The sequence below is a fragment of the Stenotrophomonas sp. YJH_SMC_20 genome, from assembly GCF_059367845.1.
Window position 1 is genome coordinate 1 of the sequence record NZ_JCAFRG010000012.1, and the last position, 114,535, is coordinate 114,535.

Here is a 114,535-nt window from a genome sequence, read left to right on the forward strand (position 1 = left end):
CAGGTTCCGTGCGCGTCCACCCGCGGAAGAGAAAAGAAGATCAAAAGCAAAGACAGCCTGACAGGCTGCTTTTTGTAGAGCCGAGCCCACGCTCGGCTGCTTTCTGGACGGTCCGTGAAGCCGAGCATGGGCTCGGCTCTACACGAGCAACCGCAGCGCGCGACCCGCTTTTGATCTTATTTTCTTCTTCGTGGGTGCAGGCCACCGAAATCTGTCGGAGGCCGGTCGGGTTGGGTGCGCGGGGGTGTCAGCCGCATGGATGCGGCTGCCAAGCCTCCAGGGACGGATTCACGGCGTCCCCCGCGCACCCAGCCCGACCGGCCCACCCACGGCTTTTGCTTTCCACGACCAACCAGACACCACCCACGAGGGGCTGCGCCGTTGGCTGGAAACTACCCGCGATGCCGGATCAGCAACTGACTCATCAGCGCCCGCAGCGCCGGCGGCTTCACCGGCTTGGCCATCATTCCCCAACCGCGTTCGGCAGCCATCTCACGCAATCCCGCATCGCGCTCGGCGGTGACCAGCACCACCGGCGGACGGGCCTGCCACAGCTCTGCCAATGTCTCGTACAGCACCGGGCCATGGTGGTCACCCATGCGCACATCCAGCAGCACCAGCTCTGGCACCGCGCCTGTTGCCGCCAGCTGCAGCGCCGCCTGCGGGCCGTCGGCCAGCGCCACCTCGCAGCCCCAGCGCTCCAGCAGCGCGCGGCTGGCGGCGCAGACGTGCGGATCGTCGTCGATCACCCACACCCGGCGACCGCGAAGCGGGTTGTCCGCGGCCGGTTCCTGCATCAGCACCGGCACAGGAGCAGTAGCGGGAATCGCGCTGGCTTCGCCGAACGGCACGCCCACCGCGAACACGCTGCCCTGGCCCAGCTGCGAGCGCAGGCGGATCGGGTGGCCGAGCAGCCGACCGATGCGGTCGACGATCGCCAGGCCAAGGCCGGCGCCGCGCTGCTGGCCGTCGTGCAGGCGGCGGAACTCCTCGAAGATCTCGCCCTGCAGCGCATCGGGAATGCCGGGGCCCTGGTCGTGAACTTCGATCCACAGCAGGCCTTCGCGGCGACGGCAGCCGAGCAGCACGCGGCCACGTTCGCTGTAGCGCAGTGCGTTGGACAGGAAGTTCTGCAGGATGCGGCGCAGCAGCGCTTCATCGCTGACCACCACCGCAGCGGTATCGACCCAGTCGACCACCAGCCCACGTGACTGCGCGGCGATGCCGAACTCGCGTGCCAGCGTCTGCAGCAAAGGCCCGAGCCGGAACGCCTGTACGCGCGTGGGCAGGCTGCCCGATTCCAGGCGCGCGATATCCAGCAGGCTGTTGAGGATCGCATCCTGCGCGGCCAATGCAGCATCGATGTGGTCGCTGGTCTGTTGCTGCGCCGGGTCACTCAGCTTGCCGCGCAGCACCGAGACGAACATGCGCGCCGCGTTGAGGGGCTGCAGCAGGTCGTGCACGGCCGAGGCAACGAAACGGGTCTTGTAGCGGTTGGCCTGCTCGGCTTCGCGGCGTGCTTCGTCCAGGTCGCGGGTGCGTTCGGCGATGCGGTGTTCCAGCGCATCGGCCAGGGAGCGCAGTTCGCGCGCGGCGTTCTTGTAGCTGGTGATGTCGGCATAGCTGGTGACGAAGCCGCCGTCAGGCAGCGGATTGCCACGGATCTCCAGCACCGTGCCGTCGTCCTTCTCGCTCTCGCGCATGTGCGGGCGGCCGCTGCGCAGGTGGTTCAGGCGACGCTCGATTGCTTCATCGACGGGGCCCGGACCGAGCAGGCCACGGCGTGCGTTGAAGCGGAACAGTTCCTCGATCGGCCGGCCCACGCGGACCAGGTCTGCCGGGAACCGGAACAGTTCCAGATAGCGCGAATTCCACGCGACCAGGCGCAGTTCGCGGTCGATCACCACCACGCCCTGCGGCAGGTGTTCGAGGCTGCGGCTGAGTCCGCTGTCGGCGTCGGTGGCCGCCTGCAGCAGGCCATCCTGTGCGGTGCGCAGTTCCTGTGCGTGCTGCTTGAGCAGGGTTTCCAGTTCGCGGCGGCTGCGCAGGCGATGCTTGGCCAGGCGTCGGCGCTGCTGCACGAACAGCACCAGGAAGCCCAGCGCCAGCCACGCAGCACCGCCGGTGAGTGCGGCCGCGCGACCGGCGGCGGTGGCGGCGCTGGCGTCGTGCAGCAGATGCAGGTTCCAGCCTTCGGCGGGCAGCGGCAGGCTTTGCCACAGCATCGGCTGCGGCAGTGCGGGATCGAGCAGGCGCACCATGCGGCCACCATCGGCAAGCACGTCTTCAGTACGCGCGCGCAATGGCTGCAACGCGCGGTCGGCGTATTGGCGGGCGTCCAGCATTTCGCGGCGCTCATCGGCGCCCAGCGGGCGCAGCAGGCGGTAGCGCCAGCTGTCACGGTTGGCCAGGAACACCACGTCATGGTCGTCGCTGGCCAGCACCACGTCCGGGCTGCTCAACCATTCCTGTTCCAGCGCCGACAGCTCGACCTTGATCACCACCACGCCGAGCCGCTTGCCACCTTCCTCGATGGCCTGCGACAGGTAGTAGCCGGGTACGCCGGTGGTCATGCCGATGCCGTAGAAGCGGCCACGGCCCTGCGCCAGTGCCTGCCGGTAGTAGGGGCGGTAGCTGTAGTTCTCGCCGACGTTGCTGGTCGGCTGGTCCCAGTTGCTGGCCGCCACTGCCACGCCGTCATGGCCGACCAGGGTCAGGGTCGAGGCACGGGTGACTTCATTGGCGCGTTGCAGCTTGAGGTTCAGCCGCTGCTGTTCGGTGGGCGAGGGCGGCACACGCAGGGCGTGCAGCAGATCCGGATCCAGCGCCAGTACCTGTGGCAACGTGCCGAAGCGGTCGATGCGCTGCTGCAGGCCCTGGCCGTACAGCTGCAGCTGGCGTTGCACCTGGCTGCTTTCCTCGCCGAGGGCGCGCCGCCAGGCGTAGTGGCCGGCGGCGACCGCACACAGCACGGTGCCACCGACCATCACCAGGAGGGTCAGCAACAGCATCCGGTGGCGGCTGAGCCGGTACATGGCGGCAGTCTACGCAGGGCCGGCGGGCGTGACGTGCACGCCCGCCGGGGTCTGACGTGGAAGGGGTCAGAAGTGCATCTGCGCGCGCAGTTCGAAGATCTCTGGCGTGCTGTGCACACCGCGACGGCTGGCGTCGACCTTCACATAGTTGGCCTGGAACTTGAAGTGGCTGGTCAGGTACCAGTTCGCGCCCAGGGTCAGGTCGTGCTGGCGGCCACCAAGGATGCTGCCATCGTCCAGGTCCAAGCGGCTGTAACGGGCCACCAGTTCCACCGCGCCGTAGTCGTGCGCCGGCTTGATGTTGGCCACGGCACCTGCGTTGTACGGGCGCGACTCGCCGGTCAGCACCCAGCTGGCCATCGCGTACTGGCCGCTGCCGGTGTAGTCGGGCTTGCCGTCATGGCGGGTGACCGTGGCGCGCAGGGCTTCGGCCTGTAGCGAGAACGGGCCGCGGATCCAGATGCCTTCCAGGCCGGTGCGGCGGATCTGGTCGGCGGTGACCAGCGCGCCGGAATCGACATAGCGGATGTCGGTCAGGCCGGCTTCCGGGCGTGCACGCAGGCGCGCGCTGGCCTCGTGGTGCACGTCACGGCCATCGCTGTAGCCGCGCGGATTCTCCTGCGAATAGGCCAGGCCCAGGTGAATCACGTCACCCGGCGCCTTCACCGGGGTCCACACCGCACGCACGGCCTGGGTGGTGCCGGGGTTGTCACCCTGCAGGTCCTTGCCGCCATAGGCGCCGGCCTGCAGCAGGTACTGCGGGCGCTCCAGCACCCATTCCACGCCGGTGCGGCGGCCGGCGTAGAAGGCCTGCACGGGCAGCGCGGTTTCCAAGAAGCTGCCGGCGCGCGAAGAGGTGTTCGCGTCCAGGCCGACCGGGGTCTTCATGTAGCCGAAGCGGAAGCGGCCGATGTCGCGGCCGAAGAAGGCCTTGCTTTCAAAGCGCACGAACACGTCCAGCCAGGTATCGGACTGGAAGTCGTAGTAGACCATCGCGTCGTAAACGCCCTTCTTCTTCAGCGTCGCACCGAACTCCTTGCGACGCACCGCGTCGTCATCCTCCAGGCCACTGCCCGAGGAGAAATCGTTGTAGTCGTAGGCGATGTTGGCGGTAGCGGCCAGTTCGGTGCCGTCGCCGAAGGCGTACTTGGTCGGCCAGTTGTCGAAATCGGCGGCCGAGGCGAAGGCGGGAAGGGCGGCCAGCGACAGGGCCAGCAAGGTGGGATTCGGGCGCATGTTGGGTGCGGCTCTCTCGGATTGCGTGTGGACAGGACAACAACGGCCGCAGGGGCCGAAACTTTCGCAAGGACGCGCCCGGCCGTTAGCCCGGGCCACCGGCCTTCCCGTGTCTGGGCGGTGTGGCGCCAGTGTAGGCACCTGCGCCACCTGAACCGGGGGGCTAGTACCAATAGGTTATCTGCGCCGACGTGCCCAGCGCGTACAAAGGCGTCCATTGGTCGCACCTCCTGCGCGTGCAGCACAGGGCGATCAGTTTCCACGGTAGCGGTTCCCGTGCAGTCCCGGGGCCGTACGTGCCTGAAAACGCCCCTTCCGGAGTCCGCCATGCACATCCCGACCGCAGCCCCGGCGCCTGCAAAGCCGTTGCCGATCTATCGCCAGCTGTACTTCCAGGTGATCGTGGCGATCGTCCTCGGCGCCATCCTCGGCCACTACGAACCGTTGGTGGGCGAAAAGATGAAGCCGCTGGGCGATGCCTTCATCAACCTGGTGAAGATGATCATCGCACCGGTGATCTTCCTGACCATCGTCACCGGCATCGCCGGCATGACCCACCTGCGCACGGTGGGCCGGGTGTTTGCCAAGGCGATGGCGTACTTCCTGTTCTTCTCCACGCTGGCGCTGATCGTCGGCATGATCGTGGCGCACGTGGTGCAGCCCGGCGCCGGCATGAACATCAACCCGGCCGAGCTGGACCAGACCGCGGTGCACAGCTACGTCGAAAAGTCGCATGACCTGACCCTGGTCGGCTTCCTGATGGACATCATCCCGAAGACGCTGGTGAGCGCCTTCGTCGATGGCAACATCCTGCAGGTGTTGTTCATCGCGGTGCTGTTCGGCATCGCGCTGGCCTCGGTGGGCGAGAAAGGCAGGCCGATCGTGAACTTCCTGGAGGCGCTGGTCGCCCCGGTGTTCAAGCTGGTGCACATCCTGATGAAGGCCGCCCCGATCGGTGCCTTCGGCGCGATCGCCTTCACCATCGGCAAGTATGGCGTCGGCTCACTGATCAACCTGGCCTGGCTGGTGGGCTCGTTCTACCTCACCGCCTTCCTGTTCGTGGCGGTGATCCTGGGCCTGGTCTGCCGACTGTGTGGCTTCTCGGTGTTCAAGCTGGCGCGCTACCTGAAGGCCGAGCTGCTGCTGGTGCTGGGCACCTCTTCGTCGGAGTCGGCGCTGCCGTCGCTGATGGAGAAGATGGAACGCGCCGGCTGCAGCAAGTCGGTGGTGGGCCTGGTGGTCCCGACCGGCTACTCGTTCAACCTGGACGGCACCAACATCTACATGACCCTGGCGGCACTGTTCATCGCCCAGGCCACCAACACCGAACTGACCCTGGGCCACCAGATCGCCCTGCTGCTGGTCGCGATGCTCAGCTCCAAGGGCGCGGCCGGTGTCACCGGCGCCGGTTTCATCACCCTGGCCGCCACCCTGGCCGTGGTGCCGGAGGTGCCGGTGGCCGGCATGGCGCTGATCCTGGGCGTGGACCGCTTCATGAGCGAATGCCGCTCGCTGACCAATTTCATCGGCAATGCGGTGGCCACCGTGGTGGTCTCGCGCTGGGAAGGCGCGCTGGACCGCAACCGCCTGCAGCTGGCGCTGGACGGCCGCGAGAGCGAACTGCCGCCGCCGGTCGATGCGCTGCCCGAGGCGCTGCCGGCCAAGGGCTGATCCAGGTGTGTGGTACCGCGGGGCCGGCCACGACAGTGGTACGGCCCCGCGGCGTTTCAAGGCGTCCCATGACTGTCATGGGCAACGCCGATGCTGGTCTGGGGCCCCGCCGCATACGGCACGGAATTGTGCGGTCGCAGCATGGCTGCGACAGGATAGCGACAGGTCCAGACGCTCCAACGGGGGTATGATCCCCTGTCCCTTCTGCCCATTCATGTAACCCACATCGATGTCCAACGAAGATTTCAAACAGGCCGCCCTCGATTACCACCGGATGTCCCCGCCGGGAAAGATCAAGGTTTCCGCTACCAAGCCCATGCTGACGCAGCGCGACCTGTCGCTGGCGTATTCGCCGGGCGTGGCGTATGCCTGTGAAGCGATCAAGGCCGACCCGCAGCAGGCCAGCGAGCTGACCGCCCGCGGCAACCTGGTGGCGGTGATCTCCAACGGCACCGCGGTGCTGGGCCTGGGCAACATCGGCGCGCTGGCCGGCAAGCCGGTGATGGAAGGCAAGGGCGTGCTGTTCCAGAAGTTCGCCGGCATCGATGTATTCGACATCGAAGTGGATGAAACCGACCCGGACAAGCTGGTCGACATCATCGCCTCGCTGGAGCCGACCTTCGGCGGCATCAACCTGGAAGACATCAAGGCGCCGGAGTGCTTCGTGGTCGAGCGCAAGCTGCGCGAGCGCATGAAGATCCCGGTGTTCCATGACGACCAGCACGGCACGGCGATCATCGTCGGCGCAGCGGTGCTCAACGCCATGGCGATCACCGGCAAGAAGATCGAGGACGTGAAGCTGGCGACCACGGGCATGGGCGCCGCCGGCATTTCCTGCGTGAACATGCTGGTGCAGCTGGGCCTGAAGCCGGAAAACATCCTGGCCTTCGACCGCGAGGGTGTGATCCACACCGGCCGTACCGACCTGGACCCGGAAAAGCAGCGCTATGCGCGCGATACCGACAAGCGCACCCTGGCCGAGATCGTCGACGGCGCGGACATCTTCCTGGGGCTGTCGGCACCGGGCATCCTGACCGCCGAGATGGTCAAGACCATGGCCCCGGATCCGGTGATCTTCGCGCTGGCCAACCCGACTCCGGAAATCATGCCGGAGGTGGCGCGCGCCGCCCGTCCGGACGCGATCATCGGCACCGGCCGCTCGGACTACCCGAACCAGGTCAACAACGTGCTGTGCTTCCCGTACCTGTTCCGTGGTGCGTTGGACGTGGGCGCGACTGCGATCAACGAGGAAATGAAGATCGCCTGCGTGCGTGCCATCGCCGCGCTGGCGCGCCGCGCGGCCACCGACATGGGCTCGGCCTATGGCGGCGAGACCCCGAGCTTCGGCCGTGAATACCTGATCCCGCGTCCGTTTGACCGCCGCCTGCTGGTGGAGCTGTCGGCGGCCGTGGCCCAGGCCGCGATGGACTCGGGCGTGGCTTCGCGCCCGATCGAGGACATGGGCGCCTACCGCGACAAGCTGGCCCAGTTCGTCTACCGCACCAGCCTGATGATGAAGCCGGTGTACGATCGCGCGCGCAGCGACAAGCAGCGCGTGGTGTACGCCGAGGGCGAAGAGGAAGTGGTGCTGCAGGCGGTGCAGAACGTGGTCGATGACGGCCTGGCGCATCCGATCCTGATCGGCCGCCCGGAAGTGATCGAGTCGCGCATCGAGCGCCTCGGCCTGCGCCTGAAGATCGGCGAGAACGTTGAAGTCACCAACATCAACGACGACCCGCGCTTCAACGAATACTGGCAGTACTACCACGGCCTGACCGGCCGCCGTGGCGTGACCGTGGCCGCGGCGAAGAACCTGATGCGTTCGCGCCCGACCCTGATCGCAGCGGTGATGGTGGCCCGTGGCGAAGCCGATGCGATGCTGACCGGCATCGTCGGCCGCTTCCACAAGAAGCTGGGCTACGTGCGCAGCGTGCTGCCGCTGGAGCCGAAGGTCACCTCGACCTCGGCGATGACCGGCGTGATCAACCAGCAGGGCGTGTTCTTCTTCGTCGATACCCACGTGCAGGAAGACCCGACCGCCGAGCAGCTGTGCGAAGCAACCCTGCAGGCGGCGTACCGCATGAAACTGTTCGGCATCGAGCCGAAGGTGGCGCTGCTGTCGCACTCCAACTTCGGCAGCCACGATTCGAAGGATGCACTGAAGATGCGCCAGGTGCGCGAGCTGCTGCTCAAGCGCAACCCACGCCTGAACGTGGATGGCGAAATGCAGGGCGACACCGCATGGGATGAAGCGCTGCGCCAGAAGCTGCTGCCGGGCTCGACCCTGCAGGGCCGCGCCAATCTGTTCGTGCTGCCGAACCTGGAAGCGGCCAACATCGCCTACAACCTGGTACGTGTGTTCACCGACGGCGTGGCGATCGGCCCGATCCTGATGGGCGTGAACAAGCCGGTGCACATCCTGACCACCAGCGCGACCTCGCGCCGGATCCTGAACATGACCGCCATTGCGGCGGTCGATGCGCAGATCCGCAAGCAGATCGAAGCGGAAAAGAAGGCGTAAGCCTTCGTTCCGCTTCGATCTGCAGAAACGCGCCCTTCGGGGCGCGTTTCGTTTCCGCCCAGCGGAAACCGGATCGGGTAGCGCCGGGCCATGCCCGGCGAGCGCGCAGCGCGGCGCTTCTCGCATTCCGCCGGGCATGGCCCGGCGCATTCCGCCGGGCATGGCCCGGCGCTACCCGATGAATTGCAGTCCGGCGGTCATTTCCCTGCAACGCCGCTGCGGCCCAATACGCCCACGCGGCCTGGCCGTGGGAAGGGACCGGACCGGCCTCCCCACCCTGGGCCCGACCAACTTTCCATGGGCGAGGGTGTCATGCGCAATCGAGTGACGCGGCGGTACTTCCAGCAGTTGTTCGCGCTGTACGCCGGCTTCGTGCAGTCGCGCTGAGGCCGCGATGCGGTAGCGCCGGGCAATGCCCGGCGAACGTAAAGTGCGTTGGGGCTCAGCGCCGCTTGCCGCGGCGCGCTGGTGCCGGCGGCGGTGCATCCGAACGCAGCTTGGCATACTGCGTCCACAGCGCAGGCAGTGCCTTGCCGGTGTGCTTCTGCCACAGCGCCGGTGCATAGCGGCCGTCGCGCAGGGCCTTGTCCAGTGCCAGCACCAGGCCCGGATGTTCGGCGTCGGCCCATTTCAGGAACGCACCGGTGACCCGGTAGCCGCTGTCGAAGTTCTGCCCCTTCTCGACCTTGCCCGGCAGTGCCCAGCCCGCAGCGGCATTGTCCATGCCGTAGCGGTCGCGTGCGTAGTCGGCGATGCCCTCCACCAGCCAACCCGGCACCCGTGCGTCGCCATAGCCCGGATAGCCCTGCACGATGTGCATGGCCTCATGGGTGACCAGGTCGATGTCGTTGGGGTGCTGCGCAAGCCAACCCGGGTTGATGGTGATCGTTGCGGCCTGGTCCTTGTCGCCGACGAAGGCGATGCCGGTGTAGGCCGGGTCGATCACGATGCGCACCATCGCCGGCGCGGCCGGGTGGAAGTCCGCACGTTCGCGCAGGTAGGCGAAGAAGAACGTATCGATCACCCGCTTGCGCTGCGGCGCGGCCAGGGCGCCACGGGCGTCCTGGTAGTTCAGCGTCACGCCGTCGCGGGTCAGCTGCGTATCGAACGCCTGGGTCTGGCCGAAACTGGAGAAGGACAGGGCAACAAGGGCCAAGGGCAGAAAACGGAAGCGCATGCCGCTCATTGTACGGTGCCGGCCGCCAGCAGTTCGATCTCCGCCAGCGGCAGTCGTCCCGGTGCCGCCAGGCGCAGGCGGTATTCGCTGTAGCGACCGGGTTTTGCAATGCGGAATGGACGGGTCTGGCGGGCGGATTCGAAGTCTTCGCCGCTGCGCTGGTCGAGCACGGCCCAGCTGCCGCTGCCGTTGCGCGCCTCCAGTGTCCACTCACCGCCCTGGATACGGCTGTCACCGCTGGTCAGCGTGTACATCGTCGGGGTGCCCTCAGCCAGGCCGGTCAGCGCGATGGTTGCACCGCCGCCCAGGCCCACCGTCGTGCCGGCATCGTCATCGACCAGCGCGGGCAGGGCGCGGCCATCGGCCAACGTCGCCTTCGCGCCGCTGCCGAGCAGGTCGTGCAGCAGCTGCGGGCGCTGGCCGCGTGAGGTCAACGAGCGCGGCACATCATCCACGCCACTGCCCCAGCGCGAGGGACGGGGGCCCATCACGAAGTCGAGGGTCGCGCCCTTGGCGATCAGCTCGTGCGGCACCCAGGTCTTCGTCCACGGTTTGCCGTTGATCGTCAGCGACTGCACGTAGACGTTCTCACGCGAGTTGTTGGGCGCGTTCACGGTCAGCACGGCACCACCCTGCAGTTCCACGCGCGCATGTTCGAAGGCTGGCGAGCCGATCACGTACTCCGGTGCACCCATGCGCAGCGGGTACAGGCCCAGCGATGCCAGCACGTACCAGGCCGAGGTCTCGCCGTTGTCCTCGTCACCGGGATAGCCCTGGCCGATCTCACTGCCCACATACAGCCGCGACAGGATCTCGCGCACATGCTGCTGGGTCTTCCACGGCTGCCCGGCGTACAGGTACATCCACGGGATGTGGTGTGCCGGCTGGTTGCTGTGCGCATACATGCCCATGCGCACGTCGCGCGCTTCGGTCATCTCGTGGATGGTGCCGCCATAGGAGCCGGCCAGTGCCGGGTCGGCGGTTTCCGGCGTGGCGAAGAAGGCATCCAGCTTCGCCGCCAGCTTGTCGCGGCCACCGTACAGCGCGGCCAGGCCTTCGCCATCGTGGGCGGCGGTGAAGGCGAAGGTCCAGCCATTGGATTCGGTGTAGTCGTGGCCCCATACGCGCGGGTCGTAATCCTTGGCGTCCACGCGCCAGCGGCCATCGGCCTTGCGGCCCTGGAAGAAGCCGGCGGCCGGGTCGAACATGGTCGCGTAGCTGGCGGCGCGATAGCGGAAGTACTCGGCCTCGGTGCTGTAGCGCTCGCGTGCAGCCGGCGTGGTGGCGCGCTTGGCCAGTGCATCGGCCATGTTGGCGATGCCGAAGTCATTGAGCGCGCCTTCCATCGTCCATGACATGCCTTCGTGCACGTCCGCGCTGGCGTAGCCACGGAAGGTCGAACGGTCCATGCCCTTGCGGCCGACATGACGGTCGGGCGGGACCACGGTCGCGTTCTTCAGCGCGGCGGCGTAGGCCTCGGCCGGATCGAAGCCGCCGATGCCCTTCAGCCAGGCATCGGCGAAGGCCACGTCCGAGCTGGTGCCGACCATCAGGTCGGCGTAGCCCGGCGACGACCAGCGCGCGATCCAGCCGCCGGCGCGGTACTGCTCGATGAAGCCTTGCACCAGCTGGCCGGCATCGTCGGGCGTAAACAGCGCATAGGCCGGCCAGGTGGTGCGGAAGGTATCCCAGAAGCCGTTGTTGACGAAGACCTTGCCGTCGCGCACGGCCGCATAGCTGCGGGTCGCGCTGCCATCGGTGTTGTCATCGCTGGCGCTGGCCTGGTTGGCGTAGCGCCAGTCGGGTAGGGCCGCGCTGCCCACGTTTTCATGGCCGGAGTTGGGGTACAGGTACAGCCGGTACAGGCTGGAGTACAGCGTGGTCTTCTGGTCGTCGCTGGCGTTGCCGATGTCGAAACGGGCCAGGCGCGCGTCCCATGCATCCTGCGCACGGCTGGCCACGCTCTCCAGCGTATCGGCAGCGCTGATTTCCAGTGCCAGGTTGTGCCGCGCCTGCTCGACCGAGATCAGCGAGGTGGCGATGCGCATCGTCACCCGCCGGTCGCTGCCGGCGTCGAACTTGATGTAGCCGGTCGGGCGGCCGGTGTCGAGGCGGCCGCTGCTGCGCCACGGCTTGTCGAAGCTGGCCACCACGTACATGCGGCTGGCACCGTTGGACAGGCCGCTGCGCGTATCGGTGTAGCCGGACAGCGTCTGCGTGGCGGCGTCCAGGGTCAGGCCACCGCGCGCATCGACATTGTCGAACAGCAGGTTGGCGTCGCCGCCCTCGGGGAAGTCGAATCGGAACAGTGCGGCATGATCGGTCGGCGCGATGGCGGCAGCGATGCCATTGTCAAAGCGCACGTCGTAACGGTACGGGCGGGCGCTTTCGTGGCGGCGGTCGAACGACAGCGCGCGTTTGCGGCGGTCGGCGTCCGGCGCGCCACGGCTGGCCGAAGGCATCACCTGGAAGGTCTGGCGGTCGCCCATCCACGGGCTGGGCTGGTGGCTCAGTGCCAGCGCCTGCAGCTGCGGGCGGTTCTGCGCATCGTTCTGTTCGTTCCAGCGGTACAGCCAGTTCAGTGCGCCGGCGTCGGTCACCGGGGTCCAGAAGTTGAACCCGTGCGGCACCGCCGTGGCCGGGAGGTTGTTGCCGCGCGAGAACGTTCCGTTGGCCTGGGTGCCGCGTGTGGTCAGCACCCAGTCCGAGACGCGCTGCGGCTGCTGGCGCGGTTGGGCATCCAGGCGCACGTCATCAATCCAGCCAGAGACCGGCGCGCCCTCGGCACTGGCCACCTCCAGCTCGATCGCCACCACGCGGCGGCCCTTCAGCGTGGGCACGTCGCCCAGCCGCACTGCCTTGCGGGCCCATTGTTGCGGGTACAGCGTCTTCGATTCGCCCTGCGCGCGTGCGCCGATCGCCACGCCATGCTGGTCGCGTGCCGCACCGGCCGAAACGCGGCTGCCATCGTCCAGCAGCAGGTCCAGCGATACATAGGTCGAGGCGACGGTGTCCTTGCCGACGATTTCCGGCAGCACCAGCCACGACAGCGTGGTATCGGCCTCGATGGGCAGGTCGGCCTTGAACAGTTCGCGCCGCGCGCTGCCGCCTTCGCTGCTGTAGCGCAGCGCATGCAGGCCGCTGTAGCCGGCGTTGCGCTTGGCGGCGTAGGGCGCGGCCGGTCCATTGCCGATCGTGACCTGTAGCGCACCGGTGGCCTGCGCCGGTACAGGTTCGCCCGGTTCGAACGAGGTCTGCAGCCCCTGCGCCCGCGCCGGCATCGCAGTGGTCGCACAGGCCAGGGCCAGGGCGAGCGGAAGCAGGGCGCGGCGCGGATCGGACAGGGTCATGCAAGGGTCTCCCGGAAGGGCTGGCGGCGGGCGAACCCGCATCGGCGGACACCACGGACAGCATCGCTCCGCCCGCCAGGCTGGCAGTGGAAGAGGCGATGCCGGTCCGGTGGGGGCGGGCCATGCGATCGGGTTGGATTGGGTGGGTCGGGGTGCGACCTGGCCCGATCCTGCAACAGCCGCCGCGCGCTGGCAAGTGCCATTTAGTTCGATCCAAATGCGGGAAATATCGCTGGAGTCGATTCTGGCGAGCGAACCTGCCGGAACGACCGCGAAATCCCCGGAGTCGCCGCCGCCCGGCGTGCGGTGGGGAGATGCGAGGCATCGGCGGCGGCGTGCAAAGGCGCGTTGCGGGGCAATGTCGTTGCGGCCCAGATGCTAGAATCACGGGCCTCGCAACCCGTTCACCGAATCCGCCATGAGCCATACCGCCACCGCGCCCGCCAACGCCGAGAAGCGCTACACCGTGCACCGCAGCGATCTGCCGTTGAGCTGCCCGACCCCGGAAATGGCGCTGTGGAACTCGCATCCGCGCGTGTACCTGCCGATCGAAGACGAGCCCAACGGCGAAGCGCAGTGCCCGTACTGCGGTTCCGTGTTCGTGCTGGCCGACTAAACGGCGGCCCCTTCGATGCGCCGATTGACCGTGGTGCAGTTGCTGCCGGCGCTGCACTCCGGCGGTGTCGAGCGCTCGACCCTGGAAATCGCTGCGGCCCTGGTCGCTGCCGGCCATCGTGCGCTGGTGGTCTCCGCCGGTGGCCGCCTGGTGCAGCCCCTGCTCGATAGCGGTGCCGAGCACCTCACCCTCGACATCGGCCGCAAATCGCTGCTGACGCTGCGCCACCTGCCGACCCTGCGCCGCCTGTTCGCTGAAGTCGGCGCGGACATCGTGCACGCCCGTTCGCGGCTGCCGGCATGGCTGGGCCTGTACGCGATCCGTGCCATGCCCGCCGCCCAGCGCCCGCACTGGGTAACCACCGTGCACGGGTTGAATTCGCCCAGTCGCTACAGCGCGGTGATGACCAGCGGTGAACGCGTGATCTGCGTGTCCAACACCGTGCGCGACTACGTGCAGCGGCACTATCCGACGGTACCCGAAGCGAAGCTGCAGGTGATTCCGCGCGGCGTCGATGTCACACAGTTTCCGCGCGTGGCCCGCGCCGACCGCCGGCCACGACTGGCGCTGGCAGCCGACTACCCGTGGCTGGCGCAGGTTGGGGGCCCGCTGCTGCTGCTGCCGGGGCGGGGCACCCGGCTGAAGGGACATGCCCATGCGCTGCAATTGCTCGCCGATGTACGTGCAGCTGGTGTGCCGGCACAGCTGTGGATGCTGGGCACCGACGAACCCGGGCGCGAGGCCTACGTGGCTGACCTGCGCCGCCAGGCCGCGGCACTGGGCGTGGCCGAGGCCGTACAGATCAGCACGCCTACCGTCCGCATCGCCCAGGCCTACGCCGCCAGCGATCTGGTGCTGCAGCTGTCGGACAAGCCGGAAGCCTTTGGCCGCACCGTGGTTGAGGCGCTGTCGGTCGGTCGCCCGGTGCTGGGCTGGGACCACGGTGGCGTCGGCGAACTGCTGCTGCAGCTGCAGCCCAGCGGTGCGGTGCCGCTCGGCGACGCACGCGCGCTGGGTGAACGTGCGCTGGCCCTGCTGGCGCAGCCGCCGTCCCTGCCGACCCGCATCCCGTTTACTCTGCAGGCCATGCAGCGCGATACCCTCCGCCTCTATGCCGATGTCGCCGGCTGACCCCGCTGCCATCGTGCGCGACGACCGTGCCGGGCGCTGGGCGCCCTGGTGGGTGCTGGCGTACGTGGCGATGTGGCCGCTGCCGGGCATTGCCGAAACCGTGCTGGGCCTTGGCGCGGTCTATGCTGCCGCGCGCATGGTGATGCGCCGGCTGCAGCGCCGCCCGCACCTGTTGAGCACGGCGGCGTGGGCGCTGACCTCGATCCTGTTCCTCGGCTACTGGCTGCCGCAGGCGTTTTCGGCCATCGATGCGATCGACCCTTCGGCCTCGTGGACCAAGGCGGCTGCCGGCCTGCGCTACCTGCCCTTCATGTGGCTGGTGGCGATCGCGGTGGCCACGCCGGGACGCAGGCGGCTGACCTTCGGCGGCCTGGCGCTGATCACCGGCGCATGGACGCTGGATGCGCTGGTGCAGGCGCTGGCCGGAACCAGCCCGTGGTTCTGGTCGCTTGAGCAGCTGAAGCTTGCGGTGAGTGGTCACGCGTTGTGCCCGGCCACTGAGGCGGCCGTGGTCGATCGCCTCAGTGGCGCACTCGGGCCGTGCAACCTGAAGTTCGGCCAGGTCCTGGCCAGTCTCTCACCGTTCCTGTTGTTGCCGCTGGCGCGTCGCTTTGGCAATCCGGGTTGGGTACTGGCCGCGGCGGCGCTGGGCTGCGTGCTGCTGCTGGCCGGCTCGCGCGCGTCGTGGATCACCTTCGCGCTGGTGCTGGCCTACAGCGGCGTGCGCCAGTTCGGTGTGAAGCGGATGCTGCTGCTGGCGCTGCTCGGCGTGCTGGGCGCCGGCGTGCTCACCGCGGGCGTGCCGCAGCTGCGCGAACGCCTTGCGCGTACCGCGATGGCGTGGGATGGAAGCGAACGCGGTGTCGACGAGGCACTGTCGGGGCGCGCGCGTATCTGGGAAGCCGCCGTCTGCATGATCGAAGAACACCCGTTCAACGGCGTCGGCGCACGCGGTTTCCGCGATGCCTATCCCGCCTGCGTGGCCGAAGAGGGGCTGGCGGTATGGGGGGATGCTCCCGCCCTGCACGCGCATCAGATCGTGCTGGAAATCCTGGCAGAAACCGGGGTGATCGGCCTGCTGCTGTGGCTGGCAGCCGTGGCCCAGGCTTGGCGGGCCTGGCGCTATGCACCGACGGCCGCGCGTGACCGGGCCCGCCCTGCGATGCTGGCGCTGGCGGTCACCGTGTTTCCGCTCAACACGCATCTGGCGTTCTATTCCGCGTTCTGGGGCGGCCTGACCGTGCTGCTCGCTGCCTTGTTCGCCGGCAGCCTGCTGGCGCGGGAATCGGACGACGCGCCACCGCTGCTGTGATCGTCCATCCACGCATGGCGTGGCTCTACTGCACGTACCGAACGAACGTCGCCGCGGTGGATCCACGCCATGGCGTGCATGGGACGATCATTGGGCGCATGTCGCCATAGTAGATCCACGCCATGCGTGGATGGGGCTTTCCCCACGCAAATGCACGCCAACCTCCACTACCCGTGCCTCCGTGTGTATCGCACGCTGGGCCATGGCCAGCCCCAGACTCCGCTACGGTCGGTATTCCCGAACCGGCAACGTGTACTCATTGACCACGGCAACCCTTGGCCGTGAACCGTTATTCGCCGATGCGGCGAACATGGCGATCCTGATCGACACCCTGCGCTTCGTAGAGCGCAAGGGCTTCAGCCACAGTCTCGCCTGGGTGGTCATGCCCGACCATCTGCACTGGCTGATGGAGCTGCGCGGAGGAACCCTGGCCGAGTGCATGCCCCTTCTGAAGTCACGCAGCAGCAGGTTGCTGAACCGGCGGCTGGAGCGGCAGGGCGCGCTGTGGCAGCACGGCTATCACGACCATGCAGTGCGGACCGACGAATCACTTCACGAGAAGGCAATGTACATCCTGGCCAATCCGGTCCGTGCGGGCCTGGCCGGCACGTTGGGTGAGTACCCGCACGCATGGTGCCGTTGGCCGTTGTAGGTGCCGGCACCCGGATGTAGAGCATCCACGCATGGCGTGGATCTACTTCAGAATGCTCCGCGTCATCAAATTCACGCCATGCGTGGACGAAACCCTCCCGCCCCACCGTTATTTGTAGAAATCACTCCGGCCGCCCGGCTGGCGCTTGAAACGGCGGTGGATCCACAGGTACTGGTCGGGTGCCTCGCGCACCATCGCTTCGATGGCCTGGTTGACCCGCGTGGTATCGGCTTCCACATCCTCGCTGGGAAAGTTCTCCAGCGGCGCGCCGATCTTCAGGAAGTACTTTCCGCCCTCGCGCCGGTGGAAGTACGGAATCACCGCGCAGCCGGTCATGCGCGCCAGCTGGTGGGTGGCCGTAATAGTGGACGCGGTATGGCCGAAGAACGGGACGAACACGGTGTCCTTGCCACGCATGTCCTGGTCCGGCGCATACCAGAGAAAGCCGCCCTTCTTCAGGTGGCGCACGGTCGCGCGGATGTCCTCGTTGGCGAACATCGCCTTGGCATAGCGCAGGCGGCCGAACTTCACCGCCCACTCGTACACCGGGTTCTTGTGCTTGCGGTACATGCCTGAAAGATCGACGTAGTCGCACAGCAGGCGGCCGCACATCTCCAGGGTCATGAAATGGCCGGACACCAGCAGTACGCCGCGGCCTTCGGCCTGCATCCGCCGCAGATGTTCCAGGCCTTCGATCTGCACCTGTGGGCGGATGCGGTCGATGCTGCCCCACCACGCGCGGATGCACTCGAACACGCCCACACCCAGTGCGTCGAAGCTGTCGCGCACCAGGCGCTGGCGCCAGGCTTCGTCCTTTTCCGGGAAACACAGCCGCAGGTTGACTTCGGCGGCGCGACGGCGGCTGCCGAGCAGGCGCCAGCTGATCCAGCCCACGCCACGACCGAGCGCACGCTGCAGCATCCACGGCAGGCGGGCGATGGCGAAGGCGCCGAGCATGGCGGCGAACATCGGCCAGTTGCGGGGATCGCGCAGCGACGGACGGACGGCGGTGGTGGCATCGGACATGGCGCCATTCTACCAACCCGGCAGCGTGTCTTTCCCGGGGGGCTCCCGTATCCTTGCCGCATGCGCAAAGACCCTGCCGAATGGATCCTGCGCGGCCTGTACTCGGCCGTGCTCTACATCCTGCTGCCGATCACCGTGTACCACCTGGTCTGGCGCGGTTTCCGGGTCCGTGAATACTTCCGGCGCTGGGACGAGCGCTATGCCTCGTATCCGCAGCCGACCGGCCAGCCACGGGTCTGGCTGCATGCGGTCTCGGTGGGCGAGGTCAATGCCGCCGCGCCGCTGGTGAATGCCCTGCGCCAACAGCGTCCGGACATCCGCTGGGTCATCACCACCATCACCCCGACCGGTTCGGAGCGCGTGCGTGCGCTGTGGGGGGACGCGCTGGACCACGTCTATCTGCCGTACGACGTGCCGGGCAGCGTCAACCGCTTCCTCGGCCACTTCCAGCCCAGCCTGGCGCTGATCCTGGAAACCGAGCTGTGGCCGAACATGCTGTTCGGCTGCCGCGACCGCCATATTCCGGTCTATATCCTCAACGCCCGCCTGTCTGCGCGTTCGCTGCGCGGTTACCGGGTGCTGGCGGCGCTGATCCGCCGTGCGCTGCGCACGGTCACCTGCGTGGCCGCGCAGTCGCAGGACGACGCCGCGCGCTTCGTGCAGCTGGGGGCGGCGCGGGAACAGGTGCAGGCCCTGGGCAACCTCAAGTTCGATATCGCCACGCCGGATGTGCAGGGCTTCGTCGAGCAGTTCCACGCCTGCGTGCCCGCCGGGCGCCCGGTGTGGATCGCGGCCAGTACCCATGATGGCGAGGAGCAGGCGGTGATCGACCTGCATCGGCGCCTGCGCCAGCAGCACCCCGACCTGTTGTTGCTGTGGGCGCCGCGGCACCCCGAGCGCTTCCCGAAGGTGGAGGCGCTGGCGCGCGAGCAGGGCTGGAGCGTGGCGACCCGTCGTGCGAAGCAATGGCCCGAGGCCGGCACGGATGTATTCGTCATCGACACCCTGGGCGAGCTGATGCCGTTCTATGCCTGCGCGCAGGTTGCCTTCGTCGGCGGCAGCCTGCAGCCGATCGGTGGCCACAACCTGCTGGAACCGGCGGCAATGGGTACTGCGGCTGTGACCGGCCCCCACCTGCACAACTTCGCCGAGATCTCCCGCCGCATGCGTGAGGCCGGTGCCTTGCTGATCGGCGATGACGTGCAAGCGGTGGGTGACCTGCTGCAGCACCTGCTCCAGGACCCGCAGGCGCGCGAGGACATGGCGCGGGCAGGCTGCACGTTGATCAGCAATGGCCGTGGCGCTTTGCAGCGCACGCTGGCCCTGGTCGCGCCACATCTGCCGCCGCCGCGCGGCTGAGTCCACCGGCCGCACAGGCCTGCGCCCAGTCCGTCGACTGACGTGATCGACTGCATCAATTCTGCTTAGCGGGCGGAGTTCTGTCGCGACAGAACCGGGTGCGCGTCGCTGGGCGTGTCTGCGGTCACATCGCGGCGTGCACGGCAAGGATTCTGATACCGCCCTTCGGCGCAGGCTGCCAGCCTGCTGTCGACCGCGCTTGGACGGATATCAAGGGAGCTTGCGATGGATGGGGGCAGCAGGCCGGAGGGCATCGGTGATGCCCGGCCCGGCATGGAGCATCTTGCAGTGGTGGCGCTGACGCTGCTGCTGGGGGGCAATGTGGTCGCGCTGATCGGCCAGCACACGGCGGCCGAGGCTGGGCCGGCCATCGTGCTGAGCCTGTTGCTGGCCGCACTGGGTACGATGCCACTGCTGTATTGCCTGCACGCCCTCAACCAGCAGCTGCCGGCTGTCGATGGCCTGCAGGGAGTGTTGCGTGCGTGCTGGGGCCGGGCATCCGCCGGAGTGCTCGGCGGCGCGCTGTTGTTGGAACTGGTGGCGACCATGGGTGGCGTGGCGCAATCGCTGGCCCGTCATCTGCGTGCACTGCTGGCCTATTGTGGCGTCGAGGCCGACTACGCGGTGCCGGGTCCGCTGATGGCCAGCCTGGCGGTGCTTCTGATTGGTGTGGTCGGGTTGCTGCCGTGGCGACGAATGGTTCTGGTGGCGTGTGTGCTGTTGACGATGAAGATCGGGACCGGCCTGCTGCTGGTGGCACTGGCAGCCCGTTACATGCACTACGCGCACTGGATTCCCTGGCTGCCGGAGGCGACGGCTCCCTATCGCTTTGGGCTTGGTGGTGTATTGGGGGCGAGCGTGCCGCTGCTGGGTGCGTTCGCCAGCGTGGGCCTGGCGGTTGGATTTCCCGGCTTGGGCGGGCAGGTGAAGGCGCGCCAGTCGCGGCTGCTGGCGGGCATGCTGCTGCTGGTCATGCTGTTGCTGATCGTGGTCGCTGCATTGCAGGCCGGGCTGGTCGAGTTCCCTGCATTGGACAGCACGCGACCGCTGGCGGTAGCCCTGCAACCGCACCCGCAGCTGCAGTGGCTGATGCCGTTGCTGCCGCTGGCCGGCGCGGCCGGATTGGCCGCGCTGCTGCTGGTGCTGCTGCGGGTGGGCCTGTGCTTGGCGATGCAGCTGTGGCCGGCACGGCATGACGAAGCAATCGGCATGCATGTGCGGGCGGTGCCGGTCGCGTTGATTCTGTCAGCGGCGGTGCTGGCTTTCGGCGTGCCCGCGGGCATCCTGCCGGTGCTGCCCGGCCCGGTCGTGCTGGTGGTGATGGCCGCCCTGTGCCTGGCCGTACTGCGCGGGCAGTCACCGTTGGCACGTGGCCTTGCGCTGCTGGCGCCTGTGGCCGCCGGACTGTGCATGCTGGCTGCCATCGGGTGGCTGCGGGCCTGGCCCGGCTGATGGCCGTGCATCGCGCACAAAAAAGCCACCCTCGCGGGTGGCTTTTCGTTGCCGGCAGGCGACGGCTCAGTGCGTCGTCGTTGCCGGATTGCCCGCGTCCTGGGTCAGCAGGCGGTTCACGTCCTGCAGCTCGGCCACGTCCAGTGCGCCCAGCGACTGGCTCAGCAGCAGGCGGTTCTGCAGGAAGGTGTAACGGGCCTGGGCGTAGTCCAGCTGCGCCGAGAACAGGATGCGCTGGTTCTGGATCACATCCAGCACGGTACGGGTGCCGACCTCCAGGCCGACCTGCGAAGCGTCGTACGCGCTCTGCGCCGAGACCACCGCCAAGCGGCGGGCTTCCACTTCGCTGATGCCCTGCACCAGGGTCTGGTAGGCATTGCGGGTATTGCGGTCCAGGGCACGCTTCTGCTGCTCGTAGCCGTCCTGGGCGATGTCACGCTGGGCCAGCGCCTGGCGCACGCCCGACTGGGTGGCACCACCGGAGAAGATCGGCACGCTCAGGGTCAGGCCGATGCTGTTGGTGCGTGCGTCCGGCGACAACGAGCCGGCGCCGGTGCTGTCGCCCCAGGTCGCGCTCTTGCCCCAGCTGCCGCCCAGCGACAGGGTCGGGTAATGGCCACCGCGGGCAGCCTGCACGCCAGCTTCGGCCGCACTGACCTTCAGCTCCTGCGCCTTCAGCGCCGGATTCTGGGTGGTGGCCTGCTGCACCAGCTCATCGATGTTGCCGCGGTTGGCCGGCACTTCCGGGCGGAAGTCCGCCGGCAGGCCACGCAGGTTGGTCACCGGCTGGCCGGTCAGTTCGGTCAGGGCCTGGTAGTTATCGGCCAGGGTGTTCTGCGCAATGATGGTGTTGGCACGCGCCTGGTCGTACTGGGCGCGTGCTTCGTGCACGTCGGTGATCGGCGCCAGGCCCACTTCCAGGCGCTTGTCGGCGAAGTCGAACTGCTTCTTCGCGGCCGCTTCGTTGGTCTGCGCGGCGTTCAGCGATTCGATCGCCACCAGCACGTTGAAGTAGGCCGCCGAGGTGCGCACGATCAGGTTGTCGTTGGCCGATTCGAGGGTGAAGTCCGCCGCCTTGCTCAGCTCACGCTGCGAGCGCAGGTTGTTGATCTGGGTCCAGTTGAACAGCGTCTGGCTGCCGTCGATCGTGTAGGTGCGGCGCTTGTTGGTGAACGAGCCGGAGTTGGCGTCGGCGTTCGGCTCGCTGCGCGTGCGGTTCAGCGCGGCCTGGCCGTTGATCTGCGGCAGCAGGGCGGCACGCGCCTGCACGGCGCCTTCCTTGTCGTACAGCCGGGTCGATTCGGCGGCCGACAGCTGCGGATCGCCGTTGCGGGCCATTTCGTAGACCTGCAGCAGGTCGGCGGCATGGGCGGACAACGGCAGCAGGGCAGTGGCCAGCGCAACAGCGAGGGATCGGCGGATCATTGCGGCTTCCTTGGACTCAGAGGTGGAACTGGGGGGCCGGGGCGGCACCACGCAGGTAATCGATATCGGTCTCGAACAGGGACTCGGAGCTGCCGTCGGCCTTGACCAGCAGGGCCTCCATCGCCGGCGAGCGGCCGTGGATCACGAACAGGCGGCCACCCGGACGCAGCCACGAGGCGAACTGTGACGGCACCACGTCGACCGCACCAGTGACACAGATCACGTCAAAGCGGCGTTCGGTCTGCCAGGACAGGGCATCGGCCACTTCCACGCGGACGTTGCTGCCCAGGCCGGAAGCGTCCAGGCGGGCACGCGCGGCGGCGGCCAGCTCCGGGTCGATTTCCAGGCTCAGCACATCGCGCGCCAGCGCGCCGATGCAGGCGGCCAGGAAGCCGCTGCCGGTGCCGATTTCCAGCACTTCGTCACCCGGCTGCAGGTCCAGCGCCTGCAGGGTACGGCCCTCGATGACCGGCTTCATCATCTTCTGGCCGTGGCCGATCGGCAGTTCGACATCGGCGTAGGCCAGTGCCCGGTGTGCATCGGCGACAAAAGCCTCGCGCGGCAGGCGGGCCAGGACGTCGAGCACCTTGATGTCCAGCACGTCCCAGGGACGGATCTGCTGTTCCACCATCAGTTCGCGGGCGTGGGCGTAATCAATCGTCATGAGGTTCAAATCCAGCGCAGTGGGCCGGCCATTTTACCGGTGCCGGAGGCCGGCGGCGCGCCCAGAGCATCAGCTGCCGGGGGCCGGGGTCGCAGTGCCGGAAGTCATCGCGACCTCCGGTTCGTTCAGTTTTGGTTATTCAGCTGTTCCGGCCCCTCGCGGCGCGTAGGCGCGCAGGAAGAAGTCGATGCTGGCGGTCACGTGGGCAAGAGGGTCGCATTCCACCGGTGACAGTGGCATGCCGCACATCATATGCATGTGCACTTCGCCCTTGACCAGGGTCAGGAACTGCTCGCCAGCCAGCGAATAGTCGGTGATTTCCAGCTCGCCGCGCTCGGCGCGTGCCCGCAGGAAGTCAGCCAGGGCCTCGCAGGTACGTTCCGGTCCTGCCTTCCAGAACAGCTCGCGCAGGCGTTCGTCGGTCTCCGGCGCCATCATCATGCGCTGGATCGAGATCGCCGCGTCGGAGGTGATCAGTTCGAAGAAGGCCAGACCGATGCCGATCAGCTGGTCGCGCAGCGGGCCCTCCGTGTCGGCCACGAACAGGGCATCGGGCAGCATTTCAATGCACTTTGACTGCACGGCCTCGGAGAACAGGGTCTCCTTGTCGCCGAAGTGGCTGTACACAGTCAGCTTCGAGACGCCGGCCTGGGCGGCGATGGTGTCCATGCTCACGCCGGTATACCCCTGTTCGATGAACAGTACCTTGGCTGCTTCAAGGATCGCCGCGCGCTTGCCCAGATCCTTGGGGCGCCCGGGTCCGGCGGCCTTGGCAGCAGGCTTGGCCGACGGCTTGCGGGAAGTGGAAGAACTCATCGCAACAATACTAGACCAAGCGGTTCGATATTTATACTATACCGGCCGGTTTATTAAATTGGGCCGGCAGTCGCGGCTCCCCCTTGTTGCAACCCTGTGTTTTCAGGACGTTGACCGATGAAGATCGTGCGCTGGATGGGCGGTATGGTGTGGGTGGCTGCGCTGGCAGCCTGTTCGGGACAGGAACAGGCGCCGCAGGCGGCCGTGCCGGTACTGGTGGTTCACCCCGGCGAACAGGCCGGACAGGCGCCGGCGGCATTCCCGGGCACGGTGCGTGCCCGCCAGGAAAGCCCGCTGTCGTTCCGCGTCGGAGGCAACCTGGTCAAGCGCCACGTCGATGCCGGCCAGCGGGTGAAGAAGGGCGACGTGCTGGCCGAACTGGACGTGGCTGACTTCGCGCTGCAGGCCCGTGCCTCACAGGCGCAGCTGGCTGCGGCCGAGGCCGACCTGGTGCGTGCCCGCGATGACCTCAAGCGCTACCAGGTGCTGGCCGACCAGCAACTGGTCAGCCGCTCGCAGCTGGACCAGCAGTCCGCGGCGTTCAAGGCCGCGCAGGGCCAGGCCAATGCGGCCCGCGCCAACCTCGATGTGCTGCGCAACCAGGCTGACTACGCGCAGCTGCGCGCGCCGGCCGATGGCGTGATCGCCAGCCGCGAGGCCGAAGCCGGGCAGGTGGTGTCCGCCGGCCAGACCATCTTCAACCTGGCCGCCGATGGCGGCCGCGAAGTGCTGATCGACCTGCCTGAAGCCACCATCCGCGACTACGCGGTCGGCCAGCCGGTCGAGGTGGAACTGTGGAACCGCCCGGGCCAGCGCCTGCCCGGTACGATCCGCGAGATCGCCGCCGCCGCCGATCCGCAGGCACGCACCTATGCCACCCGCGTCAGCCTGGCCGCCGATGCGCTGGCCGATGTCGAACTGGGCCAGAGCGCGCGCGTCTACAGCAGCGCCGGTCGCCACGGTACCCTGCAGCTGCCGCTGGGCGCGCTGCAGCGCGGTGCCAACGGTGCCGCCAGCGTGTGGGTGGTCGATCCGGCCAACAGCACGCTGAAGGCCGCCTCGGTCACCACCGGTGCGTTTGGCAGCGAGACGGTGCCGGTGCTGTCCGGCGTGAACGCGGGTGACTGGGTGGTTGCCGCCGGTGGCCACCTGCTGCGAGCGGGCCAGCCGGTGATCGCCGTGGACCGGCAGAACCGCCCGGTGCTGAAGCCGGCCGCGCCGGCCGCTGCCGCCAAGGCCAGGGAGTAAGCCGGTGCGCCGCTTCAATCTTTCCGAGTGGGCGCTGGCCAACCGCCCGCTGGTGCTGTTCGCGATGCTGGCCTTCGCGCTGATCGGCGCGTGGTCGTACAAGCACCTGGGCCAGTCCGAGGATCCACCATTCACCTTCAAGGCGATGGTGGTGCGCACGCTGTGGCCGGGCGCCACCGCCGAGCAGGTCTCGCGCCAGGTGACCGAGCCGATCGAGAAGGCGCTGATGAACACCGGCGAGTACGAGTTCATCCGCTCCTATTCGCGCCCCGGCGAATCGCAGGTCATCTTCATGGCGCGCGACAGCCTGCGTTCCAGGCAGATCCCGGACCTGTGGTACCAGGTGCGCAAGCGCGTGGGTGACATCCGTCCGACGCTGCCGCGCGAGATCGTCGGCCCGTTCTTCAACGATGAGTTCGGCGACACCTACGGCAACATCTACGCCTTGACCGGCAAGGGCTTCGACTACGCGGTGATGCGCGACTACGCCGACCGCATCCAGCTGGAACTGCAGCGCGTGCCCGATGTCGGCAAGATCGACCTGGTCGGCCTGCAGGACGAGAAGGTCTGGATCGAGCTGTCCAACACCCGCCTGGCCACGCTGGGTGTGTCGATGCAGCAGGTACAGCAGGCGCTGGCCGACCAGAATGCGGTCACCGGCACCAGCTTCTTCGAGACCGCCACCGATCGCGTGCAGCTGCGCGTGACCGGCCAGTTCAACGACATCGAAGCAATCCGCCAGTTCCCGATCCGTGCTGGCGACCGCACCGTGCACCTGGGTGACATCGCCGAGGTCAAGCGCGGCTTCGCCGATCCGGCGTCGCCGAAGATGCGCTTCATGGGCGAAGAGGCGATCGGCCTGGCGGTGGCGATGAAGGATGGCGGTGACATCCTCAAGCTCGGTGCCAACCTTGATGCCGAGTTCCAACGGCTGCAGAAGACCCTGCCGGCCGGCATGCAGCTGCGCAAGGTGTCCGACCAGCCGCAATCGGTGGAAGAGTCGGTCGGCGAGTTCGTGCAGGTGCTGACCGAGGCGGTGGTGATCGTGCTGCTGGTCAGCTTCTTCTCGCTGGGCCTGCGCACCGGCCTGGTGGTGGGCGTCACCATTCCGCTGGTGCTGGCGATGACCTTCTTCGTCATGCACTACTTCGACATCGGCCTGCACAAGATCTCGCTGGGCGCGCTGGTGCTGGCGCTGGGCCTGCTGGTGGACGATGCGATCATCGCGGTGGAGATGATGGCCACCAAGATGGAGCAGGGCTACGACCGCCTGCGCGCGGCCAGTTTCGCTTGGGAATCGACTGCGTTCCCGATGCTGACCGGTACGTTGATCACCGCAGCCGGCTTCCTGCCGATCGCCACGGCGGCATCGAGCACCGGTGAATATACGCGTTCGCTGTTCCAGGTGGTGACCATCGCGCTGGTGGTGTCGTGGATCGCGGCCGTACTGTTCATTCCCTACCTGGGTGACAAGATGCTGCCGGACCTGTTCAATCCGCAGCCGCCCAAGCCGGGCAGCCTGTCCGCGCGCTGGCATGCCAAGCGCCAGCAGTGGGCCGACCGCTACCCGGCGCTGGCCAACCTGATTGCGCCGCCGCAGCACGGGCACGACCATGATCCGTACCAGCGCCCGTTCTATCGCAGCTTCCGCCGCTTCCTCGATACCTGCCTGCGCCATCGCTGGTGGGTGATCGCCGCGACCATCGCCCTGTTCGTGTTCTCGCTGATGATGTTCCGCTTCGTGCCCCAGCAGTTCTTCCCGGACTCGACCCGGCCGGAGCTGATGGTGGACATCGAGCTGGCCGAGGGCGCCTCGCTGCGCTCGACCCAGGCCCAGGCCGAGAAGCTGGAAAAGCTGCTGTCCCGCCGCGAGGGCATTGCCAACTACGTGTCCTATGTGGGCACCGGTTCGCCGCGCTTCTATCTGCCGCTGGACCAGCAGCTGCCGGCGACCAACTTCGCCCAGTTCGTGGTGTTGGCCAAGGACATCAAGGCGCGCGAGAGCACCCGCGACTGGCTGCTGCACGAGGTGATCCCGAAGTTCCCGGACGTGCAGATGCGCGTGACCCGCCTGGAGAACGGACCGCCGGTCGGCTATCCGGTGCAGATGCGCATCTCCGGCGAGCACATCGAGAAGGTGCAGGCGATCGCGCGCCAGGTCGAGGCCAAGGTGCGGGAGAACCCGCACGTGATGAACGTCAACCTGGACTGGAGCGAGCCGAGCAAGGTGGTGCGCCTGGTGGTCGACCAGGAGCGCGCCCGTGCGCTGGGCGTTAGCAGCGCCCAGGTCAGCCAGTTCCTGTCCAGTTCGTTGGCCGGGCAGTCGGTGAGCGTGTATCGCGAAGGCAATCGCCAGATCGAGATGCTGCTGCGCGGGCCGGCCGATGAGCGCAACCAGCTGGAGCTGCTGTCCAGCCTGTCGATGCCCACCGCCAACGGTGGCAGCATCACGCTGTCGCAGGTGGCGACGATGGAGTACGGCTTCGAGGACGGCATCATCTGGCACCGCAACCGGTTGCCGACGGTGACCGTGCGCGCCGACATCAGTGATGGCATGCAGGCGCTGGACGTGGTTCATCAGATCCTGCCCACACTGGATGGCATCCGTGCCGAGCTGCCCAGTGGTTACCTGCTGGAAACCGGCGGTACCGTGGAGGATTCGGCACGTGGCCAGAACTCGATCAAGGCCGGCATGCCGCTGTTCCTGGTGGTGGTGGCCACGCTGCTGATGCTGCAGCTGCGCAGCTTCTCGCGTGCAGCGATGGTGCTGGTGACCGCGCCGCTGGGCATCATCGGCGCGACCCTGTTCCTGCTGCTGTTCCGGGCGCCGTTCGGCTTCGTCGCGCTGCTGGGCACGATCGCGCTGGCCGGCATGATCATGCGCAACTCGGTGATCCTGATCGACCAGATCCAGCAGGACATCGATGCCGGGCATGACCGCTGGCATTCGATCATCGATGCCACGGTGCGCCGTTTCCGCCCGATCGTGCTGACCGCGCTGGCGGCGGTGCTGGCGATGATTCCGCTGTCGCGCAGCGCGTTCTACGGCTCGATGGCGATCTCGATCATGGGCGGCCTGATCGTCGGTACGGTGCTGACGCTGGTGTTCCTGCCGGCGCTGTATGCGGCGTGGTTCCGGGTGAAGCCGGACGAATCCGGGGCGTAACGCCGACCGGGGTCGGATCCCTTTTCCTCCGGGAAAAGGGTCTGGCCCCACCCATGCCGGTTGGTCCCTTCCCAGGTGGGGGCCAACCTTGGTTGGCACGGATGCCCCATCCACGCATGGCGTGGATCTACTGCAGCTGCAGGCCGGCCCTCAAGACCGGCAGCAGCCATTCGATGAACACCTGAACACGCTGCGCGCGGTGTTGCCGATGCGGTTGCAACAGCGTCACCGGCAAGGGCTGCGCCACGTGCTGTGGCATCACCTCCACCAACGCGCCGGATTGCAGTTCGGCCTGCACGTCGTAGCGCGGAATCTGCAGCAACCCCAACCCCGCCACACAGCATGCAATCGATGCCTCGGCGCTGTTCACCCGCACCCAGCCGGGCATCGGCAGCGTGCGCAGTTGGCCGCCGTCCTGCCACTCCCACGGTTCCACCCGTGCCGTGGTCGGCGACGCGTAGTTCACCGCGCGGTGCTGCGGCAGGTCGGCAGGATGCTGCGGCACGCCGTGTTCGCGCAGGTAAGCGGGCGCGGCGACGTTGACGAAGTCGAGCTGGCCCAGCGTGCGCGCCACCAGGCTGGAATCGCCCAGTTGACCGACCCGCAGCACCGCATCGCAACCGTCCTCGATCAGGTTTACCGCGCGGTCGGTCATGCCCAGGTCCACTTCCACCTGCGGATACTGCGCGAAGAATTCGGGCAGCGCCGGTGCGATGATGCGGCGGCCGATGCGGCTGGGCACGTCGATCTTCAGCAGACCGACCGGTTGCGCATCGTCTTGACGGAACAGCGATTCGGCGTCCTCGACCTCGGCGATCAGGTGCAGGCAGCGGGCATGGAACACGTCGCCATCATGGGTGGTGGACACCCGGCGGGTCGAGCGCTGCAGCAGGCGGGTGCCAAGCCGCTGTTCGAGCTCGGCCACCGCCGCCGAAACGGTCGAGCGGGGCAGGCCGAGCTGGTCGGCGGCGCGGGTGAAGCTGGCGCACTCCACGACCCGGGTGAAGATGCGGAAGCGATCGATCCGGTCCATTGTTCGCTGGCTCTGGAAAGTTAAGTCAATGTGGCGGGCTTTATCCGCTTTTTCTGCACGATATCGTCGTCAGGGCAGGGTTGCCACCCCGGGTAGCCCCCTCCCGAGACCGAAGCCATGACCGAGCATTCCCTCAAGGGCAAGACCGTGCTGATCGCCGGTGGCGCCAAGAACCTGGGCGGCCTGATCGCCCGCGACTTCGCCGCACAGGGCGCCAAAGCCATCGTCATCCACTACAACAGTGCCGCTACCCAGGCCGATGCAGAAGCGACTGTAGCCGCAGTGCAGGCCGCCGGCATCAAGGCGGTGGCCCTGCAGGGCGACCTGACCTCGGCGGCAGCGATGGAGCGCTTGTTCGCCGATGCCGTGGCCGCAGTCGGCCGTCCCGACATCGCCATCAATACGGTCGGCAAGGTATTGAAGAAACCGCTGCTGGACATCAGCGAAGCGGAGTACGACGAGATGAGCGCGGTCAACGCCAAGGCGGCGTTCTTCTTCCTCAAGGAAGCCGGCCGCCACGTCAACGACGGTGGTCGCATCTGCACCCTGGTCACCTCATTGCTGGGTGCCTACACGCCGTTCTATTCCAGCTACGCCGGTACCAAGGCGCCAGTCGAGCACTTCACCCGCGCGGCGTCGAAGGAGTTCGGTGAGCGCGGCATCTCGGTGACTGCGATCGGGCCCGGCCCGATGGACACGCCGTTCTTCTACCCGGCCGAGAGTGCCGATGCGCAGGCGTACCACAAGACCGCGGCCGCGCTCTCGGCGTTCACCCGCACCGGGCTGACCGACATCGCCGATATCGTGCCGTGGATCCGCTTCCTGGTCACCGATGGCTGGTGGATGACGGGGCAGACCATCCTGGTCAATGGTGGGTACACCACCAAATAATGCAGCCACGCCTGGCGTGGCTGCCTGCTACCTGTAGAGTCGAGCCATGCTCGACTGCTGTTGCATGAGCCGAGCATGGCTCGGCTCTACAGGTGTTGCCCGATGGGTCAGCGCAGCTTGGCGAGCACGGCGTCGGTGGCAGCGGCGGTACTCACCGCCTGGCCCTTGGCGGCCATATCGGCGGTGAACACGCCATCGTCCAGCACGGCGTGCACTGCAGCTTCCACCGCCGCAGCCTCGGCTTCCAGCCCCAGCGAATGGCGCAGCAGCATCGCGGCGCTGAAGATCGTCGCGTACGGATTGGCGATGCCCTTGCCGGCGATGTCCGGGGCCGAACCGTGGATCGGTTCGTAGATGCCGACCGCACCCGGCTCACCCAGCGAGGCCGACGGCAGTAGGCCGAGCGAGCCGGCCAGCATCGAGGCTTCGTCGGTGAGGATGTCGCCGAACATGTTCTCGGTGACGATCACGTCGTACTCGCGCGGCTTGGCCAGCAGGTGCATGGCCATCGAATCGACCAGCTGGTGCTCCAGCGCCACCTCCGGGAACTCCTCGCGGCCGATGCGAGCGGCCACGTCACGCCACAGGCGCGAGGTCTCCAGCACGTTGGCCTTGTCCACCGAGGTGACCTTGCCACGCCGCTGCTGGGCCAGGCGGAAGGCACTGCGCAGCACGCGTTCGATCTCGGCCACCGTGTAGCGGCACAGGTCGCTGGCGCTGTCGGCGTCGCGGGTCTTGTCGCCGAAGTAGATGCCACCGGTCAGTTCGCGTACCACCACGAAGTCCACGCCCTGCAGCAGCTCGGCCTTGATCGGCGAGGCGTGCAGCGCGGCTTCATGGGTACGCACCGGGCGCAGGTTGGCATACAGGCCCAGTGCCTTGCGGATTGCCAGCAGGCCCTGTTCCGGACGCACCTTGGCGTTCGGGTCGGACCACTTCGGGCCGCCGACCGCGCCCAGCAGCACCGCGTTGGCGGCCTGGCAGGCTTCCAGGGTCGACGCCGGCAGCGGTTCACCGTGGCGGTCGATGGCAACGCCACCGATGTCGTGCTCGCTGAAGGTGAAGGTGTGGTTGAAGCGCTCGGCGACGGCCTTCAGGACGGCCACTGCCGCGGCGGCCACTTCCGGGCCGATGCCATCACCGGGCAGGACAACAATTTCAGCGTGCATGCTCACTCTCGTAACGTTCGATTTCAGGGACACGGCCCAACAGATACCCCAACTGGTCGACGCCTTCCAGCAGGCAGGTCTGCGAGAAGCCATCCAGCGGGAAGGAATAGACGCGGCCATCGGGCGTGCGCAGTTCGCGCGCAGCCACGTCGATGGTCAGCGCATCGTCCGGGCGCTGCATCAGCGCCTGCACGTCGGCCTCGTCCAGCACGATCGGCAGCAGGCCGTTCTTCAGCGCGTTGCCGCGGAAGATATCGGCGATCTCGCTGCTGACGATGGCACGCAGGCCCAGGTCGGTCAGCGCCCACGGCGCATGTTCGCGCGAAGAACCGCAGCCGAAGTTGCGGCCCGCCAGCAGGATGCTGCGGCCGGCGTTGTGCGGCTGGTTGAAGGCGAAGTCGGCCACCGGCGAACCATCAGCCTGCCAGCGCCAGTCATTGAACGCGTTGCGGCCCAGGCCGGCACGCTCGGTGGTGGACAGGAACCGTGCCGGGATGATCTGGTCGGTGTCGATGTTGGTCTGGCGCAGCACCACGCTGGCCGAGGTCAGGGTACGGAAACCGGCCATCACGCCACCTCCTGTGCGAACAGTTCGCGGGTATCGGCCACGTGCCCGTTGACCGCGGCCCACGCCGCGCTCATCGGCGAAGCCAGCAGGGTGCGCGAACCGGGGCCTTGGCGGCCCTCGAAATTGCGGTTGCTGGTGCTCACGGCCAGCTGGCCGGGCGCGACCAGATCGCCGTTCATGGCGATGCACATCGAACAGCCCGGCTCGCGCCACTCGGCCCCGGCAGCGCGCACGATCTCGTGGATGCCCTCGGCCTCGGCCTCGCGCTTGACGATCTCCGAACCTGGCACCACCAGCATGCGCACCCGCTCAGCGACACGGCGGCCGCGCAGCACCTGCGCGACCTCGCGCATGTCACTCAGGCGGCCGTTGGTGCACGAACCGACGAACACCACGTCCACCGGCGTGCCGGCCAGTGCCTTGCCGGCCTGGAAGTGCATGTAGTCCAGGCCTTTCTGTGCGGCGGCATCGTTGGCGGCGGGAATCGGCGCATCCACCGCGATGGCGGTGCCCGGATGCGTGCCCCAGGTCAGGGTCGGGCGGATGTCGGTGGCGTCGATGCGTACTTCGCTGTCGAAGCGCGCGCCGTCATCACTGCGCAGCTGCTGCCAGCGCGCCACCGCAGCCTCGAAATCGGCGCCCTTTGGGCCGCGCGGGGTGTTGGCGACGAAGTCGAAGGTGACCTGGTCGGGCGCGACCATGCCGGCGCGTGCACCGGCCTCGATCGACATGTTGCACAGAGTCATGCGCTGTTCCATGTCCATCGCTTCGATGGTGCTGCCACGGAACTCGATGACGTGGCCGGTGCCGCCGTTGACGCCGATCACGCCGATGATGTGCAGCACCACGTCCTTGGCGCCGACGCCGGGCGCCAGCGGGCCATCGACGGTGATCGCAAAGGTCTTCGCCTTGCGCTGAAGCAGGCACTGCGTGGCCAGCACATGGCCGACTTCGCTGGTGCCGATGCCGAACGCCAGCGAACCGAAGGCCCCGTGGGTGGATGTGTGGCTGTCGCCACAGACGATGGTCATGCCCGGCTGGGTGAAGCCCTGTTCCGGCGCGATCACGTGGACGATGCCGCGATTGTCCGAGGCCATGTCGAACAGCTCGATGCCGTGCTCGGCGCAGTTGCGTGCCAGCGTGGCGACCTGTGCCTCGGAGGCGGCGCTGGCATAGGGTAGCGTGCCGTCCGCGGCGGCCGGCAGGGTCGGCGTGGAGTGGTCCATCGTCGCCTTGGTGCGGTCCGGGCGGCGCGGCGACAGGCCGCGCTCGCGCAGCTCGGTGAACGCCTGCGGCGAGGTCACCTCGTGGATCAGGTGCAGGTCGATGTACAGCACGGCGGGCGCGCTGTCGGATTCGGGAACCACCACGTGGGCGTCCCACAGTTTGTCGTACAGGGTGCGGGGAGCGGAAGTCATGCGTATGCCTGGCAGAAGTACGAAATAGCGAACATCAGTAAAGAAGGCGGAACGGTCAAGTCAGCGACGGCGGGCGAGCACGCGCAGCCGCACATAGTCCGCCAGCGGCTGGCCGGCGGCGTTGCGCGGCAGCTCGGCCAGCAGCGCGCTCGCGGCCTCGCGCACCGTAGCGCGTGCCTCGGCTGGCAGGTCGTCCAGCAGCGGCGCGGCGAAGACGCGCAGCCAGCCGGCCACGCCGGTCGGCAATGCCGTTGGGCGCGGCGTGCACTCGATCAGCTGCACCTGGAAGCCATGCTGGCGCAGGCGGTCGGCGTAGGCATCGGCCGTCGGGAAGTACCACTGGAAGGCGCTGGCGCCATGGCCGTGCGCCACGCGTGCGGCCTGCACGGCCGCGATGATCGTGGCCACGTTGCCATGGCCGCCGAACTCGGCGACGAAGCGGCCACCGGGGCGCAGCGCGCGGCGTACGCCTTCCAGCACGCGGTCCGGGGTGCCCATCCAATGCAGTGCCGCGTTGCTGAACACTGCATCGAACTCGGTGTCGAACGACAGTGCGTGGCCGTCCATCACCTGGGCATCGACACCGCGCGCGCGGGCGGCGATCACCAGTTCCGGCGAGGCGTCCACGCCGTGGATGCGTGCGCCGCTCAGGGCCAGTTCGGTGCTGAGCACGCCATCGCCACAGCCCAGGTCGAGGATGCGCTCACCGGCGCGCGGGTCGAGCAGGCGCGAGACCGCGCCGCCGAGCAGCGGGACGAAGCCGGCGTCGATCGCATAGTCCTGGGCGTTCCACTGCTGGCCAGCGGCGCTGGCCGGGGTGAAGGTGTCGAAGGCGCTCATGGCGGGTTCCTCAGGCGGTGGCAGGGGTGGGAACGTCGGTGCTGTTGTGGGCGGTGGCCTGGCGCTGGCGCAGCAGGCGGTTGGCCACATCCAGCCAGGCCAGCGCGGAGGCTTCGATGATGTCCTTGCTGGTGCCGGTGCCGTCGTACTCCACGCCTTCGTGGCGCACGCTCAGGTTGGCCTCACCGCGCGCATCGGCGCCGATGCCGACGCTGTGCACGTGGTAGCTGTCCAGCATCAGCTGCACGCCGGTGGCGGCCGACAGCGCGCCGAACAGCGCATCGACCGGGCCATCGCCCTGCGCGGTCTCGGCCACGCGGTTGCCGTCCGGGTCGGACAGTTCGACCAGCGCGTTGGCGCGGCTGCCGACATCGCTGATGGTCATCGAGGCCAGGCGGTAGCCCTGCGCGTTGGAGCCGCCCTGCATCAACGTCTGCAGGTCGGCATCGGTGACCACGCGCTGCTGTTCGCACAGGCCCTTGAACTGCTCGAACACCAGTTTCAGTTCGTCTTCGTCCAGCCAGAAGCCCAGCGCACGCAGGCGCGCTTCGACGGCGGCGCGACCGCTGTGGCGGCCCAGCACCATCTGCGAATCCTCCCAGCCCACGTCTTCCGGACGCATGATTTCGTAGGTGCCGCGATGGCGCAGCATGCCGTGCTGGTGGATGCCCGATTCGTGGGCAAAGGCATTGGCACCGACGATGGCCTTGTTGCGCTGTACCGGCATGCCGACCAGGCGCTGCAGCAGCTGCGAGGTGCCGACGATGCGCGGGGTGTTGATCGAACTGTCCTGCTCGTAGAAGGCCTGGCGCACCTTCAGCACCATCGCGATCTCTTCCAGCGAGCAGTTGCCGGCGCGCTCGCCGATGCCGTTGATGGTGCACTCGACCTGGCGCGCGCCACCTTCGATGGCGGCCAGCGAGTTGGCCACGGCCAGGCCCAGGTCGTTGTGGCAGTGCGCGCTGAAGATCACATTGGCGGCGTTCGGAACGTCGGCCACGCCGGCGATGACCTGCTGGAACATCGCGCGGATTTCTTCCGGCGTGGTGAAGCCGACGGTGTCGGGCAGGTTGATGGTAGTGGCGCCGGCGGCAATGGCCACGCGCGAGACTTCGATCAGGTAGTCCAGCTCGGTGCGGGTGGCATCCTCGGCCGAGAATTCGACATCGTCTATGTACGAGCGTGCCAGCGATACATGCTTGCGTACCGATTCCAGTACCTGCTCGCGGGTCATCCGCAGCTTGTGTTCGCGGTGCAGCGGGCTGGTCGACAGGAACACGTGCAGGCGCGGGTTGGCCGCGGCTTCCAGTGCACGTGCCGAGGTCTCGATATCGGCCTGCAGGCAGCGCGACAGCACCGCCAGGCTCAGGCTCGGTCGGCGCAGTTCGCGGCCGATCAGTGCCATCGCCTCGCGGTCGGACTGCGAGCTGGCCGGGAAGCCGGTTTCGATGATGTCCACACCCAGTTCGTCCAGCGCACGCGCCATCACCAGCTTCTGCGGTGGGCTCATGCTGCAGCCGGGGGACTGCTCGCCGTCACGCAGGGTGGTGTCGAAGATGCGGATGCGCGGGGTGGTAATTCGTTCGATGGTGGTCACAGGGAAATCTCCTCGACAGCGGGTGCGACGGCTTGCAGGGGGGTAGGGGAAGAGGTGGGCGAAGCGTTGGCGCTGGCCTTGCCCGGCGAGCGCGGCGTTTCGCTGCGACGTCGCCGTGGCTTGCGCGGCGGACGCGGCCGGATGTCGGTAAGCAGGCCGGCCAGCACGCCGGCATCGATGTTGCCGCCGGACACCACCGCGCACTTGCGGCGGCCGGCGACGCGGCGGCCGGCGGCCAGCGCCAGCGCGCCGGCGCCCTCGGCGATGATGTGTTCTTCCAGTGCCAGCCGGACCAGGGTTTCGCGCAGTTCGGCTTCGCGCACGATCACCACATCGTCCAGCAGCGAGGTGCACAGGCGGCGGGTCAGGAAGCCGGGGATCTTCACCCGCACGCCGTCGGCCAGCGAGGCGACGGGGGTGATCTCGCGGGCATCGCCGCGAATCGCACGTGCCATCGAATCAACGCCTTCCACCTGCGCGCCGACCACGCGCACGCCCTGTGATTTCAGTGCCAGTGCAACGCCGGAGGCCAGGCCACCGCCACCGATCGGCACGATCACCACGTCCGGCGCGTGCGCGGCCAGCTCGATGCCCACCGTGCCCTGGCCGGCAATCACATCGGCATCGTCGAACGCGGACAGGAAACGGTAGCCGTGGCGCTGCGCCAGTTCGACCGCGAAGGCGTAAGCCTCGTCATAGCTGGTACCGTGCTGGCGCACGGTGGCGCCCCAGTGGGCGACGCCGGCAATCTTGGTGGCGGGTGCACCATGGGGCATCACAGTGATGGCCGGCACGTCCAGGCGGTAGGCCGCCCACGCCACGCCCTGGGCATGGTTGCCGGCCGAGGCGCAGATCACCGGCCGGGTATCGCCGCGCTCGCGGCCGGCCAGCAGCGCGTTCAACGCGCCGCGTACCTTGTAGGACCCGGTGCGCTGCAGGTTCTCCAGCTTCAGCCAGGTACCGAAGCGCTCGGCGTGGTGCAGCGGGGTGGGCGGCAGGAAGCGGCGCAGGCGGGCCTGCGCTGCCAGGACGTCGGCAACGCTTACGTCGCCGGCATCGCTTTCCTGGCTGGTGTCAGCGGCCGGCATGGGCCACCAGCGCGGTGCGGGCGACCGCCGCATGCGGGCACGGGCGGCGAAGAAGACGCCTCCGTACCGGCACCGTGGTCGCTACGGTACGGGTGTTCATGGCGATACTCCTTCCACGGCGGTGACCTGTACGGACACGCAGTCGTAGATCTTCTCGATCTGCCGGCACAGCGTTTCCGCCGGGCGCTGGCCATCCACGACCAGCTGCAGGTGCCAGCGGCCATCGTCGGCAGCTACCGGCGCGCCGCTGATCGCACGCGGCGCGAAGCCGCGACGTTCGGCCATGCCGATCACGCGCAGCAGCGCGCCTTCGGCCGGGTGCAGCACCAGGTCAAGCCGGTATTGCATTGGGGGTCTCCTGGCGGGCATGGGCGGGGTTGCTTTCCAGCATCGTGCTGTTGGCGGTGTTCGGCGGCACCAGCGGCCACACGTTGGCGCGTGCATCGATGGCCACGTGCAGCAGGGCCGGGCCCGGCTCGGCCAGCAGCGCGGCCAGGCCGCCTTCCACGTCGTCGCGGTTGTCGATGCGGGTGGCGGCGATGCCGAACACCTGCGCCAATGCCACGAAGTCCGGGTTGTCGGACAGGTCGATCTCGCTGTAACGCTCGGCGAAGAACAGCTCCTGCCACTGCCGCACCATGCCCAGCGAACTGTTGTCCAGCAGCACGATCTTCACCGGCAGGCGGCAGCGGGCGATGGTCGCCAGCTCCTGCACGTTCATCATGAAGCTGCCATCGCCGGACACCAGCACCACGGTGCGGTCGGGGCAGGCAAACTGCGCACCCATCGCCGCCGGCAGGCCGAAGCCCATGGTGCCCAGCGCGCCGCTGGTCAGGTGGTTGCGCGGGTGGTTGAAGCGGCAGTGCTGGGCCACCCACATCTGGTGCTGGCCGACATCGCAGGCGATCACCGCATCGGCCGGGGCCAGCTCGCTCAGGCGCTTCAGCAACGCCGGTGCGTAGATGTGCTGGCCCGGTGCGTCGTAGCGTGCGGCGAAGCGATCGCGATGCTGCGCACAGCGCTTGCGCCACGCCTCCTGGTGGGCCTTGGGGGAGGGGAAGGCCGCACGCAGGGCGCGGATGGCGTGACCGACGTTGCCAGGCACGGCGACATCGGCGCTGCGCAGCTTGGAGATCTCGTAGGCGTCCGCATCGATGTGGACCACACGGGCGAACGGGGCGAACTCGGCCAGCTTGCCGGTGGCACGGTCGTCGAAACGCGCCCCCAGCACCAGCAGCAGGTCGCTTTCCTGCACCGCCATGTTGGCCGCGCGAGTGCCGTGCATGCCCAGCATGCCCAGCGACTGCGGATGGCTGGCCGGCAGGGCACCCAGGCCGCGCAGGGTCATCACGGTGGGGATGGCACTGGCCTCGACGAAGTCGCGCAGGTCCTGCACGGCATCGCCCAGCGCGATGCCGCCACCGGCGTAGACCACCGGCTTCTCGGCTGCGGCCAGCGCGGCGATGGCCTCGGCGATGGCGGCCTCGGACGGCGCCGGCGGCGGTTCGACGCTGCTGGGCACATGCGCCGGCAGATGGCTGGCATCGGCCAACTGCACATCCTTGGGCAGGTCGATCAGCACCGGGCCGGGGCGACCCTCACGGGCAATGCGGAACGCATCGGCCACCACGCGCGGCAGGTCATCGACGCTGCGCACCAGCCAGCTGTGCTTGACGATCGGCATCGTCAGGCCGAACACATCCAGTTCCTGGAAGGCGTCGGTGCCCAGCAGCGGCGTGCCGACCTGGCCGGTGATGCAGACCATCGGTACCGAATCGAGCATCGCATCGGCAATGCCGGTGACCAGGTTCGAGGCGCCCGGGCCGGATGTGGCCACGCAGACGCCGACCTGGTTGCTGGCGCGGGCGAAGCCGTTGGCGGCCAGCGCCGCGCCCTGCTCATGGCGTACCAGGATGTGCTTCAGCGACGAATCCACCAGCGCGTCGTAGAACGGCATGATGGTGCCACCTGGATAGCCGAACAGCGTGCGGACGCCTTCGGCCTCCAGCGCCTGGGTCAGCCAGCGCGCGCCGTTGGGCGGCGCGCTGCGATGTGTCGAAGAGTTCATGGGGGAACCTTGCAAAGCGGGTGGGGGAGGGCCGCGCGTTTACGCGGCCTGTCCTTGCAACCAGACCATCTTGGCGCGCAGTTCCTTGCCCACCTTCTCGATCGGGTGCTCCAGGTCGGCCTGCTTGAACCTGTTGTAGTTCGGCAGGCCCGCTTCGTACTCGGCCACCCAGTTCTTGGTGAAGGTGCCATCCTGGATGTCCTTCAGTACTTCCTTCATGCGTTCCTTGGTGCCGGCATCGATCACACGCGGGCCGCTGACGTAGTCGCCGTACTGCGCGGTCTCGGAGATGAACTCCAGCATGCGCGAGATGCCACCTTCGTAGAACAGGTCCACGATCAGCTTCAGTTCGTGCAGCACTTCGTAATAGGCGATTTCCGGCTGGTAACCGGCTTCCACCAGGGTCTCGAAGCCCGCCTGCACCAGCGCCGAAGCGCCACCGCACAGCACCGCCTGCTCGCCGAACAGATCAGTTTCGGTCTCTTCCTTGAAGGTGGTCTGGATCAGGTTGGCGCGGGCGCCACCCAGGCCGGCTGCATAGGCGAGTGCGTACTCGGCGGCCTTGCCGCTTTTGTCCTGGTAGACCGCCCAGATGCACGGCACGCCGCGGCCGATTTCATATTCACGACGGACCAGCGCGCCCGGGCCCTTCGGTGCGACCAGCACCACGTCGAGGTCGTCGCGCGGCTTGATCATGTCGAAATGAACGTTCAGGCCGTGCGCGAACAACAGCACCGCGCCCTGCTTCATGTTCGGTGCCAGCACGTCGTCGTACAGCTTCTTCTGCACCATGTCCGGGGTCAGCACGGCAACCAGGTCGGCGTCCTTCACTGCATCGGCAGGCGCCTTGACGGCGAAGCCATCGGCCTGCGCCTTCACCTCGGTCGGGCCGCCCGGACGCAGGCCTACCACCACGTCGAAGCCGGATTCGCGCAGGTTCAGTGCGTGGGCGCGGCCCTGGCTGCCGTAGCCGATGACGGCGATCTTGGTCTGGGGCAGGTCGTTGGTGCTCATGGGGGAGGTTCCTTGCGGTGGGAAGAAAAAAGAACGGCCGGTCGTCGAGGTGACGTACCGGCCGGTCAGGGGAAAGCGGTGGAGGAGGCGCTGCGCATCGCACAGGCACAGCCACCACGAGGCGTGGTGGTGGTCTGGGGCCGGGCTTTGCACTGAGCGTTGGTCATGGTGGTTGCGTCTGAAACCAGGTCCTGAAATGAAAAAACCCGCACCGGGGCGGGTGCGGGTTTTGATGAGTTCCGGTGTGTTTGTTGCTTACACGCTGGCTCGTCCCGCACCTGGTGGCTGGGTAATAAGTACGAGCACAAGAATCGAACGCAGCGAGGCGGCGCCGGTGTCGGCGGCTTCGATGTGGGTTCGCAGTGGCGTGTTGTGATGCAACATGTGATCGAGAGAAACACAGCCGTTTTGGCGGTGTCAACCCTCGCGACGGTTTTTTTATCGGTTTCCAGTGAATCCAGCGCAATCGCTTGCGGCACAAGGATGGTTGCTGCTGAAAGTGTTTCGGTGAACCCGAATTCACTCCTTTCTGGGCGGTTTTTGCGCGGAATCCGTTGGATTCTTCCACCCCAGGATCAACGTCCATGACGTCTGTCCGATACCGCGTGAAGGCCGCAGCGGCGAAGATCGGGGAACCACCCGTCCATCGGAACCCGACCGTGTCCCGACGCCTTGCCCGTTCCCTGATCGCCGCCGCCGTGCTGGCTGCCGTGCCCGCGCTGTCCTTTGCCGCCGACCGCATTACCGGCCACACCTTCGCCACCCGTTCGGAGGTGATCGCCCCCCATGCGATGGCCGCCACCTCGCAGCCGCTGGCCACCCAGATCGCGCTGGACGTGATGAAGGGCGGTGGCTCGGCGGTGGATGCCGCCATCGCGGCCAACGCAGCGCTGGGCCTGATGGAGCCCACCGGCAACGGCATCGGCGGCGACCTGTTCGCCATCGTCTGGGACCCGAAGACGCAGAAGCTCTATGGCTACAACGGCTCGGGGCGCTCGCCGAAATCGCTCACCCTGGCAGAGTTCCAGCGCCGTGGCCTGAAGGACATCCCGGCCACCGGCCCGCTGCCGGTGTCAGTACCTGGCGCGGTCGATGGTTGGTTCGCGCTGCACGAACGCTTCGGCCGCAAGCCAATGGCCGACAACCTGGCGCCGGCCATCCGCTACGCCCGCGAGGGCCACCCGGTGGCCGAAGTGATCGCCTACTACTGGGACCGCTCGGTGCCGAAGTTGTCGCAGTACCCGGGCTTCAAGGAGCAGTTCACGATCAACGGCAATGCCCCGCGCAAGGGCGAGATGTGGAAGAACCCGAACCTGGCCAGCACCCTCCAGAAGATCGCCGCCGGCGGGCGCGACGCCTTCTACAAGGGTGACATCGCCCGCACGATCGGTGATTACTTCAAGGCCAACGGTGGCTACCTGAGTTACCAGGACATGGCCGACCACCATGGTGAATGGGTCGAGCCGGTCAGCAGCAACTACCGTGGCTACGACGTGTGGGAGCTGCCGCCGAACAGCCAGGGCATTGCCGCGCTGCAGATACTCAACGTGCTGGAAGGCTACGATTTCTCGAAGATCCCGTTTGGTTCACCGGAGCATGTGCACCTGTTCGTTGAAGCGAAGAAGCTGGCCTTCGCCGACCGTGCACGCTTCTACGCCGACATGGCGTTCCAGCCGGCGCCGGTGCAGAAGCTGATCTCCAAGGAGTACGCCGCGCAGCGTCGTGCGCTGATCTCGATGGACAAGGCGTTGAAGGAAGTGCAGCCGGGCACACCGAAGCAGCTGGAGGAGGGCGACACGATCTACATGACCGTGGCCGACGCCGACGGCATGATGGTCTCGCTGATCCAGTCCAACTACCGCGGCATGGGCAGCGGCATGGCGCCGCCGGGGCTGGGCTTCATCCTGCAGGATCGTGGCGAGATGTTCGTGCTGCAGAAGAACCATCCCAACGGCTACGCACCGGGCAAGCGCCCCTTCCAGACCATCATTCCGGCGTTCATTACCAAGGGTGGCAAGCCGTATGCCAGCTTCGGCGTGATGGGCGGCGCGATGCAGCCGCAGGGCCACGCGCAGATCGTGATGAACCTGGTGGACTTCGGCATGAACCTGCAGGAAGCCGGTGATGCGCCGCGCATCCAGCACGAAGGCTCGACTGAACCGACGGGTCAGGCCACGGCGATGACCGACGGTGGTGAAGTGAATCTGGAAACCGGCTTCCCGTACGAGACGGTGCGCGCGCTGATGCGCAAGGGGCATCGCATCGTGTTCGCCGACGGCCCGTATGGTGGCTATCAGGCGATCATGCGCGATCCCGAGACCGGGGTGTACTACGGTGCTTCGGAGAGCCGCAAGGATGGGCAGGCGGCGGGGTATTGAGGTTTCCCGGCCACCGGGCAGGGCCCCCTCTGCGGTGATGGCAGCGATACGGGGCTTAGCCGGGCGGGTGGATCGTCTGGGGGCCGCTGCAAGTACGTCCATGTAAGCTCGGTCGCCGCTTGCTCGTGTGCACTGTCCTGCGCACACGGCAAGACCGGGGTTGGGCATCCGGCCCAACCCGCCCGAGGCATGCCTCGGGCCCATGCGGCTCACGCCCCCAGCCAACCCACCCGCCCGGCCACGGACAGTTTCCGTGTCCGTCACCGCAGGAAAAGAAAAAAGAAGAGCAAGAGCAAAGGCAAAGGCAAAGGCAAAGGCAACAGCCGCGCGCTGTGTGTTGGGGTCGGACCCGTTTTCCGAAGGAAAACGGATCCGACCCCTTCTTGTTTTCCGATACACCTGATCCACGCATGGCGTGGATCTACTGCGGTCACCGGGAAATTGTCGGAGGCGGGGAGGGGGCCGATGGCGGGACCGTCCACGGCATGGATGCCGTGGCCGAGCTTACAGGGACGTACTTGCGGCGTGTCCCGCCATCGGCCCCCTCACCGCCAGACCAGCAGAAATCCAGAGCCGCTTTTGAAGTTGTTGTTGCCGTTGCTTGAAAAAAGCGGTGCAGCCGCAGGCTGCAAAACCCCCTCAATCCTGATCGTGCGCGCGTGCGGCCTCGGCCTGCGTCTCTTCCTGCGCCGCCATCTCGCGTGCGATCCACGCATCGATCATGTGCCGCTGCCGCTGCGCCTGCCGTCGCTCACGCGTGTACTCCTGGTCGAGCACGCGGTACAGCGACACCATCACCAGCACCATCAGCAGCGCGAATGGCAACGCCGCAATCGTGATCATGCCCTGCAGTGCATCCAGGCCACCGGCCAGCAGCAACGCCGCTGCGATCAACGCCACCGCGATGCCCCAGGCCAGCTTGCGCTTCAACGGAGGATCGCCTGCTTCGTCAGTGGACATGCTGGCCAGAACCAGTACCGCCGAGTCGGCCGAAGTTACGAAGAAGATCATCAGCAGTACCAGTGCGATGCACGACAGCAACAGCGGCAGCGGCATGCTGTCGAACAAGGTGAACAGCACCGTCTCGTAGCCATTGCCCAGCGCCTGCACCAGGTCGGCATGGCCGAAGATCTGCGCCCACAGCGCGGTGCCGCCGAACACCGCGAACCAGAAGAAGCCCAGCAGCGTCGGCGCGAGCACTACGCCGATCACGAACTCGCGCACGCTGCGGCCGCGCGAGATGCGTGCGATGAATGAGCCCACGAACGGTGCCCACGAGATCCACCAGGCCCAGTAGAAGATTGTCCAGTCCGCCACCCAGGTGCTGCCGGAGAACGGTGACATGCGCAGGCTCATTGTCACCAGCTGGTTGAGGTAGGAGCCCAGCGTGGTGGTGAACGTATCGAAGATGAAGCCGGTCGGCCCCAGCACGAGCAGGATGGCTGCCAGCAGGGCAGCCAACGCCAGGTTGAAATTGGACAGCCACTTCACACCCCGCTCCACGCCACTGGCGGTGGACGCCATATACAGCACGAAGGCGACGGCAATGATGGTCATCTGCACTGGGACGGTAGCCTGCACGCCGAACACGCGCTCGATGCCGGCGGCGATCTGGATGGTGCCGAAGCCCAGCGTCGTCGCGACACCGATCGCGGTGGCGACCACTGCAGCGATGTTGACCACCCGACCGATCCAGCCGCGATGATGGCGGCCGATGATCGGCTGCAGCATGTCGCTGACCAGGCCACGGCCGTTGCGGTTGAACTGGAACCAGGCCATTGCCAGCCCGATCAGCGCGTAGATGGCCCACGGGTGCAGGCCCCAGTGGAAGAATGCATAGCGCATCGAGGCGCGTGCCGCATCCAGGCTCTGCGGAGCAAGCCCTTCCGGCGGCTTGCTGAAGTGCGAAATGGGCTCGGCAGCGCCCCAGAACACCAGGCCGATGCCCATGCCGGCGGCGAACAGCATCGACATCCAGCTGGCCCGCGAGAACTCCGGCTCGGCGTCTTCGCCACCGATGCGCAGGTTGCCGAAGCGTCCGAAGGCCAGGTACATCAGGAACACCAGGGCCAGGAACACCACCAACAGGTACAGCCAGCCGATACCGCGGATGAGTTCGCCGAGGATGCTCTGCACCACGGTATTGAAGGGGCCAGGTGCAATACCGGCAAGCAGCACCAGCAGCAGAACCAGTGCGATGGAAACGCGAAACACCATGAAGGAGCTTCTCCGATCAAGGGATTGAGGGGAGCGAGCAGAGCTTGCAGCGAAGGGCCGGCGGCATGCAGCGCGAACCGGGCAGGGGCCGCGTCGGCGGCGAAGGAAGCATCGGTCGCGGGAGCGCGACGGACGTGCACGTTACTGAACGCGACGTCATGGTTCTGTTAACGAATAGCGATTGGGGTCAGATCCGGAAGCGGGCGGTCTATGCTCTAATGCACGCCAAGAAGCGGGGGTACCGAGGCCACGTGGCCACGGTTGAGACAGTCCCTTGGAACCTGATCCGGCTCATACCGGCGTAGGGAAGCTTTGCAATGCAGCCGTGCCCGGACTCCGCCCAAGGAGCGTCCGGGCGCGGTCGCAGTGCGCCGCCGCTTCGTCCCTGACCTTCCTGGACGATGCCCGATGAACGCACAGCTCTCCGCCCTGCAGCAACAGGCCCAGCAACTCTCCGAATCCGTGACCCGGCCCATTCCCGGCTCGCGCAAGATCCACGTGCCCGGTTCGCGCCCGGATCTGCAGGTGCCGATGCGGGAGATCGCGTTGACCCGCACCCCGACGCTGTTCGGCGGCGAAGAGAATGCACCGGTCACGGTCTACGACACGTCCGGCCCCTACACCGATCCGGACGCGCGTATCGATCTGTCCGCCGGGCTGCCGGCACTGCGTCGCGGCTGGGTGGAGGAACGTGGCGATACCGAGCAGCTCGAAGGCCTGAGTTCGTCGTTCGGGCGTGATCGCGAGCACGACCCGAAGCTCGCTGCCGTGCGCTTCCCCGCCCGCAGCCTGCCGCGCCGTGCACGGGCAGGCGCGAACGTCACCCAGATGCACTATGCGCGGCGCGGCATCATCACGCCGGAAATGGAATTCGTTGCCATCCGCGAGAACCAGCGGCTGGAGACGATCCGCGATGCGGGCCTGCTGCAGCAGCACCCGGGCGAGGCGTTCGGCGCCTCGATCCAGAAGATCATCACTCCGGAGTTCGTGCGGGATGAAATCGCGCGCGGCCGCGCCGTGCTGCCCAACAACATCAACCATCCGGAAAGCGAGCCGATGATCATCGGCCGCAACTTCCTGACCAAGATCAATGCCAACATCGGCAACAGCGCCGTTTCCTCGGGAATCGCCGAGGAGGTAGAGAAACTGGTGTGGGCGATCCGCTGGGGCGGTGACACCGTGATGGACCTGTCCACCGGCAAGCACATCCATGAAACCCGCGAGTGGATCATCCGCAACTCGCCGGTGGCGATCGGTACGGTGCCGATCTACCAGGCGCTGGAGAAGGTCGACGGCCGCGCCGAAGCACTGACCTGGGAGATCTTCCGCGACACACTGATCGAGCAGGCCGAGCAGGGCGTGGACTACTTCACCATCCACGCTGGCGTGCTGCTGCGCTACGTGCCACTCACCGCCAAGCGCGTGACCGGCATTGTCAGCCGGGGTGGCTCGATCATGGCCAAGTGGTGCCTGGCGCACCACAAGGAGAATTTCCTCTACACGCATTTCGAAGACATCTGCGAGATCATGAAGGCCTATGACGTGACCTTCTCGCTGGGTGACGGCCTGCGCCCGGGCTGCATCGCCGATGCCAACGACGCCGCGCAGTTCGGTGAGCTGGAAACGCTGGGTGAGCTGACGAAGATCGCCTGGAAGCATGATGTGCAGACCATGATCGAAGGCCCCGGCCATGTGCCGATGCAGCTGATCAAGGAGAACATGGACAAGCAGCTGCGCGAGTGCGGCGAGGCGCCGTTCTATACGCTGGGCCCGCTGACCACCGACATCGCGCCGGGCTACGACCACATCACCAGCGCGATCGGTGCGGCGATGATCGGCTGGTTCGGCACGGCGATGCTCTGCTACGTGACGCCGAAGGAGCACCTTGGCCTGCCCAACCGCCAGGATGTGCGCGACGGCATCATGGCCTATCGCATTGCCGCGCACGCAGCCGACCTGGCCAAGGGGCATCCGGGCGCGCAGGTGCGCGACAACGCGCTGAGCAAGGCACGTTTCGAGTTCCGCTGGGAAGACCAGTTCCACCTCGGCCTGGATCCGGAGAAGGCCAAGGAGTTCCATGACGAGACGCTGCCGAAGGATGCGCACAAGCTGGCCCACTTCTGCTCGATGTGCGGCCCGCACTTCTGTTCGATGAAGATCACCCAGGATGTGCGTGACTACGCCGAAGCCGGCATGAAGGAGAAGTCGGCGGAGTTCCGCGCGGCCGGTGCCGAGGTCTATCGCCAGGGGTGACGCGGAAGCGGGGGTGCCGGCCAGCGGCCGGCACTACCGCTCATCACGCCGCTCCCGGCTATCCTCCGCCCATCTCCCTGGGGAAAGGACGCCATGCCTGTTGCCATCACCACCCGTTGGCTGGCCATTGCCCGCCGTCATCCTTCGGCCTGGCTGTTGGGCGCCCAGCTGATCGCGGTGCTGCTGTACCCCGCGCTGGATGACACCGCTGCGGGCCGCGCGGCGCTGGGCATGTTCGGCATGGCGGTACTGGGCCTGGCGTTGTGGGTGGTGCAACGCAGCCCGCTGGGCACCTGGCTGGCACTGCTGCTGGCCATTCCCTCGGTGGTGTTCTCGCTGGCCGGTGCACTGCTGGACCGCACTGCGCTGCTGACCACCGCGCAACTGCTGGAGAGCCTGCTGTACTTCTATACGGCCGGTGCGCTCATTGCCTACATGCTCCAGGACCATAAAGTCACCCGCGATGAACTGTTCGCCGCAGGCGCCACATTCACGCTGCTGGCCTGGGCCTTCGCATTTGCTTTTGCCGTGTGCCAACAATGGTATCCGGGCAGTTTCCAAGGCTCCGGCGGCGGTGCACAGCGCACCTGGATGGAACTGCTTTATCTGAGCTTCAGTTTGCTCTCGGGTGTTGGCTTGAGCGACGTAGTACCCCTGCATCCGCAGGCGCGTGCCCTGGTCATGCTGGAGCAGTTTTCAGGCGTGATGTACGTGGCTTTGGTGGTTTCGCGACTGGTCGGATTGACCATGCTGCGGCGCGTGTGAAAATGAACGCCAGATAAAAATTCCGCGCCCCGCAGGGCGCGAATGGTGCAGCAAATTATGTGAATGCGTCGGCGAGAGAGAGCCTGGATGTCGACCACGCGATAGGCGAGGTAACCCGCATAGGCTAGTATTCGCCCGCTTCATTGTTTTTGCGGTATGCGCCGATGCTGTGTGCGGAATCTGGCTTTTTGTTGTCCCCGGTTGGGGGCGGTATTGCTGGTGAAACCTGCCCAGGCCCGTCCCTACTGTATCCCGGAAAATGAACAGCAGCGAAATGCAGCCGCCCGAGGCTGACCGTATCCAGGTTGGCGAATGCGTCGTCACTTTGTCCTCGCGAGAGGTCGAAGTTGAAGGTGCGCGTCGTCCGCGCCGGCTGACGCCGAAAGCGCTGGGTGTGCTGCGCGTTCTGCTGCGGCAGCCCGGCCGCGTGGTCACCCGCGAGGAGCTGTTTGCCGAAGTGTGGCCCGACACGCTGCCCACCAATGACGTGCTGACCCAGGCCGTCACGCAGCTGCGCAAGGCATTCGCCAACGACGACGACAACGGCCAGACCTATATCGAGACCATCGCCAAGAGCGGTTATCGGCTGCTGGTGCCGGTGCAGGTGCTGGAGGCGCCTGAGGCTGCCGTGGACAGCGGCGAGCTGGCCGATCTTCCGTTGCCGCCCGCGGACGCCGGTGGCAGGGCCGCGGTCGGTACGGTGCCGGTGCCGGGGCTTCGCCGGGCGTGGCGACGGGTCCGGCGCCAGGTACTGTTGGCAATCGGCATATTGATGCTTGGCACGGTGATCGTGCTGACGATGCTGCTGTTGCGGCAGCCGCCGGAAGCCAGTTCACCGGTTGATGCGGCCGTGGAGAACGGCGTTCGCGTGATCGGCAGCCCGCAGCGGCCTTACCGGCTGATCACCGCGACCAGTGGTTTTGAGACGTATCCAACACTTTCGCCCGACGGTTCCCAGGTGGCCTACGAAGGGGCCAACGACGACGGGGGGGATGGCGGTGCGATCAAGGTGCAGACCTCGGGCAATGCGCCCGCGCGCCAGTTGCTGACGCCTCCGGCCGGTGCCAACGACCGTTTCCCGAGCTGGTCGCCGGATGGGCGCGAGATCGCGTTTGCACGATTCAGCGCCGGAGGCGGCTGCCAGGTGCTGATCGCCAGTGCCACAGGTGGTGCCGTGCGCCAGGCAACCCGCTGCGACGGCACCGAGCTGCTCAGTTTTGACTGGACCCCGGATGGCCGGGGGCTGGTGTTCGGCAGCATGGTCGGACGCTATGCGCATCGCGGCATCCGCGTGCTGGATCTGGCCAGTGGCCAATGGCGTGAGCTGGATTACCGCGTCGATGCCGATGATTTCGACTATGCGCCGCGCTACTCGCCAGACGGTAAGTGGCTGGTGTTCGTGCGCAATCCGCAGATGGGTGATCTGTGGCGGATGCCCGCCGGCGGCGGTACCCCCGAGCAGCTGACCAATGAAGCGGCCGAGCAGCGAGGCTGGGCCTGGCTGGGGGATGGGCGCACCATCGTGTTCGGCCGTCGCGTGGACAGTGAAGTTCGCCTGTACTACCTCGACGTCGAGCGCCGCACGCTGCGCGACGCTGGCCTGGATGATGCGCAGTGGCCTGCGGTATCCCGCCATGGCAACGTGCTGGCGTTTGTCCACCGGCGGGCGCAGTTCGGCGTGTTCAAGGTTCCGATCGAGGGAGGACGTGCGGAACGACTGTTCGCGTCCAGTGGCCGTGATGGTCAGCCGATGGCCGCGCCCGATGGCCGCCAGCTGGCCTTCACCTCCGATCGCTCCGGCAGTTTCGCCTTGTGGTGGGCTGACATGCAGCGGCCGGACTCGCTGCGGCTGATCGAAGGCCTGCGGCCGGAGGCCCGGCAGGCACCGGACTGGGCCGCCGACAGCCGGCACCTGCTGGTGGTTGGCCGCGATGACCATGGACGTACCGTGGTCTACGAAATCTCGCCGCGTGATGAGCGGCTGCAGCCACTGCCGGTGCCCGCCGAACAACCGCTGCAGGCGCTTTACGGGGCCGGCGATGACCAGCTGCTGGTGGTGGAGCGGGATGCCGACCAGCGCACGCGCTTGAGCCTGTTCGACCGCAGCTCTCACCCCTGGCGCCGGCTGGCCAGCATTGATGGGGTGTCGCAGGCACGTTTTGATCGCGCCAGCGGACGGGTGCTGTTCACGCGCCTCGCCGCTGGTGGGCTGTGGTCGGTCGATCCGGCACTGTCACCGGCCAGTGTGCGGCAGATCACTGAAGACCTGCCGAGTCGGTGGCGCTATCGCACCTGGACCGTCGTGGGGAACGGTGGCATCGGTTACCTCGGCACGTCCACGCAGTGCGGCACGACCCTGGTCCTGATCCAGGACGGTACCGAAGTGCCGGAACGCTGCCTTGATCCGCAGCGGCTCAGCGCGGGCAATGGACTCAGTGCCAGCGCCAACGGGCGCGATCTCTACGTGGCGCTGGCGGTCAGTGACGGCGCTGACATCGGCATCATGCGGCTGCCCGAGCAAGCCCCGGCGCTGTTCCCTGCCTTCTCCAGAATGTTGATTTTGAAGAAGAATTTCTCTTCGTAATTTTTTCGTGTGGTTCTCGCCACGAATTCGTGGCGATCTCGGCAGTCTTTCCTGACGAGGTCCCACCAGATTGGGCAAAACGGAGGCCTGTACTAGGCAAATCCGTGGTGCCCCCATGCGTCAACTCTCGCTGGCCGATCGCGGCCAAACCATCTCCCTCGACAAGGCCCTGGACGACGTCGCGCCGACCTGCCTGGGCGTTGCCCGGCTGGGCAGTCTGCAGACCGCAGGCAGCAGCTTCACTGTGTGGATGCAGGTGCGCGGCAGTTCCTGGGTGGAAGCCAAGGAAGGACGCTTCCGTTTGCGCCAGGGCGAGTGGATCGCCTTCGAGAAGGAATCGCGGCCGCTGGTGCAGGCCGGTCGCAACGGTTTGTGCCTGGGCCTGAACCTCACCGTCGAAGCGCTGCGCGTGCTGGCCGAGATGGCCGACTGTGGCCTGTATGCCGGGCGTGGTCGCATGAACCGCGGCGATGCACGTGTTGCGCTGCGCCTGTGGCGCGATGCGCTGGCCAGTGGCCAGCCGGCGGAGGCATTGCGCCCGCTGCTGCTGCATCTGGCGGGCCTGCAGCGCGGGCTGGCCGACAACGTGCAGCGTTGCCCGGGTCGCTCGCGCAGCCGCAAGCGCCAGGTGTTTGGCCGCATGCAGCGCGCCCGCCTGTACCTGGAAGGCAACAGCCACCGCGTGGTGCGCATCGGTGAACTGGCTGAACTGACCAACTTCTCCAGCTGGTATCTCTCCAAGACCTTCCAGAGCCTCTACGAGGAAAGTCCGCAGTCGCTTTCGGCACGGTTGCGCTTGGAACGGGCGGCCGATCTGTTGCGCGATACCGACATGATGGTGGGCGAAGTTGCTGCCGCCAGCGGTTTCGACAACTGCTGCAGCTTCGCCAGGGCCTTCCGCGCCCGTTACGGGCAGTCGGCTTCGCGCTTCCGTGAGAACGGCGGGCTGCTGCCGCCACATTCTGCAAACTCTCCGGTTGGGTCGCGCAAATGCAGCGTCGCAACGCAATCGTAACGTGCTGGGGCGTTTTAACACGCTACTAACACGTACCTTGGAGAGATTGATGAACGTTCGTATTCCTGCAGTGCGGCTCGGCTTGTTGCCGGCCGGCATTGCGCTTGCCTTGGCACCGTCCTTCGCTTCGGCGCAGGACGCAGCTGCCGGCGGCACGACCGACCTGGACCGCATTTCGGTTACCGGTTCGCGCATCCGCCAGGCGAGCATGGAAACCGCGCAGCCGGTGATCGCGCTGCAGCGCGCCGACATTGAAAAGCAGGGCTTCACCAGCGTTGCCGACATCGTGCAGAACCTGTCGGCAACCGGCTCGCCGGCGATCAGCCGCGCCGATGCCCTGAGCTCGGGCGAAGAAGTCGGCGGCCAGTACGTTGACCTGCGCAACCTCGGCCCGCAGCGCACCCTGGTACTGCTGGACGGCAAGCGCATGGGCGTCAGCTCCGGCGGTTACACCGATCTGGCCTCGATCCCGACCTCGATCGTCGAGCGCGTGGAAGTGCTGACCGACGGCGCATCGGCCATCTACGGCTCCGATGCCATTGCCGGCGTGGTCAACATCATCACCCGCAAGAACTTCGATGGCCTGGAAGCCAGCGTCTACCGCGGCCAGTACGGCCAGGGCGACGGTGACAAGGAAACCTACAACTTCGTCTACGGCATGACCAACGACCGTGGCTCGTTGACCTTGGGTGCCGAGTACAGCGACGAGAAGCCGGTGCTGGCCAAGGACCGCCGCTTCAGCGCCTATGCCAACGGCCCACGTCATCCGTTCCCGACCGAAGATGACGCCAACGGCTGGTCGGCGATCACCGAGAAGGGCGTACTGGTCAACGGCGGCAAGAACTACGTCGTGAACCCTGGCGCCGATCCGACCGATTTTGCCAACTACCATGAGCTGACCAACGCCGACCTGTCCAACCCGACGCAGCAGATGTATCTGTCGACCGGGATCAAGCGTCGCTCTGTGTTCGCCAACGGCCAGTACGATTTCACCGACAACATCCGCGGTACCGCCAACGTTCTGTATACAGAACGCGAGGCGCTGCAGCAGATCGCCGGTTACCCGTACCGCTCCAGCGCGTATGGCACCAAGCTGTCCAAGGACAGTGCGTTCAACCCGCTGGACCAGGATGTCGACTTCATGCGTCGCACCTGGGAAATGCCGCGCCAGACCAAGTCCGAGCTGAATACCTTCCGCTTCTCGGCCGGCCTGGAAGGCTCGTTCGAGTTCGGCGATAAGTACTTCGACTGGGATGTCGGTTACGTCTACAACCGTAACAAGGGCACCAAGACCGGCACCGGCAACCTGTTCATCCCGAACGTGAAGAATGCCGTCGGCCCGTCGTTCGTCGAGAACGGCGTTGCTTACTGTGGTGCCCCGGGTGCGGTCATCGCCGGTTGCACCCCGTGGAACCCGCTGCTTGGTTATGGCATCGACGGCGCTGGTTCGCTGTCCAACCCGGATCTGCAGAAGTATCTCTTCCTGCCGACTCACGACACGTCGCTGACCACCTCCAAGGTCTACAGCGCCAACCTGTCCGGCGCGCTGTTCACCCTGCCGGCCGGTGACCTGTCGTTTGCAGCAGGCTACGAGCACCGCGAAGAGCAGGCCGAATACAACCCGGATGCGCTGCTGCAGTCGGGCCTGAGCACCGACCTGGCCGGTGCGTCCACCGCCGGTGGCTACAAGCTCAACGAGTTCTTCCTCGAGCTGAACGTGCCGATCCTGGCCGACCTGCCGTTCGCCAAGGAACTGTCGGTCGACATGGCCGGCCGTTATTCGGATTACAACACCTTCGGCAACACCTTCAACAGCAAGTTCGGCCTGAAGTGGAAGCCGATCGATGACCTGCTGGTGCGCGGTACCTACGCCACGGGCTTCCGTGCGCCGACGGTGGCTGACCTGTACGGCGGCACCTCGCAGACCTTCGACAAATACACCGATCCATGCGACACCCTGTTCGGTGCCGCGGTACGTAACCCGCAGGTTGCCGCGCGCTGCGCCGGTGCCGTCCCGGCCAACTTCCGCCAGGAAGCATCCGGCGGTATCGATGCCACTGGCCCGGGGTCTCAGTCCAACTACGCCTACCTGTCCGGCTCCAATGCCGAACTGCTGCCGGAAACCTCCAAGACCTGGACCGTCGGCCTGGTGTACAGCCCGAACTTCGTACAGGGCCTGGACATCAGCCTGGACTGGTGGAAGATCCGCATCGACAACGTGATCGCGGCCGAGTCGGTTACCTCGATCCTCAACCAGTGCTACATTCTGGGCAACGCCAACGCGTGTGATCGTGTCACCCGCGATCCGGAGAATGGCTCCCAGGTGACCGACGTCACCCGCACGCTGATCAACGGTGGTTACCAGGAAACCGCTGGTTACGATCTGGGCATCAAGTACCGCCTGCCGGAGTTCTCCTTCGGCAACATCATCATCGACTGGAAGACCACCTACGTCGATTACCTGGAGTACAAGCGCGACAACGAAGAGCAGACTGCCGTCGAGCAGCACACCGGCTGGGGCACTGGCGACTGGGGTGGCAACTTCCGCGTGCGTTCGAACCTGAACATCGATTGGAGCCTGGGCAACTTCGGTGTCAACTGGGGCATGCGCTACTACTCCGGGCTGAAGGAAGAGTGTTCCTACGACCGCACCGGTGGCGCCGAGTGTAACAACCCGGACTTCTCCTCGGCCTACACCCTGGCCATTCCGGTCCGCAACACCGGTTCGAACACCTTCCACGACCTGCAGGTGCGTTACAACACTCCCTGGAACGCCACCATCTCGGCAGGTGCCAACAACGTGTTCAACCACGAGGGCCCGGTCATGTACAGCCAGCCGAACTCGAGCTTCTCGTACTACGGTGGCTTCGACATCGGTCGTTTCTACTACATGAAGTACACCCAGCGCTTCTGATCCATCGAAGCGTCACAGCAGAAAGAGGAGGGCGGGCCGCAAGGTCCGCCCTTCTTGTTTGTGCGCTGCACCGACTGAGGAGATCCACGCCATGCGTGGATGGTTCTTCAGGCACAACGGAAAAGGCAGGCCATCCGGCCTGCCTTTCATTCCCTGCGAACTCGCCCTGGGCGGTGCCTCAAGCCTCGCTGGGTACCAGTCCCATCAACGCATTGGCATGCTCCCGCCACTGCGGCAGCCTGTTGAGAACACCTGCGCGCTGCAGGTAGTCCTCGTCCACCGGATCACCATTGACCAGTGCCAGTGCCACGTGCACTGCGCCGGTCACCCAGAAGCTGCGTGTATTGGCACGCTGCGGCTGCAGATGGAACGCGACCGCTTCGATGATCGGCATCGGCAGGCCCCACAGGCCGAGCAGATAGGCACCGGCTTCGGCGTGGCCCGGGCGGGTGTCACCGGTCAGCGATGGTTCGCTGCGCTCGTTGCGCACGCCGGGCAGCAGCAGGCCGATGTCGGCCAGCAGCGCGGCGGTCGCGCCCAGTTCGGCGCTGGATTCGGGCAGCAGGCGTGCCGCCAGCCGCGAGGCGAGCAGGGCGCGCTGCTGTAGTGAATTGCGCTCGGCCGTGGACAGTGTCGGTGCCGAGAACACCTCGCTGGCCAGTACCAGATCGCGCAGCGTCGACAGGCCGAGGCGGGTCACGGCGGTGCGCAGGTCGGCGATGGTGCGGCCCTGGCTGAAGAACGCCGAGTTCGACAGCTGCAGCACCTTGGCCGCGATCGCCGGATCAGCGGCCACCAGCTTGGCGACGTCGGCGCTGTCGGCGTCGTCGTCATGTTCCAGTGCCTGGGTCAGGCTCAGGTACAGGTGCGGCGGCGAGGGCAGCTTCTCGATACGGCCGATGGCGTCGCGCAGGCGCGGGCTGTCCAGCACTTCACGCAGCTCTTCCAGGCTGGTCAGCGCTTCCAGCAACACTTCCGGTGCCAGCGGCAACGGCAGGAAGCGGTGGGCCACGCCGATCAGGCGTGCCGGCGGCGGCCGGTTGCCGTGCTGGGCGTCCACCAGCGCAATGCGGATGGTTTCCGGGCGCAAGGTCCGGATCTGGCCCAGCAGCGTGGTGGCATTGAGATCCGGCAGCTGCGGGCAGACGATCACCGCATCCACGCCCTGCGTGGCCACCGCGGTCATCGCGGTCTGGCCATCGGTGGCGGTCAGCGGCTGCCAGTCTTCCCCAAGATCGGCAATGAATTCGGTCAGCTCAGCCGGCAGGCTGGCTGCATCCCCAACAAGCAGAATACGCACGACACATTCCCCTGGCTGTCTCGACGATGGATGTCGACGACGTGTGAAGTGACGCAATTTACCTAATACGGCGGCAAGAGTGATGTGCCGTCGTCATGAAACGTGACCCGCATCGCTCCGGCGGGGTGCCGCCGGAGCGATCCGGTTCAGGCTCAGGCCTTGCTGTCGAGATGGCGCTGGTGCGCCTCGATCAGGATCTGCTTGGCCTCAGCGGCGCCGCCCCAACCGTCGAGCTTGACCCACTTGCCCTTCTCCAGGTCCTTGTAGTGCTCGAAGAAGTGGCCGATGCGCTCCAGCCAGTGGCTGGACACCTGGGCGATGTCTTCCACGTGGGCGTAGCCACTGAAGATCTTCGACACCGGCACGGCCAGGATCTTCTCGTCGCTGCCCGCCTCATCGCTCATCTTCAGCACGCCGACCGGACGGCAGCGCACGACCGAACCCGGCACCAGCGGCAGCGGCAGCACCACCAGCACGTCGGCCGGATCGCCGTCGCCGCACAGGGTGCTCGGCACGTAGCCGTAGTTGCAGGGGTAGCGCATCGGGGTGGACAGGATGCGGTCGACGAAGATCGCGCCGGTTTCCTTGTCCACTTCGTACTTCACCGGCTCCGAGTCCTTCGGGATCTCGATGATGACGTTGATTTCTTCCGGCGGGTTCTTGCCGGGCGAGACGAGTTCCAGACCCATGGTCGTGCTCCAGGTGGGGGATATAGACGGATAGCCCCCCATTTTATGCCTTTGCCGGGCGCTGTGCAGGGGAGGGGGCTGACGGCAGGGCGAGGAAGGCGACGACCCGGCGGGCCGGGGTTGACCGATGGGGCCGGGCGGCGCGCGCGCGCAGGCTGGATGTACCTACCCGAGGAGTTCCCGCATGAAACCATCCGCCTTGTCACTCGGACTGTTCTGCACGCTGCTGATCGCGCCCGCCGCCCACGCTTTTCCCTACGTGGACCTGATCGACTACCCGCACCAGGAAGCCAACTGGGACCGCTTCTTTGCCCTGGAAGGGCGTCTGCAGCACGGGTTCGACGCGATCTGCGGCGACACCTTCTGCGAGGGTGAGTACAGCGACATCCGGGCGCTGCGCCTGCGCTGTTCGGTGGACGCGGTGCGCGGCACGGTGCATGAGTGCCTGTGGGCATTTGCCGCCAGTGACCTGGCCGTCTCGCGGAACGACGGTGCGATCGTAGCCCGGCAACCGACCTGGTTGTGCCCGCTGCCGCTGGTGCCTGGCACCCCGGTGGAGGCCTTCCATGCAGCGCTGGCGGCCCGTAATCCGCTGCATGATCCGTTGCCCGGCACGTCGGAGAGCACCTATGACGGGCTGACCGGCTGCATCCACTGATGCGAACGTGACTGATTCTCATTAACGGAGTAGCATGCGCGGCGCCTTCCGTCTGTCGTCCCGTTCTGCGCATGTCCTCCAATGCCGCCTCCCTTACCGAACTGCTGATCCGTGAGCGGCCGGCACTGCTGCGCCGGGTGCAGCGCATCCTCGGCGGCGACAATGGCGCCGAGGATGTGATCCAGGCGGTGTGGTTCAAGGCCCGTGGGGTCGACGACAGCCAGGCCATCGACAACCCGCGGGCCTATCTGTACCGGCTGGCCGCCAACCTGGCCACCGACCACGGCCGCGAATCGACCCGGCGCAACCGTCTGCTGGCCGACCACTACCTGTGGGGGCCGGACGAGGTCATCTCGACCGAGGAACAGGCCATGGCACAGGACGAGCTGCAGCGAGTGCTTGATGCGGCGGGGCACTTGCCGGAGCCGACCCGCACCATCTTCCGGCTCAACCGCCTGCAGGGCCTGACCCAGGCCGGGATCGCCCGCCGCCTCGGGGTGTCGGTGACCACCGTCGAGAACCATGTACGCACGGCGCTGCAGCGGCTGGCGTGGGCACGCAGCGGCCGATGACCGGCCCGGCTTGGGGCTGGCCCTCACTGGAACGTCTTGATCACTGGACCGTGGATGCGGTCTAGTTCCTCCGCCCGCGCTTGAATGCGCCTGTCCGCCAGCCGATGAGCCCGCCGAACACGCTGCCCGCCGCCAATGACGATGCCCTGGCCGAACAGGCCCGGGGCTGGATCGCGTGGCTGGCCTCGGGTGACATCGGCGAGGGGCGCATGCGCGAGTTCGAGCGCTGGCTGGCACAACCCGGGCACCGCCGTGCCTTCGAACACGAGCGCGCGCTGTGGCGCAGTGTCGGGCCACGCCCGCAGGTCCAGCCCGCCGAACGCCCGCGGCCGCATCGAATGCGCTGGGCGATGGCCGCTGCAGCCGCGCTGGCGATGCTGGTGGCATGGCCGGAGGCCTGGTTGCGGCTGCAGGCCGACCATCGCAGCACGCACGTCGCGCAGAACGTGCAATTGCCCGATGGCAGCCGCGCAGTGCTGGATGCGGACAGTGCGATTGCCGTGCGCTTCAATGCACATGCACGCGAGATCGAGCTGCTGCGTGGGCGTGCCTGGTTCGAGGTCAGCCCGGATGCGCAGCGACGTTTCAGCGTGCGTGCGGGCAACGGCGTGATCGAGGACATCTCGACCGCGTTCACCGTCGCGCGCGGCGATGACCAGGTTGAAACCCAGGTCGGGCAGGGCAGGGTGCGCGTGGCCAGCCCGGCCGACGGTGGCTGGACTTATCTGCAGGTGGGCCAGCGTGCGGTCTATGGCGAGCACAGCGGCGTGACGCGCCTGCGGGATGTGGCTGCCGACAGCGTCGGCGCGTGGCGGCAGGGCGAGCTGCTGCTGGAGCAGGCCAGCGTCGCCGACGCCGTGCAATGGGTGGGGCGTTACCGCGCCGGCCCGACCTTCGTGCGCGGCGATCTATCGCAGCTGCCGGCGGTAAGCGCGGCGTTGCGCATCGACCGCCCGGAACAGGCGCTGGATGCGCTGGCCGCGACGGCTGGATTGCAGGTGACCCGGCTGCCGCTCGGCGTCGCCATCGTCCATCGGTAGAACCACGCCATGCGTGGATGAAGGTCCCAGTGTGCCGACCAACGGTCGGCACCCACCACGATCACCGGCCGGTCGGCACCTGCCGCGACCGCAAATCGCTCTTGGGGTTGCCGCGCGCCCAACCGTCTTACCCCGCGAACGTACCCGCCGCCGCCACGTACGTCGCCGTGTCCGCCCGTGTTGCGGATGACGCCGCGCCTGCGGCACCGATTACCTGACAGGTTCCCCATGTTCTACTCCCACCGCCCGGGCCACGCGCTGCGCCCGTCCCGCCTGTGCATCGCCCTGCTGGCCGCCGGCCTGGCCAGCGCCGCACCGTCCGTGCTGGCACAGAGCGCCACCGGCAACCACGCTGCCGTGCAGCGCTTCGACATTCCAGCGCAGCCGCTGGATGAAGCGCTGCGCAGCTATATGCGCCAGTCCGGCGTGCAGGTCGTGTATCCGGCCACCCTGGCCCAGGGCGTAACCTCGCGTGCGGTCAATGGCAGCCTGCCGGCCAGCGAGGCGCTGCAGCAGCTGTTGCAGGGCAGTGGCCTGGCGGTGCGCCGCGTCAGCGCAGATGCAGTCACTCTGGAAGCGGCGACGCCGGTGCAGGCCGGCAGCGGTGTGATCGTCACCGACACGCTCAGCGTGGCCGGCGACCGCGTCGACAGTGGCGCGACCAGCGACGAGGCGCGCCTGCTCGACAGCTATCGCAGTGTGGGCTCCACCACCACGCTCAGCCGCACGCACCTGGAACGCTTCCGCGGCACTTCCAACGGCGACATCGTCAAGGGCGTGGCCGGTGTCACCGCCGGTGACCCGCGCGTGGGCAATGGGTTCGACGTCAACATCCGTGGTATCCAGGGCCAGGGCCGCGTGCCGGTGATCATCGACGGTGGCCAGTCCAGCATGGATACCTACCGCGGCTATGCCGGCCAGTCACAGCGCACCTACCTCGACCCGGACCTGATCTCCAGCCTGACCATCACCAAGGGCCCGAGCCTGCAGGCCAATGCCTCCGGTGGCATCGGCGGCGTGGTCGAGATGGAGACGCTGAAAATCGATGACGTGCTGCGCGAGGGGCGCGACTTCGGCGTACGCATGCGTGGCGGCCTGGCCAACGCCAGCGCCAACAACCTGCCGTCCTACAGCGCCGCGCCGCGTTCCGACCGCAGCGCCACCGGCAGCCAGTTCTTCAACGTGGCCGCAGCCGGTCACTGGGACCGCTTCGATCTGGTGGCCGCCTATGCGTACCGCGACAACGGCAACTATTTCTCCGGCAAGCACGGCTACGATGATTTCCCGCAGACCCGTCGCACGCTGGCGCCGCTGAACCCGCCGCACACCGAGGTCTTCAATACCTCGGCGCGCTCGAAGTCGGCGCTGCTCAAGGGCACCTGGCGCATCGACGATGCACAGACGCTGGAGGCCGGCTACCGCCGCTATGAAGGCACTGCTGGCGAGATCATGGCCTCGCAGATCATCCGCGTGGATCGTGACCGCATTCCACAGTGGGATCCGGGCCATGTCGACATGGACAGCTACAGCCTGCGCTACCGCTTCAATCCGGACAGCGAGCTGATCGATCTACGCGTCAATGCCGCATACACCGACACCGACAGCGTGATGTACAACAGCCTGACCGGCATCACCCCTTGGTACTTCGATCGCCGCACCGAGTGGTACGACGCGCCCAGCTTCAGCGGCGACCCCGGCTACAAGGATGCCTACCGCAATCCGCTGCGGCAGAAGCGCTTCGGACTGGATGCCAGCAACACCTCGATGTTCGATACCCGCGCCGGTGCGTTCACCCTCGACTACGGCCTGTCCTACAGTGACGAAGACATCGCACCGGGCAGCTCGGGCCCGGTCATGCACGATGACCTGGTCAACAACCGTTTCCTGCGCAATGCCGAGCGCAAGGAATACAGTGCCGTGGCCTCGCTGAAGTGGCAGCCCGATGAGCACTGGGAACTGCTGGCCGGCGGCCGCTGGAACCGCGTGGACGTGCACGACCGCAACCGCCTGGCCACGCCCGATGCCTATGAGGTGCAGGGCCAGTACCGCTACACCGAACTGCTCAATGGCAACCCGGCGCTGCCGTCGTGGCGGGCCAAGCGCATCGCGCTGCTGAACTGGTATCCGGATGCCAACGGCAACTTCACCCAGGAATCGCTGCTGGCCTCACCGTACAAGAAGGGCACGGTGGCCGACATCGGTGGCTGGAACTTCTACGACGCCGGCAAGGCGCAGGACCTGGAAGTGCCGGTCAGCTGGACGTGGTCGCAGCCGATCCGCCGCCGTGACACCGCGTTCTCGCCGACCGCCAGCGTGGCCTACCGCTTCAGCGAAGACACCATGGTCTACGTGAAGTACGCCGAAGGCACCAAGCTGCCGAGCCTGTTCGAGACCACGCTGGGCCTGTTCACCGCCGCCAAGCCAGTGGGCGAGTTGAAGCCGGAGCGCGCGCGCAGCTGGGAAATCGGCGCCAGCACCATCCGCTACGACCTGTTCGCCGCCGGCGACCGCCTGGCGCTGAAGCTGGCGTACTTCGATACCCGCATCGACGACCTGATCACCCGTGACTACCGCACGCTGTCGGCGGGCCTGATCCGAAACGTCGACCAGTTCAAGGTCTCGGGCATGGAGTTCCAGTCCAGCTATGACAGCGGCAAGGTATTTGCCGATCTGTCCGCGCACTACTACTTCAAGGCCAAGACCTGCGCGCCGGACATCGCCGCCGAGCGCCGTGCCTACGGGGCGCAACGCAGGAACGGCGAGCTGGCCAACACGCCCGACTGCGTGGACGGCGGCTTCGAGGGCTCGTACACCAATACCCAGAACCCGCCGCGCTACATGGTCAACCTGACCCTGGGCTCGCGCCTGTTCGAGGAGCGCCTGACCTTCGGCACCCGCGTGGTCCACAACGCCGGCCCGATCAGCAAGCTGGACAAGGACTGGAACGTAGGCCTGTCGGCGATCCAGCAGCTGTACCGGCCAACCACGCTGGTGGACCTGTTCGCCAGCTGGAGCTTCAACGACCAGCTCTCGGTGGAAGCCGGCGTGGACAACCTGACCGATCGTTACTACCTGGACCCGCTGGCGTTGGGCGTGATGCCGGCCCCGGGCCGCACTGCGCGGCTGGCGCTGACCTGGAAGTACTGATCGGTCGCGTATGAGCGGTGGGGTCGGACCGCCCTCGGTGGGTGCGGACCTTGGTCCGCACCGCTTCCGCCGTGCAATCGCCAGCGCCCCGCCACGCCCGGCGTCTACTTACAGCCCGGTCGCGGCCTTCACCGCATCTTCGTGCAGCGACTCGTTCAGCTCGTCCACCACGGTGGTCCATGCCGCATCGGCCTGCAGCGACTCGGACAGGAACTGGCGCTGCGCATCGTTCCAGTACGGCGCCTCGACCACTTCCACATCGGTGGCCAGCTGGTGCTCGCGGATGAAGCGGGCGATGCCCTCGGCGCTGGCGTCCAGGCCCAGCTGCAGGAACAGGTTGGTCATGCGCGGTTCGGTGGTGATCATCGTCGGTTCCTGCGGTAAGAAGGGATGCGCCATTATCGGCGCACATAGCCTTGGGGAAAGCCCCGTGGCAAACGTCTACAGCAGGACGACCCTCTTGGCATCCCCATGAACGCACACATCGCCCCTGAAGACAGCCGCAGCCTGCGGCTCAAGGCCGCCACCCGCGACAGCCACGGTGCCCTGGACAAGCGCATCATGGCCGGCGACATCTTCGCCGACCGCAGCAATTTCGCCCGTTTCCTGCGCGTGCAGTATCGCTTCCACCGCAGCATCGATGCGCTGTATGCCAACCCTGCGCTGGACGCACTGCTGCCGGATCTGGGCGAGCGCCGCCGCCTGACCCAGGTCGCGCGCGACCTGCAGGACCTGGAGCAGACCCTGCCGGGGGCTGACATCGCGGCGTTGCCGTCCGATCTGGAACTGCCCGCCGCGTTGGGGTGGCTGTACGTGGCTGAAGGCTCCAACCTGGGCGGCACCATTCTGTACAAGATGGCCGCCAGGCTCGGCCTGGACCGTGATTTTGGCGCCCGCCACCTGGCCGCGCATCCGGATGGCGCGGCGCGCCACTGGCGTGAGTTCACCGCTGCGCTGGACGCGGTACCGCTGAGTGTCGAGCAGGAGCAGCAGGTGATCGATGCCGCCGACGCCGCGTTCCGCAGCGTGCACGGCCACGTCGAAGTGGAATTCGCCTGATGCGCGGCGCGCACCCACAGGTGCAGCGCTGATGCGCTGGCTCTGGTTCGCGCTGGGCTGGCTGATGGTCGGGCTCGGGGTGATCGGCGCGTTGCTGCCGGTGATGCCGACCACCATCTTCCTGATCCTGGCCGTGGGCTGCTTCGCGCGCAGCTCGCCGAAGTTCGAGCAGCGCCTGTTGGCGCATCCGCGCTACGGCCCGTCGCTGCGGTTGTGGCGCGAGCAGGGCGCGGTATCGCGCAAGGGCAAGGCGTTTGCCAGTGCCGGCATGGCGCTGGGCTTTGCCCTGTTCTGCTGGGGCGCGCATCCGTCCTGGCGCCTGCTGTTGGGCGTGGGCCTGTTCTTCGCGGTCAGCGCCGGCTACGTGCTGAGCCGACCGGCCCCCCGGCTGGAGCCCCATCCGGTCGTGGAAGTGGACGACGCCAATGATCCGCGCGCGGCCCGTAGTCGCGCAGCGACCCCTGATGCTGATGGAAGCCGAGATGATGCTGCCTGCTGACCTGGCCCCCGTGGCCGCCCCCGCATTGACCCCGTGGGGCATGTACCTGGCCGCCGACGTGGTGGTGAAGGCCGTGATGATCGCGCTGGCACTGGCGTCGCTGTCCACCTGGACCGTGCTGTTGGCCAAGGGCTGGGAGCTGGCCCGCCAGGCCCGGCAGCTGCGCGCGGCGCGCGCGCTGTTGCTGCAGTCCGCACAGCTGCCGCCGCAGAGCGGAGAGGCAAGTCTGCAGCAGGGCACCGCACTCGCCATGCTGGACGCCGCCCGCACCGAACTGCGCCTGTCGCAGGATCTGGATAGTCGCGACGGCATCAAGGAACGCATCGCCTCGCGCCTGGACCGCATCGAACTGGAGACCGCGCGCGTGCAGCGGCGCGGCATCGGTGTACTCGCCAGCATCGGCGCGGTGGCGCCCTTCGTCGGCCTGTTCGGCACGGTGTGGGGCATCATGAACAGTTTCATCGGCATCGCACACAGCAACACCACCAACCTGGCGGTGGTTGCGCCCGGCATCGCCGAGGCCTTGCTGGCGACCGCACTCGGCCTGGTCGCGGCGATTCCCGCGGTACTGGTCTACAACCATTTCAGCCGCGTGTTGGCCGGCCTGCGGGGCCTGCTCGGCGATCTGTCGGCGGCCGTGCAGCAGCTGGTTTCGCGCGATCTTGATCGTGCCGCGCCGCGTGCCGCAGCGGCACCGCTGCGCGCGGTGCACTGAGGCGCGACGATGGCCATCAGGACCGCGTCCGACCGCGACGACACGCCGGAAGAATCGCACGAGATCAACGTCACGCCCTTCATCGATGTGATGCTGGTGCTGTTGATCATCTTCATGGTGGCGGCACCGCTGGCCACCGTGTCGGTACCGGTGCAGCTGCCGGCCAGCAGTGTCAGTGCCACGCCGCCGGAACAGGCGCCGGTGTATGTGACCGTGCAGGCCGATCTGTCGCTGCGCGTGGGCGAGCAGGCGGTGGCACGCGACGGGCTGGCCGCTGCGCTGCAGGTAGCCACCCACGGTGACACCTCGCAACGCCTGTTCCTGCGTGCCGATACCCGCGTGCCCTACGGCGAACTGATGGCAACGCTGGATGCGCTGCGTGCTGCGGGCTACCTGAAGGTGGCACTGGTTGGACTGGAGCAGGGCGCGCGATGAGCGGACTGCGGCGCTGGGCGACCAGCCTGGCGATCGTGCTGCTGGTGCATGCGTTGCTGGTCAGCGTGGCCTGCTGGTGGGCGGCGCGCGTACCGGCGGTGGCCGCCGCAGCGCCGCCCGCTGCATTGATGCTGGAGCTGGCGCCGATGGCACAGGCGCCTCCGGTGCCGCCGCGCGAGGTTGCCACTGGGCCGCTGCAACAGCAACAGCAGCGACAGGCGCCGAAACCGGCCCTGCGTGAGCAACCCAAGGCACCGGTGCAGCCGCAGGGTGACCTGCCACCGCCGCGTACGCCGGAGCCGACGCCCTCGCCGGACACCGCCGAGGCCAATGTCGCGCAGACCAGCGCACCGCCGCAGGTGGCGGCCGACGCGGCCGCACGCTACACCGCACCGCAGACCACCGCCGGCGAGCGCAGTCGCGCCGAGGCCACCTGGGAGGGGCGCCTGCTCGGGCATCTGCAGAAGCACCGGCGCTATCCACGCCAGGCCGAGCGGCTGCGCCAGGAGGGCGTGGTCTACGTGCGCTTTGCCGTGGCCCGCGACGGTGTGGTTTCGGCGGTGGTGCTGGGCCGCAGCAGCGGCTTCGCGTTGCTCGACCAGGAGACGCTGGACACCGTGCAGCGGGCCAGCCCGGTCCCCGCGCCGCCGGCCGAGGTGCCTGGCGGCCCGGTGCAGGTGATGGTGCCGGTGTCATTCTTCCTGCGCGGGCGCTGACCGCCATCTGGGTCGGATCCCTTTCCGCAGGACAGGGCTCTGACCCGAGCCGGAATTCAAGGCAGCGCGCAGGCGTTATGCTCGCGCACGACCGTCAATGGACGCGCGGAGATTGGCATGACGACACGGACGTTACGGGTGCTGGCCTGGTGCAGCGTGTTGCTGGCTGCATGCGTGGCCGTGCTTTCGCTGGCACCGTTCACGCCGGCGATCATCTTCGCCTGGCCCTTGCTGGTGTTCGCCGCCTTCTGCATCTGGCGTGGCGCGTGGCTGCCCGGCGCACTGTGTGCGTGGCTGGCTTCGCTCGCTTTCATCGGCAGCCCGCTCAGCCTCTTCGATGGCTGGGACCGGCCGATCCATGCCTGCTGGATGATCGTCGTGGTGCTGCTTGTCATCCGATGGATGAGGCGGTCGCGGCCGTAGCGTCGAGCCTGCTCGACGCTACGGGTTCATGCATGGCGTGGATCTACAACATAGGCACCAGCAGCAGCGCCACGATGTTGATGATCTTGATCAGCGGATTGATCGCCGGGCCAGCGGTGTCCTTGTACGGGTCACCGACGGTGTCGCCGGTCACGGCCGCCTTGTGTGCCTCGCTGCCCTTGCCGCCGAAGTGGCCGTCCTCGATGTACTTCTTGGCGTTGTCCCAGGCGCCGCCGCCGGTGGTCATCGAGATGGCCACGAACAGGCCGGTTACGATCGTGCCGATGAGTAGACCGCCGAGTGCGCGCGGCCCCAGCAGCAGGCCGACCACCACCGGCACCACCACCGGCAGCAGCGAGGGCACGATCATTTCGCGGATCGCTGAGCGGGTCAGCATGTCCACCGCCTTGTCGTACTGCGGCTTGCCGGTGCCCTGCATGATGCCGGGGATCTCGCGGAACTGGCGCCGCACCTCTTCCACCACTGCCCCCGCCGCACGACCGACCGCTTCCATCGCCATCGCACCGAACAGGTAGGGAATCAGGCCCCCGATCAGCAGGCCGATGATCACCGTGTGGTCGCTGAGGTCGAAGCGGAATTCCTGGCCGGGGTTGGCGGCCTGCAGGTTGTGGGTGTAGTCGGCGAACAGCACCAGTGCGGCCAGTGCAGCCGAGCCGATCGCATAGCCCTTGGTCACTGCCTTGGTGGTATTGCCCACCGCATCCAGCGGATCGGTGATGTCGCGGATCTCCGAGGGCAGCTCGGCCATTTCGGCGATGCCGCCGGCGTTGTCGGTGATCGGTCCGTAGGCATCGAGCGCGACGATCATGCCAGCCATCGACAGCATCGCGGTGGCGGCGATGGCGATGCCATACAGGCCACCCAGCGCGAACGCACCCCAGATCGCTGCACACACGGCCACCACCGGCAGCGCGGTGGACTTCATCGAGATGCCGAGGCCGGCGATGATGTTGGTGCCGTGGCCGGTGGTCGACGCCTGCGCCACGTGCTGCACCGGCTTGTACTGGGTGCCGGTGTAGTACTCGGTGATCCACACGATCAGGCCGGTCAGGACCAGGCCGATCAGCGCGCATCCATACAGCGCGATGGGACCATGCACATTGTCGGCCATCAGCCCGGTGGTGATCGGGTAGAACGCGATCGCGGCCAGCACGCCGGAGACGATCACGCCCTTGTACAGCGCGCCCATGATCGAGCCGCCAGGCTTCACCTTGACGAACAGCGCACCGATGATCGAGGCGATGATCGACACACCGCCCAGCACCAGCGGATACAGCACGGCATTGGCGCCCGCCTCGGCCAGCATCAGGCTGCCCAGCAGCATCGTTGCGATGACGGTGACCGCATAGGTCTCGAACAGGTCGGCGGCCATGCCGGCGCAGTCGCCGACGTTGTCACCGACGTTGTCGGCGATCACCGCCGGGTTGCGCGGGTCATCCTCGGGAATGCCGGCTTCCACCTTGCCGACCAGATCGGCGCCGACGTCGGCGCCCTTGGTGAAGATGCCGCCGCCCAGACGCGCGAAGATCGAGATCAGCGACGAACCGAACGCCAGACCGACCAGCGCGTGCAGCGCCTGTTCCATCGGCAGGCCCATCCGCAGCAGCAGTGCGTAATAGCCGGCCACACCCAGCAGGCCCAGGCCGACCACCAGCATGCCGGTGATCGCACCGCCGCGGAAGGCGACGTCCATCGCCGCACTGATGCCATGGCGTGCGGCCTCGGCGGTGCGCACGTTGGCGCGCACCGACACGTTCATGCCGATGTAGCCGGCGGCGCCGGACAGCACCGCGCCGACCGCGAATCCAATCGCGGTATACCAGCTGAGGAACACCCCGACCAGCACGAACAGCACCACGCCGGCGATGCCGATGGTCAGGTACTGGCGGTTGAGGTAGGCACGCGCACCTTCCTGGATCGCGGTGGCGATCGCGACCATGCGCTCATTGCCGGTGGGTTGGCGCAGGATCCAGCGCGCCGAGACGATTCCGAACAGGATCGCGAGAATGGCGCAGCCCAGCGCCAATGAAAGCCCGTGACGTTCCAGCATTAGACCCCTCCGCAGAATGGATGTAGGCATCCAGTGGCGATGAACGGCACCACGAGGGGGACGACGGGCTGCAGCTTGGAACCAACCCGTACCGACCTTGGCGGTCGTCCGACGTATGGCGGTGTTCAGCATTCCCTGGTGCCCGCAGTATGCGTGCCGCCACTTGTAGAGTCGAGCCATGCTCGACTGGCCTCTACGAGCCGCACCTCGTGATCCTGTGGGCGCCCTCAAGACGGAACGCATCGCCATGCGCGCGGGCCCTGCCGCCGGGCCATGGGCACGATTCGAGAGCCATCAGGCCTTTGCGCCCCGTTAAGCCAGTCTCTGCAAGCCTGCGCACAGTCCCGTAGGAGATCCCACATGCGCCTGTCCCTGTTGATGCTTGCCGCCCTGGTCCCGTCCGTGCCGGCATTCGCCGCGGAAACCCCGGAACTGCAGCGTGCCGTGGGCGTGCCCCAGGCGGTGGGTGCGGTGCATACATTGCGCCAGATCCCCGAGGCCTGCGCGCGGCTGGAAGGTGTGTTCACCGGCGACGCCGCCGCGCCCTACCGCTTCTCCGCCGTGCGTACCAGCGAACAGTGCCAGCCACGCGCGCGCTTCGTCGATTACACCAAGGCGCAGCCAAGTGCGGACAAGGGCTGGAAACTCAACGATGTGATCCGCGTGCCGAGCGCGGCGTGCCCGGCCCAACAGGCAGTGGTGCGGGTGTGGCGCCTGCCGTCGAGCAACAAGGTCGAGCTGGACGGCCAGGGCCAGTCGCGCATCTATCTGGAAGAGGCGAAGAAGCAGGCGGCTGCCGGCCAGATTCCGCAGGTGACGATGTTTGCCGCGCAGCTGCAGATGGAAGGCAAGGCCTGTAATTGATACAGGTGGGTGCCGACCGTTGGTCGGCACCGATGCCGCATCCACGCACGGCGCGGATCTACTGCGGCGCGCCATCATTCTCCGGCCAGCTTCGCTCCCCGCGCTACCAGCAACTCGCGCAATGCCTTGCGGTGGCAGTGCGCCTCATCCTCGCAGTAGCACCCCACGCTGAGGTCGCTGTGCTGCGACATCGCAGCCAGCAGGTCCAGCGCGTGGGCCGCATCCGGGGACTTCATCTCAGCCTTGTAGTGGCGGAAGAACGCGTTCCAGTCGGCGGCCGTTTTCGCCTCGTGCGCCTGCTTCACCAGTGCCGCGCTGGGTGACAGGGTCGGGAACCAGACGTCGTACCAGTCCTGCCGGGCGAACTCGCTGCGCGGCACGCCGCGCGGCGGGCGCCGCACGGTACCGATACGCAGCCCCTCGCCGGGTTGGCGTGGCGTTCCCAGTCGAACAACGCGCAAGGCCATGATGATCTCCAGGCGGGGCGTCCATCATCCTGCGATGCTCGTGCGCCAGGCGTGAACCGCTGTGGAAAGGAAAATGCCCGGGCGCCTGCGCACCCGGGCATTTTCCCCATGCCTGCAGCAATCAGTTGCCGCGGCAGTCCTTCAGCCACAACACGCGTCCCACCTGGTCATAGCTGTCGACCACGCCGGTCAGCGTCACTTTCTCGCGCGGGCGCAGGGCCAGCGCATACGCGGCCTGGTTGGCTGCGAACGAGCAGGAAATGGCCACGCGCTCAAAGTCGATGCTGCCATCGCTGGGCAGGTCGAAGCTGGTGTTGTAGGTGCCGCCACTGCGCAGCACGGTGGTGATGCGACCGGTGATGGCGTAGGTCTTGCCCTTGTAGCGCGGCTCGATCGCGGCCGGGTTGTCCTTGTTCTGGTTGCGCAGCTGGAAGCCAAAGCGGTCGGCGGCGATCGTTACCACCGACGCCTGCGGAGTGGCCTTGGCCGCCTGTTCGCCAGCCTTGCCCGGCTTGACCTGGTTGAGCAGCTTGCACATTTCTTCGCGCACGCCATCGGCCGAGGCAATGGCGCCCTTGTTGACCTTCACCACCATGCCGACGGTACCCTGGCCGCCTTCGGAGGTGGCACTGATGATCATCGGGATCGGCTTGTGGGCCAACGATTCCGGCTCTTCGATCAGCATCGAGCCGCCTTCCACGTCCTCGCTGAGGACATCCATGTTGGCGTTCTTGGCGATCACCCGCATCTGGCCGATGGCACTGGCCACGGTCAGGTCCGGATGGGTGACCGATGAAGTGAAGGTCGTGCCGACGAAGGGGTTGCCCTTCTTCTGGAAGTTGCTTTCGCAGGTCGCAGCGAAGGCGGGTGCGGCGGCACCGCACAGCAGCGCGGCGATCAGGATCGGGTGCTTCATGGTTACAGTCCTTGTGAAATGGCAGCACAGGCCCGGGCCACGTGGCCGGGCAGCGTCGAATCTGGCTTGCGGCGGCCCCTTTGCCCCGGGCCGGAGCCCGATTGTGGGGCGCTTCGGTGGTCTCCGCAATGCGCCCTGTGCTCCGCACAGGGCGCAGGTGCACCTCAGCCTTCGAAGGCCGGCAGCTTCTGCTTCACCGCCACGTTCTTCAGGGTGACGTACTTGGGCAGTCCATCGGTGCCATACGGCAGCGGGGCTTCGCCCTTGATCAGCGGCGACAGGTAGGCGCGCGCCTTGGCGGTGATGCCGAAGCCGTCGCGGCGGATGAAGCCGGCGGGCATCTTCTTTTCATGGTTGGCGATCTTCGACAGCGGCGCCGCTTCGATCTTCCAGCGGTACGGTGCGTCGCTGCTGCGCACGATCACCGGCATCACGCCGTTCTGGCCCTTCAGCGCCAGCTGCACCGCGGCCTTGCCGACCGCCTGCGCCTGCTCCCAGTCGGTTCTGCTGGCCAGGTGGCGGGCCGAGCGCTGCAGGTAATCGGGCAGGGCCCAATGGACCTTCAGGCCCAGCTGGTCCTTGACCCGCCCGGCCAGGTGCGCGGCCACGCCGCCCAGCTGCGAGTGCCCGAACGAGTCCTTGCCGCCACCGGCATCGGCGACGAAGCGGCCATCGGCGGTGGCGATGCCTTCCGACGCCACCACCACGCAGTAGCCGACGCGCTCGACCACGGCCTTGACCTTGGCCAGGAACGCCGCCTCGTCATAGGCGCGTTCGGGCAGCAGGATGATGTGCGGCGCCTCGTCATCGCCGTTGCCGGCCAAGCCGGCGGCCGCGGCCAGCCAGCCGGCGTGGCGGCCCATGGCCTCGTAGATGAAAACGCGGGTGGAGGTCTCGGCCATCGCCGCCACGTCCAGCGCCGCTTCGCGCACCGAGACGGCGGTGTACTTGGCCGCCGAGCCGAAACCGGGGCAGGTGTCGGTCACTGCCAGGTCGTTGTCGATGGTCTTGGGCACGCCGATGCAGGTCAGGTCGTAGCCGGAGGCCTTGGCCAGCTGCGAAACCTTCAGCGCGGTGTCGGCCGAGTCGTTGCCACCGTTGTAGAGGAACCAGCGCACGTCATGCGCGCGCAGCACCTCCAGCAGCCGGTCGTAGCGGGCGCGGTCGGCGTCCAGCGATTTCAGCTTGACCCGGCACGAGCCGAAGGCGCCGCCCGGGGTATGGGCCAGCGAGCGGATCGCGGCCGCGCTCTCCCTGCTGGTGTCGATCAGCTCTTCGCGCAGGGCACCGAGGATGCCGTTGCGGGCGGCCAGGACCTTGATGCCCTTGGCCCGGGCCTGCTCGATCACCGCCGCCGCCGTGGCGTTGATGACCGCAGTAACACCGCCGGACTGGGCGTAGAGGAGGGTACCGTTGCGCATGCGTCTACCTGCTCGGGGGAAAGGACATTGCAGGGACATTACCCGGATGCGGTAAAGTGGCGCTATTGCGGTGCAGCGATACCGGCCCGTCCGGGACGCGAACCTTCTTTGTTTTCAACACGTTGGAGTCAGGTCAATGCGATTGGTTCTGTTGGGACCGCCCGGTTCGGGCAAGGGGACACAGGCGACGCGCCTGAAGGAAAAGCTGGGGATCGCCCACATTTCGACCGGTGACATGCTGCGCGCGGAAATCGCCGCGGGCACGGAACTGGGCAAGCAGGCCAAGACGGTGATGGATGCCGGCAACCTGGTGTCGGACGACATCCTGCTGGGCATGCTGGAGTCGCGCCTGACCCAGGCTGATGTCGCCAAGGGCTTCATCCTCGATGGCTACCCGCGCAACGTGGCCCAGGCCAATGCGATGGACGGCCTGCTGGCCAAGATCGGCCAGCCGCTGGACGCGGTGGTGCAGCTGGACGTGCCCACCGAACTGCTGGTGGACCGCATCGCCGGCCGCGCCAAGGAGCAGGGCCGCGCCGATGACAACCCGGAAGCGGTGCGCCAGCGCCTGCAGGTCTACAACGAGCAGACCGCCCCGGTGGTGGACTTCTACGCTGGCCGCGGCACCCTGGCCCGGGTTGACGGCGTCGGTGAGCTGGACGAGATCGAAGCCCGCATCCTGGCGGCGATCAACGCCTGACCTGGCGGGGCCGGCGTGCTGCCGGCCGCACGGGCGCAGAAAAAACACAGGCCTGGTCCGTGAGGATCAGGCCTGTGTCGTTTGATAGGCGCCAGCAGAGGGCTTGCTCAGGGCCCCGCAGCATGAGCTCCCTTGGGGATGGCCTCTTGGGGAGTAGGACCGGTTCGGGTACTGCGGCTGGCAGTTCGAATTGTGTCCGGGTTCACAGAACATCGCTATCGGGATTTCCCTGACAGATGATTGGAGTTTCCTCACATCCTGTGTAGGACTTGTCTTACCCAAGAGCGGACATTGGCCCTATACAGCCGTCATCGGTCACAATCCTCGGTCATGAGCAGCGTACATATCCTTGCAATTGCCGGCACCTTCATGGGCGGCGTGGCCGCCCTGGCGCGGGAACTGGGCCATACGGTCAGCGGCAGTGACCAGGCCATCTATCCGCCGATGTCCACCCAGCTCGAGCAGCTGGGTATCACCCTGGACCAGGGCTACCGCGCCGACAGCGTGCCACCGGGCACCGACGAGGTGGTGATCGGTAACGCACTCTCGCGCGGCAATGCCGCCGTTGAGGCCGTGCTCGACGCCGGCCAGCGCTATATCTCCGGTGCGCAGTGGCTGTCCGAGCAGGTGCTGCCGGGCCGCGACACGCTGGCCGTGGCCGGCACCCACGGCAAGACCACCACCACCACCATCCTCACCTGGCTGCTGGAAAGTGCCGGTCGTTGTCCCGGTTTCCTGATCGGCGGCGTGGCCGAGGATTTCGGCGTCTCCGCCCGCCTGGGCCAGGGCCGTGAGTTCGTGGTCGAGGCCGACGAGTACGACACCGCGTTCTTCGACAAGCGCAGCAAGTTCGTGCACTACCGGCCGCTGGTGGCCATCCTCAACAACCTCGAATACGACCACGCCGACATCTTCCCGGACGTGGCCGCGATCCAGCGCCAGTTCCATCACCTGGTGCGCACGGTGCCGGCGCGTGGCCGACTGATCGTCAACGGCGAGGATCAGCATCTGGCCGAAGTGCTGGCGATGGGGTGCTGGACCCCGGTTGAGCGTTTCGGATTCGATCCGTCGCTGGAATGGCATGCCGAGCTGCTGGCTGCCGATGGCAGCGCGTTCCGCGTGCATCACCGCGGGCAGGCACTGGGTGATGTGCAGTGGTCGTTGCTGGGCCGCCACAACGTGCTCAACGGCCTGGCGGCGCTGGCAGCCGCACATGCGGTGGGTGTTGCGCCGGCCGAGGTGATCCCGGCGCTGGCGCGCTTCCGCAGCGTCAAGCGCCGCATGGAAGTGATCGGCAGCCATGAGGGCATCACCGTCTACGACGATTTCGCCCACCACCCGACCGCAATCGCCACCACGCTGGAAGGGCTGCGCGCCAAGGTGGGCGATGCGCGCATCGTGGTCGCGATGGAGCCGCGCAGCAATTCGATGCGGCTGGGCGCACACGCGCAGGCGCTGGCACCCTCGCTGGCGCTGGCCGATGAAGTGGTGTTCCTGCATCGCCCGGAACTGGCCTGGGATGCGGCCGCGGTGATCGCCGCGGTGCGCGGCGAAGCGCACGCGGTGCCCGATACCGACGCGCTGCTGGCGCAGCTGCAGGCCAGCGCGCGCAGCGGCGACCACGTGGTGTTCATGTCCAATGGGGGCTTCGACGGCGCACCGCGCCGCTTCCTTGCCGCGCTGCAGGCCCGATGAGCGTCGACGGTTCACTGCCGCTGTTTCCGCTGCACACCACGCTGGTACCGGGTGCGACGGTGGGCCTGCGCGTGTTCGAACGCCGTTACCTGGACCTGGTCCGCGACAGCGGCCGCAGTGGTGAGGGCTTCGGTGTCTGCCTGATCCTGGATGGCCAGGAAGTGGGAGCCCCGGCAACGCCGGCCGCCTACGGCGTGCAGGTGCGCATCGAAGACTTCGATGTTGGCGCCGACGGCGTGCTGCAGTTGCGCCTGCGCGGCACCCGCCGTTTCCATGTCGAGCGCACGCGCGTGCGTGACAACGGGCTGGTGGTAGCCGACGTGCGCTGGTGCGATGAAGACCCCGACGACGAACTGCGGCCGCAGCATGCGCTGCTGGCCACGGTGCTGGGGCACATCATCGAACAGGCCGGCGAGGCCTATGCACCGGCCAACCCGGCGTTGCTGGACCAGGCCAGCTGGGTCGGCTGGCGGCTGGCCGAGCTGCTGCCGCTGAGCGAGCAGCAGCGGTTGCAGCTGCTGCAGTTGGACGACCCGCACCAGCGTTTGCAGCAGTTGCTGGGCTGGATGCCGTAACAGCCTGCCCCGGGTGGTGTGCGCCCTGGTGCACACGCTGGGGTATGCGGGGAATGCCATCCACGCGTGGCGTGGATCTACTGTAGAGCCGAGCCTATGCTCGGCTTGATGGATCCCGCGAAGGCAGCCGAGCATGGGCTCGGCTCTACAGTGGGTGGCTGCGTGCCGGTGCCGGTCAGGGCGTGGTGGTCTTCAACCGCAGCACCGGCAACCCGGTTTCGCTGTGCACATCCTCGCGCTGCGGCAGGTCCTGCACGGCGTCCTTCACCGCGTTCAATGCCGGGTCGACGCCGCGCAGTGGATGCCACATGCCGATCCATTCGAAATGGCGCTGGTAGCGCAGGGTCTGCGCACTGCCCAGCCACAGTGGCGTATTGCCCGGCTGCAACTGTGCAGGGGCTGGCCACAGGCGCAGTACGTAGCGCTCATCGCGATGTGCACCCTGGCGCACCATCAACAGCGCTTCCACGCGGGTGTCCAGCGTCGCCGGCAGCACCGGCAGGTCATCGGCGCCGGTGTTCTTGTCCAGCATCAGCAGCGCCTGCTGCCAGCCGGCCTGCTCCTGTCGCTTCCAGCCGCGCGCTTCCAGTTGCGCCTGCAGCGGTGCCAACGGACCGGCCACCTGCACGTCCAGCGGCCAGCGCTGGTCGTCGTCGAACTCGTTGCGGCGCGCCGGCAGCGTGGCCCAGTCGTGCTGCCACCAGGCCTGCGTGTCCATTGCCTGCGGGGCCGGCAGGGTCGGCTCGAAGCGTTCCAGCTTCACCGGGATGTTGCGCGGTGCGTACCACATCGCGGCGACGGCGAAGACGCCATAGAACAGCCAGGCCACCGGTTTCACCCAGAACGAGCGGTTGAAGCGGCGGCGGTAGGCGATGCCCAGCACCAGCAGCCAGAACGTGCCGAACAGCATGCCGCCGATCACGTCGCTCAGCCAATGCGCACCCAGGTACAGGCGCGAGAAGCCGATCAGGCTGACCACGATGCCCGACACCAGGTACGGCCAGACGCGGGTGCGGCCGGGCATCTCACGCGCGATCAACACTGCGAAGAAGCCGAAGGTGATGGTGGCCATGGTCACCGACACCGAAGGGAAGCCGAAGCCGCTGCTGGCGTCGACCGGGCGCACCACATCCACGGTGGCACCCAGCAGCATGGTCAGCGCCAGGCCGAAGGCGAGGGCGGCCAGCCAATGTGCGGCCGCCATCCAGCGCCGGCGCCAGATCAGGTAGCCCATCGCTGCAGCGGTGGCCGGCAGTAGTACCTGCCAGGCGCCCAGCGACGCCAGCGCGGCCATCGGGTAATCGGCCAGCGGGTTACGCAGCGCCAGCATGGCCTGGTGCACCAGCAGGTCGATCGCCAGCGGCTCGCCGTGCGCGACCACCACGGTCAACAATGCGAACCAGCCCCAGCCCAGTACCAGCAGCATCAACGCCAGCATCGCCAGCGGCACCGATTCACGGCGCTTGGGATCAAGCACGCCGACGGTATAGCGGCCCAGCGTGGGGTGGCGGTTGGACCAGTCCAGCAGGCGTGCCAACCAGTTGTCCATGCGCGCGGCCGACCAGCGGTAGCCGTACAGCACGATGGCCCAGACCAGGCCGAGGATCACCGCCAGCAGGCCGACCACCACCACCAGCCGACCGGCCACCGCCGCCACCGCGTCATAGGCCTCGCCAAGAATCCAGCCGGGGGCCAGGAACAGGACCGCCCATGAAATGCTGGCGATACCACTGGCCTGTACATAGCGGCTGGCTGGCATCTTCATCATGCCCGCGATGGCGGGCACGAATGGCCGGATCGCGCCGACGTAGCGTGCCACCAGGATGCTCTTGAAGGCATTGCGGCGGAACAGGTTTTCGCCGCGGTCGAGCAGCTGCGGGTAACGGCTGAACGGCCACACGCCGCGCAGGCGGTCGCCCCAGCGGCGGCCGATCCAGTAACTGATGCCATCGCCGGCAAACGCACCCAATGCCGCAGCCGCCACCGCGTACGGCCCGGAGATCTGGCCCAGGCCGATGAACACGCCCACCGCGAACAGCAGTGGCAGCGCCGGCACGATGGCGCCAAGAATGATGACCGCATCGCAGAAGGCGATGAGGAAGATAACGGCGCCCGCCAGCACGGGGTGAGCGGCAATCCACGCGAGCGTGGCGTCGATCCATGAAGAGTCCATTGCCCGATTATAGGGGCGTGAAGGTGACTGGTTCCCAGCCGCTTGGTGACCGTTTGCAACCAGTGCCATCGCCTAGAATGGGCCCATGCCGCATACGCCCGACGCTCAACCGCATGCTTTGAAGGCCGACAGCTTCGGCCGGATCCTCCTTGTGAAAGGGCCCGATGGTCCCTTTGTGCGCCGTGATCTTGGTGCCACGCCGCTGTGGTTGCGGCTGCCTGCATGGTGGCTGGCCCGCCGCGAGGCCCGCGCGCTGCAGCACATTCACGGCATGGCCGATGTGCCGCAGCTGCTGGCCTGGAATGGCCATCACCTGGATCGCAGCTTCATGGCCGGCGACGCCATGTACCAGCGCCCACCGCGCGGCGACCTGGCCTGGTTCCGTTCCGCGCGCCGGCTGCTGCAGCAGCTGCATCGCAACGGCGTGGCCCACAACGATCTGGCCAAGGAGGCCAACTGGCTGGTCACTGAAGATGGACGGCCGGCGCTGATCGACTTCCAGCTGGCGGTGATCGGCAACCCGCGCTCGCGCTGGATGCGGCTGCTGGCGCGCGAGGACCTGCGCCACCTGCTCAAGCACAAGCGCATGTACTGCCGTGAATCGCTTACGCCGGTGGAGAAGCGGTTGCTCAAGCGCACCTCGTGGGTGCGCGAACTGTGGTTTGCTACCGGCAAGCCGGTCTACCGCTTCGTCACCCGCCGCATCCTGCATTGGGAAGACAACGAAGGGCAGGGGCCAAAGCCGTGAGCCGTGTGCAGGTGTTGACCAGCCCGCCGAGTGTGGGCAGCGTCTTGCACCCACAGCTGGCTGGCGCCGACTTCGTGCACGCCTGCCAGGCGACGACCCGTCGCGATGGGCGCTCGGCCCTGCAGGCCTACCGCGACATGGCCGCGACCATTCCCGGCTGGTTCGATGGGCTGATGGCGCTGCGCAACCACGGCATGCGCCTGCTGGGCATGAAGCATCTGGGTTCGTTGCGTGCAGTGCAGGTTGTTGAAGATCCTCAACCCGGCCAGCGGCTCGGCATCTTCACCCTGCAGTCGATGGATGACGATGCCATCGTGCTGGAAGACGACGACCGCCATCTTCGCGTGCAGCTGGCGCTGCAGTGGCAGGGCGACGTGCTGGAAGTGGCGACCGTGGTGCATACGCATAACGCCTTCGGGCGCGCGTACATGCTGCCGGTTGCGCCGGTGCATCGGTTGATCGTGCCGCATCTGCTGAAGAAGCAGGCGCAGGCGTACCGGTAGATCCGCGCCTTGCGTGGATGCGCCGGGCAGAACCGTATTGTAGAGCCGAGCCATGCTCGGCTGCATTCAATGAGCCGAGCAGGGCTCGGCTCTACAGAGGCCGGTGGCCTTACGGCGTTGCCGGCACCACCTGCTGGCCGATGAAGTTGCGCTTGGCGTCGAAGTCGTAGGCGATCTGCAACTGCCCGACATCCGGGCAGGCGTGGCAGTCGCGCAGCGGTGTGCGGTACAGCAGGCGGATGCCACCATTCTCCAACGGCGAGGCGCCGGCCGACTGCGCCGGTGCGAACGGCGTGGCTTGCGGGTTGGCCTTCAGCAGTTCCTGCACAGTGGGGTCGGCACGCAAGGTGTCGTCCAACTGCACGGCATCCACATCGATGCGCTTGCCGCTGGCATCGACCAGGCGGGTACCTTCATTGGTGTTGGCGCGGAACGGATACTCGACCGTGGCAATGCCCAGTCCTTCGTTCTCGTGCCACGCGGTCACATAGGCCAACTCACCGCCGGTGGACAACTGCTCGGCGGCGGTGATGGCCTCGGCACTGGCGCCACCGGCGCGCATCGCGTCGCGAAGGCAATCCCGGGTGGCCGCGTTCTCGCCCTGGCGGCAGGCGTTGAGGTCGCCATCCCAGACCACCGCCTCGCTCCAGCGCATCTTGCCGTCGGCGGCGGCCTTCTCCGCGCTGGGCGTGTCACCGGCGGGTGGCTCCTTGCCGGGTTCCGGCGAACGGCCCTGGCAGGCAGTCAGCAGGGCAAGCCCCAAGGCAGGCAGCAACAGGCGGGAACGGCGCATGGCGTGTACCTCGTGCGTTGTCTGGAGGCCCGAGTATCGTCAAGGGCGGGTGAACTCCGCGTCGGCGCGGCATACTAGCGGCTCATTGCATACGCTGGAGTGCGGAACGTGGGCAGTCTGCAGGGCAAAACGCTTTTCATCACCGGTGCCTCGCGTGGCATCGGCCTGGCCATCGCACTGCGCGCCGCGCGCGACGGGGCCAACGTGGCGATCGCGGCCAAGTCGTCGGTGCCGAATCCGAAGCTGCCGGGCACCATCCACACCGCCGCCGAAGCGGTGACGGCTGCAGGCGGGCAGGGCCTGGCGCTGAAGTGCGACATCCGGGAGGAAGAGCAGGTGCAGGCGGCGGTGGCGGCCACGGTCGACACCTTCGGTGGCATCGACATCCTGATCAACAACGCCAGCGCGATCTGGTTGCGCGGCACGCTGGATACGCCGATGAAGCGTTTCGACCTGATGCAGCAGGTCAATTCGCGCGGCAGCTTCCTGTGCGCGCAGGCCTGCCTGCCGTACCTGCTGCAGGCGCCGAACCCGCACATCCTGACCCTGGCGCCGCCGCCGAGCCTGGAACCGAAGTGGTGGGGCGCGCATACCGGCTACACGCTGGCGAAGATGGGCATGAGCTTCGTCACGCTCGGCCTGGCCGCGGAATTCGGCCCGCAGGGTGTGGCGGTGAACGCGCTGTGGCCGCGCACGGTGATCGCCACCGATGCGATCAACATGATTCCGGGCGTGGATGCGGCTGGCTGCCGCACGCCGCAGATCATGGCCGATGCTGCGCACGCGGTGCTGGTGCGCGAGGCGGCGGGTTTCCACGGCCAGTTCCTGATCGACGATGACGTGCTGGCGCAGGCGGGTATCACCGATCTGTCCGGCTATGCGGTGGATCCATCGCGTCCGTTGTTGCCGGATCTGTTCCTGGAGTGATCGCGCGTCGCCGGCAGAGGCCGAGGGCTGCGACCTTCGGCCTGCTGCGTTAGAATGCGCGGCTGTAATCGTTTTCAACAAGGACGTGAACCCATGTCACGCACTCTTTCCGTCGCGGCGCTGGCCGCTTCGCTGTCGATTGTCCTGGCTGCCTGCGGCAGCAAGGCGCCTGCAACCACTGGCGACGCCGGCCCTTCCAGCACGCCCGACGCCAGCGCGGCGCCGTCCGACGCACAGCAGCAATTGACCGCCAAGCTCAACGCCTACATCGGCTGCTTCAACACGCTTGATTCGAAGACCCACGGCAGCATCGAGTCCTATACGCGCTGGATCAAGGACGTCGAGGCCGGCCCGACCGGGCGCGAGACCCAGGTGTACGGTCCGTTCGAGATCAGCGACTACGACATGAAGCAGTGCGATGGCCCCGTGACCGAGGCGATGGCTGCCAAGCCGGCGCTGGCCGAGCTCGATGCCGCTGCTGGCCATTACCAGCAGGCGCTGAAGGCATTGGTGCCGATCAGCAAGGAGGCGCACGACTACTACGATCGCCAGGACTACGAAGATGACCGGTTCGCCAAGGGCAAGCAGCTGCATGCGCCCTTGATGGCCGCCTTCAAGGAGTTCGTGGCTGCCAGCGCAACGTTCAACGCCGAGCTGGAGCGCCAGAACGACGCCGCCCAGCGCGAGCAGCTCAAGGCGCTGGAACAGGCCGAGGGGCGCACGCGCGAGTACTACCGTCTGGCGATGATGCTGGAAGCCAAGGCCATCATGGATCTGATGAGCGAGGACGATTTCGACCAAGCCAAGGCGCGCGAGCGTCTGGATGCGTTCAACCGCATTTCCGACGAAGCGCATGCGAAGGTGGCTGATCAGGAGCCGGGCAAGCTGGACTGGAACAGCTTCGAGCGTGAGGCCGAGAACTTCCGGCGCGAAGGCAAGGAGCGGCTGAAGCGCGTCAGCGAGAACACGCCCTATACCGATTTCGAACGGCGCATGCTGGATTCGCCCTCGATGGCGCCGAGCGGCTCTGCCAGCAAGCTGATGCAGGAGTACAACTCGCTGGTTTTCCAGAGCAACCGCCAGTAAGCGAGAAGCTCAACGCGTTTTTTTGTCGCGATTGAGCAGGTTGATCGCGACATGACACGCCCCGCAGCCCTGAATGCCAGCACCTTCCCGAGGTGCTGGAGCGCGCGCTCGCGCCATGCAGGACGATGGCTGCAGTTTTCACTGGTGCAAGGAACTGATTTGAACGCATCCACACGCCTGATTCCCGTTCTCCTGCTCGGCGCGCTGGCCGGCTGCAACAGCCCGGCGGGGCTGGCGGTCGCCGACCCCGGGCTGGAGAAGGTGAACGCCTACATCGAGCGCTACAACGGCGTCGAACAGCCCATCCACGAAGGCTTCCAGACTTACACGGGCTGGATGAAGGACCCCAAGGCGGGGCCGACCGGCAAGGAAGCGCAGCCGCGCTCACCGGGCAAGCTGTTGTCGCACCGCGTCGAGTACTGCGGCCAGCCGCTGACCGAGGCGCTGGCAAAGACCCCTGCCACGCCGCTGGATGCACCCGCGCGACAGTACCAGCAGGCATTCCAGGCACTGAACACCCTGATCGAGCGTGCCGATGGGTACTTCACCCGCGAGGACTATCGTCGCGATGGTGGCGATGGGATGCGCAGCCAGCATGCCCCGCTGATGCAGGCCTATGCTGATTTCTTCAAAGCCAGCGAAGCGATGGATGCGGCGCTGGAAAAGAACGAGAACGATCGCCGCGCCGCCCAGCTGAAGCAGATCGAGGAAAGCGAAGGCCGCTCGCTGGCCTATTACCACCTGCGCCTTGTCGGCGATGGCAAGCAGCTGGCGATGGCGTTCCAGAGCGACGCACCGGACGTTGCGGCGTTGCGCGGCCAGCTGGCCGACTATCAGGCGCTGGTGACGGAAATCCAGAACAGTGGTGTCGGCAAGGACGACCCGATGTGGGGCTATGTGCAGCGTTCGGCCGACAAGCTGGTGCGTACCGCTGGTCGCGGTGTCGAGCGTCTGGAGCAGGGCAAGCCGATCACCGCCGATGCGTTGGCCGCCGAGCGCAAGGCGTCGGGCAGCTGGCTCACCACCGATCCTGAAGGGGCACAGTCGACGATCCTGGACGCCTACAACGACCTAGTGACCACCAGCAACCGCATGCGCTGAGGGCGATCCACACAGGGCGTGGACCCGTCCACGGCGGCACCGGGCCATGCCCGGCGCGCACCCTGCGGGGTTGGCAGTGCCGGCCGCTGGCCGGCATGTGCCTCAATGGCTGAATGCGTCCGGCAGTTCACCGCCGCACTTGCGGCAGTGCCGCGCATCCGGTTCATGCCCCTCCAGCCCGCAATGCGGGCAGCCGCGGGCATCACGGCGCGCGGCCAGTTCGGCCTCGCGCATGGTGCTGGCCAGTTCGGCGGTGTAGATGCCGGTGGGCACGGCGATGATGCTGTAGCCGATCAGGATCAGCACCGAGGTGACGAAGCGGCCGAGCACGGTCTGCGGCACGATGTCACCGAAGCCGACCGTGGCCATGGTCACCACCGCCCAGTACATGCTGGCCGGGATGTTGGTGAAGCCGTGTTCGGGGCCCTCGATCACGTACATCAGCGCACCGGCGATGATGGTGATGGTGATCACCGTGAACAGGAACACCAGCACCTTGCGCCGGCTGCGCCACAGTGACGTCATCAGGACGCCGCTTTCCTCGATGTAGCGGGTCAGCTTGAGGATGCGGAACACCCGCAGGATGCGCAGCGCGCGCACCACCAGCAGGCTCTGCGCACCCGGGATGAACATCGACAGGTAGGCGGGCAGGATCGACAGCAGGTCGATGATGCCCCAGATGCTCACCGCGTAACGCAGCGGGCGCCTGACAACCGCCAGGCGCAGCAGGTACTCGGCGGTGAAGATGATCGTGAAGCCCCATTCCAGGATGTACAGGCCGGTGGACCATTCGGCATGCAGGTGCTGCACGCTGTCGATCATCACCACCAGGATGCTGGCGACGATCGCCACCACCAGGATCAGGTCGAAATTGCGCGAAGGGCGGGTGTCATGGCGGTAGATGATGTCGAACCACCGACGGCGCCAGCCGGTCTCGGTGGCGGGGTTGAGCTGGGGGGCGGAAAACGGTCGCATGGGCGCATTGTGCCGCAGGGGTTCCGGCGCGAGAATGGGCGTTCCTGAACCCTGCCGACTGCCATGACCGCCGCGACCGATCCGCTGATTTCCCTTTCACACTACTACCTGCCGGTCTACAAGCCCCGCCAGGTGGTACTGGAGCGCGGCCAGGGCGCCCGCGTGTGGGACAGCCAGGGCCGTGAGTTCATCGATCTGGCCGCCGGCATCGCCGTGTGTGGCCTCGGCCACAACGATCCGGACCTGGTGGCCGCGCTGGTCGAGCAGGCCGGCAAGCTCTGGCACACCAGCAACGTGTTCTACAGCGCGCCGCCGCTGCACCTGGCCGAGGAGCTGGTCAAGGCCAGCCGCTTCGCCGAGCGCGTGTTCCTGTGCAATTCCGGCGCCGAAGCCAACGAAGTGGCGATCAAGATGGTCCGCAAGTGGGCCTCCAGCCAGGGGCGCCCGGCCGACAAGCGGGTGATCATCACCTTCCGCGGCAGCTTCCACGGTCGCACCCTTGGCGCGGTGACCGCTACTGCCCAGCCGAAGTACCAGGAAGGCTACGAGCCGCTGCCCGGTGGCTTCCGCTACATCGATTTCAACGATGAGGTGCAGCTGGAAACCGCGATGGCCGCCGGTGACGTGGCGGCGGTGATGCTGGAGCCGATCCAGGGCGAGGGCGGTGTGATGCCGGCCAAGTCCGGCTTCCTCAAGCGCGTGCGCGAACTGTGCGACCAGCACAACGCATTGCTGGTGCTGGACGAGATCCAGGCCGGCATGGGCCGCACCGGCACGCTGTTCGCGCACTGGCAGGACGAGGTGGTGCCGGACATGGTCACCCTGGCCAAGGCACTCGGTGGCGGCTTCCCGATCGGTGCGATGCTGGCCGGCCCGAAGGTGGCCGAAACCATGCAGTTCGGTGCGCACGGCACCACCTTCGGTGGCAACCCTCTGGCCGCTGCGGTCGCACGCGTTGCGCTGCGCAAGCTGGCCTCGGCGGAGATCGCCGCCAATGTCAGCCGCCAGTCGAAGGCGCTGCGCGATGGCTTTGCGCGCATCAACGAAGAATTCGGCGTGTTCAGCGACGTGCGTGGCCGCGGCCTGATGCTGGGCGCGGTGCTGGGCAAGGACTTCGCCGGCCAGGCCGGGGCGATCCTCGACCATGCCGCCGAGCAGGGCCTGCTGACCCTGCAGGCCGGCCCGGACGTGCTGCGCTTCGTGCCGTCGTTGAACATCACCGACGAAGAAGTGGCCGAAGGCCTGAAGCGCCTGCGCGCGGCGATTGCTGCGTTCATTGCCGCGCGCTGAGGCCGGCAGTAATAGCTGTAGAGCCGAGCCCATGCTCGGCTGCTGTTCCTGCGATGAGCCGAGCATGGGCTAGGCTCATCAGTGGTTCACGCAATCCGATAGCGCTTCAACACCTTGCCCAATCCCCGGCCATCGCGCACGGTTTCCGCGTGCAGGCCGGCAGCGCGCGCGCCACGCACATTGGCGAACAGGTCATCGACGAACAGCGCGCGCGAAGGCGCCACGCCCAGCGCTTCCAGCGTGCGCAGAAACACCGCCGGCGCAGGTTTGCGCAGGCCGAACTCCGCACTGCAGAACACGCGGCCCTGCAGCGCAGGGAACAGTTCCGGTAGCAGGGTGGGCAATGCCTGCTGCATCAGTGCGCCGTTGTTGGTCAGCACCGCGATTGGCAGTTGCAGGGCCTGCAATCGTTGCAACACGGCCGCCTGAGGATGGCTGGCGGCCCGTCGCGCCGCGGTCCATGCAGCCACATCGACAGTCGTGCCCAGAAGCTCTCCCAGCTGCGCCAGATAGGCCGGGCCATCAAGCGTGCCATTGTCATGCGCTGCTTCCAGTCCGCTGTCATACAGCGCGGCCTGTACGGCGTGCGTCGGAACATCCAGCGCCTGCGCCAGATACAGCACGCGCTGCGCGCGCTGGTACTGCACCAGCACGCCATCCACATCCAGCAGCAACAGGTCGATCCGCATCGGCCGAGCATGCCATTGCGATGAGTGCGCGGGAAACCCTGGAGCTGCCATGCGACAGACGGTCGCAGCCGGGCGGGCATAGGCCTGCCTAGAATGGCGCTCGAATCCGCAGGAGATGCAACGATGAAGGCTTGGGTGGTGGCAGTGGGACTGGGCGCGCTGATGCTGGCGCCGTCGGCGATGGCGCGGGTGTGTGCGGTGAGCATCGACAGCACCGACCAGATGAGCTTCAGCAGCCGCGAGATCAAGGTCGCCGCCGACTGCACCGCCGTAGACCTGACCCTGCGCCACACCGGCAAGCTGGCCGCTACCGCGATGGGCCACAACTGGGTGCTGACCCGCACTGCCGATTACCAGCCGGTGGCGATGGCGGGCATGCGCATGACGCTGGCCGACAGCTACCTGCCGAAGGCCGACAAGCGCGTGCTGGCGCACACCAAGGTGATTGGCGGTGGTGAGACCACGCGTGTGCGTTTCTCTACCCAGGGCCTGCAGAAGGGCGGTGACTACACCTTCTTCTGCTCGTTCCCCGGCCACTTCGCGATGATGAAGGGCAAATTCGTCTTCGGTTGAAAAAAAGGGGACGGAGGGGATTAAGTCGTTTGTGCACAAACGACTTAATCCCCTCCGTCCCCTTTTTGCGATCAGCCCTTGGCGGCCTTGAACGCCACGCGTGCTGCGGCCAGCGTCGCCTCGATCACGGCATCGTCGTGGGCGCTGGACAGGAAGCCGGCCTCGTACGCCGACGGGGCCAGGAACACGCCCTGCTCCAGCATCGCGTGGAAGAAGCGGTTGAACGCCGGGATGTCACAGGCGGTGGCCTGCGCATAGGTCTCCACCTTCTCGCTGGTGAAGAACAGCCCGAACATCGCACCCACGCAGGTGGTGGTCACGGCCACACCGGCGTCGGCGGCGGCCGCTTCCAGACCCGCACACAGGCGTGCGGTGCGCTCGGCCAGGTCGGCGTGGAAACCCGGCTGCTGGATCAGCTCCAGCATCGCCAGGCCAGCGGCCATTGCCACCGGATTGCCGCTCAGCGTACCGGCCTGGTAGATCGGGCCGGCCGGGGCGATCTGCTGCATCAGCTCGCGACGACCGCCGTAGGCGCCCACCGGCATGCCGCCGCCGATGATCTTGCCGAAGGTGGTCAGGTCCGGGGTGATGCCGTAGTGCGCCTGCGCACCGCCGAGGGCGACGCGGAAGCCCGTCATCACTTCGTCGAAGATCAGCAGCGCGCCATGCTTCGTGCACAGCGCACGCAGGTGTTGCAGGTAGCCCTCGCGCGGCGGGATGCAGTTGGCGTTGCCGACCACCGGTTCGATGATCAGGCCGGCGATGTCGCCACCCTGCTGTTCGAACAGGGCGGTGGCCGCTTCGAAGTCGTTGTAGGGCAAGGTCAGGGTCAGTTCGCTCAGCCCGGCTGGGACGCCCGGCGAGGTCGGCATGCCCAAGGTCAGCATGCCGCTGCCGGCCTTGACCAGGAACGAGTCGCCGTGGCCGTGGTAGCAGCCTTCGAACTTGACGATGCGGTTGCGGCCGGTGGCGCCACGCGCCAGGCGGATCGCCGACAGCGTGGCCTCGGTGCCGGAGTTGACCATGCGCACCATCTCGCACGATGGCACCAGGCGGGTGATGGTTTCGGCCATGGTCACTTCGGCCGCGCACGGCGCACCGAAGGACAGGCCGTTGTCGATCGCCTTCTTCACCGCCTGGCGCACGGCCGGGTGGTTGTGGCCGACGATCATCGGGCCCCAGGAACCGACGTAGTCGATGTAGCGGTTGCCGTCGACGTCGTACAGGTAGGCGCCATCGGCGCGTTCGACGAAGAACGGCTCGCCGCCGACCGACTTGAACGCGCGCACCGGCGAATTGACGCCGCCCGGCAGCAGCTGCTGGGCGCGGGAGAACAGGGCGTGGGACTGGTCGTGGTTCATGGGGCTTTCCTGGGCGTTACGCGAACTGGGCGAGGAAGGCGCGCTGGGTCGCGACCGGGTCCTGCGCGGCGTAAATGCCGCTGACCACGGCCACCAGGTCGGCGCCGGCGTCGATGATGGGACCGACATTGTCCGGCGTCAGCCCGCCGATCGCCACCCGTGGCACGCCCAGTGCGGCGCTCTGCCGCAGCAGGTCGGTATCCGCGCGGCTGGTGGTGACCTTGGTAGTGGTAGGGAAGAACGCGCCGAAGGCCACGTAGCTGGCACCGGCGGCCACGGCCTTCTCGGCATTGGCCAGCTGGTCGTAGCAGGAAGCGCCGATGATGGCCTCGGCGCCGAGCAGCGCACGCGCGCTTGGGATGTCACCGTCGGTGCCGCCCAGGTGCACGCCAGCCGCGCCCACCGCCTTCGCCAGCGCCGGGTCGTCGTTGATGATCAGCGGTACGCCGTAGTGTGCGCACAGCGCCTGCAGGGCGGTGGCCTGTTCCTGCCGCAGCGCGTCGTTGGCGGTCTTGTTGCGGTACTGCAGCCAGGTGGCGCCAGCGGCCAGCAGCGGCGCGGTACGGGCCAGCAGGCGCGCGGTATCGGGCTCGTCCGGGGTGATCAGGTAGACGCCGCGGGGCGCCGGGGAAGCAGAAGTCATCGATGGCTACCGGTGAGTGGACCGCGATGGGACAATGGCGGCCCGTGAATCCAGCCCTGATTATCCGATGAGCGATGCCACCCCCACCACCTTGCGCACCTGGATGTGCGTGGTCTGCGGCTTCCTGTACAGCGAAGCGGAAGGCTTGCCGGAGGAGGGCATCGCGCCGGGGACGCGCTGGGAGGACATCCCCGAGACCTGGACCTGCCCCGATTGCGGGGTGGCCAAGGCCGATTTCGAGATGGTCGAAGTCGATTGACCGGTAGGGCCTGCAGGCCCTTCTGTGGGTGCGGACCGTTGGGGTGGGTGTGGACCGTTGGTCCACACACCGACGCCCTCAATGCAGCCGCGGCATCGGCCCGCCGAGGTCGATCAGCTTCTCGCGCAGCCACTGCGCGTCGCTGGCTTCCGGGTTGCGCTTCAGGTACTGGCCCAGATCGTGGCGGGCACCGGCCAGGTACTCCAGCTGCAGGTAGGCCAGGCCGCGGTCGCGCAGCGCATCGTCCTGCTCCGGGGCCAGCTTCAGCAGGCGGTCGGCACTGCGCGCGGCGCGGTCCCACTCGCCGGCTTCGGCATACACGCCGTGCAGGTTGCGCAGCATGCGCATCAGGATCGCGCGCGCGGGTGCCGGGTCGAGGATCTGCGCCAGCACCTGGTCGTCGGGCATCTGCCCGCCCAGGTGTGACTTGGCGCGTTCGCGCAGTTCGTCCACGTCCAGCGGGCGACCACCATTGAACGGGTCCATCACCAGCACGCCGTCGTCCACCGGCAGGCGCACCAGGAAGTGGCCGGGGAAGGACACGCCGTCGAGCGGGATCCCCAGCCGTCGCGACACTTCCATCTGCACCAGCGCCAGCGAGATCGGGTTGCCCAGCCGCCGCTCGAACACCTGGTTGAGATAGCTGTTGCGCGGATCGTAGTACTTGTCGTGGTCGCCGCTGTAGCCCAGCTCGTCGAACAGGTGGCGGTTGATCGCCGCCATCTTCAATGGACTGTTGTCGATGCTCTCCACTTCCGAGCGGAGGTGGTCGACGTGGCTCTGGATCAACGCGTCGTAGGTCGACGGCTGCAGATCGGGGTATTCATCGCGCGCGATCAGCAGCGCGGTCGGCAACAGTGGCAGCGCCTCGTCTTCGAGGTCGGCCAGTGCATCCCAGTCGGGGAGTGTGATCCGGTCCTGCATGGCCACAGACTGGCGTCATTCGCAGGCGGTTTCAAGCGGTGTCGCGTGAAAAATCCGGGGTCAGATCCCTTTCGCGAGCGAATGGGATCTGGCCCCTGCAGGGTTGCCGGCCAGCGGCCGGCACTACTGCGCGTGCCGGGCGCAGCCCGGCCGCACCTTACTTTTCGATGCCCGGGCCGAATTTCAGCTCCGTACCGTCCTTCAACTGCAGCTTCTCGGCCTGGCCGGCGTTGAGCTCCAGCACGTAACGTGCCGGGCCACCGCTGGGGTAGGGCGGGCACATGTCGCCGGCCGAGCACGGCGGCACATCACGCTGCTGGCTGACCAGCCTGCGCTGGCTGTCGAAGTACAGGATGTCCAGCGCGATCCTGGTGTTCTTCATCCAGTACGCCTGCATTTCCTCGCGGTCGTGGATGAACAGCATGCCGTGGTCGGCTGCCATCTGGTCGCGGAACATCAACCCGCGCGCGCGGGTTTCATCGTTGGTGGCCAGCTCGACCTGGTAGCGGGCGCCATCCAGTTCGACCCAGTGGCGGGCCGCGTCGGTGGCGCAGCCAGCCAGGGCCAGCAGCGGGAGCATCAGCAGCGAACGCAACAGCGACATCGTCAGGATCCTTCGAAAGGGTCAGAGCACGACCGGCGGCTCGCCGCCGACGATCACCACATCGGCGCGGCGGCGCGCGAACAGGCCCACGCAGACCACGCCCGGCAGTTGGTTGAGCTCGCGCTCCAGCTTTTCCGGATCGGTGATCTGCAGGTTGTGGATGTCCAGGATCTGGTTGCCATTGTCGGTCACCACGCCTTCGCGCCAGGTCGGCTGGCCGCCGGTCATGTCGCGGATCTGGCGGGCGACCAGGCTGCGCGCCATCGGGATCACTTCCACCGGCAGCGGGAATTTGCCGAGCACCGGCACCTGCTTGCTCGGGTCGACGATGCAGATGAAGCGCTCGCTGGCCTCCGCGATGATCTTCTCGCGGGTCAGTGCGGCGCCGCCGCCCTTGATCAGGCACTTGTTCGGATCGCACTCATCGGCGCCGTCCACGTACAGCGACAGGTTGCCGCTGTGGTTCAGCTCGATCACTTCGATGCCGTGCTGCTTCAGGCGCGCGGTGCTCTGCTCGGAGCTGGACACGGCGCCCTTGATGCGGTGCTGGATGCGGGCCAGGGCATCGATGAAATAGGCCACGGTGGAACCGGTGCCGACACCGACGATCATGCCGTCTTCAACGTACTCGATGGCTTTCTCGGCGGCCAGGCGCTTGGCTTCGGACATGGGAGAACTCTCAGGCAGGGAATCAGGATTTCTTTTCCAGCGACAGCAGCAGCTTCCACTGCGCGGCGGTCACCGGGAACACCGACAGGCGGTTGCCCTTGGCAACCAGCGGGAAGCCTTCACCGAGCTCTTCGGCGTGCAGCTTGATCTCGTCCAGCGCGATCACCTGCTTGAGCTTGCGGTCGAAGGCCACGTCCACCAGCATCCAGCGCGGGTTCTCGCGCGTGCTCTTGGGGTCGTGGTAGTCGGATTTCGGATCGAACTGGGTGTCGTCCGGATAGGCCGTGCTGGCCACCGTGGCCAGGCCGACGATGCCCGGCACCTTGGTATTGGAGTGGTAGAACAGGATGCCGTCGCCCACCTGCATGCCATCGCGCATGAAGTTGCGCGCCTGGTAATTGCGCACCCCGTTCCAGGGTTCGACCTTGACCTTGGCCAGGTCATCGATGGAGAAGGCGTCCGGTTCGGACTTCATCAGCCAGTAGCGCTTGCGGGCGGTCATGCGTTCACGGGGGCAGCGGAGGGGAACAGGGTGCCGTCTTCGGTGCAGATCGCATCCACGGGCACGTCCCACGACGCCACCGGCAAGGACTCGACCTGCTGCACCGCGAACGCAGCACCGACCAGCCAGGGCGGCGCCGGCCGGTCGTGGCGGAAGGCGAAGCTGCGATCATACCAGCCGCCCCCCATGCCCAGCCGCCGGCACTGCGTGTCGAAACCCACCAGCGGGGCCACCACCAGCGCCATCTGTGCTGGTTCCAGGGTGTCTTCCAGCGCCACGTCCGGCTCGGGAATGCCGTAACGGTTGCTGGTCAGCGGCTGCCCCGGCCGCCACGGCGCGAAGCGCAGCACGTCACCGGCCAGCACCGGCAGGCAATAGGTCAGTCCTTCGGGCAACTGCAACTGCCAGCGGTGCAGGGCGATTTCGCCATCCAGCGCCCAGTAGCCGGCCACGGCGCCTTCGCGCGGGGCGAACGGCAGGGCGAGCAGGGCATCGGCCAGCGATTCGGCGGCGGCGATGCGCGCAGCTGCGGAGAGTTCACGGCGGCGTTGCCGCAGGTCGTGGCGCAGGGCCTGGCGCGGGTCGGTCATGGCAGCGTGCGGCAAGGATCAGCCGTCATTGTGCCGGAAAGAACAAGGGCGACGCCCGAAGACGCCGCCCTTGCTGGAATATTGCATTCTCCGCAATGTCGATGCATGCGAAACGACCTTGAACCCGGGGGCTCAAGTGGGAACGCTGGAGAACCATCGGGCTTCCCGCTACAAGGCGGACCTGCACTCCCGGCGCTGTCGCGCTCCCGGTGTCGTTCTTAAGGGACAAGGCGAATGTTTGCACATGCCGTCGAGTACCGCAGAGAACGCGTGGTCATTATAGCCAGCGCGCCGGATCTGGATAGGCCGTTCGTCGGCAACAGTACGTGCCAATTCAGATATGAGAAGACGCGTTGTGCACGGTCTTCAGGTGCCGCCGTCGATGGCGCGGTCCAGCCGCCGGTTCAGGTCGGCCAGCGTCTGCTGCAGGGCCACGGCCTGGCGGGCGTTCTCGTCGCGCAGCAGCTGCAGTTCGTGGGCCAGGTTCAGCGCGGCCAGCACGGCGACACGGTCCACGGCGGCCATGCGGTTGCTGCCGCGGATCTCGCGCATGCGCGCATCGAGCAGGCGCGCAGCCGCCATCAGGCTGTCGCGTTCGTCGGCGCCGACGCCCACGGTGTATTCACGATCGAGGATGCGGACGCTGACCGGTTCGGCGCTCATGTGTGCTGCTCCAGGGATTTGAGCCGGCTGATCATCGCTTCCACCCGCGAGCGCGCCTGCTCGTTCTTGGCCAGCAGCGTCGAGCGCTCGGCCACCAGCTGTTCCTGCTGGTGGCGCAGGCTGCGGTTCTCCTCGGCCAGGCGCTGGTTGCGTTCAAGCAACGCTTCCACGCGGGCGGCGAAGTCCTGCAGCTGGGCAAGGGGGTCGGCGGGTTCCATGCAGGCACGATAGGCAAGCCGGGCAAGGGCGGTCAAGCGCTGTCGCAGCAAGGCCGGAGGGCTACCGGGAGGATGCCGCCGGGTTGCTACACTACGGGGTCTCACGGGCGCGCGCGTGCGCGCTCCGGGTTTCCTTTCCGAACGAGCCGCACGATGACCGAACTTCCCTCCGTCGACGACGTTACCCGCGCCAGCCAGGAGCTGGGCCTGGGCGCCACCGCTGCCGAGCTGCATGGTGCGCTGTGTGGCTGGCTGGCCGCCGGCGGTGCCCCCGGCAACGACTGGCCGGCGCGCGTGCTGGCCGACGACAATCTGCCGCCGGTGGCCGCCGACAGCGTGCTGGGGCAGCTGCTGCAGGCCACCATCAAGCAGCTGGAAGACCGTGACTTCGCCTTCGAGCTGTTGCTGGCTGACACCGACGAGGTGTCCGCACAGGCCGATGCCATGTTCAGCTGGACCCGTTCCTTCCTGGGTGGTTTCGGCCTGGGCAGCGGCGGCCGTCGCCCGGCCCTGTCCGAAGAGGGTGAAGAAGCGCTGACCGACATGGCCAGCCTGGCACGCGCCTCCAGCGAGGATTTCGAGGCCGGCGGCGATGATGACGACGAAGCGCTGTCGGAGATCGAGGAATTCATCCGCGTGGCGGTGCTGCTGCTGCACGGCGACGTGGTGCTGGCCTCGCGCCACCGCCAGCGCCTGAACTGATGGACATCAAGCAGCGCACCGGCATTGCGGCCGGCGAATACAAGCGTCGTCGCCGCCAGCTGATGGACATGGCCGGCGAGGACGCGATCCTGGTGCTGCCAGCCGCAGCCGAAAAGGTGCGCAGCCTCGATACCCATTACCCGTTCCGGCAGGATTCGGATTTCCAGTACCTGAGCGGCTTCCCGGAGCCGGAAGCGGTGCTGGTGCTGATTCCGGGCCGACGCCACGGCGAGGCCATCCTGTTCTGCCGCGAGCGCGATGCCGAGCGCGAAGCCTGGGATGGCAGCCGCGCCGGCCAGGAAGGCGCGGTGGCCCAGTACGGCATGGACGATGCCTACCCGATCGACGATCTGGACGACATCCTGCCGGGCCTGCTGGAAGGGCGCTCGCGCGTGTATTACCACTTCGGCCGCGACGCCGACTTCGACCTGAAGCTGATCGGCTGGGTCAATCGCGTGCGTTCGCAGGTACGCCACGGTGCGCAGCCGCCACATGAGTTCCTGGAGCTGGGCCACCTGCTGCACGAGCAGCGTCTGTTCAAGTCCGGCGCCGAAGTGGCACTGATGCACCACGCCGCACAGATCAGCGTGCGTGCGCATCTGGCGGCGATGAAGGCCGCCAGGGCCGGCATCCACGAGTACGAACTGCAGGCCGAGCTGGAACGCGTGTTCCGCGCCAACGATGCGGTGCCCGCGTACTGCAGCATCGTCGGCGCCGGCCGCAATGCTTGCATCCTGCATTACCGCGACAACAACGCGCGGTCGCGCGATGGCGAGTTGGTGCTGATCGATGCCGGTGCCGAGTACCGCGGCTACGCCAGCGACATCACCCGCACCTTCCCGGTGAACGGCCGCTTCAGTGCCGAGCAGCGCGCGCTGCACGACCTGGTCGGCGAGGCGCAGGCGGCGGCGCTGGCCCAGGCCAGGCCGGGCGTGCCCTACGAGGCCGGCCATCTGGCCGCAGTGCAGACCTTGACCGAGGGCCTGCTGCGGCTGGGCCTGCTGAAGGGCACGCTGGAAAAGAACCTGTCCGAGGGCCTGTACCAGCGCTTCTACCGGCACAAGACCGGGCACTGGATCGGCATGGACGTGCACGACGTGGGCGACTACCGCTTGGCCGGTGACTCGCGTCTGCTGGAGCCGGGCATGGCGTTCACCATCGAGCCTGGGTTGTACATCGGCGTGGATGACACGACGGTGGAGCCGCGCTGGCGCGGTATCGGTATCCGCACCGAGGATGACGTGCTGATCACCGACGATGGCCATCGCGTGCTGACCGAAGGCCTGGCGCGCAGCGCCGACGAGATCGAAGCGGTGATGGCGGGGTAAGGGGTGTCCTGCAGGGCTTGCAGCCCTGCACCCGCGGTAGTGCCGGCCGCTGGCCGGCAACCTCAACAGCAACAGCAACAGCGGGCATTCCGTGGGATGGCGGGGCACTGTGGGTTTGCGGGGACGCCGTAAACCCGTCCATGGGGGCTTGGTCGCGGCATCCATGCCGCTCACACCCCGCAAACCCACAGTACCCCGCCTTCGACAGGTTCACGCGGCTGTTGGTGGGGGCCGACCGTTGGTCGGCACATCTGTCAGATATCGAATGAATCATCCACGCATGGCGTGGATCTACGGGCAATTGCGGCTGTTGGGTAGGTGTCGACCGTGGTCGACACAGAGCGAGCGCAGCGAGCGACCGGCTTCTGCTTTTCTTTTTTCTTTTCCGTGGTTGGACGCGCGCAGGAAACTGTCAAAGGCCGGGCGGGGTGGGTTTGCAGGACCGTTGGCGCCATGGATGGCGCCATCGAGCCCCCATGGATGGGTTTACGGCGTGTCCTGCAAACCCACCCCGCCCGGCAAAGCGCGGCTTTTGCTCCAAGCGACAAACCACGAGGGGCTCAGCCGTTGGCCGCCGCAAACGCCGGCCGCGTCAGGTTGTCCGCCTCGCCCTCAGTGCACAGCACTTCGTCTTCGATGCGGATGCCGCCATACGGACGGAAGAAGTCCACACGGTCCCAGTTGATCGCATCACCATGGCCGGCGTCCTTCACTTCGTTCAACAGCATGTCGATGAAGTACAGGCCCGGTTCGATGGTCACCACCATGCCCGGTTCCAGCACGCGGGTCAGGCGCAGGTACGGGTGGCCGGCCGGGCGTTCGATGCGGCCGCCTTCGTCGCTGGCCGCGAAGCCGGCCACGTCGTGCACCTGCAGGCCGATCAGGTGGCCGATGCCGTGCGGGAAGAACGCGGCGCTGACGCCGGTCTCCAGCGCGGTCTGCGGCGAGACCTTGATCACGCCGAAGTCCTTCAGCACGCCCATCAGCGAAAGATGCGCGTCCACGTGCAGCTGCTTGTAGTCGAAGCCCGGGCGCACCGCCGCGCACATCTGCTGCTGGGCGGCGTCGACGGCAGCGATCATCGCGGCGAATTCGTCGTGGCCCTGGGCGGCGTAGGTGCGGGTGATGTCACTGGCGTAGCCGTGCGCGCTGGCACCGGCATCGATCAGGAAGCTGCGCAGCGGTTGCGGTGCCTTGCGACCCAGCTCGGTGTAGTGCAGCACGGCGGCGTGTTCGTTCAACGCCACGATGTTGCCGTACGGCAGCTCGTTGGCGTCCTGGCCGACGGCCTGGCAATAGGCCATGTGGATGCTGAACTCGTCGGCGCCGTTGCGGAACGCGGCTTCGGCGGCGCGGTGGCCGCGCACGCCCAGCACCTGGGCCTGGCGCATCAGTGCGATTTCATACGGCGTCTTGCTGCCGCGGTGCCATTCCAGGTAGTTCACCACCGGCGCCGGGTTGTTCGGCACGTAGTTGCCCAGCGCGCTCTGCGGCTCGCCGAGGATGGCGCAGCGTGACGGGTCGGCCGGCAGCAGGGCCAGTGCTTCGTCCGGCTTGCGGATGATGTGGATGTCGAAGTGCTCCACCCACCAGCCGCTGGGGGCGTCCGGCACCACGTGCCAGTAGTCGAAGGGCTGGTGGAAGATCACGGCCGGGCGCTTGCCCGGAGTAAACACGATCCAGCTGTTGGGCACGCGGGTCAGCGGCAACCAGGCCTTGAACTGAGGATTGACCGCATACGGGTAATCGCGGTCGTCGAACACCTGGTAGTGCAGGGTGCCGCTGGGCACCACCAGATGGTCGAAGCCGCCGCGGGCCAGCGCCTGTTCGGCACGTCGGCACAGCACGGCCAGGTGGTCGGAATACAGGGCGCCGGGGTCTTGCTGGATCATTGCGGTGGCTCGACACGGAAAACGGTCCTAGATTCTGCCGCATACCGCGAAAAACCGCTGTGCCGGAACCGGCACTCAGGCCGTCGAAACCGGTCCCTCGTCGCCGTCCTCGCCCACCCACTGCCGCAGCAGCTGCCGATGCTCGCGTGACAGGGTGAGGAAGCGGAAGCCGGTCCAGCTCTGCCCTGGTACGTGCGCGGGCTCGCTCCATAGCAGATGCACGCCCACGTCGATGGCCTGCTGGCGGCCATCACCCAGTGGCAACGGGAAGCGCAGCTGGTACAGCGCATCCTCGCGCAGCGGCACGCTGGCCAGCATCAGCATGCCGGTTTCGGAGACATTGCCGAGGCGCCCGACCACGCACTCGCGCATCTGGTCGGTGACCGGCACCAGGTCCGAGACCTGGCGGCGCGGCGCGCGGCGGGTGTCCTGCGGCGGTACGGCCTTCATGCGGGGGTCTCCTGTGCGCGGCCCGTGGCCAGTGCGCGCAGCGCACCGAGGCTGGCTTCCCAGGCACGGTCGACCAGCCGGCCCTTGTCTTCGGTGACCAGCTGCGCGCGGCCGGCACTGATCTGCCGGGCCAGCGTATCAAGGTCGGTATCGGCGATCTTCTGCCCGCGCGGATTGACGAACAGGGCGTGGCCGGTCAGCAGGCTGTACCAGGACAGGCGCTGGCGTCGCAGCGTGCCATCACCGGTATCGATGTCGAACCAGCTGCCGAACGGGAGCGTGGACAGTTGCTGGTAGGCGGCTTCTTCGGCACTGCTGCGAGGCGTTGCAGGCGAGGTGCCGGTGGGTGTACCAGCGTGCTCGCCCAGGCGCGCACGTGCCTTCAGGCGTGCGCTGAGCTCGGTACGCGAGGTGCTTTCATCCTCGCCACCGGGCGTGGCCAGCCTGCGCGCGACGGCGGCGGCTTCCTCGGCGTGGTAGCCGACCTGCAGCAGGGCCGCCTCCACGTCCGCTGCCAGCGCGGTATCGGTGCCGCCGGGGGCATCGATGGCCTGGGCGGTAATGGCAGCGATGCGCTCGGTCTGTTGCAGTCGTTCCTGCCACTGCGGTGAATCGTCGCCATGGCGCAGGCGGGTGAGGGTCAGTGCATCGGCCCAGGCCTGGCGCAGCAGGGTCTGCACGAAGCGCGGCGGCGACTGCGCGTCGCAGCACTGGTCGATCTGCGCGGTGGCCTGGCGGCGGGCAAGTTCCAGCCGCTCCTTGCCGCGGGCGGCTTCCACATGGCGGCGCTCGGCCAGCTCGGCGCGATGCGCTGCGGCGCGCTGATGCTGCTGCACTTCCTCGTTCGCGCTGGCGAAGGCCTCCGGCGCCCGCGCATCCTGGCCCAGCAGGCCCTGCACGCTCTGCGCCATGCGCTGCAGCAACTGCGGGTCGACATCATCGTCGCCCAGCCAGTGGGCGCCGACTTCGGCAATCTGGTTGAGCAGTTCGCGCGCGGGGTGTTCGTCGCGCACGAAGAAGCCCGGATCGGCCATGGCGGCGCGTGCCAGGGGTACCTGCAGGCGCGCCAGCAGCGCGGCCGGCACTGGATCGGGACGCTGCTGCTGTTGCACCTGCTGCATCAGCATGCGCAGCAGGTCGAGGCTGTCGCGGTCGTGGCTGCCCAGCTGGGCCTGCGTGCCATGCTCGCTGCGCAGTTGCGCCACCACGGCCGCCTGCAGGTCGGCTACGCCGGTGGCGGCGCTGGACTGCGCCTGCAGGCGTGCGAGAACCGCATCCACGGCCGCGCTCGGCACTGCATCGCGATCCGCAGGTGCTGCGCTGGCATGGCGTGCCTGCTGCAGCAGCGCATGCAGCGCGCTGCCCGTGGAGGTGGTCAGGCCCGGCGAGGCCGCGCCGGCTGTGCTGTCATCCTGGAAAGCGTCCTGCACCAGGCTGGACCAGGAGCCGGCCGGTGCCGATCCGTTCCAGCCGGTCAGTGGCGCGGCGGCACGCTTTGCCGGCTGCGTGGCGCGACCACCGCCCACCGACTGGGTGATGATCCGCCGGGTGCTCGATGAACGCGCCAGATAGGGGGTGTAGACCAGGCCGGGCAGCACGCCGTGCTGGGCCAACAGGGCATTGGCACGGTCGAGGATGTCGCCCAGGCGCTCCAGCACCTGGCGTTCGAAGCTGCGGTACAGCGCCAGCTGAACGTCGACAGTGAGCGAATCCTGTTCGGCAATCCGGCGCAGCATGGCGCACAGTGCCTGCGGTGCCAGTGGCAGGGTGTCGGCCTCGAAGGCCGGTGCTGCCGCCAGTACGCCTAGGCGTTGGCCCAGCAAGTTGAGCGTGTTGGTCGAACGCAGCGTCTCCCGCCGCACCATCTCGGTCAGCAGCAGGTCGCGGTCCACTTCATGTTCATCGACCAGCGACAGCCCGAGCATGCCGGGCAGCGGCGGTGGCGTGGAACCGGGGCTGAGGTGGGCCATGGGTTCGCGCAGCCGTATCAGCACATCGGCCACGGCGTCGAGCATACGGTCGGCGAAGTGGCCGGAGAACGCATGCAGCTGCCCACGCTGGGCCATCAGCTCGGCCTGCTGCTGCGGATTGCGTGCGCGATCGGCATCGTGCAGCAGGGTCTGCTCCAACGCTTCGACGGTCAGGATCAGCGGCGCGGCCAGCGTCTGTCGGCAGAGGCCGATCAACGCACCCAACAACTCGCGCACCCGCGGTGGCAGGTTGCTGGCGGCGAGCCGGGCTTTGTCGGCGGAGGTGAGGGAAAAGACAGCTGACATCGGCAGGCGGTATCCGGATTCCCGCGGATCGATCTTGTGAATCTACCGTGTCGGCCGCAGTCGGCGCTACTTTAGGCTGAACGGGAATCGCATCCGCCCGGTATGGCCCTGATGTGCGGTACTGCCGGCCGCTGGCCGGCAGCGCTGTCTTTACCGGAGTGCCAGTGGCCGGCACTACCCTCTGCCAAGCGAAGATCACTCCTCCAGGAACAGGCTCACCACATCGTTGGTGAATCGGCGGCCCAGCTCGGTCGGCTGCACATGGCCATCGGTCATGTCCAGCCAGCCGCGCTGCACGGCCTCGGCCAGGGGAGCGTCCAGCACGCTGCGCGGCAGCCCCGTGCGCGACTCGAAATCGCGCAGGCCAAAACCTTCGTGCAGGCGCAGCAGGTTGAGCATGTATTCGAACGGCAGGCGCTCCGGCGCGATCACGTCGTCGCCGCCGAACGAGGCGGGCGTGCCGGCGCTGTCCAGGTAGGCCTGCGGGTGCTTCAGCTTCCAACGCCGCAGCACATGCTCCTCGGCGCCGGAACTGATCTTGCCGTGCGCGCCGGCACCGATGCCCAGGTAGTCGCCGAAGCGCCAGTAGTTCAGGTTGTGCGCGCTCTGCCGGCCGGGGCGCGCATAGGCGCTGACCTCGTACTGGCCGAAACCGGCCTGTGCCAGCAATGCCTGGCAGTGTTCCTGCATGTCCCAGGCGTTGTCTTCGTCGGGAATGCCCTGCGGCGGCCGCGCGAAGAACACCGTGTTCGGTTCCAGGGTCAGCTGGTAGTGGGAGATGTGTGCCGGCTGCAGCGCGAACGCGCGTTCCAGGTCGGCCTCGGCACCGGCCAGGGTCTGTTCCGGCAGCGCATACATCAGGTCGATGTTGAAGTTGTCGTAGCCCGCGTCCTGCGCCATCTTTACCGCGCGCTCGGCTTCGCCACTGTCGTGGATGCGGCCCAGGCGCTTGAGCATCGCATCGTCGAAACTCTGGATGCCGAAGCTGAGGCGGTTGACGCCGGCCGCGCGGTAGCGGTCGAAGCGGCCATGCTCGGCGGTGCCCGGGTTGGTTTCCAGGGTGATTTCGGCGTTGGGGGCAAAGCGCAGGCGCGCGCTGGCCTGCTGCAGGAAGCGGTCGATCGCCTCCGGCGGGAACAGGCTGGGCGTGCCGCCACCGAAGAACACGCTGTGCACCACCCGGCCCCAGACCAGCGGCAGGTCCTGGTCGAGGTCGCGCAGCAGCGCATCGATATAAGCGTCGAACGGCAGCTCGCCCTTGGCCTGGTGCGAATTGAAATCGCAGTACGGGCATTTGCGCACGCACCACGGCAGGTGCACGTACAACGACAGCGGTGGCGGCACCAGCCGCGGCGGGTTGTCGTGGTCGGCGGAGCAGGCTTCGCCGGGCAGGTGGTTGCAGTGGTCGTGGGCGTGCGGCATGGGCTTCTTCGGTAGTGCCGGCCGCTGGCCGGCTTCCCAGGGTCGATCGGGTGGCGTCAGTACAGCGTCGCCAGTTGCTGCTTGAGCTGCTGCAGGGCAATGGCGCGGTGGCTGATGGCGTTCTTCAGTGCCGGCTCCATTTCCGCGGCGGTCAGGCCGTGGGTGGTGTCCAGGAATACCGGGTTGTAGCCGAAACCATTGGTGCCGCGCAGTTCGCGGATGATCTGGCCTTCCCAGCGGCCTTCGCAGATCAGCGGCTGCGGGTCGGTGGCGTGGCGCAGCAGCACGATCACCGCATAGAAGCGGGCGCTGCGCTGGCCATCGGGAATGTCGGCCATCGCGTCCAGCAGCTTGGCATTGTTGGCCGCAGCATTGGTCGGGTGGCCGGCATAGCGTGCGCTGTACAGGCCCGGCGCACCGCCGAGGGCATCGACGATCAGGCCCGAATCATCGGCCAGCGCCGGCAGGCCGGTCGCTTCGCAGGCCGCGCGTGCCTTCAGCAGCGCGTTCTCGACGAAGGTCAGGCCGGTCTCTTCCACATCGCCCAGCCCCAGTTCGGCGGCCGAGGTGATCTGCAGCGGCAGATCGGCGAGGATCTCCTGCATCTCCACCAGCTTGCCGGCGTTGTGGCTGGCCAGTACCAGTTTCTTCATTGACGGGGCTCCAGCAGGTCCCAGGTGTTGCCATACAGATCGCGGAACACCGCAACCGTTGCATAGGGTTCTTCGCGCGGCGCTTCCAGGAACTCGACGCCGGCGGCGACCATCGCCGCGTGGTCGCGGCGGAAGTCGTCGGTGTTGAGGAAGAAGCCGACGCGGCCGCCGGTCTGGTTGCCGATGCGGCTGCGCTGTTCCTCGTCGCTGGCGCGGGCCAGCAGCAGGGCGGCGGCGCTGCCGTCGGTCGGGCCGACCACCACCCAGCGCTTGTGGCCCTGGTCGATGTCCTCCAACAGTGCGAAGCCGAGCTTGCCGGTGTACCAGGCAATGGCTTCGTCATAGTCGGCCACCACCAGGGTGGTCAGGGCGATGCGGCGGTTCATGCCGACAGCGCCGCCTGCTGCGCGGCCAGCAGCTCGGCCACGCCCTTCTCGGCCAGGCCCAGCAGCGCGTCCAGTTCATCGCGACGGAAGGCGTGGCCTTCGGCGGTGCCCTGCAGCTCGATGAAGCCGCCACCGTCGTTCATCACCACGTTCATGTCGGTGTCGCAGTCGCTGTCTTCGGCGTAGTCCAGGTCCAGCACCGGGGTGCCGCGGTACACGCCTACCGACACGGCAGCCACTGCGCCCAGGACCGGGTTGCGCTTGATGTCGCCACGCTTCATCAGCACGTTCACCGCATCGACCAGGGCCACGTAGGCGCCGGTGATGGCGGCGGTGCGGGTGCCACCGTCGGCCTGCAGCACATCGCAGTCCAGGGTGATGGTGCGCTCGCCCAGCGCGTTGCGGTCCACGCAGGCGCGCAGGCTGCGGCCGATCAGGCGCTGGATCTCCAGGGTGCGGCCGCCCTGCTTGCCACGGGCCGCTTCGCGGTCGCTGCGGGTGTGGGTGGCGCGCGGCAGCATGCCGTACTCGGCGGTGACCCAGCCTTCGCCCTTGCCGCGCAGGAAGCCCGGCACGCGGTTCTCGACGCTGGCGGTGCACAGCACGCGGGTTTCACCGAAGCACACCAGCACCGAACCTTCGGCGTGGCGGGTGAAGCCGCGTTGGATGACGACCGGGCGGAGCTGGTCGGGCTGGCGGCCGCTGGGGCGGGAATCGGACATGGTGCGGGTTCCGTAATGGCGAGGGAGTACGCCGCCACGCCCGCGGCCTTCACGGGGCGGGCAAGGGGGCTCTGGTGAGGGCGCTAGGGTACCATTCCCCCTTTGCACGCACCGGACACAATCCATGATTCGAAGCATGACCGCCTATGCCGGCGGCGAGCGGGTCACCCCGTGGGGCACGCTGGGCTGCGAGCTGCGCTCGGTCAACCACCGCTTCCTGGAGGTCGGCACCCGCCTGCCCGAGGAGCTGCGGGCGCTGGAACCGCAGCTGCGCGAGCGCATCGCCGCGCGCCTGAGCCGTGGCAAGCTGGATCTGGTGATGCGCCTGCGCGCGCCGGAAGCGGCGGCCAACCTGCAGGTGGACGAGGCGCTGCTGGGCCAGCTGGGTCGCCTTGCGCACCGGCTGACCTCCGATTTCCCCAACCTCCAGGTCAGCTTCACCGACCTGCTGCAGCTGCCGGGCGTGACCCGTGGCGAGGCCACCGATGCCGCCGCTCTCCAGGCCGAGGCACTGGCGCTGCTGGACCAGGTGCTGGAAGGTTTCGTCGAGGCCCGTGAGCGCGAAGGCGGCAAGTTGTCGGCGGCTATCAGTGAGCGCGTGGACGGCATCGAACGCATCGCCACCGAAGTGCGCACGCTGATTCCGGCCATTCGCGACGGCCAGCGCAGCAAGCTGGCCGCACGCCTGGCCGACCTGCCGCACCCGGTCGACCCCGGCCGCGCCGAGCAGGAACTGGTGCTGTGGCTGCAGAAGCTGGACGTGGATGAAGAGCTGGACCGCCTCGGCAGCCACATCGTCGAGATCCGCCGTGTGCTCAAGCAGCGCGAGCCGGTCGGCCGCCGCCTGGACTTCCTGCTGCAGGAGTTCAACCGCGAAGCCAACACGCTGGGCTCGAAGTCGGTGGACAGCCGCACGTCCAATGCCGCGGTGGAGCTGAAGGTGCTGATCGACCAGATCCGCGAGCAGGTGCAGAACATCGAATGATGTTGCATCCAGCGATACAGCAGGGGCGCCTTCGGGCGCCCTTGTCGTTCCAGCGCATCAGCGCACGCTGACGCCCGGCGCGCCTTCGGCCAGCCGCCCCACCACGGCCGCCTGACCGAACCCGGCGTCGTGGAAACAGGCCAGCACCGCGTCCACCGCTTCCGGGGCGCACGACACCAGCAGGCCGCCGCTGGTCTGCGGGTCGGTCAGCAGCGGCTGCCAGTGTGCCGGCAACCCATCGGCGAAGCGCACCTCGGCACCATACGAGGCCCAGTTGCGGTTGGATGCGCCGGTCACGCAGCCACGCTGCAGCAGCTCCAGTGCCTGTGGCAGCAGCGGCACCTGTGCACTGTCCACCTCGGCGGCAACGCCACTGGCACGGCACACTTCCAGCAGGTGGCCGAGCAGGCCGAAACCGGTCACGTCGGTCATGGCATGCACGCCGTCCAGCGCAGCCAGGGGCACGCCCACGGTGTTCAGGCGGGTGGTCGACGCGATCATCTGCCGGTAGCCGTCGGCATCCAGCACTTCTTTTTTCAGTGCTGACGAATACACGCCCACGCCCAGCGGCTTGCCCAGCACCAGCACATCGCCGGCGCGGGCATCGGCATTGCGCTTGAGCCGCTGCGGATCGAGCACGCCGATCGCGGCCAGGCCGTAGATGGGTTCCACCGAATCGATGCTGTGACCACCGGCCACCACGATGCCGGCGTCGGCGCAGGCGCGTTCTCCGCCCTGCAGGATGCTGCGGATGGTGTCCTGCGGCAGCGCGTTGATCGGCATGCCGACGATGGCCAGTGCGAACAATGGCCGGGCGCCCATCGCGTACAGGTCCGACAACGCGTTGGTGGCGGCGATGCGGCCGAAGTCGAATGGATCGTCGACGATCGGCATGAAGAAATCAGTGGTGGCGACAATCGCCTGGCGGTCATCAAGGCGGTACACCGCGGCGTCGTCGCTGGTCTCGCGACCAACCAGCAGCTCAGCCGGTGCCGGAAGCGCCGGCACGCCGCGCAGCAGTTCGCTCAGCACGCCCGGCGCGATCTTGCAGCCGCAGCCGCCGCCATGCGCGAGAGAGGTCAGTCGTTGTGGGGCATCGGCCGTTGACGGGGCGGGGGACTGCGCGTGCGTGGCCATGCCGACATCTCCTGCGGAAACACGAATGGCGGAAGGCAGCAGGAGTCGAACCTACCAGGGAACGATCGACGCCCCCTACTGGGTTTGAAGCCCAGCCGCATGCCCGGATGCGCATGCCTTCCGAAAGTACGGCGGTAGCGGTGGGCTCAGTCGCGGGCTGCGTTCCACTGCAGGTCGCCACGCGGCCGATGCTGGTCACCGACGCGTCGAGTGTAGCCAACGCGATTGAAGAACTCCAAGATCTGGATGCTGCGCTTGCGGCCCAGGCCGATGGCATCGCGGAACGTGGCCGCATCCACCGTGCCGCTGGCCCGTGACAGCTGCGCGACGATCGCGGCGAGTTCGGCAATGCGTGCGGGTGCATAGAACAGGTCCGGCACCACCTGGAACAGCTCGCCACGTGCGGTGGCGCGGCGCAGGACGGCGCGGATCTCGTCTTCGGCCATTCCGATCTCGGCAGCAAGGGTGCGCACCCACGGTGGATCGAAGCCACCGGCGTGCAGTTGCGGCAGCACGCGTTCCAGCAGCAGACGCTCGCGTTCCGGCGGCGCATGGTCATGGCCGGGCAGGCGCCACCAGGCACCCACGCGTTGCACACTGCCGTCGTCCAGTAGCTCCTGCAGCAGGGCATTCCAGAGGCTCGCTGCAAGCGAGGGCAGGGTGCTGCGCTGCAGGCGGCCGCTGTCGACACCGGGTTCGTCGGGGCGTCGCTCATGCCAACTGCGCAGTGAGGTGACTACCTGCTCGCGCAGCAGCTGCCAGTGCGAGGCGAGGATGACCACCGTGTCTTCGCGGGTGATGACGCGCTGTGCGCCTGCGGGAAGAACGATCCGGTCGGCGGCGCGCCGGCAGTAGCGCTGCAGCGCGGCCATGGCAACACCGAAGGGCGCCTGCTGCAACAGTGGGCCGATTCCCGCACCCGCGGCCAGTTGCTCCAGTGCTCCCAGCCATGCGAGCCGTGCAGGACTGCGTCGGCGCCGCTGTGGCGGGTCCGGATCGAGCACGAGGCCGCCGCCCAGCGTGTGGGTGGCCGCTGAATCGCGGGCAATGAAGCGGTCGCCACACATCGCACAGACCGGAGCATCGAACACCAGCTGCACCAACTGCCCATCACCGTGGTCATGGTTCTCCAGCAGCACCACATGGGCCTGCCGGTGCATCGTGCCCCAGTGGATATGCAGCGGTGCCCAGTCGCGCAACGGTGCGGCCAACGCGGACAGCCGCAACCGCACATCAACGCGGGTGGTGGCCAGCAGTGCGCGTGCGTCGGCGATCCAGTCACCGCGGCGGATGTCATCACGGGCGATGGCCGCCAGGTTCAGCGCGCAGCGCTGCCCGGCCATCGCGTGGTCACTGGCCTGGTTCTGCGCGTGGATGCGGCGTATGCGCACTTCAGTGGCGGCCGGCATCAGCTGCAGATGCTCACCCACCGCGGCGATGCCGCCGTGCACTGCGCCGGTCACCAGCGTGCCGTGGCCGGCCAGCGAGAACACGCGGTCCACCGGCATGCGGAACAGCTCGCTGCGCAGTTCGGCCTGGCGCGTGCTGGCGTCGTCCGCCGCCCAAGCGTGCAGCTGGGTACGCAGCGCGTTGATGCCAGCATCGTCGGGTGCGGTGCTGTTGCAGGTGAACACAGGGGAATCCTGCAGCGGCGTGCCGGCCAGCAGGGCAGCGACCTCGATCTCGACCCGGGCCAGGCGCGCCGCATCCACACGGTCGATCTTGGTGAGCGCCACCGCACCGCGGTTCACGCCCAGCAGTTGCAGGATGGCCAGATGCTCGCGGGTCTGTGGCATCACGCCGTCGTCGGCAGCGATCACCAGCAGGGCGACATCGATACCCGTGGCGCCGGCCACCATCGTGTGCACGAAGCGCTCATGGCCCGGAACGTCGACGAAGCCCAGCGTCGCGGCCGGACCTTCGACGTCCCCGCTTTCCACCGGGACATAGGCGTAGCCCAGTTCGATCGATATGCCGCGCGTACGCTCTTCCCGCAGGCGATCGGTTTCGATGCCGGTCAGTGCGCGTACCAGGCTTGTTTTGCCATGGTCGATATGCCCGGCGGTGCCGACGATCATGCCTGCAGCATGCTCCATTGGGCCAGGAAGGCCGCTTCGTCGGCGGGTTCCAGGCAGCGCAAGTCCAGCCACAACGCGTCATCGGCAATGCGGCCCAGCACCGGGCGCGGTAGCTGACGCAAGCGCTTGGCCAGGCGATCCAGTCCGCCCCGGCGTGCGCTGGCAATGCGCAGTCCGGCGCTGGCAAGCTGCGCCTGTGGCTGCGCGCCGCTGCCGATCTGGCTGTGCATCGAAGCAGGCTCGAGGGTGTAGTCCGCCGCCAGCGAGGCACGCATCGGCTGCAGCAGGCGCTGGGCCTGCGCATCGATATGCTCCTGCGTGCGCGAGAGCGTGCGTAGTGTCGGCAGCCGCTGTGCCAGCAGCTCGGGTTCGCGGTACAGGGCCAGCACCGCTTCCAGTGCGGCCAGGCCCATCTTGTCCATGCGCAGTGCCCGCTTCAGCGGGTTGTGGTTGATCCGTGCAATCAGGTCGGCGCGGCCGGCGATGATCCCGGCCTGGGGCCCGCCCAGCAGTTTGTCGCCACTGAACGAAACCAGATCGGCGCCGGCCGCCAGTGCTTCCTGCACGGTGGGCTCGTGCGGCAGGCCGAAGGCCGCCAGCTCGCACAGGCTGCCACTGCCCAGGTCCACCACCAGCGGCAGGCCATGTTCGTGCGCGATCGCAGCCATTGCCGCAGTGTCGACCTTGGCAGTGAATCCGGTGATCGCGTAGTTGCTGGCATGCACCTCCATCAGCAGCGCTGTGCGCGCGCCGATGGCGTTGGTGAAGTCGGCCGGATGGGTACGGTTGGTGGTACCCACTTCCAGCAGCCGCGCGCCCGCGCTGCGCATCACATCGGGGATGCGGAAGGCACCGCCGATCTCCACCAGTTCGCCGCGCGACACCACCACCTCGCGGCGGTTGGCCAGGCTGTTGAGCAGCAGCAGGACCGCCGCCGCATTGTTGTTGACCACGGTGGCGGCTTCGGCGCCGGTCAGTTCGCAGATCAACGCCTGCACCCGCGCATCGCGGTCGCCGCGACGGCCACGGATGACGTCGAACTCCAGATCCACCGGCGCGGTCATCGCGCGGGTGACGGCCTGCACCGCAGCCTCGGGCAGCAATGCGCGACCCAGGTTGGTATGCAGTACGGTGCCGGTCAGGTTGAACATCGGTTGCAGGTCCAGCCGTGCATCAGCTGCCAGTGCGGCCTCGACTGCCGTCGCCAGCGCCGGGCCGTCGACCGCTTCCTGCAGCTGCGCGGTCGAAAAGTGGCTGGCGCTTACACGCTCACGCAGCACCTGCAGGTGCGAACGCAGCAGCTGGGTGATGCGGCTTCGACCGTGGCCTTCGATCAGTGGCGCCAGTGCAGGCAGGCGCAGCACCCGGTCCAGCGAGGGCAGGGCGGCGGCCGATGCCGCGGCGGGGGGCATGGCTGTCATCGCCTCAGTCGGCGTCGGATTGCCACAGCAGCGGATTCTGGCTGGCACGCGCATAGCCTTCTTCGGCCAGCAGCAGATCCAGCGCCAGCGTGCCGAGGTCATCGGCCACCGGCTCCAGTGACGGGTCTTTCTCCAGATACAGGATCTTGCGATAGCTATGGCAGTGGTCGCAGGTCTCGGCACGCACCGCGCTCTCGCGCACCGCCTCGCCGCTGTCGCCGTCCACATCGGCCAGGGCGCGATAGGCGATGTCCTTGCCGGCGGCACCACACTGGCTGCACTGCACGCGCACGTAGTGCCACTGGCAGGCGCACAGCGAGCACGACAGGTAACGGTAGGATGCATAGGGTGGGCGTGCCTGCACCACGCTGGTCACCGGCAACGTGCCGCACAGCGGGCACAGCCCTGGCGCATCAGCCAGCGGCTTCAGGTCGGTAGGGCGGAAGCTGGCTGCGAGCACCGCCCAGTAAACCTGCAGTGCGTTCATCACCAGCAGTGCAGCGACCGCATCCACCGACGGCGCGTCATCACGCTCCAGCACGGCATGGGCCTGCGCATCCAGCCAGGTGTCGTCGGCCGCGGCGACGCGTTGCAGCTCCTGTCGGGTTTCCAGCGGCAGCCCCATTTCGTCGGCACAGTGCTGGCACAGCGTGCGCAGCCAGTCGCGCCAGCATCCATCCAGCTGAAGCGTGTTGGCCGGCCGCAACGGCATGCCGGCACCGGCCGCCGCACTCGACTGCTGCGCACGTGCCTGCCATTGCAGTGCCTCGCGCTGCTGCGGTGTCAGCCCGCCCAGCAGCGCCTGCTGTGCATCGGCCAACGCCGCCAGCAGCTGCAGGTAGCCGCCGATGGCACTGTGCGCGGCCAGGCTGCGCAGGCGCGTCGCGCGCTCAGCGAACAATGATGTGACATCGGGCAGGATGATGCGCGGAACATCGCGCGAGGCGAGCGTCTCGATCTCACCGGGTTCAAGGATCCGTTGCGCCATGCAGGGCCAGCCAGAAGAACCAGGCTCCATCCTCGCCGTTGTCAGCGCTGGCGTCCAGCGTGTTGCCGGCCATTTGAAAGGTTGGGGTCAGATCCGTTTTCCACAGGAAAACGGATCTGACCCCATCGGTTGGTTGAAAGTGGATCCCGAGCGTTGGTCGGGATTCGATCAGTGCCGACCAACGGTCGGCACCCACCGACAGATCGCGGCCAACTGTCGAGGGCGGGGTGGGGCCGGTTGCGGGGGCGTGAGCCGCATGGGCCCGAGGCATGCTTCGGGCGGGTTGGGCAGGACGCCCAACCCCGGTCTTGCCGTGTGCGCAGGACAGCGCACACGAGCAAGCGGCGACCGAGCTTACATGGGTGAGGGCGCTTTGCTTGCGAAGCACTGCTTCGCAAGCGCCCGAACGCACAGCCGCCAGCGGCTGGGCCGGGCCCCGGAGGGGTACTTGCAGCGTCCCCCGCAACCGGATCCACCCCGCCATCCCACGGATAGCCGCTGTCGCTGTTGCCTTGGCTTGAAGCGGGTGCAGGGCCGCAGGCCCTGCCGCTACCCCTCTTCCCGACGTCCGCGCAGGATGTCCCGGAACCACTGCCGGTGATGCTTGTACGCCCACCCATAGGTCACCTTGCCCTGGGTCATCGCCCGCACAGACCCCTTGATCCAGAGCGCTGCGTAGATGTGCACCACGATCGCGCACACCAGCACCCAGCCGAACAGCGCATGGGCCAGCACCGAGAAGCGGATCACCCCGATCGGGAAGAAGTGGCTGAAGTACTGCCGCCAGATCACGAAGCCGGTCAGCAGCAGCGCCGACAGGCAGCCGATGATGGCCCAGAACAGCAGTTTCTGGCCCGCATTGAAACGGCCCACCGGCGGCAGCTTCTCATCTTCGTTGCGCAGCACATCGCGCATGCCGCGCATCCACGCGCGATCGTCAGCGGTCGGCAGATTGTCGCGCCACATGCGGAACGCCAGCAGTGCAAAGCCCACCACCATGGCCAAGCCGATGAACGGATGCAGGATGCGCGTCCAGGGGCCGCCACCGAACAGCTGGGTCAGCGGAAACAGGGCAGGGTGGAACAGGGCCAACCCTGACAAGGCGGTCAGCACGAAGCAGATCGCCACGATCCAGTGGTTGATGCGGGTCGGCGCGCGGTAGCGGATGATCTGGCGCGGGTGCGGTGCGTACTTCATGGCCGCTGCTCCTCTTCGATCTTCTTCGCCTCGTGCTCGGCTTCTTCTTCCTCCTCGTCATTGACCGTATTGCGGCCGATGCCGATGTAATGCAGGAACCCGGCGAAGGCGGTGGCGGCGATCGCCAGCAGGCCCAGCGGCTTGGCCACGCCCTTCCAGACCTCCACCATCGGGCTGATGCGTGGGTCCTTGGGAAGATCGGCGTACAGCTCGGGCTTGTCCACATGCTGCAGCACGTACATCACGTGGGTGCCACCCACGCCCTGCGGGTCGTACAGGCCGGCGTTCTCGTAGCCGCGCGATTTCAGGTCTTCCACACGGCCGGCCGCGTGCTCGGTCATCGCCTGCTTGCTGCCGAAGGTGATCGCGCCGGTCGGGCAGGTCTTCACGCAGGCCGGTTCCTGGCCCACCGCCACCCGGTCCGAACACAGCGTGCATTTGTAGGCCTTGTGGTCCTTCCTGGAAATGCGCGGCACGTCGAACGGACAACCGGTCACGCAGTAGCCGCAACCGATGCAGTTCTCTTCCTGGAAGTCGACGATGCCATTGGCGTACTGGATGATCGCGCCGGGCGACGGACAGGCCTTCAGGCAGCCCGGATCGCTGCAGTGCATGCAGCCTTCCTTGCGGATCAGCCACTCCAGCTTGCCCTTCTCGTCCTCGTACTCGCGGAATTTCATCACCGTCCACGACTGTTCGCTCAGGTCGGGTGGGTTGTCGTAGCTGCCAACGCAGCTACCGACCTCGTCGCGCAGGTCGTTCCACTCCATGCAGGCGACCTGGCAGGCCTTGCAGCCGATGCACTTGCTCACATCGATCAGCTTGGCGACCTGGCCGGTGTGCGCACCACGCGCCTCCGGCGAGGGCGTGGTGGTGGCCGAGCGGCGGATGATGTCCAGCGATTGCAGTGACATGGCGTGTCTCCTACACCTTCTCGACCTTGACCAGGATGCACTTCGATTCGGGCGTCTGCGAGTTGCCGTCACCGATGGCGTTGGTCAGCGTATTGGCGATGTAGCCGGGCTTGGCCGCACCGAGGAAACCCCAGTGGATCGGCACGCCCACCTGGTGCACGGTCCGGCCATCGATCTGCAGGGCCTTGATGCGCTTGGTCACCATGGCGACCGCTTCGATGTGGCCGCGCTTGGAACTGACCCGCACGCGGCTGCCGTTGTTGATGCCCAGCTCGTCGGCCAACGCCGCGCCGATCTCGACGAACTGCTCGGGCTGGATGATGGCGTTCAACTTGCCGTGCTTGGTCCAGAAGTGGAAATGCTCGGTCAGGCGGTAGGTGGTGGCCACATGCGGGAACTCGTCCGGCGAACCGATCTGTGCACGATCGCTGGCGAATACGCGCGCTGCCGGGTTGTTCAGCGTCAGTGCCTGGCCGGGGCTGAGCGGGTTGCTGCGCAGCGGGGTATCGAACGGTTCGTAGTGCTCCGGGAACGGGCCTTCGGCCATGCCGGCCTTGGCGAAGAAGCGGGCGATGCCTTCCGGGTTCATGATGAACGGGCCCATGCCACCGGCAGGATCTTCGTCGGCCTTGAAGTCCGGCACGTCCACGTTGCCCCAGTTCTTCCCGTTCCAGGCCAGCAGCGTGCGGCGCGGATCGAAGGGCTGGCCGGCCACGTCGCACGAGGCGCGGTTGTACATCACGCGGCGGTTGGCCGGCCACGCCCAGGCCCAGCCCAGCGTGTTGCCGATGCCGGTGGGGTCGCTGTTGTCACGCCGCGCCATCATGTTGCCGGTCGGGCCCCAGGCACCGATGTAGATCCAGCAGCCGCAGGCGGTGCTGCCGTCGTCGCGCAGGTCGCCGAATGCGGCCAGCTGCTCGCCGGCCTTGCGCACCAGCCTGGTCGGGTCCTTCGGATCGAGCACGTCGGCCAGCGCCTTGCCGTTGTATTCCATCGCCAGTTCTTCGGGCGTGGGTACCTCAGGGTTGGCGTAGTTCCAGGCCAGGTCGCGCACCGGCTCCCACCACGCACCGCCGTCCTTCTCGTACAACGCTTTGATGCGATGGAACAGCTCGGACATGATCTCGATGTCGCTGCGCGCTTCGCCCGGTGGGTTGGCCCCCTTCCAGTGCCACTGCAGCCAGCGCGAGGAATTCACCACCGCGCCGTTCTCCTCGGCAAAGGAGGTGGTCGGCAGACGGAATACTTCGGTCTGGATCGTGCTCGGGTCGACGTCGTTCAACGCACCGTGGTTCTGCCAGAAGGCGATGGTCTCGGTTTCCAGCGGGTCCATGCTGACCATGAACTTCAGCTTGGAGAACGCACTGATCAGCTTGCCCTTGTTAGGCGCCGAGGCCAGGGGGTTGAAGCCCTGGCAGATGTAGCCATGGATCTTGCCCTCGTTCATCAGCTCGTACGCCTGCAGCATGTCGTACGGCTTGTCCAGCTTGGGCAGGTAATCAAAGCACCAGTTGTTGTCGGCGGTGGCGGCGTCGCCCCACCACGACTTCATCAGGCTGACGTGGAACTTCGGGTAGTTCTGCCAGAACGACATCTGGTTGGCGCGCAGCGGCTTCTGCGTGCGCTTGGCGATGTAGGCGTCGTAGTCCTGTTCGTCCTGTTTCGGCAGCGTCAGGTAGCCGGGCAGCAGGTCGGACATCAGGCCGATGTCGGTCAGGCCCTGGATGTTGGAGTGCCCGCGCAGCGCGTTCATGCCACCACCGGCCACGCCGATGTTGCCCAGCAGCAGCTGCACCATGGTGCCGGCACGCACGTTCTGTGCGCCGATCGAGTGCTGCGTCCAGCCCAGCGCGTACAGGATGGTCATCGCCTTGTCCTTGACGGCGGTGGACGCGATCATGTCCCAGATCTGGCGGATGCTGTCGGCCGGAGTGCCGCAGATGCGCTCGACCATCTCCACCGTGTAGCGCGCATAGTGCTGCTTGAGCAGGTTGTAGACGCAGCGCGGGTCCTTCAGCGTCGGGTCGCTGCGCACGAAGCCATCGTCACCGTAGGCGTAGTCCCAGCTGGAGCGGTCGTAGCTGCGCTTCTCTTCGTTGTAGCCCGAATACAGGCCGTCCTTGAAGGCGAACTCGTCCTTCACCAGGAACGACATGTCGGTGTAGTTCAGCACGTACTCGTGCTGGATGCGGTCCTCGGTCAACAGGTAGTTGATCAGGCCCCCCAGGAACACGATATCGGTACCGGTGCGGATCGGCGCGTACACGTCGGCCACCGCGGCCGAGCGGTTGAAGCGCGGATCGACCACGATCAGCCGGGCCTTGTTGTGCGCCTTGGCCTCGGTCACCCATTTGAACCCGCACGGGTGCGCCTCGGCGGCATTGCCACCCATGATCAGGATCAGGTCGGCATTCTTGATGTCGACCCAGTGATTCGTCATCGCACCACGGCCTAGCGTCGGGGCAAGACCTGCCACCGTCGGGCCGTGTCAGACACGTGCCTGGTTGTCGAATGCCAGCATGCCGAGGGAGCGGACGACCTTGTGGGTCAGCACCGCGGTTTCATTGCTGGTGGCCGAGGCCGCCAGCATGCCGGTGGTCAGCCAGCGGTTGACCGTCTGCCCGGCCTCGTTCTTCTGCACGAAGTTGGCGTCGCGGTCTTCCTTCATCAGCCGCGCGATGCGATCCAGCGCATCGTCCCAGCTCAGCCGCTTCCACTCGTTCGAGCCCGGTGCCCGGTACTCGGGGTAGAGCAGGCGCGACTTGCTGTGGATGATGTCGGCCAGGCCGGCCCCCTTCGGGCACAGCGTGCCGCGGTTCACCGGATGGTCCGGGTCGCCTTCGATATGGAAGATGCTGGGCTCGGCGTTCTTGGCACCATCGCCGAGGCTGTACATCAGGATGCCGCAGGCCACCGAACAGTAGGTACAGGTGTTGCGGGTCTCGGTCGCGCGGGTCAGCTTGTACTGCCTGACCTCCGCGAGCGCGATGCCGGGCGCGAAGCCCATCAATGCCAGGCTGGAGCCGACCAGGGTTGTCCCGGTCACTTTCAGGAACTGGCGGCGGCTCATCGATGGCATGCCGTTCTCCTGGGATGGCGGGGAGGCACGGGCCTCCGGGCTGTCGTTGGGTACGGCCCGGTTATAGCACAGGCACCCGCATACCCATGTGGCACAAGGCCCGGCGCCTGCCGGGCAGGCGCGCAAACGGGCGCCTCTGGTAAAGTTGCGTGCCCGCACCCCGGGGAAGCGTCTGCCGGGCCTGGTTCCAGGATGTTCCGCGCAGCCCCCGCCGTCCTGGCGCGATCCGCCGCGCCGGACCTGGAACACCGAGGAAAAAAGTTTGCGAAATCAACCCGTTGGATCCCCCGCATGAGCGCCCCGTCGAAACCGTCGGACACCGTTGCGCGCGGCACGCTCTACATCGTGGCCGCCCCGTCTGGCGCCGGCAAGAGCAGCATCGTCAATGCCACCCTGGCGCGTGACCCGCAGATCGCCCTGTCGATTTCCTTCACCTCGCGCGCAATGCGCCCCGGTGAGGTGAATGGCCAGCACTACCACTTCGTCAGTGCCGAGAAGTTCGAGCAGATGATCGCCGCCGGCGACTTCTTCGAGCACGCCTGGGTGCACGGCGACTGGAAGGGCACGGCCCGGCAGTCGGTGGAGCCGCAGCTGGCCGCCGGCCAGGACGTGCTGCTGGAGATCGACTGGCAGGGCGCGCAGCAGGTGCGCCAACTGGTGCCGGGCACGGTCACCGTGTTCATCCTGCCGCCGTCCAAGCAGGCCCTGCAGGACCGCATGCGCAAGCGCGGCCAGGACAGCGAAGCCGTCATCGCCCAGCGCCTGGGCGCGGCCCGGGACGAGATGCTGCACTTCAACGAGTTCGACTACGTCATCGTCAACGAGGTGTTCGACACTGCCGTGGACGAGCTGTGCGCCATCTTCACCGCCAGCCGCCTGCGACGGGAGGCCCAGAAGGTCCGCCACGCCAGCCTGATCCAGGCGTTGCTGACCCCCGATCCGGGTGCAACTGACTGATTCCAAAAGAATCGGGTGGGGGTTGGCTTGATTTTGTCCAGCTCCTGCCAGTACACTCCGTCCCCTTTCCCTCATTCGACTGAGCGGCCGACCGGTCGCCGGGAGCCCGTATGGCCCGCATCACCGTAGAAGATTGCCTGGAAGTCGTTAACAACCGTTTCGAACTGGTCATGATGGCATCCAAGCGTGCCCGCCAGCTCGCCAACGGCGTGCAGGCCACGCTGGACAACAGCGAGACCGAAGACAAGCCGACCGTGCTGGCGCTGCGCGAAATCGCCGCCCGCAAGATCGACAACGCGCTGATCGACGAAGTCGAGAAGGCCGAGCGTGAGCGCGCCGAGCGCGAAGCGCTGGAGTGGGCTGCCGCCGAAGTAGTCGCCGACGAAGACATGTCCAAGAACGACGATTGATCGCATCGATCAACGTCGTTGCTGGATCGCCGAACAGCCCGCCCCGTGCGGGCTGTTTCGCATTCAGGATTTGCCGTAAACGTCGCGCTGGAATAGGCTTCGGGCATGAACCCAGGCCCCACTGCCAAGGTCGCCGCAGCCCCCGCTGCCGCCGTACCCGACTACGTCCTCCAGCTTGAACGCGCCGCCCATTACCTGCCGCCGGAACAGCTGCCGCTGCTGCGCCGCGCCTGGGAAGTCGGAGCCGCCGCGCACGCCGGGCAGACGCGCAAGTCGGGCGAGCCCTATATCACCCATCCGGTGGCCGTGGCCCAGGTGCTGGCCGAGCTTGGCCTGGACGTGGAAGCGTTGATCGCGGCGATCCTGCACGACACCATCGAAGACACACCGCTGACCCGTGAGGCGCTGGCCGCCGAGTTCGGCGAAGCCGTGGCCGAGCTGGTCGACGGCGTGACCAAGCTGGACAAGCTGAAGTTCCGCGACCGCCAGGAAGCGGCCGCCGAGAGCTTCCGCAAGATGCTGCTGGCGATGTCGCGCGACCTGCGCGTGATCATGATCAAGCTGGCCGACCGCCTGCACAACATGCGCACGCTGGGCGCGCAGAGCCGCGAAGCGC

98 protein-coding genes, 1 tRNA gene, 1 other RNA gene and 1 riboswitch (1 of these 101 cut by a window edge) are annotated in these 114,535 nt (G+C 67.2%); of the genes, 45 read left to right on the forward strand and 55 right to left on the reverse strand.

Annotated elements, in window-relative coordinates:
* Positions 1-392: 392 nt before the first annotated feature.
* Together AC5P6A_RS17745 and AC5P6A_RS17750 are read right to left on the reverse strand one after the other, a co-directional pair.
* Complete coding sequence (locus AC5P6A_RS17745) at positions 393-3,035, reverse strand: hybrid sensor histidine kinase/response regulator (RefSeq protein WP_346715169.1); 2,643 nt, start codon at positions 3,033-3,035, stop codon at positions 393-395.
* Positions 3,036-3,101: 66 nt separating this feature from the next.
* Positions 3,102-4,271, reverse strand: coding sequence for an OprO/OprP family phosphate-selective porin (locus AC5P6A_RS17750; protein WP_111098062.1), 1,170 nt, complete (start codon positions 4,269-4,271; stop codon positions 3,102-3,104).
* Positions 4,272-4,598: 327 nt separating this feature from the next.
* On the opposite strand from AC5P6A_RS17750, the gene AC5P6A_RS17755 reads away from it, so the two are divergent.
* The gene (locus tag AC5P6A_RS17755; protein ID WP_021204354.1) at positions 4,599-5,942 is read left to right on the forward strand and encodes a dicarboxylate/amino acid:cation symporter; all 1,344 of its coding nucleotides are present in this window, start codon (positions 4,599-4,601) and stop codon (positions 5,940-5,942) included.
* A gap of 229 nt (positions 5,943-6,171) precedes the next feature.
* On the forward strand, positions 6,172-8,463 hold the full coding sequence (locus tag AC5P6A_RS17760) for an NADP-dependent malic enzyme (protein WP_021204353.1): 2,292 nt from the start codon (positions 6,172-6,174) through the stop codon (positions 8,461-8,463).
* Between the two features lie 442 nt (positions 8,464-8,905).
* On the opposite strand, the gene AC5P6A_RS17765 is transcribed toward AC5P6A_RS17760, so the two are convergent.
* Together AC5P6A_RS17765 and AC5P6A_RS17770 are read right to left on the reverse strand one after the other, a co-directional pair.
* Positions 8,906-9,649, reverse strand: a complete 744-nt coding sequence (locus AC5P6A_RS17765; protein ID WP_346469486.1) for a basic secretory protein-like protein — start codon at positions 9,647-9,649, stop codon at positions 8,906-8,908.
* On the reverse strand, positions 9,646-12,990 hold the full coding sequence (locus tag AC5P6A_RS17770; protein WP_346715171.1) for a GH92 family glycosyl hydrolase: 3,345 nt from the start codon (positions 12,988-12,990) through the stop codon (positions 9,646-9,648). Before AC5P6A_RS17770 ends, AC5P6A_RS17765 begins: the two co-directional genes overlap by 4 nt.
* A gap of 418 nt (positions 12,991-13,408) precedes the next feature.
* On the opposite strand from AC5P6A_RS17770, the gene AC5P6A_RS17775 reads away from it, so the two are divergent.
* From AC5P6A_RS17775 to AC5P6A_RS17790, 4 genes are all read left to right on the forward strand, one after another.
* Positions 13,409-13,606 (forward strand): zinc-finger domain-containing protein, encoded by a 198-nt coding sequence (locus AC5P6A_RS17775; protein WP_005410967.1) that lies wholly within the window; start codon positions 13,409-13,411, stop codon positions 13,604-13,606.
* A 15-nt stretch (positions 13,607-13,621) separates the two neighbouring features.
* Positions 13,622-14,737, forward strand: coding sequence for a glycosyltransferase (locus AC5P6A_RS17780; RefSeq protein WP_346715172.1), 1,116 nt, complete (start codon positions 13,622-13,624; stop codon positions 14,735-14,737).
* Positions 14,718-16,049: an O-antigen ligase family protein gene (locus tag AC5P6A_RS17785; protein ID WP_346715173.1), complete on the forward strand. Its 1,332-nt coding sequence runs from the start codon at positions 14,718-14,720 to the stop codon at positions 16,047-16,049. The genes AC5P6A_RS17780 and AC5P6A_RS17785 overlap by 20 nt, the downstream gene beginning before the upstream one ends.
* Before the next feature lie 202 nt (positions 16,050-16,251).
* Positions 16,252-16,701 (forward strand): REP-associated tyrosine transposase, encoded by a 450-nt coding sequence (locus tag AC5P6A_RS17790; RefSeq protein ID WP_171952661.1) that lies wholly within the window; start codon positions 16,252-16,254, stop codon positions 16,699-16,701.
* A 108-nt stretch (positions 16,702-16,809) separates the two neighbouring features.
* On the opposite strand, the gene AC5P6A_RS17795 is transcribed toward AC5P6A_RS17790, so the two are convergent.
* Positions 16,810-17,727, reverse strand: a complete 918-nt coding sequence (locus AC5P6A_RS17795; RefSeq protein WP_058983548.1) for an LpxL/LpxP family Kdo(2)-lipid IV(A) lauroyl/palmitoleoyl acyltransferase — start codon at positions 17,725-17,727, stop codon at positions 16,810-16,812.
* A gap of 60 nt (positions 17,728-17,787) precedes the next feature.
* Between AC5P6A_RS17795 and waaA the strand changes: the two genes are divergently transcribed.
* Positions 17,788-19,086, forward strand: coding sequence for a lipid IV(A) 3-deoxy-D-manno-octulosonic acid transferase (gene waaA / locus AC5P6A_RS17800; RefSeq protein ID WP_058983546.1), 1,299 nt, complete (start codon positions 17,788-17,790; stop codon positions 19,084-19,086).
* Positions 19,087-19,311: 225 nt separating this feature from the next.
* Positions 19,312-20,538, forward strand: coding sequence for an APC family permease (locus AC5P6A_RS17805; protein WP_495222358.1), 1,227 nt, complete (start codon positions 19,312-19,314; stop codon positions 20,536-20,538).
* Between the two features lie 66 nt (positions 20,539-20,604).
* On the opposite strand, the gene AC5P6A_RS17810 is transcribed toward AC5P6A_RS17805, so the two are convergent.
* The 3 genes from AC5P6A_RS17810 to AC5P6A_RS17820 form a co-directional block, all read right to left on the reverse strand.
* Complete coding sequence (locus AC5P6A_RS17810) at positions 20,605-21,963, reverse strand: TolC family outer membrane protein (protein WP_005419128.1); 1,359 nt, start codon at positions 21,961-21,963, stop codon at positions 20,605-20,607.
* A gap of 16 nt (positions 21,964-21,979) precedes the next feature.
* The gene (locus AC5P6A_RS17815) at positions 21,980-22,627 is read right to left on the reverse strand and encodes a protein-L-isoaspartate O-methyltransferase family protein (RefSeq protein WP_019662052.1); all 648 of its coding nucleotides are present in this window, start codon (positions 22,625-22,627) and stop codon (positions 21,980-21,982) included.
* Between the two features lie 135 nt (positions 22,628-22,762).
* Positions 22,763-23,443: a TetR/AcrR family transcriptional regulator C-terminal domain-containing protein gene (locus AC5P6A_RS17820; protein ID WP_180877776.1), complete on the reverse strand. Its 681-nt coding sequence runs from the start codon at positions 23,441-23,443 to the stop codon at positions 22,763-22,765.
* A gap of 117 nt (positions 23,444-23,560) precedes the next feature.
* Between AC5P6A_RS17820 and AC5P6A_RS17825 the strand changes: the two genes are divergently transcribed.
* Positions 23,561-24,691, forward strand: coding sequence for an efflux RND transporter periplasmic adaptor subunit (locus AC5P6A_RS17825; RefSeq protein ID WP_134731361.1), 1,131 nt, complete (start codon positions 23,561-23,563; stop codon positions 24,689-24,691).
* A gap of 4 nt (positions 24,692-24,695) precedes the next feature.
* On the forward strand, positions 24,696-27,857 hold the full coding sequence (locus AC5P6A_RS17830) for an efflux RND transporter permease subunit (RefSeq protein WP_180877777.1): 3,162 nt from the start codon (positions 24,696-24,698) through the stop codon (positions 27,855-27,857).
* A gap of 127 nt (positions 27,858-27,984) precedes the next feature.
* Here the strand turns inward: AC5P6A_RS17830 and AC5P6A_RS17835 are convergent, their stop codons facing one another.
* Positions 27,985-28,890 (reverse strand): LysR family transcriptional regulator, encoded by a 906-nt coding sequence (locus AC5P6A_RS17835; protein ID WP_495222359.1) that lies wholly within the window; start codon positions 28,888-28,890, stop codon positions 27,985-27,987.
* A gap of 117 nt (positions 28,891-29,007) precedes the next feature.
* On the opposite strand from AC5P6A_RS17835, the gene AC5P6A_RS17840 reads away from it, so the two are divergent.
* The gene (locus AC5P6A_RS17840) at positions 29,008-29,781 is read left to right on the forward strand and encodes an SDR family oxidoreductase (RefSeq protein WP_155030086.1); all 774 of its coding nucleotides are present in this window, start codon (positions 29,008-29,010) and stop codon (positions 29,779-29,781) included.
* A 107-nt stretch (positions 29,782-29,888) separates the two neighbouring features.
* Here AC5P6A_RS17840 and leuB read toward each other — a convergent pair whose 3' ends face one another.
* The 9 genes from leuB to ilvC form a co-directional block, all read right to left on the reverse strand.
* Entirely contained in the window at positions 29,889-30,950 is a 1,062-nt protein-coding gene (leuB, locus tag AC5P6A_RS17845; RefSeq protein WP_180877778.1) for a 3-isopropylmalate dehydrogenase, read from the reverse strand.
* Complete coding sequence (gene leuD / locus AC5P6A_RS17850; protein WP_021202144.1) at positions 30,940-31,518, reverse strand: 3-isopropylmalate dehydratase small subunit; 579 nt, start codon at positions 31,516-31,518, stop codon at positions 30,940-30,942. Before leuD ends, leuB begins: the two co-directional genes overlap by 11 nt.
* Entirely contained in the window at positions 31,518-32,936 is a 1,419-nt protein-coding gene (gene leuC, locus AC5P6A_RS17855) for a 3-isopropylmalate dehydratase large subunit (protein WP_021202143.1), read from the reverse strand. Before leuC ends, leuD begins: the two co-directional genes overlap by 1 nt.
* 60 nt (positions 32,937-32,996) lie before the next feature.
* The gene (locus AC5P6A_RS17860; protein ID WP_155030085.1) at positions 32,997-33,776 is read right to left on the reverse strand and encodes a class I SAM-dependent methyltransferase; all 780 of its coding nucleotides are present in this window, start codon (positions 33,774-33,776) and stop codon (positions 32,997-32,999) included.
* A 10-nt stretch (positions 33,777-33,786) separates the two neighbouring features.
* Complete coding sequence (locus AC5P6A_RS17865; protein ID WP_155030084.1) at positions 33,787-35,373, reverse strand: 2-isopropylmalate synthase; 1,587 nt, start codon at positions 35,371-35,373, stop codon at positions 33,787-33,789.
* The gene (locus AC5P6A_RS17870) at positions 35,370-36,461 is read right to left on the reverse strand and encodes a threonine dehydratase (protein ID WP_180877781.1); all 1,092 of its coding nucleotides are present in this window, start codon (positions 36,459-36,461) and stop codon (positions 35,370-35,372) included. Before AC5P6A_RS17870 ends, AC5P6A_RS17865 begins: the two co-directional genes overlap by 4 nt.
* 96 nt (positions 36,462-36,557) lie before the next feature.
* Positions 36,558-36,809: an ACT domain-containing protein gene (locus tag AC5P6A_RS17875; RefSeq protein ID WP_005410947.1), complete on the reverse strand. Its 252-nt coding sequence runs from the start codon at positions 36,807-36,809 to the stop codon at positions 36,558-36,560.
* Positions 36,793-38,529, reverse strand: a complete 1,737-nt coding sequence (gene ilvG / locus AC5P6A_RS17880; RefSeq protein ID WP_180877782.1) for an acetolactate synthase 2 catalytic subunit — start codon at positions 38,527-38,529, stop codon at positions 36,793-36,795. The genes AC5P6A_RS17875 and ilvG overlap by 17 nt, the downstream gene beginning before the upstream one ends.
* Positions 38,530-38,568: 39 nt before the next feature.
* On the reverse strand, positions 38,569-39,543 hold the full coding sequence (gene ilvC, locus AC5P6A_RS17885) for a ketol-acid reductoisomerase (RefSeq protein WP_164145202.1): 975 nt from the start codon (positions 39,541-39,543) through the stop codon (positions 38,569-38,571).
* Positions 39,544-40,202: 659 nt separating this feature from the next.
* Between ilvC and ggt the strand changes: the two genes are divergently transcribed.
* Entirely contained in the window at positions 40,203-41,921 is a 1,719-nt protein-coding gene (ggt, locus tag AC5P6A_RS17890) for a gamma-glutamyltransferase (protein ID WP_346715176.1), read from the forward strand.
* A gap of 639 nt (positions 41,922-42,560) precedes the next feature.
* Here the strand turns inward: ggt and AC5P6A_RS17895 are convergent.
* Positions 42,561-44,138: a BCCT family transporter gene (locus AC5P6A_RS17895; protein ID WP_049413309.1), complete on the reverse strand. Its 1,578-nt coding sequence runs from the start codon at positions 44,136-44,138 to the stop codon at positions 42,561-42,563.
* A gap of 224 nt (positions 44,139-44,362) precedes the next feature.
* Positions 44,363-44,464: riboswitch (TPP riboswitch) on the forward strand.
* Between the two features lie 82 nt (positions 44,465-44,546).
* Here AC5P6A_RS17895 and thiC point away from each other — a divergent pair.
* From thiC to AC5P6A_RS17920, 5 genes are all read left to right on the forward strand, one after another.
* A complete protein-coding gene (thiC, locus tag AC5P6A_RS17900; RefSeq protein ID WP_346715177.1) occupies positions 44,547-46,391 on the forward strand; it encodes a phosphomethylpyrimidine synthase ThiC in 1,845 nt (614 codons plus the stop codon).
* 93 nt (positions 46,392-46,484) lie between these two features.
* Positions 46,485-47,156: an ion channel gene (locus AC5P6A_RS17905; RefSeq protein WP_019662036.1), complete on the forward strand. Its 672-nt coding sequence runs from the start codon at positions 46,485-46,487 to the stop codon at positions 47,154-47,156.
* A gap of 259 nt (positions 47,157-47,415) precedes the next feature.
* Positions 47,416-49,740 carry a winged helix-turn-helix domain-containing protein gene (locus AC5P6A_RS17910; RefSeq protein WP_346715178.1) on the forward strand — a complete coding sequence of 775 codons (2,325 nt, stop codon included), beginning with the start codon at positions 47,416-47,418 and terminating at the stop codon, positions 49,738-49,740.
* Positions 49,741-49,855: 115 nt separating this feature from the next.
* The gene (locus AC5P6A_RS17915) at positions 49,856-50,755 is read left to right on the forward strand and encodes a helix-turn-helix transcriptional regulator (protein ID WP_019662034.1); all 900 of its coding nucleotides are present in this window, start codon (positions 49,856-49,858) and stop codon (positions 50,753-50,755) included.
* A 49-nt stretch (positions 50,756-50,804) separates the two neighbouring features.
* On the forward strand, positions 50,805-53,669 hold the full coding sequence (locus tag AC5P6A_RS17920) for a TonB-dependent receptor domain-containing protein (RefSeq protein ID WP_171952672.1): 2,865 nt from the start codon (positions 50,805-50,807) through the stop codon (positions 53,667-53,669).
* Positions 53,670-53,847: 178 nt separating this feature from the next.
* Here the strand turns inward: AC5P6A_RS17920 and AC5P6A_RS17925 are convergent, their stop codons facing one another.
* Entirely contained in the window at positions 53,848-54,969 is a 1,122-nt protein-coding gene (locus AC5P6A_RS17925) for an HDOD domain-containing protein (protein WP_134731345.1), read from the reverse strand.
* 152 nt (positions 54,970-55,121) lie between these two features.
* Complete coding sequence (gene ppa, locus AC5P6A_RS17930) at positions 55,122-55,658, reverse strand: inorganic diphosphatase (protein ID WP_005410935.1); 537 nt, start codon at positions 55,656-55,658, stop codon at positions 55,122-55,124.
* A 184-nt stretch (positions 55,659-55,842) separates the two neighbouring features.
* Between ppa and AC5P6A_RS17935 the strand changes: the two genes are divergently transcribed.
* The 4 genes from AC5P6A_RS17935 to AC5P6A_RS17950 all read left to right on the forward strand — a co-directional run bounded on the left by AC5P6A_RS17935 (position 55,843) and on the right by AC5P6A_RS17950 (position 61,075).
* Positions 55,843-56,316: a hypothetical protein gene (locus AC5P6A_RS17935; protein ID WP_026347269.1), complete on the forward strand. Its 474-nt coding sequence runs from the start codon at positions 55,843-55,845 to the stop codon at positions 56,314-56,316.
* A gap of 71 nt (positions 56,317-56,387) precedes the next feature.
* Entirely contained in the window at positions 56,388-56,888 is a 501-nt protein-coding gene (locus AC5P6A_RS17940; protein WP_019662030.1) for an RNA polymerase sigma factor, read from the forward strand.
* Positions 56,889-56,992: 104 nt separating this feature from the next.
* On the forward strand, positions 56,993-57,928 hold the full coding sequence (locus tag AC5P6A_RS17945; RefSeq protein WP_346715179.1) for a FecR family protein: 936 nt from the start codon (positions 56,993-56,995) through the stop codon (positions 57,926-57,928).
* Positions 57,929-58,156: 228 nt separating this feature from the next.
* Entirely contained in the window at positions 58,157-61,075 is a 2,919-nt protein-coding gene (locus AC5P6A_RS17950) for a TonB-dependent receptor (protein WP_227844852.1), read from the forward strand.
* A gap of 108 nt (positions 61,076-61,183) precedes the next feature.
* Here AC5P6A_RS17950 and AC5P6A_RS17955 read toward each other — a convergent pair whose 3' ends face one another.
* Positions 61,184-61,441: a DUF2789 domain-containing protein gene (locus AC5P6A_RS17955; protein WP_006390068.1), complete on the reverse strand. Its 258-nt coding sequence runs from the start codon at positions 61,439-61,441 to the stop codon at positions 61,184-61,186.
* Between the two features lie 105 nt (positions 61,442-61,546).
* On the opposite strand from AC5P6A_RS17955, the gene AC5P6A_RS17960 reads away from it, so the two are divergent.
* The 6 genes from AC5P6A_RS17960 to AC5P6A_RS17985 all read left to right on the forward strand — a co-directional run bounded on the left by AC5P6A_RS17960 (position 61,547) and on the right by AC5P6A_RS17985 (position 64,922).
* Positions 61,547-62,134: a biliverdin-producing heme oxygenase gene (locus tag AC5P6A_RS17960; RefSeq protein WP_134731335.1), complete on the forward strand. Its 588-nt coding sequence runs from the start codon at positions 61,547-61,549 to the stop codon at positions 62,132-62,134.
* 31 nt (positions 62,135-62,165) lie between these two features.
* Positions 62,166-62,633, forward strand: coding sequence for a YbaN family protein (locus AC5P6A_RS17965; RefSeq protein ID WP_021203620.1), 468 nt, complete (start codon positions 62,166-62,168; stop codon positions 62,631-62,633).
* A complete protein-coding gene (gene exbB, locus AC5P6A_RS17970) occupies positions 62,620-63,348 on the forward strand; it encodes a tonB-system energizer ExbB (RefSeq protein ID WP_227844888.1) in 729 nt (242 codons plus the stop codon). The genes AC5P6A_RS17965 and exbB overlap by 14 nt, the downstream gene beginning before the upstream one ends.
* 9 nt (positions 63,349-63,357) lie before the next feature.
* Entirely contained in the window at positions 63,358-63,783 is a 426-nt protein-coding gene (gene exbD / locus AC5P6A_RS17975; RefSeq protein WP_164144704.1) for a TonB system transport protein ExbD, read from the forward strand.
* On the forward strand, positions 63,780-64,499 hold the full coding sequence (locus tag AC5P6A_RS17980) for an energy transducer TonB (protein WP_346715181.1): 720 nt from the start codon (positions 63,780-63,782) through the stop codon (positions 64,497-64,499). The genes exbD and AC5P6A_RS17980 overlap by 4 nt, the downstream gene beginning before the upstream one ends.
* A 117-nt stretch (positions 64,500-64,616) precedes the next feature.
* Positions 64,617-64,922, forward strand: coding sequence for a hypothetical protein (locus AC5P6A_RS17985; RefSeq protein ID WP_111101879.1), 306 nt, complete (start codon positions 64,617-64,619; stop codon positions 64,920-64,922).
* Positions 64,923-64,965: 43 nt separating this feature from the next.
* Here AC5P6A_RS17985 and AC5P6A_RS17990 read toward each other — a convergent pair whose 3' ends face one another.
* Positions 64,966-66,993, reverse strand: coding sequence for a sodium-translocating pyrophosphatase (locus AC5P6A_RS17990; protein ID WP_346715182.1), 2,028 nt, complete (start codon positions 66,991-66,993; stop codon positions 64,966-64,968).
* Between the two features lie 360 nt (positions 66,994-67,353).
* On the opposite strand from AC5P6A_RS17990, the gene AC5P6A_RS17995 reads away from it, so the two are divergent.
* Positions 67,354-67,857: a hypothetical protein gene (locus AC5P6A_RS17995; protein ID WP_111098770.1), complete on the forward strand. Its 504-nt coding sequence runs from the start codon at positions 67,354-67,356 to the stop codon at positions 67,855-67,857.
* Between the two features lie 74 nt (positions 67,858-67,931).
* Here AC5P6A_RS17995 and AC5P6A_RS18000 read toward each other — a convergent pair whose 3' ends face one another.
* The 3 genes from AC5P6A_RS18000 to AC5P6A_RS18010 all read right to left on the reverse strand — a co-directional run bounded on the left by AC5P6A_RS18000 (position 67,932) and on the right by AC5P6A_RS18010 (position 70,661).
* Positions 67,932-68,324 (reverse strand): DUF488 domain-containing protein, encoded by a 393-nt coding sequence (locus AC5P6A_RS18000; protein WP_019662019.1) that lies wholly within the window; start codon positions 68,322-68,324, stop codon positions 67,932-67,934.
* A gap of 121 nt (positions 68,325-68,445) precedes the next feature.
* On the reverse strand, positions 68,446-69,240 hold the full coding sequence (locus tag AC5P6A_RS18005) for a hypothetical protein (RefSeq protein ID WP_019662018.1): 795 nt from the start codon (positions 69,238-69,240) through the stop codon (positions 68,446-68,448).
* Between the two features lie 164 nt (positions 69,241-69,404).
* Positions 69,405-70,661: a 6-phosphofructokinase gene (locus AC5P6A_RS18010; RefSeq protein WP_180877789.1), complete on the reverse strand. Its 1,257-nt coding sequence runs from the start codon at positions 70,659-70,661 to the stop codon at positions 69,405-69,407.
* A 136-nt stretch (positions 70,662-70,797) separates the two neighbouring features.
* Between AC5P6A_RS18010 and AC5P6A_RS18015 the strand changes: the two genes are divergently transcribed.
* The 3 genes from AC5P6A_RS18015 to AC5P6A_RS18025 all read left to right on the forward strand — a co-directional run bounded on the left by AC5P6A_RS18015 (position 70,798) and on the right by AC5P6A_RS18025 (position 73,631).
* The gene (locus AC5P6A_RS18015) at positions 70,798-71,361 is read left to right on the forward strand and encodes an adenylate kinase (protein ID WP_019662016.1); all 564 of its coding nucleotides are present in this window, start codon (positions 70,798-70,800) and stop codon (positions 71,359-71,361) included.
* 330 nt (positions 71,362-71,691) lie between these two features.
* On the forward strand, positions 71,692-73,056 hold the full coding sequence (mpl, locus tag AC5P6A_RS18020) for a UDP-N-acetylmuramate:L-alanyl-gamma-D-glutamyl-meso-diaminopimelate ligase (protein ID WP_329842931.1): 1,365 nt from the start codon (positions 71,692-71,694) through the stop codon (positions 73,054-73,056).
* A complete protein-coding gene (locus AC5P6A_RS18025) occupies positions 73,053-73,631 on the forward strand; it encodes an LON peptidase substrate-binding domain-containing protein (RefSeq protein WP_019662014.1) in 579 nt (192 codons plus the stop codon). Before mpl ends, AC5P6A_RS18025 begins: the two co-directional genes overlap by 4 nt.
* A 175-nt stretch (positions 73,632-73,806) precedes the next feature.
* Here the strand turns inward: AC5P6A_RS18025 and AC5P6A_RS18030 are convergent, their stop codons facing one another.
* A complete protein-coding gene (locus tag AC5P6A_RS18030) occupies positions 73,807-75,804 on the reverse strand; it encodes a bifunctional DedA family/phosphatase PAP2 family protein (protein WP_111098765.1) in 1,998 nt (665 codons plus the stop codon).
* Between the two features lie 85 nt (positions 75,805-75,889).
* Between AC5P6A_RS18030 and AC5P6A_RS18035 the strand changes: the two genes are divergently transcribed.
* Complete coding sequence (locus AC5P6A_RS18035) at positions 75,890-76,552, forward strand: serine/threonine-protein kinase (protein ID WP_019662012.1); 663 nt, start codon at positions 75,890-75,892, stop codon at positions 76,550-76,552.
* On the forward strand, positions 76,549-77,055 hold the full coding sequence (locus tag AC5P6A_RS18040) for a DUF2867 domain-containing protein (protein WP_171952680.1): 507 nt from the start codon (positions 76,549-76,551) through the stop codon (positions 77,053-77,055). Before AC5P6A_RS18035 ends, AC5P6A_RS18040 begins: the two co-directional genes overlap by 4 nt.
* Before the next feature lie 109 nt (positions 77,056-77,164).
* Here AC5P6A_RS18040 and AC5P6A_RS18045 read toward each other — a convergent pair whose 3' ends face one another.
* Complete coding sequence (locus tag AC5P6A_RS18045) at positions 77,165-77,848, reverse strand: hypothetical protein (protein WP_021203633.1); 684 nt, start codon at positions 77,846-77,848, stop codon at positions 77,165-77,167.
* Positions 77,849-77,956: 108 nt separating this feature from the next.
* Between AC5P6A_RS18045 and AC5P6A_RS18050 the strand changes: the two genes are divergently transcribed.
* From AC5P6A_RS18050 to AC5P6A_RS18060, 3 genes are all read left to right on the forward strand, one after another.
* Complete coding sequence (locus AC5P6A_RS18050) at positions 77,957-78,775, forward strand: SDR family oxidoreductase (protein ID WP_164144698.1); 819 nt, start codon at positions 77,957-77,959, stop codon at positions 78,773-78,775.
* Between the two features lie 93 nt (positions 78,776-78,868).
* Positions 78,869-79,861, forward strand: a complete 993-nt coding sequence (locus tag AC5P6A_RS18055) for a YiiG family protein (protein WP_019338775.1) — start codon at positions 78,869-78,871, stop codon at positions 79,859-79,861.
* 159 nt (positions 79,862-80,020) lie between these two features.
* Positions 80,021-80,962, forward strand: coding sequence for a YiiG family protein (locus tag AC5P6A_RS18060; RefSeq protein WP_346715183.1), 942 nt, complete (start codon positions 80,021-80,023; stop codon positions 80,960-80,962).
* A gap of 102 nt (positions 80,963-81,064) precedes the next feature.
* Here AC5P6A_RS18060 and AC5P6A_RS18065 read toward each other — a convergent pair whose 3' ends face one another.
* Positions 81,065-81,937, reverse strand: a complete 873-nt coding sequence (locus AC5P6A_RS18065) for an ion transporter (RefSeq protein WP_021203637.1) — start codon at positions 81,935-81,937, stop codon at positions 81,065-81,067.
* Positions 81,938-82,000: 63 nt separating this feature from the next.
* On the opposite strand from AC5P6A_RS18065, the gene AC5P6A_RS18070 reads away from it, so the two are divergent.
* A complete protein-coding gene (locus AC5P6A_RS18070; RefSeq protein WP_134731315.1) occupies positions 82,001-83,227 on the forward strand; it encodes an acetylornithine transaminase in 1,227 nt (408 codons plus the stop codon).
* A gap of 86 nt (positions 83,228-83,313) precedes the next feature.
* Here AC5P6A_RS18070 and AC5P6A_RS18075 read toward each other — a convergent pair whose 3' ends face one another.
* A complete protein-coding gene (locus tag AC5P6A_RS18075) occupies positions 83,314-83,916 on the reverse strand; it encodes an HAD-IA family hydrolase (protein ID WP_019662005.1) in 603 nt (200 codons plus the stop codon).
* Positions 83,917-84,039: 123 nt separating this feature from the next.
* Here AC5P6A_RS18075 and azu point away from each other — a divergent pair, with 123 nt between their 5' ends.
* Positions 84,040-84,489 carry an azurin gene (gene azu, locus AC5P6A_RS18080; protein ID WP_021203640.1) on the forward strand — a complete coding sequence of 150 codons (450 nt, stop codon included), beginning with the start codon at positions 84,040-84,042 and terminating at the stop codon, positions 84,487-84,489.
* A gap of 71 nt (positions 84,490-84,560) precedes the next feature.
* Here azu and hemL read toward each other — a convergent pair whose 3' ends face one another.
* Both hemL and thiE read right to left on the reverse strand, forming a co-directional pair.
* Positions 84,561-85,850 (reverse strand): glutamate-1-semialdehyde 2,1-aminomutase, encoded by a 1,290-nt coding sequence (hemL, locus tag AC5P6A_RS18085; protein ID WP_329842934.1) that lies wholly within the window; start codon positions 85,848-85,850, stop codon positions 84,561-84,563.
* 16 nt (positions 85,851-85,866) lie between these two features.
* Positions 85,867-86,493, reverse strand: coding sequence for a thiamine phosphate synthase (gene thiE / locus AC5P6A_RS18090; RefSeq protein WP_019662002.1), 627 nt, complete (start codon positions 86,491-86,493; stop codon positions 85,867-85,869).
* A gap of 34 nt (positions 86,494-86,527) precedes the next feature.
* Between thiE and AC5P6A_RS18095 the strand changes: the two genes are divergently transcribed.
* Positions 86,528-86,752: a rubredoxin gene (locus AC5P6A_RS18095; RefSeq protein ID WP_329842936.1), complete on the forward strand. Its 225-nt coding sequence runs from the start codon at positions 86,528-86,530 to the stop codon at positions 86,750-86,752.
* A 78-nt stretch (positions 86,753-86,830) separates the two neighbouring features.
* Here the strand turns inward: AC5P6A_RS18095 and AC5P6A_RS18100 are convergent, their stop codons facing one another.
* From AC5P6A_RS18100 to AC5P6A_RS18135, 8 genes are all read right to left on the reverse strand, one after another.
* On the reverse strand, positions 86,831-87,676 hold the full coding sequence (locus AC5P6A_RS18100) for a SirB1 family protein (RefSeq protein WP_019662001.1): 846 nt from the start codon (positions 87,674-87,676) through the stop codon (positions 86,831-86,833).
* Between the two features lie 157 nt (positions 87,677-87,833).
* A complete protein-coding gene (locus AC5P6A_RS18105) occupies positions 87,834-88,280 on the reverse strand; it encodes a DUF192 domain-containing protein (RefSeq protein WP_014648292.1) in 447 nt (148 codons plus the stop codon).
* 21 nt (positions 88,281-88,301) lie between these two features.
* Positions 88,302-88,949: a ribose-5-phosphate isomerase RpiA gene (gene rpiA / locus AC5P6A_RS18110; protein ID WP_005419003.1), complete on the reverse strand. Its 648-nt coding sequence runs from the start codon at positions 88,947-88,949 to the stop codon at positions 88,302-88,304.
* A gap of 22 nt (positions 88,950-88,971) precedes the next feature.
* A complete protein-coding gene (locus AC5P6A_RS18115; protein WP_005410901.1) occupies positions 88,972-89,451 on the reverse strand; it encodes an EVE domain-containing protein in 480 nt (159 codons plus the stop codon).
* Positions 89,448-90,041 carry a 5-formyltetrahydrofolate cyclo-ligase gene (locus AC5P6A_RS18120; protein ID WP_021204571.1) on the reverse strand — a complete coding sequence of 198 codons (594 nt, stop codon included), beginning with the start codon at positions 90,039-90,041 and terminating at the stop codon, positions 89,448-89,450. The genes AC5P6A_RS18115 and AC5P6A_RS18120 overlap by 4 nt, the downstream gene beginning before the upstream one ends.
* Before the next feature lie 83 nt (positions 90,042-90,124).
* Positions 90,125-90,310, reverse strand: a non-coding RNA gene (gene ssrS / locus AC5P6A_RS18125) — 6S RNA.
* A gap of 97 nt (positions 90,311-90,407) precedes the next feature.
* Positions 90,408-90,704: a cell division protein ZapA gene (locus AC5P6A_RS18130; RefSeq protein ID WP_019661999.1), complete on the reverse strand. Its 297-nt coding sequence runs from the start codon at positions 90,702-90,704 to the stop codon at positions 90,408-90,410.
* Positions 90,701-90,922: a TIGR02449 family protein gene (locus tag AC5P6A_RS18135; RefSeq protein ID WP_005410898.1), complete on the reverse strand. Its 222-nt coding sequence runs from the start codon at positions 90,920-90,922 to the stop codon at positions 90,701-90,703. Before AC5P6A_RS18135 ends, AC5P6A_RS18130 begins: the two co-directional genes overlap by 4 nt.
* Before the next feature lie 153 nt (positions 90,923-91,075).
* Between AC5P6A_RS18135 and AC5P6A_RS18140 the strand changes: the two genes are divergently transcribed.
* Positions 91,076-91,624: a UPF0149 family protein gene (locus AC5P6A_RS18140; protein WP_019661998.1), complete on the forward strand. Its 549-nt coding sequence runs from the start codon at positions 91,076-91,078 to the stop codon at positions 91,622-91,624.
* Positions 91,625-91,629: 5 nt separating this feature from the next.
* A complete protein-coding gene (locus tag AC5P6A_RS18145) occupies positions 91,630-92,952 on the forward strand; it encodes an aminopeptidase P N-terminal domain-containing protein (protein ID WP_111098876.1) in 1,323 nt (440 codons plus the stop codon).
* Between the two features lie 560 nt (positions 92,953-93,512).
* On the opposite strand, the gene pepQ is transcribed toward AC5P6A_RS18145, so the two are convergent.
* The 7 genes from pepQ to rph form a co-directional block, all read right to left on the reverse strand.
* The gene (pepQ, locus tag AC5P6A_RS18150; RefSeq protein ID WP_207048903.1) at positions 93,513-94,844 is read right to left on the reverse strand and encodes a Xaa-Pro dipeptidase; all 1,332 of its coding nucleotides are present in this window, start codon (positions 94,842-94,844) and stop codon (positions 93,513-93,515) included.
* A 75-nt stretch (positions 94,845-94,919) separates the two neighbouring features.
* Entirely contained in the window at positions 94,920-95,294 is a 375-nt protein-coding gene (locus AC5P6A_RS18155) for a PilZ domain-containing protein (RefSeq protein ID WP_021203954.1), read from the reverse strand.
* Entirely contained in the window at positions 95,291-97,570 is a 2,280-nt protein-coding gene (locus AC5P6A_RS18160; RefSeq protein ID WP_346715184.1) for a DUF1631 family protein, read from the reverse strand. The genes AC5P6A_RS18155 and AC5P6A_RS18160 overlap by 4 nt, the downstream gene beginning before the upstream one ends.
* Positions 97,571-97,765: 195 nt before the next feature.
* The gene (gene hemW / locus AC5P6A_RS18165) at positions 97,766-98,992 is read right to left on the reverse strand and encodes a radical SAM family heme chaperone HemW (RefSeq protein ID WP_019661994.1); all 1,227 of its coding nucleotides are present in this window, start codon (positions 98,990-98,992) and stop codon (positions 97,766-97,768) included.
* Between the two features lie 56 nt (positions 98,993-99,048).
* Positions 99,049-99,645, reverse strand: coding sequence for an RdgB/HAM1 family non-canonical purine NTP pyrophosphatase (rdgB, locus tag AC5P6A_RS18170; protein WP_005410891.1), 597 nt, complete (start codon positions 99,643-99,645; stop codon positions 99,049-99,051).
* Positions 99,642-100,031 (reverse strand): VOC family protein, encoded by a 390-nt coding sequence (locus AC5P6A_RS18175; RefSeq protein WP_005414366.1) that lies wholly within the window; start codon positions 100,029-100,031, stop codon positions 99,642-99,644. Before AC5P6A_RS18175 ends, rdgB begins: the two co-directional genes overlap by 4 nt.
* Positions 100,028-100,753, reverse strand: coding sequence for a ribonuclease PH (gene rph / locus AC5P6A_RS18180; protein WP_014648280.1), 726 nt, complete (start codon positions 100,751-100,753; stop codon positions 100,028-100,030). The genes AC5P6A_RS18175 and rph overlap by 4 nt, the downstream gene beginning before the upstream one ends.
* A gap of 124 nt (positions 100,754-100,877) precedes the next feature.
* On the opposite strand from rph, the gene AC5P6A_RS18185 reads away from it, so the two are divergent.
* A complete protein-coding gene (locus AC5P6A_RS18185) occupies positions 100,878-101,738 on the forward strand; it encodes a YicC/YloC family endoribonuclease (protein ID WP_021203951.1) in 861 nt (286 codons plus the stop codon).
* 57 nt (positions 101,739-101,795) lie between these two features.
* Here the strand turns inward: AC5P6A_RS18185 and selD are convergent, their stop codons facing one another.
* From selD to fdnG, 8 genes are all read right to left on the reverse strand, one after another.
* Entirely contained in the window at positions 101,796-102,875 is a 1,080-nt protein-coding gene (gene selD, locus AC5P6A_RS18190; protein WP_346715186.1) for a selenide, water dikinase SelD, read from the reverse strand.
* Positions 102,876-102,901: 26 nt separating this feature from the next.
* Positions 102,902-102,997 (reverse strand) — tRNA-Sec (locus tag AC5P6A_RS18195).
* Positions 102,998-103,021: 24 nt separating this feature from the next.
* Positions 103,022-104,953 (reverse strand): selenocysteine-specific translation elongation factor, encoded by a 1,932-nt coding sequence (gene selB, locus AC5P6A_RS18200; RefSeq protein WP_346715187.1) that lies wholly within the window; start codon positions 104,951-104,953, stop codon positions 103,022-103,024.
* Entirely contained in the window at positions 104,950-106,374 is a 1,425-nt protein-coding gene (gene selA, locus AC5P6A_RS18205; protein ID WP_346715188.1) for an L-seryl-tRNA(Sec) selenium transferase, read from the reverse strand. Before selA ends, selB begins: the two co-directional genes overlap by 4 nt.
* 4 nt (positions 106,375-106,378) lie before the next feature.
* Positions 106,379-107,362 (reverse strand): formate dehydrogenase accessory protein FdhE, encoded by a 984-nt coding sequence (fdhE, locus tag AC5P6A_RS18210; protein WP_346715189.1) that lies wholly within the window; start codon positions 107,360-107,362, stop codon positions 106,379-106,381.
* A 549-nt stretch (positions 107,363-107,911) separates the two neighbouring features.
* Entirely contained in the window at positions 107,912-108,559 is a 648-nt protein-coding gene (locus AC5P6A_RS18215) for a formate dehydrogenase subunit gamma (RefSeq protein ID WP_180878002.1), read from the reverse strand.
* A complete protein-coding gene (gene fdxH / locus AC5P6A_RS18220; protein WP_346715190.1) occupies positions 108,556-109,473 on the reverse strand; it encodes a formate dehydrogenase subunit beta in 918 nt (305 codons plus the stop codon). Before fdxH ends, AC5P6A_RS18215 begins: the two co-directional genes overlap by 4 nt.
* A 10-nt stretch (positions 109,474-109,483) precedes the next feature.
* Complete coding sequence (gene fdnG, locus AC5P6A_RS18225) at positions 109,484-112,552, reverse strand: formate dehydrogenase-N subunit alpha (protein WP_346715191.1); 3,069 nt, start codon at positions 112,550-112,552, stop codon at positions 109,484-109,486.
* Between the two features lie 291 nt (positions 112,553-112,843).
* Here fdnG and gmk point away from each other — a divergent pair, with 291 nt between their 5' ends.
* The 3 genes from gmk to AC5P6A_RS18240 form a co-directional block, all read left to right on the forward strand.
* The gene (gene gmk, locus AC5P6A_RS18230) at positions 112,844-113,509 is read left to right on the forward strand and encodes a guanylate kinase (RefSeq protein ID WP_019661981.1); all 666 of its coding nucleotides are present in this window, start codon (positions 112,844-112,846) and stop codon (positions 113,507-113,509) included.
* A 110-nt stretch (positions 113,510-113,619) separates the two neighbouring features.
* Positions 113,620-113,919, forward strand: coding sequence for a DNA-directed RNA polymerase subunit omega (rpoZ, locus tag AC5P6A_RS18235; RefSeq protein WP_005410877.1), 300 nt, complete (start codon positions 113,620-113,622; stop codon positions 113,917-113,919).
* Between the two features lie 105 nt (positions 113,920-114,024).
* Positions 114,025-114,535: the start of a RelA/SpoT family protein gene (locus AC5P6A_RS18240; protein ID WP_019661980.1), read on the forward strand. The gene runs 1,652 nt beyond the window's last position; 511 of the gene's 2,163 nt are visible here — the first part of the coding sequence; it begins with the start codon at positions 114,025-114,027; its stop codon lies off the right edge, out of view.

Coding starts and splice junctions, on each gene's coding strand:
- AC5P6A_RS18030 (WP_111098765.1), bottom strand. CDS start 75,804: ATGGACTCTTCATGGATCGACGCCACGCTCGCGTGGATTGCCGCTCAC.
- AC5P6A_RS18120 (WP_021204571.1), bottom strand. CDS start 90,041: ATGACCGACCCGCGCCAGGCCCTGCGCCACGACCTGCGGCAACGCCGC.
- AC5P6A_RS17805 (WP_495222358.1), top strand. CDS start 19,312: ATGGATGGGGGCAGCAGGCCGGAGGGCATCGGTGATGCCCGGCCCGGC.
- AC5P6A_RS17950 (WP_227844852.1), top strand. CDS start 58,157: ATGTTCTACTCCCACCGCCCGGGCCACGCGCTGCGCCCGTCCCGCCTG.
- AC5P6A_RS17785 (WP_346715173.1), top strand. CDS start 14,718: ATGCCGATGTCGCCGGCTGACCCCGCTGCCATCGTGCGCGACGACCGT.
- fdhE (WP_346715189.1), bottom strand. CDS start 107,362: ATGGCGCAACGGATCCTTGAACCCGGTGAGATCGAGACGCTCGCCTCG.
- AC5P6A_RS18015 (WP_019662016.1), top strand. CDS start 70,798: ATGCGATTGGTTCTGTTGGGACCGCCCGGTTCGGGCAAGGGGACACAG.
- AC5P6A_RS17915 (WP_019662034.1), top strand. CDS start 49,856: ATGCGTCAACTCTCGCTGGCCGATCGCGGCCAAACCATCTCCCTCGAC.
- AC5P6A_RS17910 (WP_346715178.1), top strand. CDS start 47,416: ATGAACAGCAGCGAAATGCAGCCGCCCGAGGCTGACCGTATCCAGGTT.
- AC5P6A_RS17820 (WP_180877776.1), bottom strand. CDS start 23,443: ATGAGTTCTTCCACTTCCCGCAAGCCGTCGGCCAAGCCTGCTGCCAAG.
- AC5P6A_RS17905 (WP_019662036.1), top strand. CDS start 46,485: ATGCCTGTTGCCATCACCACCCGTTGGCTGGCCATTGCCCGCCGTCAT.
- AC5P6A_RS18115 (WP_005410901.1), bottom strand. CDS start 89,451: ATGACCGCCCGCAAGCGCTACTGGCTGATGAAGTCCGAACCGGACGCC.
- AC5P6A_RS17980 (WP_346715181.1), top strand. CDS start 63,780: ATGAGCGGACTGCGGCGCTGGGCGACCAGCCTGGCGATCGTGCTGCTG.
- AC5P6A_RS18155 (WP_021203954.1), bottom strand. CDS start 95,294: ATGAAGGCCGTACCGCCGCAGGACACCCGCCGCGCGCCGCGCCGCCAG.
- AC5P6A_RS17985 (WP_111101879.1), top strand. CDS start 64,617: ATGACGACACGGACGTTACGGGTGCTGGCCTGGTGCAGCGTGTTGCTG.
- rph (WP_014648280.1), bottom strand. CDS start 100,753: ATGTCCGATTCCCGCCCCAGCGGCCGCCAGCCCGACCAGCTCCGCCCG.
- AC5P6A_RS18215 (WP_180878002.1), bottom strand. CDS start 108,559: ATGAAGTACGCACCGCACCCGCGCCAGATCATCCGCTACCGCGCGCCG.
- exbB (WP_227844888.1), top strand. CDS start 62,620: ATGCTGCCTGCTGACCTGGCCCCCGTGGCCGCCCCCGCATTGACCCCG.
- AC5P6A_RS17895 (WP_049413309.1), bottom strand. CDS start 44,138: ATGGTGTTTCGCGTTTCCATCGCACTGGTTCTGCTGCTGGTGCTGCTT.
- selD (WP_346715186.1), bottom strand. CDS start 102,875: ATGGCCACGCACGCGCAGTCCCCCGCCCCGTCAACGGCCGATGCCCCA.
- AC5P6A_RS17815 (WP_019662052.1), bottom strand. CDS start 22,627: ATGACGATTGATTACGCCCACGCCCGCGAACTGATGGTGGAACAGCAG.
- AC5P6A_RS17790 (WP_171952661.1), top strand. CDS start 16,252: ATGGCCAGCCCCAGACTCCGCTACGGTCGGTATTCCCGAACCGGCAAC.
- AC5P6A_RS17795 (WP_058983548.1), bottom strand. CDS start 17,727: ATGTCCGATGCCACCACCGCCGTCCGTCCGTCGCTGCGCGATCCCCGC.
- AC5P6A_RS18065 (WP_021203637.1), bottom strand. CDS start 81,937: ATGCGACCGTTTTCCGCCCCCCAGCTCAACCCCGCCACCGAGACCGGC.
- AC5P6A_RS17965 (WP_021203620.1), top strand. CDS start 62,166: ATGCGCTGGCTCTGGTTCGCGCTGGGCTGGCTGATGGTCGGGCTCGGG.
- leuD (WP_021202144.1), bottom strand. CDS start 31,518: ATGGCCGGTTTCCGTACCCTGACCTCGGCCAGCGTGGTGCTGCGCCAG.
- AC5P6A_RS17835 (WP_495222359.1), bottom strand. CDS start 28,890: ATGGACCGGATCGATCGCTTCCGCATCTTCACCCGGGTCGTGGAGTGC.
- rdgB (WP_005410891.1), bottom strand. CDS start 99,645: ATGAAGAAACTGGTACTGGCCAGCCACAACGCCGGCAAGCTGGTGGAG.
- AC5P6A_RS17780 (WP_346715172.1), top strand. CDS start 13,622: ATGCGCCGATTGACCGTGGTGCAGTTGCTGCCGGCGCTGCACTCCGGC.
- AC5P6A_RS18070 (WP_134731315.1), top strand. CDS start 82,001: ATGACCGCCGCGACCGATCCGCTGATTTCCCTTTCACACTACTACCTG.
- hemL (WP_329842934.1), bottom strand. CDS start 85,850: ATGAACCACGACCAGTCCCACGCCCTGTTCTCCCGCGCCCAGCAGCTG.
- gmk (WP_019661981.1), top strand. CDS start 112,844: ATGAGCGCCCCGTCGAAACCGTCGGACACCGTTGCGCGCGGCACGCTC.
- rpoZ (WP_005410877.1), top strand. CDS start 113,620: ATGGCCCGCATCACCGTAGAAGATTGCCTGGAAGTCGTTAACAACCGT.
- AC5P6A_RS18100 (WP_019662001.1), bottom strand. CDS start 87,676: ATGCAGGACCGGATCACACTCCCCGACTGGGATGCACTGGCCGACCTC.
- AC5P6A_RS18160 (WP_346715184.1), bottom strand. CDS start 97,570: ATGTCAGCTGTCTTTTCCCTCACCTCCGCCGACAAAGCCCGGCTCGCC.
- AC5P6A_RS17945 (WP_346715179.1), top strand. CDS start 56,993: ATGAGCCCGCCGAACACGCTGCCCGCCGCCAATGACGATGCCCTGGCC.
- AC5P6A_RS18045 (WP_021203633.1), bottom strand. CDS start 77,848: ATGCGCCGTTCCCGCCTGTTGCTGCCTGCCTTGGGGCTTGCCCTGCTG.
- AC5P6A_RS17745 (WP_346715169.1), bottom strand. CDS start 3,035: ATGTACCGGCTCAGCCGCCACCGGATGCTGTTGCTGACCCTCCTGGTG.
- AC5P6A_RS17955 (WP_006390068.1), bottom strand. CDS start 61,441: ATGATCACCACCGAACCGCGCATGACCAACCTGTTCCTGCAGCTGGGC.
- AC5P6A_RS18005 (WP_019662018.1), bottom strand. CDS start 69,240: ATGAAGCACCCGATCCTGATCGCCGCGCTGCTGTGCGGTGCCGCCGCA.
- AC5P6A_RS17860 (WP_155030085.1), bottom strand. CDS start 33,776: ATGAGCGCCTTCGACACCTTCACCCCGGCCAGCGCCGCTGGCCAGCAG.
- AC5P6A_RS17760 (WP_021204353.1), top strand. CDS start 6,172: ATGTCCAACGAAGATTTCAAACAGGCCGCCCTCGATTACCACCGGATG.
- leuC (WP_021202143.1), bottom strand. CDS start 32,936: ATGACTTCCGCTCCCCGCACCCTGTACGACAAACTGTGGGACGCCCAC.
- ppa (WP_005410935.1), bottom strand. CDS start 55,658: ATGGGTCTGGAACTCGTCTCGCCCGGCAAGAACCCGCCGGAAGAAATC.
- AC5P6A_RS17765 (WP_346469486.1), bottom strand. CDS start 9,649: ATGAGCGGCATGCGCTTCCGTTTTCTGCCCTTGGCCCTTGTTGCCCTG.
- leuB (WP_180877778.1), bottom strand. CDS start 30,950: ATGCACGCTGAAATTGTTGTCCTGCCCGGTGATGGCATCGGCCCGGAA.
- ilvC (WP_164145202.1), bottom strand. CDS start 39,543: ATGAGCACCAACGACCTGCCCCAGACCAAGATCGCCGTCATCGGCTAC.
- pepQ (WP_207048903.1), bottom strand. CDS start 94,844: ATGATCCAGCAAGACCCCGGCGCCCTGTATTCCGACCACCTGGCCGTG.
- AC5P6A_RS17940 (WP_019662030.1), top strand. CDS start 56,388: ATGTCCTCCAATGCCGCCTCCCTTACCGAACTGCTGATCCGTGAGCGG.
- thiE (WP_019662002.1), bottom strand. CDS start 86,493: ATGACTTCTGCTTCCCCGGCGCCCCGCGGCGTCTACCTGATCACCCCG.
- AC5P6A_RS17825 (WP_134731361.1), top strand. CDS start 23,561: ATGAAGATCGTGCGCTGGATGGGCGGTATGGTGTGGGTGGCTGCGCTG.
- AC5P6A_RS18075 (WP_019662005.1), bottom strand. CDS start 83,916: ATGCGGATCGACCTGTTGCTGCTGGATGTGGATGGCGTGCTGGTGCAG.
- exbD (WP_164144704.1), top strand. CDS start 63,358: ATGGCCATCAGGACCGCGTCCGACCGCGACGACACGCCGGAAGAATCG.
- AC5P6A_RS17935 (WP_026347269.1), top strand. CDS start 55,843: ATGAAACCATCCGCCTTGTCACTCGGACTGTTCTGCACGCTGCTGATC.
- AC5P6A_RS18000 (WP_019662019.1), bottom strand. CDS start 68,324: ATGGCCTTGCGCGTTGTTCGACTGGGAACGCCACGCCAACCCGGCGAG.
- AC5P6A_RS18095 (WP_329842936.1), top strand. CDS start 86,528: ATGGCGGCCCGTGAATCCAGCCCTGATTATCCGATGAGCGATGCCACC.
- AC5P6A_RS17995 (WP_111098770.1), top strand. CDS start 67,354: ATGCGCCTGTCCCTGTTGATGCTTGCCGCCCTGGTCCCGTCCGTGCCG.
- AC5P6A_RS18140 (WP_019661998.1), top strand. CDS start 91,076: ATGACCGAACTTCCCTCCGTCGACGACGTTACCCGCGCCAGCCAGGAG.
- AC5P6A_RS17810 (WP_005419128.1), bottom strand. CDS start 21,963: ATGATCCGCCGATCCCTCGCTGTTGCGCTGGCCACTGCCCTGCTGCCG.
- AC5P6A_RS17920 (WP_171952672.1), top strand. CDS start 50,805: ATGAACGTTCGTATTCCTGCAGTGCGGCTCGGCTTGTTGCCGGCCGGC.
- hemW (WP_019661994.1), bottom strand. CDS start 98,992: ATGCCGCACGCCCACGACCACTGCAACCACCTGCCCGGCGAAGCCTGC.
- AC5P6A_RS18175 (WP_005414366.1), bottom strand. CDS start 100,031: ATGAACCGCCGCATCGCCCTGACCACCCTGGTGGTGGCCGACTATGAC.
- AC5P6A_RS17775 (WP_005410967.1), top strand. CDS start 13,409: ATGAGCCATACCGCCACCGCGCCCGCCAACGCCGAGAAGCGCTACACC.
- AC5P6A_RS18105 (WP_014648292.1), bottom strand. CDS start 88,280: ATGTCGCTGTTGCGTTCGCTGCTGATGCTCCCGCTGCTGGCCCTGGCT.
- fdxH (WP_346715190.1), bottom strand. CDS start 109,473: ATGTCACTGCAATCGCTGGACATCATCCGCCGCTCGGCCACCACCACG.
- AC5P6A_RS18025 (WP_019662014.1), top strand. CDS start 73,053: ATGAGCGTCGACGGTTCACTGCCGCTGTTTCCGCTGCACACCACGCTG.
- AC5P6A_RS17755 (WP_021204354.1), top strand. CDS start 4,599: ATGCACATCCCGACCGCAGCCCCGGCGCCTGCAAAGCCGTTGCCGATC.
- AC5P6A_RS18035 (WP_019662012.1), top strand. CDS start 75,890: ATGCCGCATACGCCCGACGCTCAACCGCATGCTTTGAAGGCCGACAGC.
- AC5P6A_RS18130 (WP_019661999.1), bottom strand. CDS start 90,704: ATGAGCGCCGAACCGGTCAGCGTCCGCATCCTCGATCGTGAATACACC.
- AC5P6A_RS18055 (WP_019338775.1), top strand. CDS start 78,869: ATGTCACGCACTCTTTCCGTCGCGGCGCTGGCCGCTTCGCTGTCGATT.
- mpl (WP_329842931.1), top strand. CDS start 71,692: ATGAGCAGCGTACATATCCTTGCAATTGCCGGCACCTTCATGGGCGGC.
- AC5P6A_RS18185 (WP_021203951.1), top strand. CDS start 100,878: ATGATTCGAAGCATGACCGCCTATGCCGGCGGCGAGCGGGTCACCCCG.
- ilvG (WP_180877782.1), bottom strand. CDS start 38,529: ATGAACTCTTCGACACATCGCAGCGCGCCGCCCAACGGCGCGCGCTGG.
- AC5P6A_RS18010 (WP_180877789.1), bottom strand. CDS start 70,661: ATGCGCAACGGTACCCTCCTCTACGCCCAGTCCGGCGGTGTTACTGCG.
- selB (WP_346715187.1), bottom strand. CDS start 104,953: ATGATCGTCGGCACCGCCGGGCATATCGACCATGGCAAAACAAGCCTG.
- AC5P6A_RS17960 (WP_134731335.1), top strand. CDS start 61,547: ATGAACGCACACATCGCCCCTGAAGACAGCCGCAGCCTGCGGCTCAAG.
- selA (WP_346715188.1), bottom strand. CDS start 106,374: ATGACAGCCATGCCCCCCGCCGCGGCATCGGCCGCCGCCCTGCCCTCG.
- waaA (WP_058983546.1), top strand. CDS start 17,788: ATGCGCAAAGACCCTGCCGAATGGATCCTGCGCGGCCTGTACTCGGCC.
- azu (WP_021203640.1), top strand. CDS start 84,040: ATGAAGGCTTGGGTGGTGGCAGTGGGACTGGGCGCGCTGATGCTGGCG.
- thiC (WP_346715177.1), top strand. CDS start 44,547: ATGAACGCACAGCTCTCCGCCCTGCAGCAACAGGCCCAGCAACTCTCC.
- AC5P6A_RS17840 (WP_155030086.1), top strand. CDS start 29,008: ATGACCGAGCATTCCCTCAAGGGCAAGACCGTGCTGATCGCCGGTGGC.
- AC5P6A_RS17870 (WP_180877781.1), bottom strand. CDS start 36,461: ATGCCGGCCGCTGACACCAGCCAGGAAAGCGATGCCGGCGACGTAAGC.
- rpiA (WP_005419003.1), bottom strand. CDS start 88,949: ATGTCCGAAGCCAAGCGCCTGGCCGCCGAGAAAGCCATCGAGTACGTT.
- AC5P6A_RS17770 (WP_346715171.1), bottom strand. CDS start 12,990: ATGACCCTGTCCGATCCGCGCCGCGCCCTGCTTCCGCTCGCCCTGGCC.
- AC5P6A_RS17990 (WP_346715182.1), bottom strand. CDS start 66,993: ATGCTGGAACGTCACGGGCTTTCATTGGCGCTGGGCTGCGCCATTCTC.
- AC5P6A_RS17875 (WP_005410947.1), bottom strand. CDS start 36,809: ATGCAATACCGGCTTGACCTGGTGCTGCACCCGGCCGAAGGCGCGCTG.
- AC5P6A_RS17750 (WP_111098062.1), bottom strand. CDS start 4,271: ATGCGCCCGAATCCCACCTTGCTGGCCCTGTCGCTGGCCGCCCTTCCC.
- AC5P6A_RS18135 (WP_005410898.1), bottom strand. CDS start 90,922: ATGGAACCCGCCGACCCCCTTGCCCAGCTGCAGGACTTCGCCGCCCGC.